This is a genomic window from Rhodococcus sp. 06-462-5 (assembly GCF_002258315.1).
In the GTDB taxonomy this organism is placed as follows: domain Bacteria; phylum Actinomycetota; class Actinomycetes; order Mycobacteriales; family Mycobacteriaceae; genus Rhodococcoides.
In genome coordinates, this window is the sequence record NZ_NOYD01000008.1 from 1 (window position 1) to 115343 (window position 115343).

109 protein-coding genes, 1 tRNA gene and 1 other RNA gene (1 of these 111 running past the window's edge) are annotated in these 115343 nt (G+C 65.0%); 64 read left to right on the forward strand and 47 right to left on the reverse strand.

Annotation, left to right across the window (positions count from 1 at the left end):
- From CH251_RS04155 to CH251_RS04165, 3 genes are all read right to left on the reverse strand, one after another.
- On the reverse strand, nt 1-448 hold a 448-nt coding region (locus tag CH251_RS04155), incomplete at its 3' end, for a hypothetical protein (protein ID WP_373454914.1).
- A 23-nt stretch (nt 449-471) separates the two neighbouring features.
- The gene (locus tag CH251_RS04160) at nt 472-1386 is read right to left on the reverse strand and encodes a S9 family peptidase (protein ID WP_094612132.1); all 915 of its coding nucleotides are present in this window, start codon (nt 1384-1386) and stop codon (nt 472-474) included.
- Nucleotides 1383-2393, reverse strand: a complete 1011-nt coding sequence (locus tag CH251_RS04165) for a PHP domain-containing protein (protein WP_094612133.1) — start codon at nt 2391-2393, stop codon at nt 1383-1385. The genes CH251_RS04160 and CH251_RS04165 overlap by 4 nt, the downstream gene beginning before the upstream one ends.
- Nucleotides 2394-2513: 120 nt before the next feature.
- Here CH251_RS04165 and CH251_RS04170 point away from each other — a divergent pair, with 120 nt between their 5' ends.
- Nucleotides 2514-3203 (forward strand): YceI family protein, encoded by a 690-nt coding sequence (locus tag CH251_RS04170; protein ID WP_094611979.1) that lies wholly within the window; start codon nt 2514-2516, stop codon nt 3201-3203.
- Here CH251_RS04170 and CH251_RS04175 read toward each other — a convergent pair.
- A complete protein-coding gene (locus CH251_RS04175; RefSeq protein WP_094611980.1) occupies nt 3184-4089 on the reverse strand; it encodes a sterol desaturase family protein in 906 nt (301 codons plus the stop codon). The genes CH251_RS04170 and CH251_RS04175 overlap by 20 nt on opposite strands.
- Nucleotides 4090-4194: 105 nt before the next feature.
- On the opposite strand from CH251_RS04175, the gene CH251_RS04180 reads away from it, so the two are divergent.
- The 7 genes from CH251_RS04180 to tgt all read left to right on the forward strand — a co-directional run bounded on the left by CH251_RS04180 (nt 4195) and on the right by tgt (nt 13416).
- Complete coding sequence (locus CH251_RS04180; protein ID WP_256978798.1) at nt 4195-4830, forward strand: heme-binding protein; 636 nt, start codon at nt 4195-4197, stop codon at nt 4828-4830.
- A 60-nt stretch (nt 4831-4890) separates the two neighbouring features.
- Complete coding sequence (locus tag CH251_RS04185) at nt 4891-5349, forward strand: Rrf2 family transcriptional regulator (RefSeq protein WP_094611982.1); 459 nt, start codon at nt 4891-4893, stop codon at nt 5347-5349.
- A gap of 86 nt (nt 5350-5435) precedes the next feature.
- Nucleotides 5436-6074 carry a TetR family transcriptional regulator gene (locus tag CH251_RS04190; RefSeq protein ID WP_094611983.1) on the forward strand — a complete coding sequence of 213 codons (639 nt, stop codon included), beginning with the start codon at nt 5436-5438 and terminating at the stop codon, nt 6072-6074.
- Between the two features lie 2 nt (nt 6075-6076).
- Entirely contained in the window at nt 6077-8365 is a 2289-nt protein-coding gene (locus CH251_RS04195) for an MMPL family transporter (protein ID WP_094611984.1), read from the forward strand.
- A gap of 92 nt (nt 8366-8457) precedes the next feature.
- Nucleotides 8458-10188: an ABC transporter ATP-binding protein gene (locus CH251_RS04200; protein WP_094611985.1), complete on the forward strand. Its 1731-nt coding sequence runs from the start codon at nt 8458-8460 to the stop codon at nt 10186-10188.
- An 8-nt stretch (nt 10189-10196) separates the two neighbouring features.
- Nucleotides 10197-12143 carry an ABC transporter ATP-binding protein gene (locus tag CH251_RS04205; RefSeq protein WP_306436827.1) on the forward strand — a complete coding sequence of 649 codons (1947 nt, stop codon included), beginning with the start codon at nt 10197-10199 and terminating at the stop codon, nt 12141-12143.
- Between the two features lie 34 nt (nt 12144-12177).
- Nucleotides 12178-13416, forward strand: a complete 1239-nt coding sequence (gene tgt / locus CH251_RS04210; RefSeq protein ID WP_094611987.1) for a tRNA guanosine(34) transglycosylase Tgt — start codon at nt 12178-12180, stop codon at nt 13414-13416.
- On the opposite strand, the gene CH251_RS04215 is transcribed toward tgt, so the two are convergent.
- Both CH251_RS04215 and CH251_RS04220 read right to left on the reverse strand, forming a co-directional pair.
- Nucleotides 13370-14056, reverse strand: a complete 687-nt coding sequence (locus tag CH251_RS04215; RefSeq protein WP_094611988.1) for a pyridoxamine 5'-phosphate oxidase family protein — start codon at nt 14054-14056, stop codon at nt 13370-13372. The genes tgt and CH251_RS04215 overlap by 47 nt on opposite strands.
- A gap of 1 nt (nt 14057) precedes the next feature.
- Nucleotides 14058-14540, reverse strand: coding sequence for a MarR family winged helix-turn-helix transcriptional regulator (locus tag CH251_RS04220; protein WP_094612134.1), 483 nt, complete (start codon nt 14538-14540; stop codon nt 14058-14060).
- A gap of 113 nt (nt 14541-14653) precedes the next feature.
- Here CH251_RS04220 and CH251_RS04225 point away from each other — a divergent pair, with 113 nt between their 5' ends.
- From CH251_RS04225 to CH251_RS04250, 6 genes are all read left to right on the forward strand, one after another.
- On the forward strand, nt 14654-16258 hold the full coding sequence (locus CH251_RS04225; RefSeq protein ID WP_094611989.1) for a DHA2 family efflux MFS transporter permease subunit: 1605 nt from the start codon (nt 14654-14656) through the stop codon (nt 16256-16258).
- Nucleotides 16255-16392 (forward strand): hypothetical protein, encoded by a 138-nt coding sequence (locus tag CH251_RS27370; protein WP_179273600.1) that lies wholly within the window; start codon nt 16255-16257, stop codon nt 16390-16392. Before CH251_RS04225 ends, CH251_RS27370 begins: the two co-directional genes overlap by 4 nt.
- A 344-nt stretch (nt 16393-16736) precedes the next feature.
- Complete coding sequence (locus tag CH251_RS04235) at nt 16737-17456, forward strand: VIT family protein (protein ID WP_094611990.1); 720 nt, start codon at nt 16737-16739, stop codon at nt 17454-17456.
- Nucleotides 17457-17582: 126 nt separating this feature from the next.
- Entirely contained in the window at nt 17583-18437 is an 855-nt protein-coding gene (locus tag CH251_RS04240) for a tryptophan 2,3-dioxygenase (RefSeq protein WP_094611991.1), read from the forward strand.
- Entirely contained in the window at nt 18437-19645 is a 1209-nt protein-coding gene (locus CH251_RS04245; RefSeq protein WP_094612135.1) for a kynureninase, read from the forward strand. Before CH251_RS04240 ends, CH251_RS04245 begins: the two co-directional genes overlap by 1 nt.
- Nucleotides 19626-20462: a PaaX family transcriptional regulator C-terminal domain-containing protein gene (locus tag CH251_RS04250; RefSeq protein ID WP_094611992.1), complete on the forward strand. Its 837-nt coding sequence runs from the start codon at nt 19626-19628 to the stop codon at nt 20460-20462. The genes CH251_RS04245 and CH251_RS04250 overlap by 20 nt, the downstream gene beginning before the upstream one ends.
- Here CH251_RS04250 and CH251_RS04255 read toward each other — a convergent pair.
- The 4 genes from CH251_RS04255 to CH251_RS04270 form a co-directional block, all read right to left on the reverse strand.
- Nucleotides 20459-21202, reverse strand: a complete 744-nt coding sequence (locus CH251_RS04255; protein WP_094611993.1) for a queuosine precursor transporter — start codon at nt 21200-21202, stop codon at nt 20459-20461. The two genes, CH251_RS04250 and CH251_RS04255, sit on opposite strands and share 4 nt — an antisense overlap.
- Before the next feature lie 78 nt (nt 21203-21280).
- The gene (locus CH251_RS04260) at nt 21281-22063 is read right to left on the reverse strand and encodes a hypothetical protein (protein WP_094611994.1); all 783 of its coding nucleotides are present in this window, start codon (nt 22061-22063) and stop codon (nt 21281-21283) included.
- A 103-nt stretch (nt 22064-22166) separates the two neighbouring features.
- Complete coding sequence (gene gluQRS / locus CH251_RS04265; RefSeq protein WP_094611995.1) at nt 22167-23027, reverse strand: tRNA glutamyl-Q(34) synthetase GluQRS; 861 nt, start codon at nt 23025-23027, stop codon at nt 22167-22169.
- Nucleotides 23028-23037: 10 nt separating this feature from the next.
- On the reverse strand, nt 23038-23751 hold the full coding sequence (locus CH251_RS04270) for a haloacid dehalogenase type II (RefSeq protein WP_256978799.1): 714 nt from the start codon (nt 23749-23751) through the stop codon (nt 23038-23040).
- Nucleotides 23752-24037: 286 nt separating this feature from the next.
- Here CH251_RS04270 and wrbA point away from each other — a divergent pair, with 286 nt between their 5' ends.
- Nucleotides 24038-24637: an NAD(P)H:quinone oxidoreductase gene (gene wrbA / locus CH251_RS04275; RefSeq protein ID WP_094611997.1), complete on the forward strand. Its 600-nt coding sequence runs from the start codon at nt 24038-24040 to the stop codon at nt 24635-24637.
- A 277-nt stretch (nt 24638-24914) separates the two neighbouring features.
- Here the strand turns inward: wrbA and CH251_RS04280 are convergent, their stop codons facing one another.
- From CH251_RS04280 to CH251_RS04295, 4 genes are read right to left on the reverse strand one after another with little or no spacing between them, the layout of a single operon-like run.
- Nucleotides 24915-25946 (reverse strand): ABC transporter ATP-binding protein, encoded by a 1032-nt coding sequence (locus tag CH251_RS04280; protein WP_094611998.1) that lies wholly within the window; start codon nt 25944-25946, stop codon nt 24915-24917.
- Nucleotides 25943-26716, reverse strand: coding sequence for an ABC transporter permease (locus tag CH251_RS04285; RefSeq protein ID WP_094611999.1), 774 nt, complete (start codon nt 26714-26716; stop codon nt 25943-25945). Before CH251_RS04285 ends, CH251_RS04280 begins: the two co-directional genes overlap by 4 nt.
- Nucleotides 26713-27552, reverse strand: a complete 840-nt coding sequence (locus CH251_RS04290; RefSeq protein ID WP_094612000.1) for an ABC transporter permease — start codon at nt 27550-27552, stop codon at nt 26713-26715. The genes CH251_RS04285 and CH251_RS04290 overlap by 4 nt, the downstream gene beginning before the upstream one ends.
- Nucleotides 27549-28760 (reverse strand): ABC transporter substrate-binding protein, encoded by a 1212-nt coding sequence (locus CH251_RS04295; protein ID WP_179273601.1) that lies wholly within the window; start codon nt 28758-28760, stop codon nt 27549-27551. Before CH251_RS04295 ends, CH251_RS04290 begins: the two co-directional genes overlap by 4 nt.
- Before the next feature lie 169 nt (nt 28761-28929).
- On the opposite strand from CH251_RS04295, the gene CH251_RS04300 reads away from it, so the two are divergent.
- On the forward strand, nt 28930-29598 hold the full coding sequence (locus CH251_RS04300; protein ID WP_256978801.1) for a TVP38/TMEM64 family protein: 669 nt from the start codon (nt 28930-28932) through the stop codon (nt 29596-29598).
- On the forward strand, nt 29595-30206 hold the full coding sequence (locus CH251_RS04305) for a CDP-alcohol phosphatidyltransferase family protein (RefSeq protein ID WP_094612002.1): 612 nt from the start codon (nt 29595-29597) through the stop codon (nt 30204-30206). Before CH251_RS04300 ends, CH251_RS04305 begins: the two co-directional genes overlap by 4 nt.
- Here CH251_RS04305 and CH251_RS04310 read toward each other — a convergent pair.
- A complete protein-coding gene (locus CH251_RS04310; protein WP_094612003.1) occupies nt 30178-31641 on the reverse strand; it encodes an NAD(P)/FAD-dependent oxidoreductase in 1464 nt (487 codons plus the stop codon). The genes CH251_RS04305 and CH251_RS04310 overlap by 29 nt on opposite strands.
- Before the next feature lie 36 nt (nt 31642-31677).
- Between CH251_RS04310 and CH251_RS04315 the strand changes: the two genes are divergently transcribed.
- Entirely contained in the window at nt 31678-32301 is a 624-nt protein-coding gene (locus tag CH251_RS04315) for a class I SAM-dependent methyltransferase (protein ID WP_094612004.1), read from the forward strand.
- Between the two features lie 18 nt (nt 32302-32319).
- Here the strand turns inward: CH251_RS04315 and CH251_RS04320 are convergent, their stop codons facing one another.
- Nucleotides 32320-33249, reverse strand: a complete 930-nt coding sequence (locus CH251_RS04320) for an NADP-dependent oxidoreductase (protein ID WP_094612005.1) — start codon at nt 33247-33249, stop codon at nt 32320-32322.
- Nucleotides 33250-33372: 123 nt separating this feature from the next.
- Between CH251_RS04320 and CH251_RS04325 the strand changes: the two genes are divergently transcribed.
- Nucleotides 33373-33771, forward strand: a complete 399-nt coding sequence (locus CH251_RS04325; protein WP_094612006.1) for a helix-turn-helix domain-containing protein — start codon at nt 33373-33375, stop codon at nt 33769-33771.
- A gap of 125 nt (nt 33772-33896) precedes the next feature.
- Here CH251_RS04325 and CH251_RS04330 read toward each other — a convergent pair whose 3' ends face one another.
- Together CH251_RS04330 and CH251_RS04335 are read right to left on the reverse strand one after the other, a co-directional pair.
- On the reverse strand, nt 33897-34619 hold the full coding sequence (locus CH251_RS04330) for a hypothetical protein (protein ID WP_094612007.1): 723 nt from the start codon (nt 34617-34619) through the stop codon (nt 33897-33899).
- Nucleotides 34620-34657: 38 nt separating this feature from the next.
- Nucleotides 34658-35566 carry a LysR family transcriptional regulator gene (locus CH251_RS04335; RefSeq protein ID WP_179273602.1) on the reverse strand — a complete coding sequence of 303 codons (909 nt, stop codon included), beginning with the start codon at nt 35564-35566 and terminating at the stop codon, nt 34658-34660.
- 137 nt (nt 35567-35703) lie between these two features.
- Here CH251_RS04335 and CH251_RS04340 point away from each other — a divergent pair, with 137 nt between their 5' ends.
- The gene (locus CH251_RS04340; protein WP_094612009.1) at nt 35704-37101 is read left to right on the forward strand and encodes an MFS transporter; all 1398 of its coding nucleotides are present in this window, start codon (nt 35704-35706) and stop codon (nt 37099-37101) included.
- Complete coding sequence (locus tag CH251_RS04345; RefSeq protein WP_094612010.1) at nt 37098-37844, forward strand: 3-hydroxybutyrate dehydrogenase; 747 nt, start codon at nt 37098-37100, stop codon at nt 37842-37844. Before CH251_RS04340 ends, CH251_RS04345 begins: the two co-directional genes overlap by 4 nt.
- A gap of 214 nt (nt 37845-38058) precedes the next feature.
- On the opposite strand, the gene CH251_RS04350 is transcribed toward CH251_RS04345, so the two are convergent.
- A tRNA-Ser gene (locus CH251_RS04350) sits at nt 38059-38146 on the reverse strand.
- Between the two features lie 95 nt (nt 38147-38241).
- Between CH251_RS04350 and ffs the strand changes: the two genes are divergently transcribed.
- Together ffs and CH251_RS04360 are read left to right on the forward strand one after the other, a co-directional pair.
- An RNA gene (ffs, locus tag CH251_RS04355) (signal recognition particle sRNA small type) lies at nt 38242-38336 on the forward strand.
- 53 nt (nt 38337-38389) lie between these two features.
- Nucleotides 38390-39676 carry an aminotransferase class I/II-fold pyridoxal phosphate-dependent enzyme gene (locus tag CH251_RS04360; RefSeq protein WP_094612011.1) on the forward strand — a complete coding sequence of 429 codons (1287 nt, stop codon included), beginning with the start codon at nt 38390-38392 and terminating at the stop codon, nt 39674-39676.
- A 53-nt stretch (nt 39677-39729) separates the two neighbouring features.
- Here CH251_RS04360 and CH251_RS04365 read toward each other — a convergent pair whose 3' ends face one another.
- Nucleotides 39730-41247, reverse strand: coding sequence for a DHA2 family efflux MFS transporter permease subunit (locus tag CH251_RS04365; protein WP_179273603.1), 1518 nt, complete (start codon nt 41245-41247; stop codon nt 39730-39732).
- Nucleotides 41248-41350: 103 nt separating this feature from the next.
- On the opposite strand from CH251_RS04365, the gene CH251_RS04370 reads away from it, so the two are divergent.
- Both CH251_RS04370 and CH251_RS04375 read left to right on the forward strand, forming a co-directional pair.
- Entirely contained in the window at nt 41351-42022 is a 672-nt protein-coding gene (locus CH251_RS04370; protein WP_094612012.1) for a TetR/AcrR family transcriptional regulator, read from the forward strand.
- A gap of 185 nt (nt 42023-42207) precedes the next feature.
- Nucleotides 42208-43458, forward strand: coding sequence for a lipase family protein (locus tag CH251_RS04375; RefSeq protein ID WP_094612140.1), 1251 nt, complete (start codon nt 42208-42210; stop codon nt 43456-43458).
- 24 nt (nt 43459-43482) lie between these two features.
- On the opposite strand, the gene CH251_RS04380 is transcribed toward CH251_RS04375, so the two are convergent.
- Nucleotides 43483-43812 carry a YnfA family protein gene (locus CH251_RS04380; protein WP_094612013.1) on the reverse strand — a complete coding sequence of 110 codons (330 nt, stop codon included), beginning with the start codon at nt 43810-43812 and terminating at the stop codon, nt 43483-43485.
- A 105-nt stretch (nt 43813-43917) separates the two neighbouring features.
- Between CH251_RS04380 and phoU the strand changes: the two genes are divergently transcribed.
- From phoU to CH251_RS04415, 7 genes are all read left to right on the forward strand, one after another.
- Nucleotides 43918-44571, forward strand: coding sequence for a phosphate signaling complex protein PhoU (phoU, locus tag CH251_RS04385; protein WP_094612014.1), 654 nt, complete (start codon nt 43918-43920; stop codon nt 44569-44571).
- Between the two features lie 37 nt (nt 44572-44608).
- The gene (locus CH251_RS04390; protein WP_094612015.1) at nt 44609-45412 is read left to right on the forward strand and encodes a transglutaminase family protein; all 804 of its coding nucleotides are present in this window, start codon (nt 44609-44611) and stop codon (nt 45410-45412) included.
- A 33-nt stretch (nt 45413-45445) separates the two neighbouring features.
- On the forward strand, nt 45446-46678 hold the full coding sequence (locus tag CH251_RS04395) for a hypothetical protein (protein ID WP_094717111.1): 1233 nt from the start codon (nt 45446-45448) through the stop codon (nt 46676-46678).
- A 326-nt stretch (nt 46679-47004) separates the two neighbouring features.
- Entirely contained in the window at nt 47005-49728 is a 2724-nt protein-coding gene (locus tag CH251_RS04400; protein WP_094612017.1) for a LuxR C-terminal-related transcriptional regulator, read from the forward strand.
- Between the two features lie 106 nt (nt 49729-49834).
- The gene (locus CH251_RS04405) at nt 49835-50410 is read left to right on the forward strand and encodes an HhH-GPD-type base excision DNA repair protein (protein WP_094612018.1); all 576 of its coding nucleotides are present in this window, start codon (nt 49835-49837) and stop codon (nt 50408-50410) included.
- Between the two features lie 51 nt (nt 50411-50461).
- Nucleotides 50462-52855 carry a helicase-associated domain-containing protein gene (locus CH251_RS04410; RefSeq protein WP_094612019.1) on the forward strand — a complete coding sequence of 798 codons (2394 nt, stop codon included), beginning with the start codon at nt 50462-50464 and terminating at the stop codon, nt 52853-52855.
- Between the two features lie 44 nt (nt 52856-52899).
- The gene (locus CH251_RS04415) at nt 52900-55200 is read left to right on the forward strand and encodes a DNA polymerase III subunit gamma and tau (RefSeq protein WP_094612142.1); all 2301 of its coding nucleotides are present in this window, start codon (nt 52900-52902) and stop codon (nt 55198-55200) included.
- Between the two features lie 12 nt (nt 55201-55212).
- Here the strand turns inward: CH251_RS04415 and CH251_RS04420 are convergent, their stop codons facing one another.
- Nucleotides 55213-55449, reverse strand: a complete 237-nt coding sequence (locus CH251_RS04420) for a hypothetical protein (protein ID WP_094612020.1) — start codon at nt 55447-55449, stop codon at nt 55213-55215.
- 233 nt (nt 55450-55682) lie between these two features.
- Between CH251_RS04420 and CH251_RS04425 the strand changes: the two genes are divergently transcribed.
- Both CH251_RS04425 and CH251_RS04430 read left to right on the forward strand, forming a co-directional pair.
- Nucleotides 55683-56894 carry an acetyl-CoA C-acetyltransferase gene (locus tag CH251_RS04425; RefSeq protein WP_032395308.1) on the forward strand — a complete coding sequence of 404 codons (1212 nt, stop codon included), beginning with the start codon at nt 55683-55685 and terminating at the stop codon, nt 56892-56894.
- A gap of 9 nt (nt 56895-56903) precedes the next feature.
- Nucleotides 56904-59039 (forward strand): 3-hydroxyacyl-CoA dehydrogenase NAD-binding domain-containing protein, encoded by a 2136-nt coding sequence (locus CH251_RS04430; protein WP_094612021.1) that lies wholly within the window; start codon nt 56904-56906, stop codon nt 59037-59039.
- Between the two features lie 59 nt (nt 59040-59098).
- On the opposite strand, the gene CH251_RS04435 is transcribed toward CH251_RS04430, so the two are convergent.
- Both CH251_RS04435 and CH251_RS04440 read right to left on the reverse strand, forming a co-directional pair.
- Nucleotides 59099-59761: a GntR family transcriptional regulator gene (locus CH251_RS04435; RefSeq protein ID WP_179273604.1), complete on the reverse strand. Its 663-nt coding sequence runs from the start codon at nt 59759-59761 to the stop codon at nt 59099-59101.
- A gap of 58 nt (nt 59762-59819) precedes the next feature.
- A complete protein-coding gene (locus CH251_RS04440) occupies nt 59820-60377 on the reverse strand; it encodes a CGNR zinc finger domain-containing protein (protein WP_256978804.1) in 558 nt (185 codons plus the stop codon).
- Nucleotides 60378-60473: 96 nt separating this feature from the next.
- Here CH251_RS04440 and CH251_RS04445 point away from each other — a divergent pair, with 96 nt between their 5' ends.
- Nucleotides 60474-60884: a hypothetical protein gene (locus tag CH251_RS04445; RefSeq protein WP_094612023.1), complete on the forward strand. Its 411-nt coding sequence runs from the start codon at nt 60474-60476 to the stop codon at nt 60882-60884.
- Nucleotides 60885-60889: 5 nt separating this feature from the next.
- On the opposite strand, the gene CH251_RS04450 is transcribed toward CH251_RS04445, so the two are convergent.
- From CH251_RS04450 to fadD5, 4 genes are all read right to left on the reverse strand, one after another.
- The gene (locus CH251_RS04450; protein ID WP_094612024.1) at nt 60890-62062 is read right to left on the reverse strand and encodes a cation:proton antiporter; all 1173 of its coding nucleotides are present in this window, start codon (nt 62060-62062) and stop codon (nt 60890-60892) included.
- A 19-nt stretch (nt 62063-62081) separates the two neighbouring features.
- Nucleotides 62082-62564, reverse strand: a complete 483-nt coding sequence (locus CH251_RS04455) for a cation:proton antiporter regulatory subunit (protein WP_094612025.1) — start codon at nt 62562-62564, stop codon at nt 62082-62084.
- Nucleotides 62565-62611: 47 nt separating this feature from the next.
- On the reverse strand, nt 62612-62926 hold the full coding sequence (mihF, locus tag CH251_RS04460; RefSeq protein ID WP_008712632.1) for an integration host factor, actinobacterial type: 315 nt from the start codon (nt 62924-62926) through the stop codon (nt 62612-62614).
- A 246-nt stretch (nt 62927-63172) separates the two neighbouring features.
- Nucleotides 63173-64729: a fatty-acid--CoA ligase FadD5 gene (gene fadD5 / locus CH251_RS04465; RefSeq protein WP_094612026.1), complete on the reverse strand. Its 1557-nt coding sequence runs from the start codon at nt 64727-64729 to the stop codon at nt 63173-63175.
- 183 nt (nt 64730-64912) lie between these two features.
- Between fadD5 and CH251_RS04470 the strand changes: the two genes are divergently transcribed.
- Nucleotides 64913-66115, forward strand: a complete 1203-nt coding sequence (locus CH251_RS04470; RefSeq protein ID WP_094612027.1) for a TetR/AcrR family transcriptional regulator — start codon at nt 64913-64915, stop codon at nt 66113-66115.
- 11 nt (nt 66116-66126) lie between these two features.
- Here CH251_RS04470 and CH251_RS04475 read toward each other — a convergent pair whose 3' ends face one another.
- Nucleotides 66127-67023, reverse strand: a complete 897-nt coding sequence (locus tag CH251_RS04475; protein WP_094612028.1) for an oxygenase MpaB family protein — start codon at nt 67021-67023, stop codon at nt 66127-66129.
- 3 nt (nt 67024-67026) lie between these two features.
- Nucleotides 67027-68544, reverse strand: coding sequence for an aldehyde dehydrogenase family protein (locus tag CH251_RS04480; RefSeq protein ID WP_373454916.1), 1518 nt, complete (start codon nt 68542-68544; stop codon nt 67027-67029).
- Between the two features lie 102 nt (nt 68545-68646).
- On the opposite strand from CH251_RS04480, the gene CH251_RS04485 reads away from it, so the two are divergent.
- The gene (locus CH251_RS04485; RefSeq protein ID WP_094612030.1) at nt 68647-69789 is read left to right on the forward strand and encodes an acyl-CoA dehydrogenase family protein; all 1143 of its coding nucleotides are present in this window, start codon (nt 68647-68649) and stop codon (nt 69787-69789) included.
- Between the two features lie 6 nt (nt 69790-69795).
- Entirely contained in the window at nt 69796-70434 is a 639-nt protein-coding gene (locus tag CH251_RS04490; RefSeq protein WP_094612031.1) for a GntR family transcriptional regulator, read from the forward strand.
- Here CH251_RS04490 and CH251_RS04495 read toward each other — a convergent pair.
- Entirely contained in the window at nt 70423-71031 is a 609-nt protein-coding gene (locus tag CH251_RS04495; protein ID WP_094612032.1) for a TetR/AcrR family transcriptional regulator, read from the reverse strand. The genes CH251_RS04490 and CH251_RS04495 overlap by 12 nt on opposite strands.
- 91 nt (nt 71032-71122) lie before the next feature.
- On the opposite strand from CH251_RS04495, the gene CH251_RS04500 reads away from it, so the two are divergent.
- The gene (locus CH251_RS04500; protein ID WP_094612033.1) at nt 71123-71941 is read left to right on the forward strand and encodes an oxygenase MpaB family protein; all 819 of its coding nucleotides are present in this window, start codon (nt 71123-71125) and stop codon (nt 71939-71941) included.
- A gap of 9 nt (nt 71942-71950) precedes the next feature.
- Here the strand turns inward: CH251_RS04500 and CH251_RS04505 are convergent, their stop codons facing one another.
- Genes CH251_RS04505 through CH251_RS04515 form a run of 3 tightly spaced genes read right to left on the reverse strand, consistent with a single transcriptional unit; the run spans nt 71951 to nt 75227 of the window.
- Nucleotides 71951-74317 carry an FdhF/YdeP family oxidoreductase gene (locus CH251_RS04505; protein WP_094612034.1) on the reverse strand — a complete coding sequence of 789 codons (2367 nt, stop codon included), beginning with the start codon at nt 74315-74317 and terminating at the stop codon, nt 71951-71953.
- Between the two features lie 48 nt (nt 74318-74365).
- Nucleotides 74366-74626 (reverse strand): acyl-CoA-binding protein, encoded by a 261-nt coding sequence (locus CH251_RS04510; RefSeq protein ID WP_094612035.1) that lies wholly within the window; start codon nt 74624-74626, stop codon nt 74366-74368.
- 28 nt (nt 74627-74654) lie between these two features.
- Nucleotides 74655-75227 carry a TetR/AcrR family transcriptional regulator gene (locus tag CH251_RS04515; protein ID WP_094612036.1) on the reverse strand — a complete coding sequence of 191 codons (573 nt, stop codon included), beginning with the start codon at nt 75225-75227 and terminating at the stop codon, nt 74655-74657.
- 23 nt (nt 75228-75250) lie between these two features.
- Here CH251_RS04515 and CH251_RS04520 point away from each other — a divergent pair, with 23 nt between their 5' ends.
- Nucleotides 75251-76183, forward strand: coding sequence for an oxygenase MpaB family protein (locus CH251_RS04520; protein WP_094612037.1), 933 nt, complete (start codon nt 75251-75253; stop codon nt 76181-76183).
- A gap of 47 nt (nt 76184-76230) precedes the next feature.
- A complete protein-coding gene (locus CH251_RS04525; protein ID WP_094612038.1) occupies nt 76231-77013 on the forward strand; it encodes an alpha/beta fold hydrolase in 783 nt (260 codons plus the stop codon).
- Between the two features lie 7 nt (nt 77014-77020).
- Here the strand turns inward: CH251_RS04525 and CH251_RS04530 are convergent, their stop codons facing one another.
- Entirely contained in the window at nt 77021-78337 is a 1317-nt protein-coding gene (locus CH251_RS04530) for a class I SAM-dependent methyltransferase (protein ID WP_094612039.1), read from the reverse strand.
- A complete protein-coding gene (locus tag CH251_RS04535) occupies nt 78334-79779 on the reverse strand; it encodes an FAD-binding oxidoreductase (protein ID WP_179273605.1) in 1446 nt (481 codons plus the stop codon). The genes CH251_RS04530 and CH251_RS04535 overlap by 4 nt, the downstream gene beginning before the upstream one ends.
- Before the next feature lie 257 nt (nt 79780-80036).
- Between CH251_RS04535 and CH251_RS04540 the strand changes: the two genes are divergently transcribed.
- The gene (locus CH251_RS04540) at nt 80037-80471 is read left to right on the forward strand and encodes an SRPBCC family protein (RefSeq protein WP_094612040.1); all 435 of its coding nucleotides are present in this window, start codon (nt 80037-80039) and stop codon (nt 80469-80471) included.
- Here CH251_RS04540 and CH251_RS04545 read toward each other — a convergent pair.
- Nucleotides 80468-81118 carry a hypothetical protein gene (locus CH251_RS04545; RefSeq protein WP_256978813.1) on the reverse strand — a complete coding sequence of 217 codons (651 nt, stop codon included), beginning with the start codon at nt 81116-81118 and terminating at the stop codon, nt 80468-80470. The genes CH251_RS04540 and CH251_RS04545 overlap by 4 nt on opposite strands.
- Nucleotides 81119-81181: 63 nt before the next feature.
- Here CH251_RS04545 and CH251_RS04550 point away from each other — a divergent pair, with 63 nt between their 5' ends.
- From CH251_RS04550 to recR, 3 genes are all read left to right on the forward strand, one after another.
- Nucleotides 81182-81613 carry a cytidine deaminase gene (locus tag CH251_RS04550; protein ID WP_094612041.1) on the forward strand — a complete coding sequence of 144 codons (432 nt, stop codon included), beginning with the start codon at nt 81182-81184 and terminating at the stop codon, nt 81611-81613.
- Between the two features lie 233 nt (nt 81614-81846).
- On the forward strand, nt 81847-82158 hold the full coding sequence (locus CH251_RS04555) for a YbaB/EbfC family nucleoid-associated protein (RefSeq protein ID WP_217901741.1): 312 nt from the start codon (nt 81847-81849) through the stop codon (nt 82156-82158).
- A 3-nt stretch (nt 82159-82161) separates the two neighbouring features.
- Nucleotides 82162-82770, forward strand: coding sequence for a recombination mediator RecR (gene recR, locus CH251_RS04560; protein ID WP_032379989.1), 609 nt, complete (start codon nt 82162-82164; stop codon nt 82768-82770).
- 65 nt (nt 82771-82835) lie between these two features.
- On the opposite strand, the gene CH251_RS04565 is transcribed toward recR, so the two are convergent.
- The 3 genes from CH251_RS04565 to CH251_RS04575 all read right to left on the reverse strand — a co-directional run bounded on the left by CH251_RS04565 (nt 82836) and on the right by CH251_RS04575 (nt 85844).
- Nucleotides 82836-83540 carry a type 1 glutamine amidotransferase gene (locus tag CH251_RS04565; protein ID WP_094612042.1) on the reverse strand — a complete coding sequence of 235 codons (705 nt, stop codon included), beginning with the start codon at nt 83538-83540 and terminating at the stop codon, nt 82836-82838.
- Nucleotides 83533-84795, reverse strand: a complete 1263-nt coding sequence (locus CH251_RS04570; RefSeq protein WP_094612150.1) for a Mur ligase family protein — start codon at nt 84793-84795, stop codon at nt 83533-83535. The genes CH251_RS04565 and CH251_RS04570 overlap by 8 nt, the downstream gene beginning before the upstream one ends.
- Nucleotides 84796-84947: 152 nt before the next feature.
- Nucleotides 84948-85844: an EamA family transporter gene (locus CH251_RS04575; protein ID WP_094612043.1), complete on the reverse strand. Its 897-nt coding sequence runs from the start codon at nt 85842-85844 to the stop codon at nt 84948-84950.
- 72 nt (nt 85845-85916) lie between these two features.
- Between CH251_RS04575 and CH251_RS04580 the strand changes: the two genes are divergently transcribed.
- Nucleotides 85917-86828 carry a LysR family transcriptional regulator gene (locus tag CH251_RS04580; RefSeq protein WP_094612044.1) on the forward strand — a complete coding sequence of 304 codons (912 nt, stop codon included), beginning with the start codon at nt 85917-85919 and terminating at the stop codon, nt 86826-86828.
- Here CH251_RS04580 and CH251_RS04585 read toward each other — a convergent pair.
- Nucleotides 86797-87174 (reverse strand): SHOCT domain-containing protein, encoded by a 378-nt coding sequence (locus CH251_RS04585; protein ID WP_094612045.1) that lies wholly within the window; start codon nt 87172-87174, stop codon nt 86797-86799. The two genes, CH251_RS04580 and CH251_RS04585, sit on opposite strands and share 32 nt — an antisense overlap.
- Nucleotides 87175-87324: 150 nt before the next feature.
- Between CH251_RS04585 and CH251_RS27375 the strand changes: the two genes are divergently transcribed.
- Nucleotides 87325-87501 carry a hypothetical protein gene (locus tag CH251_RS27375; protein WP_179273606.1) on the forward strand — a complete coding sequence of 59 codons (177 nt, stop codon included), beginning with the start codon at nt 87325-87327 and terminating at the stop codon, nt 87499-87501.
- A gap of 63 nt (nt 87502-87564) precedes the next feature.
- Here the strand turns inward: CH251_RS27375 and leuA are convergent, their stop codons facing one another.
- Together leuA and CH251_RS04595 are read right to left on the reverse strand one after the other, a co-directional pair.
- The gene (gene leuA, locus CH251_RS04590) at nt 87565-89376 is read right to left on the reverse strand and encodes a 2-isopropylmalate synthase (RefSeq protein WP_094612046.1); all 1812 of its coding nucleotides are present in this window, start codon (nt 89374-89376) and stop codon (nt 87565-87567) included.
- A 151-nt stretch (nt 89377-89527) separates the two neighbouring features.
- Complete coding sequence (locus CH251_RS04595; protein WP_143544962.1) at nt 89528-91204, reverse strand: FUSC family protein; 1677 nt, start codon at nt 91202-91204, stop codon at nt 89528-89530.
- Nucleotides 91205-91353: 149 nt separating this feature from the next.
- Between CH251_RS04595 and CH251_RS04600 the strand changes: the two genes are divergently transcribed.
- Both CH251_RS04600 and CH251_RS04605 read left to right on the forward strand, forming a co-directional pair.
- Nucleotides 91354-92619, forward strand: coding sequence for an aspartate kinase (locus tag CH251_RS04600; RefSeq protein ID WP_032395287.1), 1266 nt, complete (start codon nt 91354-91356; stop codon nt 92617-92619).
- A 3-nt stretch (nt 92620-92622) separates the two neighbouring features.
- Entirely contained in the window at nt 92623-93645 is a 1023-nt protein-coding gene (locus CH251_RS04605; RefSeq protein ID WP_094612048.1) for an aspartate-semialdehyde dehydrogenase, read from the forward strand.
- 51 nt (nt 93646-93696) lie between these two features.
- Here the strand turns inward: CH251_RS04605 and CH251_RS04610 are convergent, their stop codons facing one another.
- On the reverse strand, nt 93697-94767 hold the full coding sequence (locus CH251_RS04610) for an ABC transporter ATP-binding protein (protein WP_094612049.1): 1071 nt from the start codon (nt 94765-94767) through the stop codon (nt 93697-93699).
- Nucleotides 94768-94883: 116 nt separating this feature from the next.
- On the opposite strand from CH251_RS04610, the gene CH251_RS04615 reads away from it, so the two are divergent.
- Nucleotides 94884-96692, forward strand: coding sequence for a multicopper oxidase family protein (locus CH251_RS04615; protein WP_094612050.1), 1809 nt, complete (start codon nt 94884-94886; stop codon nt 96690-96692).
- Between the two features lie 37 nt (nt 96693-96729).
- Nucleotides 96730-98601, forward strand: coding sequence for an HNH endonuclease signature motif containing protein (locus tag CH251_RS27790; RefSeq protein ID WP_256978822.1), 1872 nt, complete (start codon nt 96730-96732; stop codon nt 98599-98601).
- A 220-nt stretch (nt 98602-98821) separates the two neighbouring features.
- Here the strand turns inward: CH251_RS27790 and CH251_RS04630 are convergent, their stop codons facing one another.
- From CH251_RS04630 to CH251_RS04640, 3 genes are all read right to left on the reverse strand, one after another.
- On the reverse strand, nt 98822-99724 hold the full coding sequence (locus CH251_RS04630) for a polysaccharide deacetylase family protein (protein WP_094612152.1): 903 nt from the start codon (nt 99722-99724) through the stop codon (nt 98822-98824).
- A 47-nt stretch (nt 99725-99771) separates the two neighbouring features.
- Nucleotides 99772-100083: a hypothetical protein gene (locus CH251_RS04635; RefSeq protein ID WP_094612051.1), complete on the reverse strand. Its 312-nt coding sequence runs from the start codon at nt 100081-100083 to the stop codon at nt 99772-99774.
- A 62-nt stretch (nt 100084-100145) separates the two neighbouring features.
- Nucleotides 100146-100877 (reverse strand): LpqN/LpqT family lipoprotein, encoded by a 732-nt coding sequence (locus CH251_RS04640; protein WP_094612052.1) that lies wholly within the window; start codon nt 100875-100877, stop codon nt 100146-100148.
- Between the two features lie 151 nt (nt 100878-101028).
- Between CH251_RS04640 and CH251_RS04645 the strand changes: the two genes are divergently transcribed.
- From CH251_RS04645 to CH251_RS04705, 13 genes are all read left to right on the forward strand, one after another.
- Nucleotides 101029-102390 carry a neutral zinc metallopeptidase gene (locus CH251_RS04645; RefSeq protein WP_094612053.1) on the forward strand — a complete coding sequence of 454 codons (1362 nt, stop codon included), beginning with the start codon at nt 101029-101031 and terminating at the stop codon, nt 102388-102390.
- 53 nt (nt 102391-102443) lie between these two features.
- A complete protein-coding gene (locus tag CH251_RS04650) occupies nt 102444-103049 on the forward strand; it encodes a TetR/AcrR family transcriptional regulator (RefSeq protein ID WP_373454915.1) in 606 nt (201 codons plus the stop codon).
- Nucleotides 103046-104575 (forward strand): NAD(P)/FAD-dependent oxidoreductase, encoded by a 1530-nt coding sequence (locus tag CH251_RS04655; RefSeq protein WP_256978823.1) that lies wholly within the window; start codon nt 103046-103048, stop codon nt 104573-104575. Before CH251_RS04650 ends, CH251_RS04655 begins: the two co-directional genes overlap by 4 nt.
- The gene (locus tag CH251_RS04660) at nt 104572-106263 is read left to right on the forward strand and encodes a GMC oxidoreductase (RefSeq protein WP_094612055.1); all 1692 of its coding nucleotides are present in this window, start codon (nt 104572-104574) and stop codon (nt 106261-106263) included. The genes CH251_RS04655 and CH251_RS04660 overlap by 4 nt, the downstream gene beginning before the upstream one ends.
- Nucleotides 106263-106898 carry an acetoacetate decarboxylase family protein gene (locus CH251_RS04665; RefSeq protein ID WP_094612056.1) on the forward strand — a complete coding sequence of 212 codons (636 nt, stop codon included), beginning with the start codon at nt 106263-106265 and terminating at the stop codon, nt 106896-106898. Before CH251_RS04660 ends, CH251_RS04665 begins: the two co-directional genes overlap by 1 nt.
- 52 nt (nt 106899-106950) lie before the next feature.
- Nucleotides 106951-107385, forward strand: a complete 435-nt coding sequence (locus tag CH251_RS04670) for a Fur family transcriptional regulator (RefSeq protein WP_094612057.1) — start codon at nt 106951-106953, stop codon at nt 107383-107385.
- Between the two features lie 91 nt (nt 107386-107476).
- Nucleotides 107477-109009 carry a catalase gene (locus CH251_RS04675; RefSeq protein ID WP_179273607.1) on the forward strand — a complete coding sequence of 511 codons (1533 nt, stop codon included), beginning with the start codon at nt 107477-107479 and terminating at the stop codon, nt 109007-109009.
- Between the two features lie 144 nt (nt 109010-109153).
- Nucleotides 109154-109627: a Dps family protein gene (locus tag CH251_RS04680; RefSeq protein ID WP_032380678.1), complete on the forward strand. Its 474-nt coding sequence runs from the start codon at nt 109154-109156 to the stop codon at nt 109625-109627.
- A 100-nt stretch (nt 109628-109727) separates the two neighbouring features.
- Nucleotides 109728-110417 carry an HAD family hydrolase gene (locus CH251_RS04685; protein WP_094612058.1) on the forward strand — a complete coding sequence of 230 codons (690 nt, stop codon included), beginning with the start codon at nt 109728-109730 and terminating at the stop codon, nt 110415-110417.
- Nucleotides 110414-112213 carry a glycoside hydrolase family 15 protein gene (locus tag CH251_RS04690; protein WP_094612059.1) on the forward strand — a complete coding sequence of 600 codons (1800 nt, stop codon included), beginning with the start codon at nt 110414-110416 and terminating at the stop codon, nt 112211-112213. Before CH251_RS04685 ends, CH251_RS04690 begins: the two co-directional genes overlap by 4 nt.
- Nucleotides 112214-112242: 29 nt before the next feature.
- The gene (locus CH251_RS04695) at nt 112243-113043 is read left to right on the forward strand and encodes an SDR family NAD(P)-dependent oxidoreductase (protein ID WP_094612060.1); all 801 of its coding nucleotides are present in this window, start codon (nt 112243-112245) and stop codon (nt 113041-113043) included.
- Between the two features lie 9 nt (nt 113044-113052).
- On the forward strand, nt 113053-114024 hold the full coding sequence (locus CH251_RS04700; protein WP_094612061.1) for an LLM class F420-dependent oxidoreductase: 972 nt from the start codon (nt 113053-113055) through the stop codon (nt 114022-114024).
- Between the two features lie 197 nt (nt 114025-114221).
- On the forward strand, nt 114222-115343 hold the 5' portion of the coding sequence (locus CH251_RS04705) for an asparagine synthase-related protein (RefSeq protein ID WP_094612062.1). 723 nt of this gene lie beyond the right edge of the window; 1122 of the gene's 1845 nt are visible here — the first part of the coding sequence; the start codon lies at nt 114222-114224; its stop codon lies off the right edge, out of view.

Here is a 115343-nt window from a genome sequence, read left to right on the forward strand (position 1 = left end):
CCGCACCGGCGGCGTCGAGTCCCCGCAGAATTTCGTTCTGATCGCCGGGCGGCACGTCGTTCCAGCTCGGCGCGGTGGTCATTTCGGTGCGCAGACCCTCGACCGATGCGGCGCGATCGGAGATTCCGGTTTGCTCCAGCGCATCGATCGACGGCAGAAACTGGGTGCAGGTTTGCTGGTAGAGCGCTTCACCGGTGACGCCTGAGGTTGCGTCGGTCGGAGCAGCAGGCTCGGCAGCAGGCGGCGGCTCGGAAGCGGGAGCCGGCTCGGGCGCGGGCGAGCGCGCGTCGACCGTGGTGGTTGCGGGGACTGTCGTGGAAGTCGCAGTCGTCGTCGGTGCGGCGACGGTGGTGCTCGACGCTTCCTCGGTCGACGGGTCGTTGCCACATCCGGCAACCGAGACGGCGACGATCAGCCCGAGCAATCCGGTCGCGATTTTTCCGTTCATCGCAACTGTGTACCACCTGCGGCTCAAAGCAGGGTCTGCGCACGTCCGGTGATGGTGCTCAGCGCCGTCGACCAGGCGAGGTTCTTCGGGTCGAGGAACGCTCCGTGGCCGGCACCGGGCAGCACGACGAGCTCGGGATCGGTACTGCCTGCCTTCGTGGCGGCGTCGACGTAGACGCGGCTCTGGTTCACCGAGACGGTTTGATCGGCGTCACCGTGCAGCGCGGTCAGTGGAACGTCGAGGGGGAGGTATTCGATGGGTGAGGCGATCTTGTAGCGTCCGGGCACCTCGTTCGGCATGCCGCCGAGGAAGGCAGGCACGAACTTGTCGCCGCCGATGTCGGCTGCCCGCTTCATGTCGAAGACGCCGGCCATGATTGTGGCGCTGCGGGGCTTGATCTTCGGTTCTGCTCCGGGCGCATCGACCGGCATCAGGTGTCGAGCAGCAACCCATGCGGCGAGTTGGCCACCGGCCGAATGTCCGGCGACGTGGACGCGATCGAGATCGAGTCGCCCGTCTGCCGCACCCTGTACGACGGTTGCCAGTGCCTCGGTGGCGTCGTCGACGTCGGAGAGGGTGTTGGCCCAGTTGTTCGGGCCACGTCGGTACTCGACGTTCCACACGGCGATGCCCTCGTCGGCGATGGCCGTCGACATCTGCTGGAAGTAGGACAGGTCGAGGTCTTCCTGCCATCCGCCGCCGTGAATCATCACCACCACCGGGAGCGAGGTGGCGTTGTTGTCGGGGAGGTACAGGTCGCCGATGTTGTCCGGTTCGTATCCGTACTTCAGTCGGATGGGATCCCCGGCCGGGCCCGATACCGGTTGCAGCGCAGCCGAATACGTCTCGGCGGTACTCGGTGAGGAGTCGGTGTCGGCCGAACTGCAGCCGACCAACGCGACCGTCAGCAGACCGGAGAGGAAATGACGACGATTCACGCGCGCTGCGCCGTCCACTCGAGCAGTTCGGTGAGGGGCCAGGTGTTGATCACGCGCTCGGCAGGCACACCCTGCGCTCCGGCGCGGATGCAGCCGTAGCCCTGCCAGTCGAGCTGGCCTGGTGCGTGGGCGTCGGTGTCGATGGAGAACAGGCAGTCGCGCTCGAGGGCGATGTCGATCAGTCGCTCGGGGGGATCCTGGCGCTCGGGTCTGGCATTGATCTCCACCGCGGTGCCGAACTGGCGGCAGCCCTCGAACACCACTGGGGCGTCGAACGTCGATTCGGGTCGGGTGCCGCGGCCACCTTCGACGAGCCGTCCGGTGCAGTGGCCGAGGACGTCGACATGCGGGTTGGCGATGGCGGTGACCATGCGCTTGGTCATCGTCTTGGAGTCGGCTCGCAGGTTGGAGTGCACGCTCGCCACCACCACGTCCAGCTCGGCGAGCAGACCCTCGTCCTGGTCGAGGGATCCGTCGTCGAGAATGTCGACTTCGATTCCGGTGAGGATGCGGAACGGTGCGAGCCGCTCGTTGAGCTCGGCGATCACGTCGAGCTGTGCGCGCAGGCGCTCGGCGGTGAGGCCGTTGGCGACCTTGAGGCGCGGGGAATGATCGGTGAGAGCGCAGTATTCGTGGCCGAGCCGCGCGGCGGTGCGCATCATCTCCTCGATGGGGCTGCCGCCGTCGGACCAGTTGGAATGGGTGTGCAGATCGCCCTTCAGCGCGGCGCGAAGTTCGTTGTCGCCGATGGGTTCTGCCGCGTCTCGTCGCTCGCGGAGATAGTCCGGGACGTCCTGAGTCAGAGCCTGGCGAATGATCAGCGAGGTCTTGGCTCCGATACCGGTCAGCGAGGACCAGCTGTCTGCCTTCTCGTGCTCGGATCGTTGTGCGGGCGTGAGAGATTCGACGACATCTGCGGCCCGGCGGTAGGCCTTGACGCGATGGGTGTCCGCGCGAGAGCGTTCGAGCCAGAAACCGATCTCTCGAAGTGCGTCCACCGGATCCATGCGGTCCATTGTGCCTGGCGGTACCGACACGTGTTCACGGGGTAAACGGACAAAACTCTCAGGGAGTTACCAGGTCGCTCACTCCCCATCGGCTTGAAGCTGCAACTACCATCGGCAGTCATGACCAAGAAATGGTGGATCGTAGGAGTAGTTGTCGTCGCCGTGGTGGCGCTCGGGCTGTACTTCGGCCCCAAGATCTATGCATCGCTGCAAGAAGACGACGCCCCGGCAGCATCGGTGTCCACCTCGGGCGCGCAAGCCGCCAGCACCGAGAGCATCGATGGACGGTGGATCGTCACCCCAGGTGACGCTGCGAACGCGACCGCCGCGGGCTACACCGTCGACGAGCTGCTCAACGGGTCCGATGTCACCGTCGTCGGGTCGACGACCGAGGTCGCGGGCAACGTCGTCATCGCCGACGACACCCTCACCGAGGGGCAGGTGGTCGTCATGACCAACTCGATCAGTACCGACAGTGATCGTCGTGACAGCCAGTTCCGCGGCAACATCTTCGACACCGCCACCTACCCGACGGCGACGTTCAACATCGACTCGCCCATCGATCTGTCCTCGCTGCCCAAGGACGGCACCACCGAAACCGTCACCGCCGAGGGCACTTTGACGCTCAAGGATCAGACGCGTCCGGTCTCGGTGGAGATGGAGGTGCTGCAGTCCGGTGACACGCTCATCGCGTCGGGCGCAATTCCCACCACGTGGACCGATTACGGCATCGAACCGCCGTCGCTCGGCTTCGTCACTGTCGAGGGCTCGGGAACCGTCGACTTCCTGATCAATCTGAGTCAGCAGTAGCGCGTTCTCTCGCGGTCGCAGGCGACCATCCCGGCGGTCCGACGAGATATCCGACGCGTTCCTTCCACGACCGCGATGCCGCAACGTCCCGCGCGATGTTGCGGTATTCGTGTGTCTGGAGGGTCCAGATGTTGAACGTGTCGACAGGCTTGGTGAGTCCGTAGTTGGGTCGCTCGACCTCCTCGGCGTACGTGCCGAACAGGCGGTCCCAGATGATGAGGATGCCGCCGTAGTTCTTGTCCAGATACTGCGGATCGCGGCCGTGATGGACGCGGTGATGCGAGGGCGTGTTGAAGACGAACTCGAACGGACGCGGCAGTCGGTCGATGCGCTCGGTGTGCACCCAGAACTGGTAGACGAGGTTGATCGAGAAGCCGACGAACACCATCCACGGCGGCATGCCGAGCAGGGGGAGCGGTAGCCACATGATGACCTCGCCGCTGTTGTTCCACTTCTGTCGCAGCGCCGCCGCGAAGTTGAAGTATTCGCTCGAATGATGGGCCTGATGCGTCGCCCAGATCAGTCGGGTTCGATGCGCGATGCGGTGATAGCCGTAGAACAGCAGGTCGACGCCCAGGATCAGGATCACCCACGTGTACCAGGCGTCGGCCGGAAGATGCCACGGCGCGACGTAGACGTAGATCGCCGTGTAGCCGACCAGCGCCAACGCCTTCCAGGCCGTTGTGGTCGCGATGGACACCAGTCCCATGCTCAGGCTCGAGCGCGCATCCCGAGCCGAATAGCTACCCCGCTCACCGTCTTCGAGCTTCGCGGCCGCAATCCACTCGATCGCCAACAGCAGTGCGAACGCGGGAATGGCCAGCGCGACGGGATCGCGCAGCGGTTCGGGCAGTGCATTCCACGCCGAACCGATCCACTCGCTCATCGAACCTCCCGCGTGACAATTAGAGGTTGAGTGTAACGCTTCCTGGCCGGTTTCCCCACGGCTCGTACCGTGGAAGGGGCATCGGCCGAAAGAGCGGAGTCGAACTTGTTGCAGAAAATCGCGTTCACGATCGGACAGGTGGTCGAGTCGGCGTTGGGTGTCGTCGGTATCCGAGTCGGTACCGAGGAACCGCCGCACACGAGCCGTCGACTGACCGATGCGGTGGAGATCCGTCGTTACGAACCACGCATCGCGGCGCAGACCATCGTCGACGCCGATGAGGAAGAGGCACGGCAGGAGGGTTTCCGCCGCCTGGCTCGATACATCTTCGGTGGGAACGGGGGCAAGAAACGGGTCGCGATGACCGCTCCCGTCAGTCAATCACCGGCAGGGTCGCAGAAGATCGCCATGACTGCGCCGGTATCGAGTACACCCGGCAGCGACGGGTGGGTTGTTCGGTTCTTCATGCCGTCCGAGTGGACGATGGACACGCTGCCCGAGTCCGACGACGACCGCGTGACGTTGACGGAGGTTCCGGCGGAGACGGTCGCCGTACTGCGTTTCAGCGGTGGCCGCGGCCGAGGCGACGTCCAACCGCAGATCGCGGCGTTGACCGATGCGTTGCGTGCCGAGGGCATCGAGATGCTGGGTGAGCCGATGACCTGGTTCTACGATCCTCCCTGGACCTTGCCACCGTTGCGTCGTAACGAGGTGGTCGTGGCGATACCGGACGGTTCATGACACGTCGGGGTGGTCAGGTGAACACTCGCTAATTCCCTACTGCGATGGTAGGAATTGAACGTGCACATCACGGCCAAGGCGGACTATGCGGTTCGCACGCTTGTCGAACTCGCGGCGGTCGGTGGGCAGCGGCCCGCGAAGGCCGAGGCGCTGGCCTTGGCGCAGGGCATACCGCACAAGTTTCTCGAATCGGTGCTCTCGGATCTGCGTCGCGCAGATCTCGTGTGCAGTAGACGGGGACCCGACGGCGGCTACTGGCTCGCGCGGGAGGCGTCGGACATTTCTGTTGCCGATGTGATGAGGGCCGTCGAGGGCCCGTTGGCGTCGGTGCGCGGTCAACGGCCCGAGGACGCGGAGTATTCCGGTCCGGCCGAGCCGCTCACCCGGGTGTGGCTGGCCGTACGCGTCAATCTGCGTGCAGTGCTCGAGGCGGTGTCGCTGGCGGACATCGTCGAGAACGACCTGCCGGACTTCGTCGGGGAACTGATCAGCGAGCCGACCGCGTGGGCGCGTCGATGACCTGAGTCACATCCTGTGCCGGCTGTGGCGGGATCGACAAAATTGCACACCACTGCAAACTTGCAGAACAGTGCAAGTTCCGTAGGTTGGTAAGCGTGACTTCTCCGACGGGCCTTCGTGATCTGAAGAAGGCCGCCACCCGCGACGCCCTCGGCATGGCCGCTGTGCGTCTGGGCAAGGAGCACGGCTTCGACGCGGTCACCGCCGACGCCATCGCGCACGAAGCGGGAGTCTCCACCCGCACGTTCCACAACTACTTCTCCAACAAGGAAGAAGCAGTTCTCCACCACATCGAAGTGTCTGCCCTCGAATGGTTCGAGCTCCTGCGCGCCAGGCCGTCGACCGAACCGATCTGGGACTCGTTGCGGCACATCGCAATCAACCTCGTCGCGGACCCCGGCCGGGATCTGGACGACACCTTCGCAGCAGCGCGGCTGATCGAAGCCAACCCCGCCCTGATGGCCCGCAAGCTCGAGATGCACCAATCGCTGACCCGCAAACTCGGCGAAGCCATCGCAGAGCGCACCGGCACCGATATCGACACCGACCTCTACCCCAACCTGCTCCAGATGGCCGTGGGTGGTGCTGTGACCGCCGCTCTGAACATCTGGGTCAACGACTCTGCAGGCGCATCGACGCCGAGGGCCCTCATCGAGGACGCCTTCGACCAACTGCGCGCTGGACTTCCCGAGCCGCAACCGTCCGAACCCAACCGAGGAGCTTGACAGTGGCCACCTATCTCTACCGAATCGGAAGATTCGCGTACCGACGCAAGGGCATCGTCCTCGGACTGTGGCTTGCAATTCTGGTGCTCGCCGGAGTCGGCGCAGCGACGCTGTCCGGTCCCACCGCGAACTCCTTCAGCATCCCGGGAACGCCCGCGCAGGCTGCACTGGATCTGCAGTCCGAGCGGTTCGGCTCCGCCGAGGATCCGCTGACCGCCGTCAGCGCCGAGTACGTGTTCCAGGCACCCGACGGGCAGACGCTGGACACTCCGCAGTACACCTCGGCCATCGATGCCAGCATCGCCGAGATCGAGAAGATCGACGCGGCCAAGCCTGCGGAAGGTGCTCCGGCACTGGCCAATCCGGTCGCGGCCAACCAGTCGATCATCGAGCGGTACACCGAAGCGGCAACGGAGGCCGGGACCCCGGCCGACCAGGTGGCCGCCGACGCCGCTGCCACGTCACCGCTGAGCCCCAACGGCAACGTCGGCACGGTCACCGTGCCGATCAACGTCGAACTCGCCGACGTCACCGACCAGATCCGTACCGAGCTCGACGAGGCCGCGCAGCCCGCTCGTGACGCCGGCCTGACCGTCCTGCTCGGCGGCACCGTCGCGCAGGAGAACGTTGCGCCCGGTGGTACGTCGGAAATCGTCGGCCTGGCCGTCGCCGCCGTCGTGCTGCTCATCATGTTCGGATCCGCCGCGGCCGCCAGCTTGCCGCTCATCACCGCCATCGTCGGAATCGGTATCTCGAGCCTGGCGATCACCACGGCGTCCGGCTTCGCGAGCCTGTCGTCGTTCACGCCGGTGCTCGCGATCATGATCGGTCTGGCTGTCGCGATCGACTACTCGCTGTTCATCCTGGCGCGCTATCGCCACGAACTGACGTTGACGGACGACCGAGAGGAAGCCGTCGGACGGTCCGTCGGAACCGCGGGCTCGGCCGTGGTGTTCGCCGGTGCCACCGTGCTCATCGCTCTCGTCGCCCTGCGCGTCGTCGGGATTCCGTTCCTGTCCCAGATGGGCCTCGCCGCAGGTTTCGCGGTGTTCATCGCGGTGCTGATCGCACTGACGTTCCTGCCTGCCATGCTCGGCCTCTACAAGGGCAAGGCCTTCGCGGGCAAGATCAAGGGCGTCAACACCACCGACCCGGAAGACCCGAACGCCACGCCCACCAACGGACTTCGCTGGGCCCGATTCCTGGTCAAGCGGCCCGCGCTGGGACTCATCGGCGGCATCGTGCTGCTCGGTGTCATCGCAGGACCCACCACCGGTCTGTCGCTGGCACTGCCGTCCACCGCGACCGCCGACCCGTCGACGCCTGCACGTCAGGCCTACGACGTCGTCGACGAGGGCTTCGGACCCGGACGCAACGGCCCACTGCTGGTCATCGCTGACGCCTCAGGCGTCGCCGAGGCCGATCGGACGGCGTCGTTCGGCAAGGTCGTCGAGACCATCACCGGTCAGTCCGACGTCACCAACGCGCAGATCATCGCCGTCAACGAGGCCGGGGACACCGCACAGATCCTGGTCACTCCGTCGTCCTCACCGAACAGTGAGCAGACGAAGAACCTCGTGGCGAATCTGCGCGACGCCGAACCGGGCGTGGTGGCCAGCGACGGCGTCTCCTACGGAGTCACCGGTCAGACGGCACTCGAGCTCGACGTCTCGGAACGCCTGCAGGACGCGTTGGTTCCGTACCTGGCAGTGGTCGTCGGCTTGGCCTTCGTACTGCTGATGCTCGTGTTCCGCTCCATCCTGGTGCCGCTGACCGCAACGCTCGGCTTCCTGCTCAGCGTGCTCGCGACCTTCGGTGCCACGGTGTTCATCTTCCAAGAGGGCGGCCTCGGCCTGATCTCCAACCCACAGCCGATCGTCAGCTTCATGCCGATCTTCCTCATCGGTGTGGTGTTCGGCCTCGCGATGGACTACCAGGTGTTCCTCGTCTCGCGCATGCGTGAGGAATTCGTTCACGGAGCTGCCGCCAAGGACGCCGTCGTCAACGGGTTCAAGTACGGCGCACGCGTGGTCACCTCGGCTGCAGTCATCATGATCTCGGTGTTCGCCGCGTTCATCGCCGAGCCGGACTCGTTCATCAAGTCCATCGGATTCGCGCTCGCCGCTGCCGTGTTCTTCGACGCGTTCGTCGTGCGGATGGTGCTGATTCCGTCGGTGATGGCCCTGATGGGCGACAAGGCCTGGTGGCTGCCGAAGTGGCTGGACAAGATCCTGCCCAACGTCGACATCGAAGGTGCCAAACTGAAGACGGCCCCGGAGAAGTCCCGGTAGTTCCGGCTGCAGGCCGGTCGGCCGAAGATTACCCGCAACACTCGAAAAACGGAGAGACTGTTATCCATGTGTACGAGTAATCTTCGGCCATCATGCTGATTCCCCTGCTGCGCACGTATCTGGCTCCGTACAAGATGCCGATCGTCGCGCTGGTTCTGCTGCAATTGGTCGCCACGCTGGCGGCCCTGTTCCTCCCCAGTCTCAACGCCGACATCATCGACAAGGGTGTGACCACCGGCGACACCGGCTACATCCTCTCGGCCGGTGGCGTCATGCTGCTGGTGTCGGCGGTGCAGATCATCAGCTCGGTGGCGGCGGTGTTCATCGGTGCACGCGCGGCCATGGGCGTCGGACGCGACCTGCGCGGTGCCATCCTGCACCGCGTCGGCACGTTCTCCGCCCGTGAGGTCGGCCAGTTCGGTGCGCCGTCGCTGATCACCCGCAACACCAACGACGTTCAGCAGGTGCAGTTGGTGATCGTCATGGGGTTCACCATCGTCGTGATGGCCCCGATCATGTGCGTCGGCGGCATCGTGATGTCGCTGCGCGAGGATCTCGGGTTGTCCTGGATCCTGATGATCGCGGTTCCCGGGCTCGCGATCTCCATGGGCCTGATCATCGTCAAGATGGTGCCGGCGTTCCGCTCGATGCAGAAGCGCATCGACGCGGTCAATCGTGTTCTGCGTGAGCAGATCACCGGAATTCGCGTAGTGCGAGCGTTCGTTCGCGAGGATTTCGAGATCGACCGTTTCGGGGCGGCCAACAGCGCGCTCACCGATACCGCCCTGCGCGTCGGACGGCTCATGGCCCTGATGTTCCCGACGGTCATGCTCATCAGCAACGTCACCAGCGTTGCCGTCATCTGGTTCGGCGGTCATGCGATCGACGACGGCACGATGCAGATCGGCTCTCTCACAGCGCTTCTGAGCTACATCATGCTGATCCTCATGTCGGTGATGATGGCGTCTTTCATCGCGATGATGGTGCCCCGTGCGTCGGTGTGTGCCGATCGCATCAGCGAGGTACTCGCCACCGAATCCTCGGTCGTGTTGCCCGACAAACCGAAGACTTTCGCGTCCTCGCCGGGAACGGTCGAGCTCGTCAACGCCGAATTCTCGTTCCCCGGAGCCGAATATCCGGTGCTGTGTGGGGTGAACCTGCGGGCCGAAGCAGGCAAGGTCACCGCCATCATCGGCGGTACCGGCTCGGGAAAGTCCACCCTCGTCAACCTGATTCCGCGACTCATCGACGTCACCGGCGGTGAGGTACGCGTCGGCGGGGTCGATATCCGCGAACTCGATCTGGACCTGCTGCGCTCCGAGATCGGCCTGATTCCGCAGAAGCCGTACCTGTTCTCGGGCACGATCGCGAGCAACCTGCGCTACGGCAAATCCGATGCCACCGACGAGGAATTGTGGGAGGCACTCGAGATCGCGCAGGGAGCCGACTTCGTTCGCGCCATGCCCGAGGGACTGGAAACACCCGTCGCGCAGGGCGGTACGACGGTATCCGGGGGTCAGCGGCAACGTCTCGCCATCGCCCGCGCGTTGGTCCGCAAACCCAGCATCTATCTGTTCGACGACTCGTTCTCCGCGCTGGACCTCACCACCGACGCCAATCTGCGTGCGGCTCTGAAGGCAGTGACGCGAGATGCGTGCATGATCGTTGTCGCTCAACGTGTCTCGACCATCATCGACGCCGATCAGATACTCGTACTCGACGACGGAAAGCCGGTAGGTGTGGGTACCCACGACCAATTGATGGCCGATTGCCCCACCTACGCCGAGATCGTCGACTCGCAGCACGCCGTGGGTGCACTGTGACCGCGCAGGTGGCGAAGGCGGAAGAGGAAGACGCCGCCCCCGTCTCCAAGACTGTGAAGCCGGGAACCAAGGCCCGCAACTTCAAGGGCTCGTTCAAACGACTGATCGGCCTGCTCGCTCCCGAGCGAGTGTTCCTGTCGATCATGCTGGCGTTCGGTATCGCCAGCACCGTGCTGACCGTCGCCGCGCCCAGCGTCCTCGGACACGCGACGGACCTCATCTTCAACGGTGTCGTCGGCCGCGAGCTCGATCCGGGTCTGACCAGAGACCAGGCCATCGACCAGCTGCGCGCGGATGGGAACGACTCCGTCGCAGATCTGGTGTCCGGGACGAACCTGACTCCCGGAGCCGGAATCGACTTCGGTGCGGTCGGAACCGTGCTGATGTGGGTCCTGGTTCTGTACGTGCTCTCTGCGGTGCTGGCCTGGGCGCAGGGATACATCCTCAACATCGCCCTGCAGCGTCGAATCCTGTTGCTGCGCGGCAGCGTCGAAGCGAAGGTGCATCGACTGCCGCTGAAGTACTTCGACAACAATGCTCGCGGCGAGACGCTGAGCCGCGTCACCAACGACATCGACAACGTCTCGACCAGCCTGCAGCAGACACTGAGTCAGTTGATCACGGGCATTCTCACCGTGCTGGGGATCCTCGGCGTCATGATCTGGATCTCGCCGTTGCTCGCTCTCGTTGCGGTACTGACCATTCCGGCGTCGTTCGCGGTCACCGCCGTCATCGCCAAGCGCTCACAGCCACACTTCGTCGCGCAATGGAAGCACACCGGCAAGCTCAACGCGCAGATCGAAGAGACGTACACGGGCCACGAGATCGTCAAGGCCTTCGGCCGTCAGGCAGACGTGGAACGCGAATTCGGCGACCGCAACGAGAAGCTGTTCCAGTCGAGCTTCCGGGCGCAGTTCATCTCCGGCATGATCATGCCCGTCATCATGTTCCTCGGGAACATCAACTACGTGGTCATCGCCGTCGTCGGCGGGCTGCGGGTCGCGTCGGGCACGCTCACGCTCGGTGAGGTGCAGGCGTTCATCCAGTACTCGCGTCAGTTCACGCAACCGCTCACCCAGGTGGGTTCGATGGTGAACCTGGTGCAGTCGGGCGTCGCGTCGGCCGAGCGAATCTTCGAGGTCCTCGACGCCGAGGAAGAAGACGCCGACCCGGTCGATGCAGTGCGGCCCACCGAGCGCCGAGGACGCGTCGAATTCGAGAACGTCTCGTTCGGCTACTCTCCCGACCGTCCGCTGATCGAGAACCTCTCGCTGGTTGCCGATCCCGGTCATCTGGTCGCGATCGTCGGACCGACCGGTGCGGGCAAGACCACCCTGGTGAATCTCATCATGCGGTTCTACGAGATCGATTCCGGCCGCATCACCCTCGACGGCGTCGACACCATGAAGATGACCCGCGAAGAACTGCGCGCCCGTACCGGAATGGTGCTGCAGGACACCTGGCTGTTCGGCGGAACCATTCGCGACAACATCGCCTACGGCGACCCCAGTGCCAGCGAGGAGGAAATCCTCGAGGCCGCGCGCGTGAGCTACGTCGACCGATTCGTGCACTCGTTGCCCGACGGCTACGACACGATCATCGACGAGGAAGGCAACAACGTCAGCGCCGGTGAGAAGCAGCTCATCACCATCGCCCGCGCCTTCCTGGCCAAGCCGCTGATCCTCATCCTCGACGAGGCCACCAGCTCGGTCGACACCCGTACCGAACTGCTGGTGCAGAAGGCCACCGCGAAGCTGCGCACCGATCGCACCAGTTTCGTTATCGCGCATCGGCTTTCGACAATCCGCGATGCGGACACCATCGTGGTGATGGAGAACGGCAGCATCGTCGAGCAGGGCAATCACGAGGAACTGCTCGCGGCCAGGGGTGCCTACTTCCGCCTGAATGCGGCTGGAGCCGCAGTGGCAGGAATAAGTGCCTCAGAGGGCACTTAACCGCACCACTGCCGCGGAGCGGCATACTGACGCGGTGAGTTCCTCCAGCTTCGGCTTCGATATCGGCACCCGGCTCGACGGTGAGCTGGGCCGCACCGGCACCATCCACACCCCGCACGGTGACATCGCCACCCCCGCGTTCATCGCGGTGGGTACCAAGGCGACCGTCAAAGCGGTGCTGCCGGAGGCGATGAAGGAACTCGGCGCGCAGGCTGTGCTCGCCAATGCGTACCACCTGTATCTGCAGCCGGGCTCGGACATCGTCGACGAGGCGGGTGGGCTGGGCAAGTTCATGAACTGGGATGGGCCGACGTTCACCGACAGCGGCGGATTCCAGGTCATGTCGCTCGGTGTGGGCTTCAAGAAGGTCATCTCGATGGACGCTTCTCGCGTGCAGTCCGACGACGTCATCGCCGAGGGCAAGGAACGGCTCGCACACGTCGACGAGGACGGGGTGACGTTCAAGTCCCATCTCGACGGCTCCAAACATCGGTTCACCCCCGAGGTGTCGATGCAGATTCAGCATCGCCTCGGAGCAGACATCATGTTCGCGTTCGACGAACTGACGACCCTGATGAATACCCGCGGCTACCAGGAGAAGTCGGTCGATCGGACGCAGGCGTGGGCCAAGCGATGCGTCCTCGAACACGAACGACTCACGGTCGAGCGCGCCGACAAGCCGTACCAGGCGCTGTTCGGAGTGGTGCAGGGCGCGCAGTACGAGGATCTGCGACGCAAGGCTGCACACGATCTCGAGACCATCACCGGAGAGACCGGCAGAGGATTCGACGGCTACGGCATCGGCGGCGCACTCGAGAAGCAGAACCTCGGCACCATCACCCGGTGGGTGAACGAGGAACTGCCCGAGCACAAGCCGCGTCACATGCTCGGCATCAGCGAGCCGGACGACTTCTTCACCGCCATCGAGAACGGTGCCGACACCTTCGATTGCGTCAATCCCTCACGGGTGGCGCGCAATGCGGCGATCTACGTGCCGACGGGCCGTTTCAACATCAACACCGCCAAGCATCGACGCGACTTCACCCCGATCGACGAGAACTGCGACTGCTACACCTGCGCGCACTACACCCGCGCGTACATCCATCATCTGTTCAAGGCCAAGGAAATGCTCGCGTCGACGCTGTGCACCATCCACAACGAGCGCTTCACGGTCAAGCTCGTCGACGACATCCGTGCCTCCATCGATCAGGGACGCTTCGCGGAATTCAAGACGGAGTTCTTGGGTCGGTTCTATGCTGCGAAAACTGCGTGAGCTGATCTTCGAGCTCCGAAATACGCTGTAGCAGTTCCAGTTCCCGCTCGGCTGCCTTGCGCTGGTAGACCTCGGACAACTCCGCGAGGTATGCCGCGTCGTAGCGGGGGATGATGCTGCGGGTGCAATTCCAGTCGAAGGCCTCGACGTCGATGACGACGCTGCGCTCGCACGTGGCGGCGACGGTCGTGTCGCCGATCTTTCTCAGTCGGTCCAGTAGTTCGGGGTCGTCGGCCTTCTCGACGGTGCGTGCCCGGCCGTAGAGCTTGAGCCGTTGCCGCAGAGGGTAATTCACCAGAAACAGTGCGACGCGGTCATCGTGGTCGAGATTCGCAGCCGTGACGTACTGGTGGTTTCCGGCGAAATCGGCGAAGCCGAGAGTGTGATCGTCGAGGACCTGCAGGAAGCCTTTCGGCCCACTTCGATACTGGATGTAGGGCCACCCGGTCTCGGCGACGGTGGCGATCTGGAACTGATCCAACGCGCGTATCATGGCCTTCTCGCGAGTGTCGAGAGGCGTCGGGCCGTCGTCGGGACGCTCGGTCTGCGAGCCGTAGGCGGTGTAGCTGCCGTCGATCTTCTGCCGCGCAATCGCAGCAGGGCCGAACATCAAGTGGTGATAGTGGTTGTTCGGCGGCATCTCACGGTGTCCTGGGATCGGTCAGCTCGGTCTGCATGGTGTCGACGAGCTCGCCGACGAAGCTCTCGAACTCCGCGAGCATGTCGGGTGGGTACCGGGCCATCATCGTGTCGAGACGGTTACCCAGGGGTCCGAAGAACTCGTCGGCCATCTCGTGCACGCTGGACCCACTTCGTAGTGTCACGGTACGTCGATCGGTGCCCTCTCGTGTGCGCCGGACGTGTCCGGCCCGTTCGAGTCGGTCTATCAGTGTCGAGGTGGCCCCTGAGGTGAGTTGTACTCGCTCTGCCAGTCGAGACGGGGACAACGGGACACCGCGTTCTTCGGCGTAGACGATCTCCATCAGCGCTTCTCCGTCGGTGGGGTGCAGTCCGGACCACTGGGCGAACTGTCGGCTGAATTGGTTGAAGGCGGATCCGTACATTCGCAGCGCCTCCATCAGGCGGGTTCGTTGTTCGGCAATGTCGGACCGATCGTCGCTCATCGAATCGCCTCGCTTCTCCTGCATGGTGCCCCGAGTGCACGGAGCTGCGTTGACAATCTACCGATCCTCGATATAGCTTCACCGTAAAGTTACTTTATCGTGGAGGTAGTTCGATGACGATGTCCCCTTCGTTGCGCCGTTGGCTCGGTCTGATCGCTATCGCGCTCGGTGTCGCGCTCATCGTGGTCGACACCACGATCGTCAACGTGATCGTGCCGTCGATCATCGACGATCTCGGTATCGATTCCGCTCAGGCGCAATGGATTCAGGAGTCCTACGCCATCGTCTTCGCCGCGCTGCTCCTGCTGGTCGGCCGCATCTCCGACATCGTGGGTGCACGAAGAGTCTTCGTGGCAGGCGTCGTTGTCTTCGGAATCTCGAGTCTGTTGGCCGGTGTCGCCACCAGTGGCGAGTTGTTGATCGGAGCCAGGTTCCTCCAAGGTGTGGGTGGCGCGCTGATCCTGCCGACGTCGTTGGCGCTACTGAATGCGACGTTCACCGGAAAGGCCCGTGGGCAGGCGTTTGCGGTGTGGGGCTCGACAATCGGAGCTGCGTCTGCCCTCGGCCCACTCCTCGGTGGCTGGCTTGCAGAACACGCATCGTGGCGGTGGGCATTCGGCATCAACATCCCCCTCGTCGCCCTGATTCTCGTCGCTTCGCTGTTGTTCATCGATCGCTCGCCGCGCGGCTCCGGACGAATCGACTCACTCGGTGCGGTGCTGTCGATCGCCGGACTCGGACTGTTGGCGTTCGGGCTCATCGAAGGGCGCACATACGGCTGGGTTCTGTCCACGGAGCCATTCGAGTTGTTCGGGGCAACCTGGGGCGTGGGCGTCTCCGTAGTGTTCGTTTCGTTGACGCTGTCCGTATTGACGTTGGCGGCCTTCGTTGTTCGACAAACAGCCCTCAGCCGCGACGCTGATGCGAACCAGGCCTTGATGGACACCCGACTGTTCTCCATCGCTTCGTTCCGCGGTGGCAATATCGCGACACTGCTGATCGGGCTGGGTGAGTTCGGAATCATCGCTGTACTACCGTTGTGGCTGCAATTCACATTGGGATACAGCGCAGTCCAGGCCGGTGCCATGCTCGTTCCCATCGCGATCGGCAGCTTCGTCGCCAGCGGGGCGAGCTTCGCTCTCGCGGCCTCGCTGTCGCCGTTGAACCTGGTTCGGATCGGGCTGGGCCTCGAGGTGGTCGGGCTTGCCGGGCTGGGGTTCGTTGCGGCGGTGGACAGTCCGTGGTGGCACATCGCGATCGTGTTGTTCTTCTATGGAATCGGCGTCGGATTCGCAACTGCTCAGGTGACGAACGTCGTTCTCGACGACGTGCCCGCCGCCAGTGCCGGTCAGGGATCCGGAATTCAGAGTGCCTTCCGGCAACTCGGTTCCGCGCTGGGCATCGCGGTGCTGACGACGACCTTCTTCACCACTCTCGGCTCGCAGGTGCGTGACTCGCTCTCGGGAGTTCCGGATGCCGAGATGCTGGCGCGGTCGATCACCGACAGTGCAGGCGGAGCTATCGCCGGATTTGCGAGCCGCCCCGAAACGGAGTTCGTCGCCGACGCCGCGCGTGACGCTATGACGCACGGGGTCAACCTGGGTGGTTTCATCGCAGCCGGATTCGTTGCGTTCGGACTGCTTGCCACCGCTCTGATTCCGAACCGAACAGCGCAGTCGGTAACGCAGAGCGACGCGCACGAGGACGTCACAGCATGACGGCGTCGTCCGGCGACGAACAGGCCGAGGATCGGGAAAGCGCTCGTCCGGCGACGTTTCTGGACATGTTCGTTGCGATGGATTCCGCCCTCCGCAACCCCGACGAGGGCGGGATCGAACGCAAGACCCGCTGACCGAAGTACTACTGAATGTGTAGTACTTCGTGATGCTGGAGAGGCTACGCCACGTTCGACGCCTTGCCTCTGAGTTCTGCGGCAGCCGGGCGCATCGAGAGTTCTCGTCATCGACCATGCGGATCGTGGAGTTCGACGGCATTCCGATGCAACGGTAGGGCCCATGCCGAAATCGGTGACTCGATGGCGTTCTTCTCTGCCGGCTTGGTCGTCGTCGCCGTGCTGGCAGTCGATCGCGGTCGTGGTCTTGGCTGTTCTGATCGGAACGACGACAATTGTGCAGGTGTACAGAATCGGAGAGTCCGGCGCGCGTGCCGCGTGGGAAGACGTGACAGCGGTCGGCAATGGCTGAACCCGAGCCCGCCCTGCACGAGCACGAACCGCACGGTGATCTGTCGGGTCGGTTGAACTGGCTTCGGGCAGGCGTATTGGGCGCGAACGACGGCATCGTCTCCACGGCCGGCCTGGTGGTCGGCGTGGCCGCTGCCACCACCGATCGTGGGTCGCTGCTCACGGCGGGCATCGCCGGTCTCGTCGCCGGAGCGGTGTCGATGGCGCTCGGCGAATACGTCTCGGTGAGCACGCAGCGCGACGCCGAGCGTTCTCTGCTGATCAAGGAGAAGCGGGAGCTGGCCGAGGAACCCGAGGAGGAGTTGGCCGAGCTGGCTGCGCTCTACGAGGCCAAGGGGCTTTCGACGGAGACTGCGCAGGAGGTTGCGCAGGAACTGACCGATCACGACCCGTTCGCCGCGCACGTGGACGTCGAGTTGGGTATCGACCCCGACGCGTTGACCAATCCATGGCAGGCGGCCGCGTCGTCGGCGGTGTCGTTCATCAGCGGTGCCCTCTTGCCGTTGCTCTCGATCCTGCTTCTGCCTGCCTCGCAACGTATTCCGGTCACGTTCGTCGTCGTGCTGCTGGCTCTGGCGTTGACCGGAACCATCAGCGCGCGCCTGGGCGGAGCGCCGAGTCGACCGGCGGTGACTCGAATCGTGATCGGTGGCGCGATCGCGATGGCCGTCACCTACGCGATCGGCCAACTGGCTGGAGTGGCCGGGATCTGATCGACCGTCCGGCTGAAGATCGAGGTACGGGCTTGCATGCAGCGCTGAGATATTTCGTAATTCTAGCGGACGGCATGATCTTGTAATACTCTGGCGGTATCAGCCCGGCGATTCCGAGGACCAGTCATGAGCGTCGAAGCGAATACCCGCGCGATAGAGAAGAACGTCGTCACCGACTTCAGTGATCGCATGAGCTACGGCTCGTACCTGGACCTCGACACGTTGCTCAGCGCGCAGAAGCCGGTGAGCACCCCCGAGCATCACGACGAATTGCTGTTCATCATTCAGCATCAGACCACCGAACTGTGGCTCAAGCTGGTCATTCACGAGACACTCGCGGCCCGAGCGGCATTGGACGCCGACGACATCGGAACCGCACTGAAATGCGTTGCGCGAGTCAAACACATTCAGAAGACGCTGACCGAGCAGTGGTCGGTGTTGGCCACACTCACCCCGACGGAGTACTCGCAGTTCCGCGATTTTCTCGGCAACTCGTCGGGTTTCCAGTCGTATCAGTACCGGGCGGTGGAGTTCGTGCTCGGCAACAAGAATGCGGGCATGCTGAAGGTCTTCGAGTCGGATCCGGCTGCGCATGAGCTGCTTTCGACTCTGTTGCACCAGCCGAGCCTGTACGACGCCTTCTGGCAGTCGCTGGCGCGGCAGGGCTACGACGTACCGGCATCAGCGCTCGATCGGGACGTCACTGCGGCATACACGTTCAACGAGGACCTGATGCCGCTGATCAAATTCGTCTACGAGAACCACACCGAACACTGGGCGGTGTACGAGGCCTTCGAGGAGTTCGTCGATCTGGAGGAGAACTTCCAGCTGTGGCGCTTCCGTCACATGCGAACTGTGCTCCGTACCATCGGAATGAAGAGCGGGACCGGAGGTTCGAGTGGAGTCGGATTTCTGCAGAAGGCACTCGAACTCACCTTCTTTCCCGAATTGCTTTCTGTGAGAACGGATATCGGACGATGATGCAACGCGCAGACGAACTCGACGCCCAGGATCCACTCCGCGGCTACCGCGACAAATTCCTCGGTAGCGACGACCCGTCGATCACCGCGTATCTCGACGGCAACTCGCTGGGCCGGCCCACCAAGGCAAGCGTCGAACGGATCAACACTTTCATGACCGACGCCTGGGGTGGACGCCTCATCCGTGGTTGGGACGAGCAGTGGTTCGACCTTCCCATCACCATCGGCGACGCCCTGGCCGACGCGACCCTCGGAGCCGCGTCGGGACAGACCACGATCGGCGATTCGACGACGGTGTTGCTGTACAAACTGGCGCGGGCGGCGATCGCCATGCGGCCGGGCCGCACCGAGATCGTCATCGACCGCGACAACTTTCCGACCGATCGCTATCTGCTCGAAGGCATTGCGGCAGAGTTGAATATGACCCTGCGATGGATCGAGACGGATCGCCGCGGTGGTATCGAACCGGAACAACTCGCCGAGGTGGTGGGGGAGAACACCGCTTTGGTGGTGATCACCCACGTCGCCTACCGGTCGGGGTTCCTCGTCGACGTCGCCGAGGCAGCGCGCATCACGCACGCAGCCGGCGCACTGATGCTGCTGGACGTGTGCCACTCCGTCGGATCGGTACCGCTCGAACTCGATGCCTGGGGAGTGGATCTGGCCGTCGGGTGCACGTACAAGTACCTCAACGGCGGACCCGGATCGCCGGCCTTCGCGTACGTGCGCAGTGACCTCCTCGACGATTTCGTCCAGCCGATCTGGGGGTGGATGGGCCGGGCCGATCCATTCGAGATGGCGCAGGGTTACGTTCCGGCACAGGGTATTCGACGCGTCATCAGTGGCACGCCGTCGGTGTTCGGCATGATCGCGATGCAGGACACCATCGAGATGATCGCCGAGGTCGGGATGGACGCGATACGCGCGAAGTCCGTTGCGCTGACCGAATACGCCCTCGAACTCGTCCGCGAGATGTTGGTGCCGTTGGGCGTGGAGATCGCCTCACCCGAGGATTCGACGCGACGCGGCGGGCACGTCACCATCGACCATCCCGAGTTCAAGGCCATCACCGCGCGTCTGTGGGAGCAGGGTGTCATCCCGGATTACCGAGCGCCACAGGGCATTCGCCTGGGGTTGAGCCCGCTGAGTACCTCGTACCGCGAGGTGTATCTGGGAATTGTGGCGATCCGTGACGAATTCCGCGCCTAGCACTGCCGGGGCCATCCTCGACGACTTCGACTCTCGTCCGGGCAGCGCCACCTCGTTGGTGCGTACGGTGCTCGGGGCTTACGTTCGTCCTCTCGGAGGGTGGTTTGCCATCGCCGATTTCGTCGTGTGGATGGACGCGCTCGGAGTGCCGTCGGAGAGCACGCGCATCGCGGTGACCAGGTTGAAGAAGAAGGGTGTCGTCGAACCCCGTAGTCGTGAGGGCCGCGCCGGCTATCGCATCACCGAGCAGGCCGAGGCCATGTTCGCGCGCGGCGACGGACGGATCTTCGGGTTTCGGCGGATGGCCGACGGCGATCCGTTTCGGCTCATCTCGTTCACCATCCCCGAGACCCAACGCGCCGCGCGTCACCAACTGAGGCGTCGACTCACCGGAATCGGCTGCGGCACAGTTTCGCCCGGTTTGTGGATCGCGCCCGAATACCTCGCGGGTGAGGCGGGCGACATCATCGACGCGTTGGGGTTGTCGGAGTACGTGACGAGCTTCGTGGCCTCCGAGGTAGCGCCACCTGCCACACTGCGTCAGAGCGCCGCCGAGTGGTGGGACCTGGCGGGCATCGCCGATCGTCATCGAGCATTTCTTGCTGCGTACGACGGTGGGTCCCCGGCCGGGAACCCCCGCGACGCATTCGTCACGTTCGTGCCGCTACTCGACGAGTGGCGAGTCATTCCCTACGTCGACCCGGGTCTGCCTCCGTGCATGACGCCGGAGGATTGGCCGGGGACCCGGGCGGTCGCGACGTTCGAGGCAGCGCGTGAGCGCTACCTCGAGGTCAGTCGGGAATGGGTCGTCGCCTAACTGCTCTGGTACGACGGTTCGCGCTTCTTGATGTACGAGATGACGCGGTACGTGATGGGCAGGACGAGGACCTCGACGAGTGTTTTCCACAGGAATCCGACGATGACGTAGTTGATGAAGTCGGTCCAGGTGCTGATGCCGATGACCCCGGCGGCGATGGCGCAGAAGATCAGGGTGTCGAAGAATTCGCCGACGACGGTCGAGCCGATCAGTCGTGCCCACAGGTGCTTTTCCTTGGTGCGTTCCTTGATCTTGACAAGGACGTAGGAATTGAGCAGCTGGCCTACGGCAAAGCCGGCCAGACCGGCGAGAACCAGTCGGGGTACGACGCCGACGACGGTTTCGAGTGCCTCTTGGTTCTCGTAGAACGAGGCGGCGGGAAGTTCGATGGCGATCCAGAAGCACACCGAGGTGAGGATCAGGGAGCCGAAACCGAGGTAGATCGCGCGGCGTGCGGCCTTGAAGCCGTAGACCTCGCTGAGGACGTCGCCGAGGATGTAAGCGAGAGGGAACAGGAAGAATGCGCCGTCGGTGTTGATCGGCAGGATCTGCAGCGGTCCGAGCATGACGTCGGAGGAGGCGAAGAAGGCGACACCTTTGCTGGCGGCCACATTCGAGATCAGCAGCGTCGCCACGAAAAGCGCGACGATGGTGGGGTAGTAGCCCCGGCTGATGTGAGCGAAAGTGGCCTGCCCAGACTCGGTGCCGCCGTTGTCGGCGGTGTGTTCGGTAGTAGTCACCGCTCGATCCAAGCACCGAGACGACGATGGGCGCGAATCCCGGGTGAGGGATGCGCGCCCATCGAGGCGTATCACCGGTCAGGCGACGCGGCCGCCCACGGTGACGCGGTAGGCGTAGGTGCCGGCGATGATCGTGATCGGAATGGTCACCAGAAGACCGATGCCGAGCAGGATCGCGCCGACGATGTTGAGGCCGAACAGGGCGAGCGCGAGGACGAAGATGGTCCCGCCGTTCGATGCGATCGCCTTGGCGCTGGCCTTGATGGCGGGGATCGGCTCGTCGCCGCGGTCGATGACGAACTGGAAGGTCCACCACGTGAAGAACGTGACGACGAGTCCGGGGATGACCAACAGGATGTAGCCGATGCCGGTTGCGATGCCCACGAGGATGCCGGCGATGACGATGGCGAAGACGTTGTTGAACTGGAAGAAGGACCCGAAAGCGGGCTTGATCCCGTCCACCTCGTGCAGAGCGCCGCGGACGAGTGCCGCCTGAATGAGGAGGGCGACGACTCCGACGATGACGCTGAAGATCAAGCTGAGGACGAAGTTGTCGGAGGTCAGCACGAAGTTCAGGACGCCCTGGATGATTGCGGCGATCAGGACGATGCCGATCCAGACGAGGGCGTTCTGTTTGAACTTCTCCCAGCCATATCCGATGGCCGATCCGACGGACAACTGCGTCGGCATCTGCGCTTCGTTGAACGACGGAGGCGGCGGGTAGTTCCCGGGTGGTGGGTAGCCGCCCTGCTGGGGTGGTGGGTAGTTGCCCTGGGGAGGTGGTGGGTAACCGCCCTGCGGCGGCGGATAGCCACCGGGGTTCTGTGGATCCTTGTCGGGGTCGTAACCGCCTGAGGTCATCGTGTCCTTCTCCCTCGGGAAGAGTTGTCGCGGTCACTGTACGTCCGATCGATCCCGAGTTGGGCCCCGTCACATTGCAACGTGATCTCGATCAGTTCGTGGATCAGGGATTCGCGGGGTCGAACACCCACGGTTCGCGGGGTACGCACGTCGGCTTCCACCGCTCGAGCAATTCCTCGGCGTTCTCTGCGTCGGGCACACCGAGGGAAGTGGTGATGAGTGCCCACGCGTCGGGTCGTTCGCGTAGCGTCACCGCGCCGTCTCGTTTGGCCAGACGCTTGCCCTCGACGTTGAGCGCGAGGGGAACGTGGACGTACGTCGCGGGGGTGAGGCCGAGGAGCTGAGCGAGGTAGCCCTGTCGCGGCGCGGAGGTGAGCAGGTCGTCGCCACGAACGATCTGATCTACGCCTTGTGCGCCATCATCGACGACGACAGCCAGGTTGTAGGCGGGCACGCCATCGGATCGACGCAGGACGAAGTCGTCCACCTGGCCTCGGAACAGGCCCTGCAGTTGATCGACGATGGTGAATTCGGTTACCTGCGAACGCAATCGAATGGCAGGTGGGCGGTCCTTGGCTGCTTTCTGGTCCGCGGTCAGATTGCGACAGGTTCCGGGATACGCGCCGTCGGGAGCATGCGGGGCGGAGGCGGCCTGGAGGATTTCCCGACGCGTGCAGAAACACTCGTACGTGAGCCCGGCTGCGGTGAGCGTGCGAATCGTGGCGTCGTAAATTTCCCGACGCTCGGATTGCCGCATGATCGGCCCGTCCCAGTCGATTCCGATGGCGGCGAGGTCGTTGAGTTGCCGCTGCTCCGAGCCGGCTTTCACGCGATCGAGGTCTTCGACGCGCATGACGAAGCGTCGTTCAGTGGAGCGGGCGAAGAGCCAAGCCAGAATCGCGGTTCGGAGATTGCCGAGATGGAGATCGCCCGAAGGACTGGGAGCGAAGCGTCCGGCGGGCATGGGGGCAACCTTAGGTCGAGTGCCGCAGAAGTTGCTCGAGGTGGAGCAGTGAGGTCGCCTCGAGGTCCGGCGCGGTGAAGTACTGCGGGTAGGTGGTGCCCGTGCGGTTGATCCAGGCCGTGGACAGTCCGGCACGGTGGGCACCGTCGATGTCCCAGGGGTGGACGGCGACGAGCATGGCCTCGTGGGGTTCGGCACCGCACCGATCGAGTGCGTATCGGTACGACTGTGCGGCGGGCTTCCATGCACCCGCTTGGTCGACGGACAGCAGCATCTCTGCGTGTTCCAGTACGCCGGCGCCTTCGAGCAGTTTTCGCGCGACGCCGATTGCGCCGTTGCTGAGGGTGATCAGCCGGATGTCGAGCGCAGCCAGTGCTCTGATGCCGTCTGCTACGTCGGGATGCACGTCCAGGCCCATGAAACCGCCCATGATGTGCTCGACGGCGTCGTCGATCTCTCGATCCAGCGTCTTGAGCGGGAGCATCACTGCAAGCAGCCCGGATGCGACGTTCGCGAATGGCCGCGCCGAGCCGGATGCGGTGAGGGCGAAGCCGTCACGCAGGACACTCGCGAACCACAGCGATGCGAGTTCGGCGGGGGCTCCCACGTCGGTGAAGCGCTCCGACAACGGTGCCATGTCGGATAGCGTTTCGTTGACGTCGAAGACGATCACGCGTGGTCGACGCAGCGTTGGCGACTCGTTCGGGTCGTGGAGATCGTTCACGAACTGAGCTCCTTGTGGTGGTTCTCTTTTTCCTGGGCAACGACGACGCCGCATTCCCGGAAACGTCGATCGGTGTCGCTTCCGAGATCGTCCATCGCGCCAGTATCGCAGCACGCTCCGGGTAGGTAGATGGTTGACAAAGCAACTACTTCGGGTACGGTCGAAGTTGTTGACATCGCAACTACTTGCAGGCCGACGGCGCACGTTGCCGAAGCGCCCGGTGAGACGTCAAGAAGTCACGTCCGCCGAGGGCCGACCTGCTCCGCATACCGAAAGGCGTCATCACATGACCAAGATCGCGATCATCTACTACTCGGCAACCGGTCACGGGGCCACCATGGCGAACAAGCTCGCCGACGCAGCCACAGCTGCGGGAGCGGAGGTCCGCGTGCGGCACGTCGCAGAGACACGTGACCCGAGCACCTTTGCCGAGAACCCCGCCTGGACGGCGCAGTACGAAGCAACAAAGGATCTTCCGGCTGCCAGCGGCGACGACATCGTCTGGGCCGACGGCGTCATCTTCGGATCGCCGACGCGTTTCGGTAGCACCGCGGGACAGTTCCAGACCTTCATGGATTCGCTCGGTGGCTACTGGGCCAAGGGACAACTTGCGGACAAGGCGTACGCCGCGTTCACCTCCAGCCAGACTTTGCATGGCGGCCAGGAGACGACGCTCACCGGTTTGTACACCTCGCTGATGCACTTCGGCGGCGTCCTGGTCCCGCCCGGATACACCGACGGTCTGAAGTTCGCCGACGGCAACCCCTATGGCGTCAGCCATGTGACCGGGGGCGACAACCAGAACGAACTGGAGGATGCCACGCTTGCGGCCCTCGAGCACATGGCCACTCGCGTGGTCACCGTCGCAACGGCACTGTCGCGGTGAGCGGGACGAGCGGCTCCTAGCTCCATCACTCGGCATCGGGTCACTCAGGGCGGGTTGTGTCCTGGGTGACCCGATGCGATGGATGCGACGAGTTGCTCGAACGTGTTGATGCGGAGCATGGCGTCGGCCGCGTCACCGGACAGGCCTCGGAAAGACCCTCAACCCCTTCGAACTGTGAGATCCGCTCGCCGGCCTGTTACAGAACAACAGCATCGACCGCATACCGAGCGCTCATCGAGTTCGGCCACGTTCTCTGCGAATCGCCCCACTCACGAACTCAATCCGTGACAACGAACCTCGCCCCACGCGGAATCTGCAACCCCGCCGCATCTCCGGCCTTGACAGAAGACCCCGCCGCCAACTCCACTTTCACGGTCAGTGACCCCACGGTCACATCCGCGATGCTGCGAAACCCGGTAGGCCGCAGGTTGGAAACAACTCCACGAATTCCGTTGCCATCCAGAGTGATCAGCTCGTGCCGCACCAGTAACACGGCAGGCCCGGCCGGCAGGGAAACTCCCTCGACCTCCAATTCCCCGAGCTCGGAGCGATGGACTCCAACTCCGTCCCACTCGCCTTCGATTTCGTTCATCCCGCCCATCAGTCGCGAGACCGCCATTGTGCTCGGCCGGGTGTAGGCCGTCGCGATATCGGAGTGATGCTCCAATCGGCCGTCGATGAGCACGGCGACGGAATCGGCCAGCACCGCCGCCTCCTGCTGATCGTGGGTGACTAGCAGCAGAGTCTGATCCAGCGTCGAACGCAGTTCGCGAACCAGGTCGTGCATCTCGGTGCGCAACACCGGGTCCAGAGCGCTGAAGGGCTCGTCCAACAACAACACTCGGGGTGAACCGGCGAGCGAACGCGCCAACGCCACCCGCTGCGCCTGCCCACCCGACACCTCGGACACCGCTCGGCCCCCGATGTCACCGAGATGCACCAGGTCGAGGTACTCCCGGGCACGCTCGCGCGACCGCTTCCGACTTTCCCCGGCCGCGCGGTACGCGAAGCCGATGTTGTCGAGTACCGACATGTGCGGGAACAACATCGGACGTTGAAACACCATCCCGACGCCGCGGTTCTCGGCCTCAACGCCGTTCACCTCGCGGCCGTCGATGCGCACCGTGCCGGCGCTGGGTGAATCCAGTCCCGCGATGAGCCGTAGCGCAGTGCTCTTGCCCGAGCCCGAGGGTCCGAGAATCGCCGTGCAGGATCCGGGCGGCACGGTGAGATCCAGTGATTCGAGTGCCGCAACCGATTGACCGGCATGGACTTTCGTCAGTCCGTGTACGGACAGTTCGACGCTCATCGGGCACTCCTACGACGCAACCGGGCCAGCATGAGCACCAGCAACAGCGGCGGCACGACGGCAGCGACCGACAGTGCAGCCACCACCGAATCGTTGCCTGTTCCCGCAGCGAACGAGGCAACCAGTATCGGCACGGTGACCAGTCTGCCCCCACCGATCAGCAGGGTGATCACGTAGTCGCTCCACGCCACGAGGAACGCGAGCAGTGCCGCACCCGCCAACGCCGGAGCCAGTAGGGGAATTCGAATCCGTCGCAGCACCATGGCATTCGACGCACCGAGTGTGCGAGCTTCTTCCTCGTAACCGATGTCGTACGCGCCGAATGCCACTCGCATCAAATACGTCGTGTACGGAATGGCCGCGACGGTCAGCAGAGCGATCACCGCCACCGTGCTCGGAATGCGCGAGCGCAGCACCAGAACGTCGAGCCCCAACGCCACGGCGAACGGGGGTAGAGCCACAGGCGCGAAAAGAACACCGGCCACAACAGCAGGAAAGCGCACGGTACCGTTCACCAGGGCGCGAGCAGCCAACGCGCCCAATGGTGTTGCGATGGCAGCGACGGCGAGAGCGAGCATGGTCGAGCGCACGAACGCATCGACGCCCCCGGCATCGAGGGCGCTGCGGACGCCGTCGAATCCCCATTCCTGGGGAACCGAACCGGGAAACGACCAGCGATTGCTGATGGCCCACAATGCAACCGGGATCAGGGGCAACAGGAACCACAGGACCAGAGCGGACCTGCCGACAGCGGGAAGAACCCTTTTCATTTCCACGCTGCCGATCTGCGCAGATAGTGCAGTGCCACCGCGGCCACGACCACCGTCAGAGCGGTGGCGATCGTCGCGGCAGCGGCGGCCTGCGGACGCGTCTCGAGATCGATCGACGTGAACAGGCGAATTGCCATCACCGACAACGGCTCCGGATACGGTCGGCCCAGAATGCGGGCCACCTCGTACGAGCCGATCGTGTAGGCGAACGCGATGGCCGCCGACGCGATCAGTGCAGGCCGAGCCAACGGCAGCGTGACCAACCGGAGCCGAGCCCACCGGCCGGCACCCAAGGTTGCGGCCGTCTCGTCGAATGCAGCTACGCGGGTGGCGAGCGTCCCGGCCACGACGACGGCCACGAAAGCCGATTCCTTCCAGGCGTATTCGGCGACGACGGCGATCCACCACTTCCCACCGACCAACTCCGGCCAGCCGCCGTCGGTCATGCCGAGTATGCGGGGCAGCATGCCCGAATCCGCCAGCAACAGGGCCATCGCGGCCGCCCCGATCAGGTGCGGCACCGTGACCGTCAATCCGGCGGCGACCAACGCGGCGCGTCCACCCGACAACGCCGTCAGCGCAGCCGCGAGCCCGATCACCGTGGCCAGAGCCGTCGAGACGACAGCGATCGACAGTGTCAGCGCGACCGAGCGCCACAGGTCACCGCCCAGAGTGGAGTACGCGTCGACCGATAGTTCGGGGGTACCGACCAACGGCATCAGACCCAGGCTCTGCAGCACCACGGTTCCGAGACCGCCGCCGACGACGAGAACGACCAACACGACGGCAGGCAGCACCGCCGCTGTGCCGCGAAAGCTCTTCGTGGACGCGCTCACTGACCGGCGAGCACGCTTCGACGCCAACCCTCGTCGAGCGGGGTGACCCACTCCGCGGACAGCTCCGGGTGCGCGTTCGCCGAGATCACCTCGTACGAAGGAACCACCGGCGAGGACGGGAGCTGCTCGAACTGCGCCCGCTCTTCCGGGGTCAGACGCGCGATGTCCAATGCAGTGAACTGACCCCACACGTCCGGCGTCGCCTTCGCGAGTTGTTGCTCGGGCGACAACGTGAGATTGGCGACCACCTGTGCCGCCGCCGACTTCCCCGACGTCGACGGAATGGCAAGGAAACTCGCATTCCCGACGGTTCCCTCGTCGAGAGTCAGGACGCGAGTCTCCGGCGGGAAGGTGCCGTCGGCGACGAGCTTCGGGAGGGTCGCGGGGCCGTACGTCATCGTCATGTCCACCTGACCGCCGGCGTAGAGGGCGTCGAGCTCGGAGGAGGACTGTGGATACGTCGTTCCTTCGCGCCACAGTGACGGGGCGAGCTCGTTCAACTGATCGAACAGTGCCGGGGCGAGTCGGTCGTAGGAGTCCTGATCGAACTGCGCCGGAACCTCGTCGACGCCACCGGAGACGTTCACAAGCGCTTCACGCAGGAACACCGAACCGGTGAAGTCCGGGGGAGCGGGGTAGGTGAAGCGGCCCGGGTTCGCGCGAGCCCAGTCGAGCACGCCCTCGAATGTCGTCGGCGGATCGGGGATGGCTGCTGCGTTGTAGACCAGGGTGAATTGAGCCTTGTGCCAGGGTGATTCGCAGTTCTCGACCGGAGTGCCGAAGTCGTCGAGCAGCAGCGGATCCTCGGGATCGGTCAGCTCCATGTTCGGCAGGTTCTGCGTCCACCCGCACAGCCACGCGCCGGCCTGCTTGCCGGTGCCGAAGTTGGCACCGTTGACCCACACCAGGTCCACCTCGCCGTCGGTGACCCCGGCCTGCCGCTCGGACAGGATGCGGTTTACTGCGTCGGTGGTCGATTCCACCGGTACGCGACGCAGCGTGACGCCCTCCTCGGCGGCCGCGGGGGTGAGCACGTCGTCGACGTAGGCGTTGCCCTGCTCGTCCCCGCCGTACATCCACAGCGAGACGGTCTGTCCTTGCGCCTGCTGTTCGATCTCGCTCCACGACTGCGACTCGGCAATCGGTGCTTCCGATGATGGCGCTGCGCATGCGGTCAGCAGCAGCCCTGCGCTCGCCGCAATCGTCACTGCGCACCGTACCGAACGAATCACCGTGGGCCCTCCAGATCAACCGAAGCAGCCGCCGTCGACGCTGCCCTCACCACCGTAATCGGTCGAATGAGACAACCGCTGAACACGCGGGCACACCGGTGGTGTGCACAATGGAGCGTGAACCGCCGGACGAGAGGCACATACCGTGACGCAGGACCGCCCGACGCGTAGTCGCCGCGGCACCACCCTGAAATTGGTCGCGGCTGCCGTGGTCGTCATCGCTCTGGTGATCGTGCTCGGCACCGTCGATCTGCCCGATCCGTCTTTCATTCGTGACCGAGTGGCGTCGGCCGGGCCCTGGGGCATCGCGTTGTTCGTCGTGCTCTACGCCGTCCTGTCGGCCACTCCGTTCCCCGCCAGCACGTTGACCATCGCGTCGGGACTCCTGTTCGGATTGGCGGTGGGCGCAACCGTCGTGGTGTTCGCGGCCACGATAGGGGCGTATCTCGGGTACTGGGGAGCGCGGGCGCTGGGACGCGGGCAGGTAGCCCGCACCGAATGGGACAGGCTGCGCCGGCTCGACGCCATGCTCGGCCGTCGGGGATTGCTGTCGGTTCTGCTCGTGCGACTGGTGCCGCTGCCGTTCTCGTTGGTCAACTACGCGGCCGGAGTCAGTGCCGTCGGGCAGCGTGACTACGTGGTGGGAACCATGGTCGGGATCGTGCCCGCGACCGTCGCCTACACCGCGCTCGGGGCTTACGGGACGTCGCCGCTGTCGTGGCCGTTCGCGATCGCATTGCTCGCGGTGCTGGCGATCGCGGTCGGTTCTGCGCTGCTGGCACGCCGCCTGGGACTGACCGGCGCAGCCGAATGATCGACAGCTTCCTGCGCCGCCACCTCGAAGGCCCGCTCGACCGCTGTGCCCGCGCCCTCGATCGTCCCTCGATCACCCCGGACCGCATCACCGCCGCCGGGCTCGTACTCGGCCTCGGTAGTGCGCTGGCGGCGGGTCTGCAGTTCTGGTTGCTCGCATTGGCGTTGTGGATCGTCTCCCGCATCGCCGACGGCCTGGACGGACCCTTGGCCCGTAGGCGTGCGACGGGCTCCGGTGCAGGCGGATTCTTCGACATCACAGCCGATTTCGTGGTCTACGGAACAACGGTGGTGGGCGTCGCGGTGGGTGCCTCGGCCGCGTACGACGCCCCCTGGTGGCCGTTCCTGCTGGTGCTGTTGGCGTACTACATCAACGGCACGGCGTTTCTTGCGTTCTCCTCGATTGCCGAGCGCACCGGTCGCACCATCGACGACGGCCGCTCGCTGTCGTTCCTCGGGGGCTTGGCCGAGGGTGCGGAAACGATTGCGGTGCACAGTCTCTGGCTGTTACTGCCGGGAATCTCGTGGCAGATCGCGGTGGTCTGGGCGGCCGTGGTTGCGGTGAGCTCGGGTCAGCGGATCATCGCCGGCTACCGCGCTCTTTCCTGATCCGCCTGCTCCGCCCTTTCGCCAGCGCGGCCGTTGCTCGCGAAATGACGGGAGAACCCAACTGCGCCTTCACGTCTGCTATCGCCGCGTTCCACGGCCCGTCGTTGTACGTCGGATACGGATGGGTGGCCCCGGCGAGGTCTCGGGTCCTCAGGCCCTGCTCGATGGCGATGATCAGCTCCCCGATCGTCTCGCCCGCCCGCGGTCCCACCACACAGGCTCCGACGATGCGACGCTTGGCATCGAGCACCAGCGTCGTCGATCCGTTCGTTGCCCCCTCGGTGACGGCGCGGTCGACGTGGTGGTGGTCGAGCGTCTGCAGGCGTAGTCCGCGTTTGCGAGCGGTGCGCACATCGATTCCGGCCGAGGCGATCTCGGGATCGGTGAACGTCACCCGCGGAGTTCCCGTCGTACTCACCTTTCGCCGCAGGCCGAGGACTGCATTGCTCGCGGCCAGGCTGCCGTGCACGCCTGCGGTGTGCGTGAACTGCGGGTGACCGGTGAGATCACCCGCAGCCCAGATGCGAGGATTGGTGGTCCGCAGGTGCTCGTCGACGCGCACGAATCCGTTGTCGCTCAGTGCCACTCCGGCCGTGTCCAAGCCGAGGGCGGCGGTCCGCGGCGTTCGTCCGGTGGCGATCAGAACCCGATCGAAGTCGAGCTCGACGCCCGTGTCGGTGACCGCCGAGCCTTCGTCGATACGTACGACGGCAGTAGAGGTCAGCACACGCACGCCCTCGTCCGTGAGCGCCTGCGTCAGTATCGACGAGGCCTCAGGGTGCTCGCGCGGCAGGATCGTCGCCGACCGCCCGACCAAAGTCACGTCCGACCCGAGACGCGAGAATGCCTGCGCCATTTCGCAACCCACCGACCCGGCCCCGACGGCCAGCAGGCGCTGCGGCAAGTCCTTCAGATCCCACAGTGTGTCGCTGGTCAGGTAGTCCACGTGCTCGATGCCGTCGATCGCCGGCACGGTGGGATGCGCGCCGGTGGTCACGATCGCTTGGCCGAAATGCAGTATCCGCGTGCCGACGGCCACGGTGTTCGGACCGGTGAACACGGCGTCGCCACTGATCACGTGGACCCCGGCCGCGGTGAGTGCCTCGGGCGAATCGATCGGTGCGATCTCGTTGATCGCACCGTGCACGTGCTGCATCACGCGCGCGAAATCCACCCGCGGCTGCTCGGTGTCGATGCCGAACCGGGACGCGGATCGAACCGTCTGTGCCACCGAAGCTGCCGCGAGCAGTGCTTTGGACGGAACGCATCCGGTCCACAGGCAGTCGCCGCCGGTGCGTTCCCGCTCGATCAACACGACATGTACACCAAAGCCCGCCGCGGTCTTCGCTGCCACGATGCCGGCGGTGCCGCCGCCCACCACGACCACGTCGGCGCGGTTCTCGGGCACACTCGAAGACGAACGACGGATTCCCATACCTCCCACTATGCCCGCGCCTTGGAGAGACCCGAGATGAGACGACCGACGCCGTACACCCTCTCGGCGCGCCTGTACGACGTGATCTCCTTCGAATGGCCGATTTATGGCGCCGGACGAGAGGCCGCGTTCGAGCTACTGAATCTGCCTGCAGGAAGCCATGTTCTGGACCTCGGGTGTGGCACGGGTCTGAACTTCGCGGGGTTGCAGCGGATGATCGGACCCACCGGATCGATCACCGGAATCGACGCCAGCTCGCAGATGCTCGAACAGGCCCGACGGCGAGCCGACCAGGCCGGTTGGGACAACGTCACGCTCGTTGCCGCCGACGCCACCGCCCTCACCACAGCGGATGTGGGCGAGACTGAGTTCGACGCCGCGTTGAGTACCTACGCGCTGTCACTGATGACGCCGTGGCAGGCGGCCCTCGATGCGATGATCGCGGCGACGCGAGTGGGCGGCGTCGTGGCTGTCGTCGACATGCAGCGTCCCGTCGGACGAGCCGCGATCTGGACGCCGCTGGCGAAGCTCGCTTGTCGACTCGGTGGGGCGGACATCGAGGCCCATCCGTGGGCCGCGATGCCGGAGCGACTCGACACGATCACCGAAAGCGCCGTCCGCGGCGGCCATATCCAGGTACGCGTCGGGCGCATCCGATAAGGCCACCGCGCGGCCCGGTCAGATCGTCACCACCACTTTGCCCAAGGTCGAGCCGGTCTCGACTGCGGTGTGCGCGGCTGCGATCTCGTCCAGCGAAAACGTCGCCGAGACCGTCACCGAAAGGGTTCCAGCGGTGACCAATTCGGCCAGGGATGTCAGATCGGCCGCCGACGGCGACACCCCGATGCGCTCGAATCGCTTCCCCGTAGCGATCAATTGATCCACGACCCCGGGGTCCGGGTCGAGCAGCGAGGTGATGATGCCGCCGTCGACCAGTACCGATGCAGACCGCGGTGTGACGTCGCCGACGAGCGGGTCGAGCACTACATCGACCGGTGTGACGACATCCTCGAAACGCTGTGCGCGGTAGTCGATCACCTCGTCTGCTCCCAGCGAGCGAACGAAGTCGATCTTGGGTTCGCTGGCGGTGGCAATGACGTACGCCCCGAGCGCCTTTGCGATCTGAACTGCCACATGGCCGACGCCGCCGCCGGCCGCATGGATCAGAACGCGTTGTCCAGCCTGAAGTTTGGCAGTATGCACCAGGGCCTGCCATGCGGTGAGCCCGACGAGGGGGAGCGCGGCTGCCTGCTCGTCGGACATTCCGTCAGGGATGGTCGCCACCTCGGCCGCCGGAACCACCGCGTACTCGGCGTTGGTCGCCGCCTGCTGCGGGAACAACGGCATTCCGAACACTCGGTCGCCGACCGACCAGTTCTCCACGCCGTCACCCACCTGCTCCACCGTCCCGGCCAGGTCCCAGCCGAGGACGAACGGCGGCGCTCCGAGAAGCGGGAACGCTCCCGCGCGGACTGCGGTGTCGACCGGATTGACGCTGGTCGCGGCGATACGGACCAGAAGCTCGCCCGGCGCGGGCGTGGGCACCTGAGACTGCACGAGCTCGAGAACATCGACGCCGCCGACGGTCTGCTGCTGGACGATCTTCATGACGATTCTCCTTCTTCTCCGGTGATCGCTTGCCTGCGATCGGTTACTCGGTCACCATATGAATGCTGGGAACCAACAGGAAGTAGGCACCCAGAAGTGCCTTGGAGACGAAAGGGTGCGTCGATGCCCACGATGACTGCCGATCAGCGCCGCGAACTCGATCGAGCCACCCACGACGCCTACATGCGGGCCTGCCCGTCGGCCCAGCTGCTCGGGATACTCAGCGACAAGTGGGTGTGTCTGGTGTTGTGCGCACTCGACGACGGGTCGATGCGATACAGCGAGGTCCGCCGAAAGATTCCGTCGGTGAGCCAGAAGATGTTGACCCAGACGCTGCGCACCCTCGAGCGGGACGGCTTCGTTCTACGTACCGTCACCGCTGCCGTACCGGTTCGTGTGGACTACGAGCTGAGCGAACTCGGCCGTCGAATTCAGCCGTTGGTGGCCGCGATCAAGAGCTTCGCCGAGGAGAACATCACCGAGGTCCTCGTCGCTCGATCCGAGTTCGACGCGGTGAGTTGACCGCTGCCACTTGACCGCTACTGCTCGCAGAGCTCGCCCGGTGCACTCCGCTTCGGTACGGGGTGGAGATATTCAGGTTCGCGTGGGATCGGTGTCATCGAGGGCCGACGGACCTCGGTGAGGATCTATTTCTTCTGCCGTCGGCTACCGCCGTGCCAGTCCTGTTGCACGCCTGCTTCGTCTTCCTGAACCCCGAGCGCCTTCAACTGAGGAAGCTCACGCAGACTGCGCTTCATCTCCGCGAATCCGGGGAATCGGGCGAGTCCGATCACGTTGTCCCACAGTGGTACTGCCTCCTCATCGCTGGGTAGACGGCTGATCACAGGACCGAAGAAAGCGACGCCGTCCGGCGGCTCGAAGGCGATGATGGGTGTGCCGACGTCCTTGCCGGTCAGTGACAGCGCATGATCGGTTTCGGCTCGGATCTCCTCGTCCAGGGACGAATCATCCAGTGCTGCGGTGTGACGGGTAGGTAGCCCGAGTTCTTCGAGGATCGGCCCGAGGAATTCCGCGGTGCCGCGATGTCCGTGGCTCGCAGCGTTGTCGGGCACTGTTTCGGTGTCGAAGATGTGGGTTCCGAGGGCCTCGTACAGTGGCCCGATCGCGTCCGACCCGTGCTCAAGACGAATAGCGGCGGCCGCTCGCAGCAGTCGCAGACCCGCGGTGTGACCGGCCTCGTACTCGGGTGGAAAGTGCGCGTCGTAATCGATGTGCGAATTGAGCAGTCGCAGCGAGATGAACCGCCAGTCGACGGTGTAGTCGCGTTGGGCTTGGACCTTGCGGACCCATTTGCTGGTCATCCAGGCGAACGGGCACACCGGATCGAAGTAGAAGTCGATATCGGCCATCAGGGGACTCTCCTTGTGGGACGTAGGTTCCGTGCTGTTCAGTGTTCACCCAGCAGAGCCGAGCGCTGTTCGGTGACCACGGCCCGAATGGCGTCGACCACCGCCGACACCTCCGGCCGTCGCAATGTTTCGCTTCGGGTGACGAGCCAGTAGGTCAGTTTCACCGCGATGGCATCGGGCAGGATTCGTTGTAGGTCGGAGTGGCGGTCGGCCATGAAGCACGGCAGTAGCCCGATACCCGCGGACGCTCTGGTGGCCTCGACGTGGACGAAGACGTTGGTGGAGGTGACCGATTCGCGCATCGTCGGGGTGAAGTTGGGGGCCAGATCGAGATCGTCGACGTGCAACATGGAATCGATGAAATAGATGAACGGGTGTGCGGATAGGTCGGCGGGCACCTGTGGGGTTCCGTGTTCGTGCAGATAGGCCTCGGATGCGTAGAGGCCGAGTAGGTAGTCCCCGAGCCGAATCGCCTCCGCCCGATGCACCTGCGGTTGGCCGACGACGATCTCGATATCCAGGCCCGATCGTTGCTGCGATGCCCGTCGGGTGACCGCGACGATCTCCACGGACACTCGCGGGTGTGCGCGTTGCACCCGCGCCGCGGCCGGGGCGGCGATGTAGGCACTGAATCCGTCGGTCGCCGAAATACGTACGACGCCCTCCAACGCACCCGCGTCGTTCGAGACGAGGGTCCGCAGCGCGTCCTCGACGGCCTCGGCAGCGGCCAGCGCGCCGCGGCCCAGCTGAGTCAGCTCCCAGCCTCCGGCACCCCGGGTCAGCACCCGGCCACCGAGGGTGTCCTCGAGTGCGGCGATGCGTCGGGAAATGGTCGTGTGGTTGATACCCAGGTCGTCGGCCGCAGAACTGTAGCGACCGGTTCGACTGACAGCGAGAAGCACCAGCAGGTCGTCTGCACTGGGGATCTTCGCGCCACCGACCGTCATGTGTGCAGTTTTGCAGATCCGACCTGCGTTCATGGCTCTTGCGCCGACAAACATCTGCACCAATACTCAGAGCAACCCGCCAATGTGTGGTCTGTCACAACAGTGACCATCGAGTGCCGAGTAACACAGGAGAGTCAATGAGCGTCGATCAGCCGCTGGCAGAACGGTCCGAACCGGACCCCGATGCCACCCCCGCAGGCCTCAAGAAGGTCGTCGGGGCATCGATGGCAGGCACCATCGTCGAGTGGTACGAGTTCTTCCTCTACGGAACCGCCGCGACACTGGTGTTCAGCAAGATCTTCTTCGCCGCAGGAACCAGCGAGCTCGACGCGATCCTCGCTGCCTTCGTCACCTACGCCGTCGGCTTCGTCGCACGGCCGTTGGGCGGCATCGTCTTCGGCCACTACGGCGACAAGTACGGCCGAAAGAAGTTGCTGCAGTTCAGCCTCGTCCTCGTCGGCGGTGCCACGTTCCTCATGGGCTGCCTCCCGACCTTCGAGGCGATCGGCTACTGGGCACCGGCCTTGCTGGTGACCCTGCGATTCATCCAGGGCTTCGCCGTCGGCGGCGAATGGGGCGGCGCGGTTCTCCTTGTCGCAGAACACAGTCCAAACAAGTCTCGCGGATTCTGGGCCAGCTGGCCGCAGGCAGGCGTGCCCGCCGGTAACCTGCTCGCCACCGTCGCTCTGCTCGTCCTGACGACCACCCTGTCCGACGAGGCCTTCCTCAGCTGGGGCTGGCGCGTCGCGTTCTGGCTCTCTGCCGTCATCGTTTTCGTCGGCTACTACATCCGCACCAAGGTCTCCGACGCCCCGATCTTCCTCGAGGCACACAAGCAGGCCGAGGTCATCAAGGCCGCGTCGTACGGCGTCTTCGAGGTCGTCAAGCGTTACCCGCGTGGCGTGTTCACCGCAATGGGCCTGCGCTTCGGTGAGAACGTCATGTACTACCTTGTGGTCACCTTCTCGATCACGTACCTCTCGGTGGAGGTGGGAACGGATACCTCCACGATCCTGTGGTGGATGCTCATCGCCCACGCGATCCACTTCTGCACGATTCCGTTGGTGGGCAAGCTCGCCGACCGCGTCGGGCGTCGCCCCGTCTACTTCGCCGGTGCCATCACCGCCGCGACGTGGGGCTTCTTCGCCTTCCCGATGATGAACAGCGGACACAACGTCGTCATCATGCTAGCCATCATCATCGGCCTGATGTTCCACGCCTTCATGTACGCCACGCAGCCGGCCATCATGGCCGAGATGTTCCCGACGCGGATGCGCTACTCCGGTGTGTCCCTCGGCTACCAGGTCACCTCGATCGTCGCCGGTTCGCTGGCCCCGATCATCGCGGTCAAGCTGCTCGACGTCTACGGCTCGTCCGTGCCGATCGCGGTGTACCTCGCCGTTGCCTGTGCGATCACCGTGGTTGCCGTCGTCATCGCAAGGGAAACAAAGGGACTCGCGCTCGAAAGCATCGACATCGCCGACGCCAAGAACCTGGCCACCGAAGCCGAGCTGGCCAAGGCTGGTCTGAAGTGACCGACCTGACCGGACGCTCCGCTCTCGTCACCGGGGGAGCGTCCGGCATCGGGGCCGCGTGTGCACGCGAGCTCGCAGGCCGGGGCGCACGCGTCACCGTCGCCGATGTGAACGACGTTGCCGCAAAGGAATTGGCGTCGGAGATCGGCGGTGACGTCTGGTCGGTGGATCTGCTCGACACCACCGCGCTGGACGACCTCCGGTTGGACGTCGACATCCTGGTCAACAATGCGGGCATTCAAACCGTCGCCCCGATCGTCGACTTCGATCCAGGCGCGTTCCGCAGAATTCAGACGCTGATGGTCGAGGCACCGTTCCTGCTCATCCGAGCTGCATTGCCGCACATGTACTCTCGCGGCTTCGGCCGAGTGGTCAACCTGTCTTCGGTGCACGGACTGCGGGCATCGGAATTCAAGGTCGCCTACGTCACCGCCAAACATGCACTCGAAGGCCTGTCGAAAGTGACGGCCCTCGAAGGTGCCGCCCATGGTGTGACGAGCAACTGCGTCAACCCGGGATACGTCCGTACGCCACTGGTCGAAAAGCAGATCGCCGACCAGGCCAAGGCACACGACATCCCCGAGGACGAGGTACTCGAAAAAGTTCTGCTGACCGAGGCCGCCATCAAGCGACTCGTCGAACCCGCCGAAGTCGCCTCGCTGGTCGGCTGGTTGACCTCCGAGAACGCAGGCATGGTCACCGGAGCGTCGTACACCATGGATGGTGGTTGGTCGGCTCGATAGTCCGCGCCCCGCGTCAATGGTCCACTGCACACGTCTGAGCGCGGCAATGTGCCATTGACGCAGGGCGAACCGCCGCGTGAATGGACCACTGCATACGTCTGACCGGTGCAAGGGTCCATTGACGCGAACGGGGTAGGCGCGAACAAGAGCCGGCGGGTGAACACCCTCGCCTCGAACAGCAAGAAACCCCCGTGACGTGTCACGGGGGCTTCTTTGGCGGAGGATAGGGGATTTGAACCCCTGAGGGCGTTAACCCAACCCGCGTTCCAGGCGAGCGCCATAGGCCACTAGGCGAATCCTCCGTGGGGGAGCTTACCCGGTTACCCCCACCATCTCCCAAATCGGGAGGCGTGAAGGGTGGTGATGCGACCCCATCGTGGGGACGGCTACACTTCCTAACGGATCCCGCGCGGCGCGCATCCTGTGAACTCCCCCAGGGCCGGAAGGCAGCAAGGGTCAATGGGCTCTGCCGGGTGCGCGGGGTCCCCTTTATTCAGTGGCAGCAACACTGTCCGGGGAACCCAGTCACCGAGAGGCCGCTCCGCATGTCAGCGCAAACCCAGTTGGGTCTGATGAACCATGAGGAGCTTGCCTCCGAGCACGAGCGGCAGAGCGCGAAGTACACGCAGCTCAAGACCGAGAATCTGAAGCTGGATCTGACGCGTGGCAAGCCGTCACCTGAGCAGCTCGATCTCGCTGCCGAGCTGTTGACGCTCCCGGGCGCGGACTACAAGGACGGCAACGGCACCGATTGCCGCAACTACGGTGGGCTCGCGGGCCTGCCGGAACTGCGTGCCATCTTCGGTGAACTGCTCGGCATCCCGGTGAAGAACCTGCTGGCCGGCAACAACGCCAGTCTCGAGATCATGCAGGACCTCGTCGTCTGGGCGCTGCTGCACGGTCTGCCCGATTCCCCGCGTGCCTGGTCGGCCGAGCCGAACGTGCGCTTCCTGTGCCCGGCTCCCGGCTACGACCGGCACTTCGCGATCACCGAGAGCTTCGGCATCGAGATGATCCCTGTTCCCATGGGACCCGACGGCCCCGACGTGCACGAGATCGCCAACCTGGTGGCGTCGGATCCGCAGATCAAGGGCATGTGGGTGGTGCCGAACTACGCGAACCCCACCGGGGCCGTCTACTCCGAGGAAGTCGTGCGTGCGCTGGCCACCATGCCCACGGCGGCACCCGACTTCCGACTGTTCTGGGACAACGCCTACGCGGTGCATCCGTTGACCGAGGAGTTCGCGCCGTCGTACGACGTGTTGGGCATGGCAGCCGAGGCAGGCTTCCCCAACCGCGCGTTCGTGTTCGCGTCGACGTCGAAGGTCACCTTTGCCGGTGCGGGCGTCAGCTTCTTCGGCAGTTCCGAAGAGAACCTCGCCTGGTACCAGAAGCATCTCGGCAAGAAGAGCATCGGGCCGGACAAGCTGAACCAGCTGCGGCACCTGCGTTTCTTCGGTGACGCCGCCGGTGTGCGGGCCCACATGGCCAAGCATCGCGAGATCCTGGCCCCGAAGTTCGCCCTGGTGCAGCAGATTCTCGAAGATCGGCTCGGTGCGTCGAAGATCGCGTCGTGGACCGAACCCAAGGGCGGTTACTTCATCAGCCTCGACGTGCTCGAGGGCACGGCCGCACGGTCGATCGCGCTGGCCAAGGACGCCGGAATCGCGCTGACGGCCGCCGGCTCGGCCTTCCCCTACGGAAAAGATCCGGAAGACAAGAACATTCGCCTCGCCCCGAGCTTCCCGTCGCTCGGTGAGCTGGAGAAGTCGATGGACGGCGTCGCGACCTGCGTTCTGCTGGCCGCCACCGAGAAGCTGCTCGATAGCTAGTGGTGTGGTTATGCGGCTCAGAGGGCGCATAACCACACCACTGCCGCAGGCACTCAGTGCCCGACGACTACCGCACCTTCGGGAGCCGACGGCAACGGTCCCTTCTTCAGCAGCGTGGCCGAGAGCACTGCGCCGAGCAGGAAGATTCCCGACGCCCACCAGAATGTGGTGGTGTAGCTGGCGATTTCCGCGTTGGCCTGCAGCAGAGCCGCATCGGCTGCCGTCGCCATGTTGGAGCTGACGTAGCTGGTCGCCGCGTTGGCCGCCACGGTGCTGAGCAGCGCGGTGCCGATCGAGCCGCCCACCTGCTGCATCGTGTTCACTGTTGCCGACGCGACTCCGGAGTCGTCCGGGTCGACGCCCGAGATCGCGCCCTGCATGGCCGGGGCCATGGTGGCACCGAGTCCGAGGCCCATGATGACCAGGCCGGGCAGGATGTGCGTGACGTAGCTGCTGTCGATGGAAATCTGCGTCAGCAGTCCCATTCCGACCGAGGCCACGATCAGGCCGGTCGTCATCAGGATGCGCGGCCCGAAGCGGGGGAGAATCAGCGCCGTCGACAGCGTCGCGGTGAGGATGAGCGATGCGATCATCGGCATGAACGCGAACCCGGTGGTGATGGGTGTGTATTTCAGGGTGTTCTGCAGGTAGTAGGTCAGGAACAGGAACACCGCGAACATGCCTGCACCGGTGACGAACACGGCCAGGAAGGATCCTGCGCGGGTGCGGTCGAGGATGATCCGCAGCGGCAGCAACGGGTGCTCGACGCGCATCTGGATGGTCACGAACACCGCGAGCAGAACGACACCTGCGGCGAGGAATCCGAGGGTGACCGCGTTGCTCCAGCCGTCGGATTCGGCGTGTGCGAAGCCGTAGACGATGGAGAACAATGCAGCCGAGACCGCGAGGGTGCCGGGGATGTCGAGCTTGGGCCGGACGTCCACCTTGTGCTTGGCGAGGAACAGGAATCCGCCGACGAAGGCGAGTGCTGCGAAGATCAGGTTGACGTACAGGCTCCAGCGCCAGTTCGCCCATTCGGTGAGTACGCCGCCGAGCAGCAGGCCGAGTGCGCCGCCGCCGCCTGCGATGGCACCGAAGATGCCGAATGCCTTGGCGCGTTCCTTGGTGTCGGTGAAGGTGGTGGCCAGTAGTGAGAGTGCCGCGGGAGCGAGCAGTGCGCCGAATATGCCCTGACCGGCGCGAGCCGCGACGAGCATGCCGAAGTTGACGGCCGCGCCGCCGACTGCCGACATCAGCGCGAAGCCGACGAGGCCGATGAGGAAGGTGTTGCGGCGACCGAAGAGGTCGCTGAGCCGTCCGCCGAGCAGCAGCAGGCTGCCGAACGCGAGAGCGTAGGCGGTGACGATCCAGGAGCGGTTGGCATTGTCGAAGCCCAGGTCGAGCTGGGCTGCGGGCAGCGCGATGTTCACGATGGTCGCGTCGAGCACGACCATGAGCTGGGCCAGGCCGAGTGTGGCGAGAATCAGCCAACGGTTCCGATGCGCACGTTCGTCCGCCGGCATCGTGGTCGACGTCGCGTCGCCCACGTTCTCCGATGAAAGGGTGGTCATGAGTCCTCGGTTCGACTATGCGGAGGTGTATCCTCCGGTTGTAGAACAAGGTAGCAGCGAAGTGGAGGAATGTCCTCCGCTTATCGGGTGAAACGGACATCGAATGAGTGTGAGAGCCGACACATCGGCAGCGAAACCCCTCCGTGCGGATGCCGAGCGCAACCGTCGACGCATCGTCGACGCGGCGCGCGAACTGTTCGCCTCACGCGGAATCGACATCACACTCGACGACGTCGCTGCCCACGCCAAAGTGGGCGTCGGAACCGTCTACCGACGGTTCTCCTGCAAGGAAGAGTTGATCGACGGAGTGTTCGAGCAGCGCCTCGAAGACATGCTCGAGAACGCCGAGCGTGCACTCGAGGCCGAGGATCCGTGGGACGGACTGGTGCAGTTCCTCGGCGATGTGTGCGCGGGAATGGCGCTCGATCGGGGACTCGGAGACGTCGTTCTCGGGTCCGATCAGGGCTGCCGCGGAATCGCACAGGTGCGTCAGCGAATAGACCCGTTCTTCGCGAAGATCATCGATCGGACTCGGGAGTCCGGCCAGCTACGGCCCGACATCTCGGTCAATGACTTCTATCCCGTACTCGGCATGATCGGTGCCGCTGTCGAGTTCTCCACTTCCGTCGATGCGCACAACTGGCGTCGCTACTTCACCGTCCTGCTCGACGGCCTCCGCGGGGACGGCGTTCCTCTCACCGAACTGCCCGGCCGACCCTTCACCGACGCCGAGGTCGACATGGCCAAAGCGGCGCTGCACCGTCGCCGCCGCTGAACGAACAGGGTCCACCTCACGAAACCCTTTGCGTTGTGCGATCGATCACGTAGGGTCCCTAACGGAATTGAGTGCTACCCGATGTACCGCTTACTCGGGAGCTGGGGATCGACGTTGGGGGATTCGAGTTGCGTTCGACGCGTGTCATTTTTTCGGCAGTGGCGGTATCCGCGGTGCTCATCGGTATGACCAATCCGATTGCATCTGCAGCCCCGGGCTCTGGATCGTCGACGGGTTCCACCGTCGAATCGGACTTCTACGTACCGCCGAGCCCGCTGCCCGCAGGCTCCCCGGGTGACGTGATCCGGTCCGAGCCGTCGCATCTCGCTCTGTCGGTCCCCGGAATCGGTGGCCCGCTGCCCGGCGCGGCAACGCGAATCATGTACCGCAGCACCGATTCCAACGACGCGGCCAATGCCGTCACGGGCACCTACATCGATCCTGCCGCACCGTGGACCGGGCCAGGCCCGCGTCCGCTCGTCGTCCTCGCCCCGGGAACCCAGGGCCAGGGCGATCAGTGCGCGCCGTCGAAGATGCTCAACAACGTCATCACCTACACCCCGCCGCTCGGCTTCATGGTCGAGTACGAGGTGCTCGCCGCATACTCCCTGCTGTCGCAGGGATACGGCGTCGTCATCACCGACTACGAGGGCCTCGGCACTCCCGGTGCGCACACCTACGTCAACCGCGCATCGGAGGCTCACGCTGTGCTCGACGCCGCCCGCGCAGCGCAGAATCTGCAGGGCACCAAGATCTCCGCGGACGGTCCGGTGGCGGCGTACGGCTACTCGCAGGGTGGCGGAGCAGCCGCTGCTGCAGCGGAAATCGCCGGAGAGTACGCACCGGAGATGGACCTCGTCGGCACCTATGCGGGCGCACCCCCGGCGGATCTGAAGGCGACCCTCGAGCAGGTCGACGGCACCATCCTGACCGGCGTGATCGGCTACACCCTCAACGGTCTGCTCAATTCCGATCCCGGTCTGCAGCCGATCGTCGACGAGAACATCAACGACGCAGGCAAGGCCATGCTGAACCTGGTGGCGAATCAGTGTGTGGGAGAAACGATTCTGAACGTCGGGCTGCACCGGACCAACGAATACACCAAGACCGGCGAGCCGCTCTCGGTTGTGTTGGACCGGTTGCCCGTCGCCGCAGACATCCTGGCCAAGAACAAGATCGGTGAGCGCACGCCCAACGCTCCGGTGCTGATCCAGTCCGGCACGTCCGACGACATCGTGCCTCACGGACAGGCCGTCGGGCTGGCCGGTGACTGGTGCGGCAAGGGTGCCACCGTGCAGTTGAGCGCCGCGCAGATTCCGGCCATCGTCCCGGGTTCCGGTGCCGGACACCTGATTCCGGACATCCTCGGCCTCGGCGAGGCGCAGAACTGGATCAAGGACCGCTTCTACGGAGCGCCCGCACCGTCCAACTGCTGACCCGGTCGGTACGGCCCGCGCGAGTCAGCGCGGGCCGTACATGATCACCGCGACGCCGATCAGTGCGATCGACGATCCGGCGATGTCCCAGCGATCGGGTCGGAAACCGTCGGCCACCATCGCCCACAGCAGTGATCCCGCAACGAACACTCCGCCGTATGCCGCCAGGATTCGACCGAAATTGGCGTCGGGCTGCAGCGTCGCCACGAAGCCGTAGGCACCGAGGGCGATCACGCCCGCTCCCGCCCAGAGCCACCCGCGATGCTCGCGGATTCCCTGCCACACCAGCCAAGCCCCACCGATCTCGAACACGGCTGCCACCGCGAACAGCATGACCGACTTCACAATGTTCATGCGACAAAGGCTCCCACAGGATCCACGTGGTGTAGGAAGATGCGTTTGGGGGTACAGGCCTACAGGCCCCGCGTCGAGGGCCGAGTCGGTAGGGGTGAGCAGTACATGCGGGACAGTTACACGGAGACGCTCGATTCGTTGGCGTCGAACCTGTCCGCAATGTCGAGAATTGCCGAAAGAGCAATGGTCGACGCCACCCGAGCGCTGCTCACCGCCGACATCGTCCTGGCCGAGCACACCATCGAGTACCGAGAAGAAATCGACATACTCGCGGTCGAGTGGGAGCACGGAGCGTTCGGCTTCCTGGCCCTGCAGGCACCGGTAGCCCACGATCTCCGACGCGTCGTCTCCGGAATCAACATCGTTGCCGATCTGCAGCGAATGGGTGGCCTGGCCGTGCACATCGCGGAATTGGTCCGTCGTCGCCATCCCGCGCACGTACTGCCGCCCGAGGTCGAGGGCGTGTTCGAGCAGATGGGTCGAGTGGCCGTAGCGCAGGCCGCGGCCACGCAACGCGTTCTGGAAACCCGAGACGCCGAACTCGCCGCCGACCTGCGAATCCAGGATCAGGAAATGGACGCACTGCACCGCAGCCTGTTCATGCTGACCTCCGCACCCGACTGGCCGCACGGCATACCGGCCGCAGTGGACATCACGCTGCTCGGTCGCTTCTACGAGCGATACTCCGACCACACTGTCGAGGTCGCCAAACGAGTCATCTTCCTGGTGACCGGCGATCGCCCCACCGACGAGTCATAGTCTGCGCGAACGGCTCGAAGATGGCAGGATCGGCACGATGAAACGTGACGTCTCTGCGTACCTCGATGTCGACGTGACCGAGGCCAGCACCCTCGAGTTCCAGATCGCAATCGCACCTCATCCAGGAACCGATGTGTGGGAAGCACTCTCGTTCACACTCGACGGTCAGCCCATCGAGGCGCAGGAGATCAGCGGTGCTCACGGCACCCGCATCCACAAGATTCACGCCGGCGTCGGCAAGCTGGAGGCGTCGTACTCGGCAACCATCTACGGCAACACCGAGCCTGCTCCGGTCTCCGACTACGACCTCTCGCTGTACCTGCGGCCCAGTCGATACTCCGAGGCGGACAAGTTCTTCGGTTTCGCGGCAACGGAATTCGGTTCCTACCCGCCGTCGGAGAAGTTGCTGGCCGAGGTCTCCTCCTGGGTCGGTGCACGTCTGAGCTACGTCCCGGGTAGCAGCGACCCCATCGACGGCGCGGTCGACACCCTCCTCGCCGGTGCCGGAGTCTGCCGCGACTACACCCACCTCGTGGTGGCACTGCTGCGTGCGGTCAACGTCCCTGCTCGCCTGGTCGCGGTGTACGCACCGGGCTGCGATCCCATGGACTTCCACGCGGTCGCCGAAGCATTCGTCGAAGGCCAATGGCGTGTGGTGGACGCGACGTGCCTCGCACCTCGATCGACCTTGGTACGCATCGCCACCGGACGCGACGCATCCGACACCGCTTTCCTCGACAACCACGGCGGATCGATCATCCTCAACAGCGCCGTCGTCGGAGCCGTCGTCGACGGCCCTCTGCCCTTCGACGACATCACCCAGCTGGTCTCGATCACCTGATCGTGCCGAGTCGGGCCGCGTTAGGCTGCGGCCGTGCGAATCTCTTTGCGGCGTGGCGGTGTGCGGACCGACGGGGTCGTCGTCGGCATGATCGTCGCCGTTGGAACAGTTGCCGCAGGTCTCACCCACCAGCCGATGGGGCAGTCGGGATCGGGCTACGTCAGTGAGCCTGTCGAGTACCCCGTGAACATTCCTGGATGCGAATCGGTGGAGCCGCCCGAGGAGGAGCAGTTCTACGGCGTGCTGACCACGGGCCAGGAGGATTACGACAACCCCGCCTACCCGTGGTTGACGTCGAAAAAGGCGAACGCGATGTCCATCGCGGTGCGCGAGGCCCTACCCCCTCGAGTCGACACCGTGGACGGTTCGTCGCTTCGGTATGCGGGCGATCCTCTCGTCTTTCAACCCGCAGCCAGCGCGGACGGTCCGTATGACCCCGGCACTTCCGCGGACGGGCTGGTCACTCGCGACGGCGTCGAAGGTTCGGTGACGGTCAATGTCACCCGCGTGGACGATGGGCCCAAGCCATGCCAGGCGGGCTGGCTCGACGCTCGCGAAACTCTGCCCGACGGAACCGTCGTCGACATTCGGGACACCTGGGATGAATTCGACGGTGACCGCTCCCACTCCAATATCGTGCGTGTGTATGCACGCGATGGTTCGGTCGTCGCAGCGTCATCGTCGGACCGGAACGCGGACTACGAATCGACCGGTACCGTGCCACTGTCGATCGACGAGTTGCGCAGGATTGCGCTGCGGCCCGAATTGCTTTGGTCCACACCTGTTCCCGATGGAATTCCCCCGCTCCCGATGTCGTGTGACACCAATTCCGAAGGCGCGGGGCAGTTCTCGTCTCAGGCAGTCGATCGCCTCAATGCCTCGCTGGACGACTTCTGGCAATCGGCCGGGATTCCGGTGGAACTCGACAGACCGCTGGGCTCGATGCGGACGTCCCCATCGGGATCGGCCGGCGCGTGCGGAGCCGTGATGGCCGGCGACGGCACCCTGATGATCAGAGTGATCGACGCGGACTACGAGCCGTCCCCGAATCCCTCGGGTGCGGTGACATTGGCGGACGGCTCGCAATTTCGTGACGACTACCCGGGTGCGAGCGGAATGACCCTCGACGGCGACCCGATCGACGACGTCACGTTGGTCAAACCGTCGGGCACCCGAGTGGACGTGCAGATTGCAGCAGCACAAACCCTTGTGGACCGACCCCTTCTGCAGGCAATTGCGTTGACTGTGGCAAGGTCTGTCGACTGACATCGGCGTTCGTCGCGATCGTGCACACGGACAGATGGATCAACTCATCCGGGTCATAGTGCGCGTCGGTGACGTCTCTCGGATATGACCAGGTGCCCCGAGACTGTTCCCTAGGGCGCTCTCGCACGAGGGTTCGACCGAAGATAGTGAACTCGTCCGATGTGTGGGCGTTGCGGCGAAGCAAGAGTGGGTTCCATGCACTCCACTTACGATGTTTTGGCCGATCACGAACGCCGTGTTGCCGATTCGCTGCGAGCGTACGACCGCCGGGTGCGCAGGCGTGCACGGAACGCCGGCCGGCCACGAGCGCGGCGTAGTTTGTTGGCGTGGCTCGCACTCTGATCGGACGGGGCGCCGAACTCGCGGCACTCGAACAGGTCGTCGCCGACGCTGCCCGAGGCGTACCTGCCGCGGCCGTCGTGTCCGGTGACGCTGGTGTCGGCAAAACACGACTGCTGGCAGAACTGCGGCGCAACGCGGAAGCACGCGGAACTCGGGTGCTGGTCGGGCGGTGCTTGGACCTCGGTGAGGTCGGTATTCCGTATCTCGCGTTCACCGAGTTGTTCGGTCCACTCCAACACACCACACGGACCGAGCTGTTCGATGCTGCCCTCGTCGCGCTGACTGCAGCCGGGGCCGACCGCTCGGCGCTCCTCATCGTCGAGGATGCGCACTGGGCGGACACCTCCACCCGTGAGCTCATGACATTTCTGCTGTCGAGACTCGCGAAAACACATGTCTCTCTGGTGATCTCGTATCGTAGTGACGATCTGCATCGCAAACACCCACTCCGACAGTCGCTCTCCGAGTGGACACGTCTGAGCTACGTCCGTCGAGTCGACTTGACGGCTCTCGACGCCGAATCGTCGTATCGCCTCCTCGATTCGCTTCCCGCAGCAACGGATGTGGCATCCCGGGACGTCATCGTGGAGCGATCGGGCGGCAACCCATTTTTCATCGAAGAACTCGTGTCTGCCGGCCAGCGTCCCGGATCTTCGATTCCGCCGGGCCTTGCCGAGCTACTGTTGGTCCGGCTCGACGCCTTGTCGCCTACGGCGAAGTCGGTAGCCGAAACGATGGCGGTGGGTGGCCCCCGCGTCGCGCACGAGGTTCTGGCAGAGGTGACCGGTCTGGACGAAGACCGGCTCGAAGACGTGATCCGCGAGATCGTCGACGCCCGGCTCGTGGAGACCACCGACTTCTACTACGTCTTTCGCCACGCGCTGTTGGCCGAGGCCATCTACGACGACGTTCTGCCCGGTCGTCGGGCGAGGTTGCACGCTGCTTTCGTCGACACGCTCACCGAACACCGGCATCGTGGCGCTGCCGCGGACCTGGCTCGACACGCAGGATTGGCCCACGATCTGCCGAAGGCGTTCAGAGCCCACGTCGATGCGGGCCGCGAGGCGATGACGCTCGCTGCACCTGCTGAGGCCATGGCTCACCTCGCCGCCGCACTGGAACTGCGACAGCCGCAATGGGAGCCGACGGAGACGGCACTGGTGTTGGAATACGCGTTGGCGTCGACGACAGCAGGGCAAGACCTGCGGGCGCTCTCCGTCGTCCGTGCCGAACTGGAACGGGGTGGGGATGCGTTGACGATCCCCGAGCGACTCGACTTGTTGCACGCCGAGGCGACATCGGCTCTGGCGATCGAACGTGAGGATTCGGCCCTGGTGGCCGTCGAGCGAGCTTTGATCATCGCAGCCTCCGACGAATTCGCCCCATGGAGAGTGCAATTGACCGCTCTCGGTGCACGGATAACCGATTCGTTGGGCAGGGAAGATCAGTCACTCGCCTGGGCCGAGGAATCTGTGCGTATCGCAGAATCGCTCGGCGACCCGGGGCGGTCGGCAGATGCACGGATCACGCTGGCACGCTTGCACGGACGCCACAGTGACCCCGCGGCGTCGCGCACGCTCCTCATTCGTACCGCCGCACTCGCGCGAGAAAGCGGTGACATCGGGGATCTGCTGCGCAGCAAGTTCAATCTCGGAATGGTCGAATTCGACGACGGTAATTTCCTGTCTGCCCAGGAATCGTTCCAGGAGGCAGTCGAGATCGCTCGATCCACAGGCCGCCAATGGACGCCCTACGGCGTCGGGGCGCGTGTCCAGCTTGCGAACGTGCGCTACTACTCGGGTGACTGGGTACTGGCCCTTGCCGACCTGGCTCAGATCGAATCGGCCGCACCACCTTTGGGTTCGGCCGAGCAACTGTGTGCAGGATTTCAGATTCGAGCCGCAATCGGGGACGAGGAACTCGCGTCCGACATCGAACGTGTTCGCCCCTTCGAATCTCAGGATGGTTTCATCACCATTCTGACGAGCGCAGCTGTTGCCTATACAGCGTTGTGCAACGGGCGGTTCGGCGAAGTGATCACATCCCTCGAAGCCGCTGTCGCCACCGTGGGCGCGCAGTGGCACAACCCATGGTTCGGGGGACGCATCCGATTGTCGGTACTGGCGATGGAAGCGGCGCGCCGCGGGTCGACCGTCATCGGAACTCAGGCCGCACTGGACATCGGATCACGCCTGCACGCCGACATCGAACGCACCGCGAGTTCCAGCCCGTCCTACGGTTGGGAGTCGACTGCGTGGATACTGCGGGGCGAGGCCGAGTTGGGTCACCTGCGTCTCAACTGCGGATACGGGCATGCTGCCTCGGTAGTGGCGGCATGGCGTGCGGCTGTGGACGCGTTCGCAATTCAGCCGTTCGAGCGTGCCCGTGCCCTGCAGTCGCTCTCCGAAGCCCTCGAGGCGGCCAAGGACCGGTCGGCAGCCGCACACGCGGCCGATCAGGCCATCGCGATCTACGACCGACTCGGGGTCACCGTGAGACTGGGCGATGCGCGTCGTCCCCTGGGCGCGGACCTGTTGACTCGTCGCGAGTGGGACGTTCTCGAACTCCTCGGCGAGGGGTGCACCAACAAACAGATCGCCGAGCGGCTCGTGATCAGCGTCAAGACCGTCAGCGTGCACGTGTCGAACGTGCTGACCAAACTCGGAGCCCGGAACCGCACGGAAGCAGCGCGCTTCGCGAAAGGGTGAACGAGACGTCCGGAGCTTCTTCGGACGAGGAAGATCGCATGGAACCGAATCGGATCTGTTGCGGCCCCGGCCACGGATCGACATCCACCGTGGCAGGATCGAGGCCATGTCTCGCACACTGCACCTCGTCGGCGATCCCGAGGCCGATGCACTGCTCGCCGAGGATCCGTTTGCACTGCTGATCGGCATGCTGCTCGATCAGCAGGTACCCATGGAATCGGCGTTCGCAGGACCCAAGAAGCTCGTCGACCGTCTCGGCGACCTGAAAGTCGACACCGTCGCCGACGCCGATCCGGAGGAATTCGCGGCCCTGTGCGCGCAGACCCCGGCCGTGCATCGGTTCCCGGGTTCGATGGCCAAGCGCATCCAGGGGCTCGCGGCATTCCTGGTCGAGAACTACGACGGGAAGCCGCAGGAGATCTGGACCCGCGACGATCCCAACGGTGCCGAAGTGCTGAAGCGTCTCAAAGCCCTCCCCGGCTACGGCGATCAGAAGGCCCGCATCTTTCTCGCGCTGCTCGGCAAGCAGATGGGCGTCACGCCCGACGGGTGGCGCAAGGCCGCCGGAGCGTACGGCGACGACGGAGCGCGTCGATCCATCGCCGACGTGGTGGACGAGAAATCGCTGCTCGAGGTGCGCGAGTTCAAGAAGGCAGCGAAAGCGGCAGCCAAGAACAAATAAGTCTGTCGGTGCCGGTCGATACAGTGACCAGAACTTTCACCGGGGGGCGAGATGACCGACAGTATCGGGACGTACGAGGGCTGGCTGGCGTCTCTCGACGAGGACGCACTGACCGATCTGCTGCACCGTCGGCCGGACGTGGCCACCGACCCACCACCGCGCTCGTTCGGCTTGCTCGCGCAACTGCTCGAAGCCCCGTCTCGGGTGTCGATGCTGCCGCGTCGACTCGACAGCGGCGCGCTCGCTCTCCTCGAATTGTTCGCTCTCATGGGCGATCTGAGCCGCGCCGAGATCGGGCACTGGGCGAGTGAGGGGTCGATCAACGAGACCCCGCACATCGATTCAGCTCTCACCACACTGACGGCCTACGGGTTGATCTGGCCGCACTCCTCACTCGGCGCAGGCACTGTCGAATATTCACCCATCGACCTGTCCGGGGTGTTCTCGCATCCCTTCGGACTTGCCCGCAGGCAGCGAAAGCTGTTCCTGCACTGCGCCGTCGAGCAGGACCGGCTGGCTGTGCTGTCGCTCCTCGGTATCGACCCGGCGCTCGACCGAGGGATGCGCGCCGACTCCGTTGCCACTGCGATGACGCCCGAGCGCATCCGCGAACTGTTCGACGGCGGGCCGGAGGAGATGCGAGCGATGTTGTCTCGCTTCGTCGATGGCAAGCCGGTGTCACTGATCTTCGATGTTCCTCCGACTGCAGGCGCGGCCGCATTCGAGCGGGGATTGCTGTATCGCCTCGACGGGCACCGCGTCGAGATGCCGTTGGAGGTGAGCATTGCCCTGCGAGGGGTCGGGTGGCGCCTGCCCATCGAACTCACGCCGCCGACATTCGACACCCGAGTGCTCTCGCACGACGACGTGCGGCGCACACGTTCGATCGCCCTGCTGCAGTTCTGCGAACACACGCAGGCGTTGCTGACGGCCGTCGACGCCGACGGCCTGACGACGATGAAGACCGGTGGCATCAGTGCCAAGGCGATTCGGTCGCTGACGAGCCGGCTGGGATTCGCCGACGAACACGACACCGCGCTGATGCTGATGCTGGCACGCGAAGCCGGGCTGCTGGCCGAACGCGGGAAGACCGGGATCGCGTTGACCTCGGCCTACGAGACGTGGTCCACGAGCACCCGGGCCGAACAGGCGGCCACATTGCTGACCGCCTGGTGGAGTTCGCCCTTCACGCCCACCCACCGAGTGCCCCGTGCGTCCCCGAAGACCGTTCCCGTGCTCAAGAAGATGCTCGACGACCCGGCGGCAGTGGACCTGCGTGCGACGGCGCTGACAGCTCTGCTCCGATACGAGGACGCCGACTCGCCGGTGACGATTCTGCATGATTTCGAGGAGTTCGACCGGTACCTGGACTGGCACATCCCGGTCGTCTCCACGAGCGCCGGGCCCGGTCACGTGCACGCGCTGTGGCTCGAGGCCGGTCGACTCGGGATACTTGCCGACGGTGCGCCGACCGATCTGTGCCGCACCCTCACCGATTTCCCCGCAGGTCGAGACGGCGACCCTCGCGAAATCCACGCGACTCTGGCAGCACAGTTGCAGGACATGGCCGGGTGGGTTCCGTTCTCCGTTCGGCTGCTGCCCGATTCCACAGCGGTGGTGACCGGACCACCCAGTACCGAGGTGGCGTCGATACTCGGCGCGGCCGCGCAGCCCGAGTCGAGGGACGTCGCGTCGGTCTGGCGGTTCACCCCGGCGACCATCCGGGGCTTCTTCGACACCGGCGGCACCGGCGAGGAGTTGATCGATGCGTTGACCGCGATGGCCGACACCGAGGTGCCGCAGGCACTGGACTACACGATCCGAGACTGCTGGCGCAGCTACGGCGCACTGGCCGTACGCAAGATCCCGTGCGCGATCGTCTCCGAGGACGTCATCCTGCTGACGAACATCGAGACCGACGAGTCACTGGCCGTGCTGCAATTCCAGCGCCTCGCTCCCACCGTCCTGGTCAGTTCGGCCACGCCGATCGACACCATCGCCGTGCTCCGCAGGCACGGATACTCCCCGGTGCGGCACTCCGATACCGGGCAACTCCAACTCGACAGCACGCCTCGAATCCGTGCGGGAGACACCCGGGCAACCCATCGTGCCGTCCACCCGGCACGGCACCGACGCGAACCACGCGAGCTCGCGCGGCTCCTGCTGGCCGGCGGCGACGGAGCCGTCGACGAGGCACGAGTGCGCTCTGCGCTGGATTCACACAGCCGACTGCTGCCGCGTGAGCTGGATCTGTTGACCGACGCCGCAGCACGCGGCACACCCGTCTCGATCGACTACCAGAACTCCAGGGGAGCCATCGTGCGGCACGCGATCTCGGATGCGCTGCAGGACGGCCACTGGCTGCACGCGCTCTCGGAATCGACCGGCAGCCGCGAGAGCTTCGCCATCATGAACATCAGAGCGGTATCCACCGGTCCACAATGACCGGCGATGCAACTGTGTCCGTGGTCGCCGGTACCCTTTCGGGCGTGGCCCTCTACCGGAAGTACCGTCCTGCGACGTTCGCCGAGGTCGTCGGTCAGGAGCACGTCACCGAGCCGATCAGCGTGGCGTTGGACAGCAACAGAATCAACCACGCCTACCTCTTCTCCGGCCCGCGCGGCTGCGGAAAGACCTCCTCGGCACGCATCCTCGCCCGATCGCTGAACTGCGCCGAAGGTCCGACGTCGACGCCCTGCGGCGTGTGCAACTCCTGCGTCGCCCTCGCACCGGGCGGACCCGGCAACTTCGACGTCGTCGAGATGGACGCGGCCAGCCACGGTGGCGTCGACGACGCGCGAGATCTGCGAGACAAGGCCGTGTACGCCCCGGCCGAATCGCGCTACGTCATCTTCATCATCGACGAGGCACACATGGTGACCCCGGCAGGCTTCAACGCGCTGCTCAAGGTCGTCGAGGAACCGCCCGAGCACCTCGTCTTCATCTTCGCGACCACCGAGCCGGAGAAGGTGCTCCCCACCATCCGCTCGCGTACCCACCACTACCCGTTCCGGCTGCTCGCGCCGTCGACGATGCGCGGTCTGCTGGAGAAGATCTGTGGCCAGGAACAGGTCCCGGTCGAGGACGCGGTCTACCCGTTGGTCATCCGCGCCGGCGGCGGTTCGCCCCGTGACTCGCTCAGCGTCATGGATCAGCTCCTGGCCGGAGCCGGGCCCGAGGGCGTCACGTACCCGCGCGCACTCTCGCTCCTCGGCGTCACCGACGTCGCACTGATCGACGAGGCCGTCGACGCATTGGCCGCAGGCGACGGCGGCGCACTGTTCGGCACCGTCGACAAGGTGATGGACGCGGGCCACGACCCACGCCGCTTCGCCATCGACCTCCTCGATCGCATGCGCGATCTGATCCTGATGAAGGCCGTGCCCGACGCCGGAGAACGTGGTCTGGTCGACGTGCCGGGTGACGTACTCGAGCGACTGCGTGACGAAGCCGATCTGCTCGGCTCGGCGACGCTGACTCGGTACGCCGAGATCGTGCACTCCGGTCTCGGCGAGATGCGCGGTGCCACGGCCCCGCGTCTGCTGCTCGAAGTGATGTGCGCCCGCATGCTGCTCCCCTCTGCCTCCGATGCGGAATCGGCGGTGCTGCAACGACTCGAGCGCGTCGAACGTCGCCTGGACGTCACCCTTCCGGCGGGGGAGCAAGCAGCCGTCGCCCAGGCAGCCGCCGATCCGACGCGACCGCAGCTGCAACCCACCGAGGAGCCCGCACCCTCGGGTCCGGCACCGGTGAGCAAGTTCCAGCGTCCGTCGCAACGCCCACCCGCCACCGAGCCGGCCGCCGCCGCGCCGACACCTGCTCCCGTGGCACCCGCCCCCGCTGCCTCGATTCCCACACCGGCACCGGAGCCTGCACGACCCGAGCCGACCCCAGAACCTGAGCCGACCCCAGAACCCGAGCCGACTCCAGAACCCGAGCCCGCTCCCACCCCTGAACCGACTCCAGAACCCGAGCCAGGTCCCACACCCGAGCCGACTCCGGAACCCGAACCTGCACCGGAACCCGTTCCTGCGCAGCAGGATTCGATCCCCACTGCCTCGGTGGCGCACGAGGATTTCCCCCCGGAGCCCGAGGACGATTACGGCCCCGAGCCCGATCCGGTGTTCGAGCCGGAGCCGGAACCCGTGGCGGCACCGGCCGCCGCGTCGAACGAGCCCGACGCTGCCGCGGTGCGAGCGGTGTGGTCCGAGGTGCGCACGAAGGTGCGAGACCGGAGCCGGACCGTCGAGGTGATGCTCTCCGGTGCCTCGGTGCGCACCGTCGAGAACGGCACCATCACGCTCGGCCACGACTCGGCACCGCTGGCGAAGCGGCTGGAGGAACCCCGCAACGCCGACGTCATTCGCGACGCTCTGCGTGACGTCTTCGGCGTCGAATGGTCGGTGGTGTGTCTGGTCGGTGCGGCGGCACCACCGGAACAGTCATCAGCAAAAAAAGATGAACCGGCAGCGAAACCCGCGTCGCTGCCGAAGTTCTCGAGGCCGAGTCAGGCAGGGGCTTCCCGTCCCACGTCGGACGGGTTCGGATCAGCGGGCGATGGATCCTCGACCGGCATCGGGGCGGACGACATTCCGATGCCCGAAGCGCCGGACTATCCAGACGAGCCCGAGCCGGTAGGCCCACCGCCACCGGAGACCCCGGAGGACGAGGAAGAGCTGCTCAAGGCCGCGGCCGAGCCTGCCGATCCGACGGTTCGCCGGGATCCGGAAACCGTCGCGATGGAGCTGTTGGTCAGCGAACTGGGAGCGGTGCCGCTCAAGGAGACCTGATCGGCGGCTGAATCAGCCGACGGTGAGGTCCTCGTTGTCGGCGAACACCAGCCGACCACTGTCCAGTGCCACGGCCCAACGCCGTGCCACCGCCCAGTCCCGTGAGGTGGTGTCGGGCGTCTGGACGCCGAAGTCCTCGACGATCGCCCCGGTCTCGTAGGCGTCCTGACCGGCTTTGTCGTCGGTGCCGGTGGTGTGAATGCGTACTTTGACGCGAGCGCCCACGGTCAGTTCGTTGTCGGTTTCCATGGAGGGTCTTCTTCCGCGCTCGGTAGATCTGATCTATCTGAGTGTCCCATGCCGACTGCGTTCAAACCTGAACCTCCGCGTCGGTCATGGACAACGCTCGTTTCGGTCCTTATGCCGGATCTACTCGCGGCCCTACTGTGACATGAGCTGGGGTCTGTCATGGCCTCGCACCGACGCGGTCGGCCGGCACGGCGACCGCAAGAAGATCGAGTATCTGGAAGGAACTGCGCGCTGTGACTACAGAGGCATTCATTTATGAAGCCATCAGGACTCCCCGAGGCAAAGGAAAGAACGGCTCCCTGCACTCGGTGAAGCCGATTTCCCTGGTGACCGGCCTGATCGACGAGCTTCGTCGACGTTTCCCCGACATGGACGAGAACCGGATCTCCGATCTCATCCTCGGGGTGGTCTCACCCGTCGGAGATCAGGGTGCCGATATCGCGCGCACGGCTGTGCTCGCAGCGAAGATGCCCGACACCGTCGGCGGCTTCCAGCTCAACCGCTTCTGCGCATCCGGTCTCGAGGCCGTCAACCTGGCTGCACAGAAGGTGCGATCGGGCTGGGACGAGCTCGTCATCGCCGGTGGCGTCGAGTCGATGTCGCGCGTGCCGATGGGCAGCGACGGCGGCGCGTGGGCCATGGACCCCGTCACCAACTACGACACCTACTTCGCCCCGCAGGGAATCGGTGCCGATCTCATCGCGACGATCGAGGGGTTCAGCCGCGAGGACGTCGACGCATACGCCGTCCAGTCCCAGGAGCGCGCCGCAGCAGCGTGGTCGGGTGGCTACTTCGCCAAGTCCGTCGTTCCGGTGACCGATCAGAACGGTCTGCTCATCCTCGATCAGGACGAGCACATGCGTCCGGGTAGCACCGTGGAATCGCTCGGCAAGCTGAACCCGGCCTTCACCGGTATCGCGGCCATGGGCGGATTCGACGACGTCGCGCTGCAGAAGTACCACTGGGTCGAGAAGATCGATCACGTGCACACCGGCGGCAACAGCTCCGGCATCGTCGACGGCGCAGCACTCGTCCTCGTCGGCAGCGAGCAGGCCGGTAAGGACCTGAACCTGGTGCCGAGGGCGCGCATCGTCGCGACCGCAACCAGTGGTGCCGACACGACCATCATGCTGACCGGGCCGACCCCGGCGTCGAAGAAGGTTCTCGCGACCGCAGGCCTGACCGTCGACGACATCGATCTCTTCGAGCTCAACGAGGCATTCGCCTCCGTCGTGCTGCGCTTCCAGAAGGATTTGAACATCCCGAACGAGAAGCTCAACGTCAACGGTGGTGCAATCGCCATGGGCCACCCGCTGGGAGCGACCGGAGCGATGATCACCGGCACCGTGCTCGACGAGCTCGAGCGCCGCGGCGGCCGGTACGCCTTGATCACCCTGTGCATCGGCGGCGGCATGGGCGTCGCCACCATCATCGAGCGAGTCTGAGGTATTACGATGTCTGACAACATGATTCAGTGGGACCAGGACGCCGACGGTATCGTCGTTCTGACGATGGACGACCCCAACCAGGGCGCCAACACGATGAACCAGCTCTACAAGGATTCGATGGGTGCCACCGTCGACCGCCTCGAGGCCGAGGTCGACTCCATCACCGGCGTCGTGCTCACCTCCGCCAAGAAGACGTTCTTCGCAGGCGGCGACCTGCACACGCTCATCGCCGCCAAGCCCGAGGACGCCCAGCAGGTGTTCGACGAGGTCCAGGAAGTCAAGAGCCAGCTCCGTCGCATCGAGAAGCTCGGCAAGCCCGTCGTGTCCGCTATCAACGGCGCAGCACTCGGCGGCGGACTCGAGATCGCCCTCGCGACGCATCACCGCATCGCGGCCGATGTTCCGGGCGTCCAGATCGGTCTGCCCGAGGTCTCGCTCGGTCTGCTGCCCGGCGGCGGCGGCGTCGCCCGCATCACGCGCCTGCTCGGTATCCAGACCGGCTTCATGACCGTGCTCGCGCAGGGCACCCGATTCCGTCCGGCGAAGGCGCTCGAAGTGGGCCTGATTCACGAATTGGTCGGCAGCGTCGACGAATTGGTGCCCACCGCCAAGGCGTGGATCAAGGCCAACCCCGAGGGTGGCGTCGCACCGTGGGACGTCAAGGGCTACAAGATCCCCGGCGGCACGCCGTCGAATCCGAAGCTCGCACAGATCCTGCCCGCATTCCCGTCCAACCTGCGCAAGCAGATCAAGGGCGCACCGATGCCGGCTCCGCGTGCGATCCTCGCGGCGGCAGTCGAAGGTGCACAGGTCGACTTCGACAACGCGTGCACCATCGAATCGCGCTACTTCACCGAGCTGGTCACCGGCCTGGTGTCCAAGAACATGATTCAGGCGTTCTTCTTCGACCTGCAGGCGATCAACGCCGGCAAGTCCCGTCCCGACGGTATCGAGAAGACCACCTTCACCAAGGTCGCGGTTCTCGGCGCAGGCATGATGGGCGCGGGTATCGCGTACGTGTGTGCCAAGGCCGGAATCGACGTGGTACTCAAGGACGTTGCCCTCGAGTCCGCGCAGAAGGGCAAGGCGTACTCCGAGGCCATCGAGGCCAAGGCGCTCTCGCGTGGCAAGACCACCCAGGAGAAGTCCGACGCTCTGCTCGCGCGTATCCACCCGACGGCCGACGCCAAGGACGTCGAAGGCGCAGATCTCGTCATCGAGGCCGTCTTCGAGTCGGAAGAGCTGAAGCAGAAGGTGTTCCAGGAGATCGAGGACCTCGTCGATCCGACGGCGTTGCTCGGTTCCAACACCTCGACGCTGCCCATCACGAGCCTCGCTCAGGGCATCAAGCGTCAGGAAGACTTCATCGGAATCCACTTCTTCTCGCCCGTGGACAAGATGCCGCTGGTGGAAATCATTCGCGGTGAGAAGACGTCGGATGCGGCCTTGGCCAAGGCATTCGACCTGGTGCAGATCATCAAGAAGACCCCGATCGTCGTCAACGACAGTCGCGGCTTCTTCACCTCTCGCGTGATCGGCACGTTCATCAACGAGGCCATCGCAATGCTGGGCGAGGGCGTCGAGCCGTCGACCATCGAGCAGGCCGGTCTGCAGGCCGGTTACCCGGCTGCGCCGCTGCAGCTCTCGGACGAGCTCACGCTCAACCTGATGCAGAAGATCCGCAAGGAAACCTACGACGCCATCAAGGCCGCAGGCGGAACTCCGCCCGAGGACCCGGCAGGCGAGGTCATCGACAAGATGGTCGACGAGTTCGAGCGTCCGTCGAAGGCCAAGGGTGCGGGCTTCTACGAGTACGAGGACGGCAAGCGTGCCGGCCTGTGGCCCGGCCTGCGTGATGCCTTCAAGTCGGGTTCGGCGGACATCCCGTTCGAGGACCTCAAGGAGCGCATGCTGTTCATCGAGGCCATCGAAACGCAGAAGTGCTTCGACGAGGGTGTGCTGAACTCCACCGCCGACGCCAACATCGGTTCGATCTTCGGCATCGGCTTCCCCGCATGGACCGGAGGCGTGCACCAGCACGTCGTCGGCTACCCGGGAGGTCAGGCCGGATTCGTCACTCGTGCAGACGAATTGGCCAAGAAGTACGGCGAGCGTTTCCAGGTTCCCGCCTCGCTGCGCTGACCCCATGTGAACGGAACTTCGTAGCCCACTACGAAGTTTCGCTCACATGCGCGTAGCGCTCACCCGCGATGCGCGATCAACCTCTCGGCGCCGTCTGTGAATTGTTGCTTCATCAATTCGCAGGCGGCGTCGATGTCGTTTCGAACGAGTGCCTCGATGAGTTCCTCGTGGTTGCGGACGGCCGCTCGGCCCCATTCGCGGTCGGTGGCATAGAGGCGGGTGGGTGTGTAGCGGGTGGCGTTGTTGAGGAACCACGCCAGTTTCGCGGAGTCGGCGAGGCGATTGAGCACCCGATGGAACTCGAACTCGCAGTTCTCGACGTCCTCGGGATTGCCGTTCTCGACGGCGATCGACAGTGCTGCGGTGAGTTCGGCGAGCCGGTCGAGCTCGGCTTCGGTGATGTTCGGTGCAGCGCGGCGAACCAGCTCGACGGCGATGCGCCCCTGCAACCAGAAGATGTCGACGATGTCGTTCGGCGTCAGCGGCGAAACCTTGTATCCGCGATGCGGGACGAGTTCGACGATGCCCTCACCCCGCAGTGTCAGCAGCGCCTCGCGGACCGGAGTGACGCTCACTCCGAGTTCGGCGGCGGTCTCGTCGAGTCGGATGAAGTCACCCGGACTCACTTCGCCGGACATGACGAGGTGCCGGACGTGGCTGGCCACCTCCTCCGACAGCTGCGGCCGTCGGCGCAGAACCGATGCTCGACGCTTGTCCACCATCCCGAAAGCCAATCACACGGCGAGATCCCGCGGTAGCGAGAGTTCGTGTCGAGCCGACTCAGGCTTCGCCGGGCGATCGCCGACGCTGTCTGTGGTTGGCGACGTTGATGCGATTGCCGCACAGCCCTGGCATGCAATAGCGGCGCCGTCCGCCTCGGCTGACGTCGACGAATACGCCGTTGCAGGTCGGTGATGCGCAGGCTCGGAATCGTTCGATGCCCAGGGCGCGGACGGTACCCAACAGGGCGTATCCGGTCAGCACCGTCAGCTCGTCGGCGAGCGAACAGTCTTTCTCCGTTGCCGCTTGCCAGCGCCATTCGCCGTCGATCTCGGTGAGCTCGATGCGATGCGGCACCACGGACAATGCGTCGTGCGTGAGAGTGATGAGTTCGGCGGGAGCCGGAGCGTCGAGGATGTCACGAAGACGGTCGCGTAGCGCGCGGACCTGTTCCAGATCATGTGTTCCGGTGGGCGCACTGGACCGCACGTCGTTGTCGTCGAGCAGGGACTGTACGGCCTCGATGTCGGTCAGTCGATCACCGGCGACCACCCACACCGTCGGTGAGGTGTTCGCGAGCTCCGTCGCCAGCACGGCCCCCTGGGTGTAATCGTCCAAAACTACTTGCAACCCTTACTCGCCTCCTCTACCGTAATCGTATAAATACATTTTACTCCCTTACGCTCACTGGCCTCCACGACGGGATTGCTCGCCATGACGACACCACCATCCGGGTGTTCCACCGCCGAGACTCGGCATCCGGTCATAGACCGGCTTCTCCGTGCACGCAACGGTATTCGCAGTGTCGCGTCCGCAGAGAACGAGTCTGCACTTGTCGGGGCCGATCTGTATTTTGCGCTCGGCACCCTGGCGCAGTGTTCCGCTGCGGTGAACCAGGTGATCGAGCAACTCGGTACCACCATCGGCCGGACACTCGGCGACGGTACGGCCGTCGCCGACACAGGTCCGTACGCGGGCGCACCGGATACCGCTCTGCTGAAAGCCGTGTTCGCACTCGCGTCCGCGTCGGCCGGGTGCGAACCGGTGACTGCCGCGGTCACGGACGCGCAGATCGCAGTGAGCGATCTCGCGGCGACGCCTGAATCCGGCCGGCCGAATCGCTGATCCGGTTACACCGCCGGCTTGGTGCGGAGCACTACCTGCGCGACCGGTTCGACGACTCGGGCCGCGATGGGTCCCAGGATTGCCATCAGCAGCACATATGCCGTCGCGAGGGCGGCGAGTTCGCCCTCCACCGCGCCTGCGGCCACGGCCAGCCCGGCGATGACGATGGAGAACTCGCCGCGCGCCACCAGTGCCGCTCCGGTGCGCAACCGGCCCGGTCGTCCGATTCCCTGACGGCCCGCCGCCCACCAACCTGTCGCGATCTTGGTCGCCGTGGTGGTGACGGCGAGTACGACGGCCCAGCCGAGCACCGGTGGGATGGTAGCCGGGTCGGTGGCGAGTCCGAACACCACGAAGAACATCGCGGCGAAGAGATCGCGGAGTGGTTCGAGCACGCGGGTGGCGTTGTCGGCCGTCGACCCGGAGATCGCGATACCGAGCAGGAATGCGCCGACGGCGGCCGAAACCTGCAGTTCCGACGCGATGCCGGCCACCAGCAACGCGGATCCGAGGACCTTGAGCAGCACCACTTCGCGGTCGGGGCTGTCGAGTACGGCGGAGACGAGGTTGCCGTAGCGCAGCGCGACCACCAGCACGAAGGTGACGACGAACAATGAGATACCGAGGGCTTCGAGTCCGCCGAGGAAGCTCACCCCGCTCAGGACCGCGGTGAGGATCGGTAGGTAGATGGCCATCGCCAGGTCCTCGAACACCAGGATGGACAGCACGACCGGGGTTTCGCGGTTTCCGAGTCGGCCCAGATCGGTGAGGACCTTGGCGATGATGCCCGAGGACGAGATGTACGTGACACCGCCCATCACGAGCGCGCCGACTCCGCCCCAGCCGAGCAGTAGCGCGACCACCGCACCCGGCGCGAAGTTCAGCACGATGTCGACCAGACCGGCCATCCAGGATCGGCGCAGGCCGGTGACGAGTTCGGTGGCGGTGTATTCGAGTCCGAGCAGGAGCAGCAGCAGAACGACACCGATTTCGCTGGCGATCTCACCGAACTCGTCGATGCCCCCGAGATTGACGATGCCGCCGTTTCCGAAAGCGAGGCCGCCGAGCAGATAGAACGGGATGGGGGAGACACCGATTCGACCCGCGAGACGAGCGAGAAGTCCGAGAACGAAGAACACTGCGCCCAGCTCGGTGAGGGCAAGTGCGCTCTCGGCCACTGTTCAGACCCGACTGATCTCAGGCATTACCGAGCAACTTGGTCGCTGCGTCCAGTCCGTCCGCGGTACCGACGGCGACCAGAAGGTCACCCGCGGCCAACGTGAAGTCGGGGGTGGGGGACGGTTGTACCTGACCGGCGCGCATGACAGCGACGACCGATACCCCGGTTTTGGTGCGCATCGTGGTCTCGCCGAGTGTGCGGCTGACGAACCGTGAATTCGCGCGAATGGGAAGCTGGCGGGTGTTGATTCCGGGGAGGTCGCGATGCTCTTCCCCGAGTTGAGCGATGAGTTGCGGCGACCCGAGCAGATTGCCCAGGGCCGCCGCTTCCTCATTGCTCAACGTGATGGATTCCTGCGTCGCATCGGGGTCGTCCTTGCGCGAGACGATCAACTCGTTCGCGCCGTCCTTGCGGGTGATGACGCCTATGCGACGCCCGGAAGCGAGGGCGAAATCCTTCCGCACCCCGATTCCCGGCAGCAGGGTCACTTCGACGTTCATGGTCGAAATGCTAGCCCTGCAGGTAACGCGTTATCGCAAGTTGTGAATCAGGATGCGACGGCAGCCAGGAGGGCTTCGCGCTGGTTTGCACCGAGTCCACCGATACGGCGGGTATCGGCGATGGACAGCTGCTCGAGCAGCTGTGCGGCGCGCACGGAACCAACACCCGGCAGGGCCTTGATCAGGGCGGACACCTTGGTCTTCTTGACGATCTCGTCGTTCTCCGCCTTGGCGAGAACGTCAGCGACGCTGAGTTCGCCGGACTTGACGGATGCGAGCAGCTTCGACCGCGCAGTGCGTGCCTCGGCCGCCTTGGCCAGCGCCGCGGTGCGCTGTTCCGGTGTCAATACTGGTAAAGCCATGGCCTGTTCTCCTCGATTGTGGTGACCCGTCGCTCGTTGACAGGTCTCGACCCTCTTGCATCGTGCCTGGTGGCTCTCCCAATCTAACCGAACAACACGACTGTCATTCCGGTCGAGCCACCGAACCTTCCCAGCCAGGCTACGTCCTATCCGATTCGGGGTGTGCCCCGACCAGCACTTCGGCCCCGTGTCGGCTCTCGAAGGGCGTCGTGTACCGGGCATGTCCGACGCCTCCCTGCCCGTCTTTCAGGCAGGTGCAGGCGAGTAGGTCTTCCTGAGTGCGACCTTGACCACCTTGCCGCTCGCGTTGCGGGGGAGGGCGTCGACGACGACCAATTCCTTGGGGTGTTTGAACCGCGCGAGATGGTCGCCGAGCCACACGAGAAGCTCGTCGAGTGTCAGGTCGGGGGTGCCCGGTGCATCGTGCAGTGCGACCACTGCGACGGGCACCTCGCCCCATCTGTCGTCGGGGCGGCCGATCACTGCGGCCTCGAGGATTCGGGGGTGGGAGAACAGGACGTTCTCGACCTCGGCGCAGTAGATGTTCTCGCCGCCGGAGATGATCATGTCCTTCTTGCGGTCGACGACGAACACGAATCCTTCCTCGTCCTGGCGTACGAGGTCGCCGGAGTGGAACCAGCCGCCGTGGAATGCGTCTGCCGTCGCGTCGGGGTTCTCCCAGTATTCGCGCATCAATGTGGGCCCTCGATAGACGATTTCGCCGATCTCGCCCTGCGCCACGTCGTTCATCTCGTCGTCGACGACGCGTGCTGCGATGGTCGGGACGACGCGTCCGACGGAGCCGAGTTTGCGGAGGGCGTCGATGCCGTCGAGCACGCAGGTGATGGGCGACATCTCGGTCTGCCCGAAAACCGCGACGTTCATCGCGCCCGGGAACGTTTCCGACATCGCGCGCAGGACGGTGTCCGATGCCGGGGCGGCACCCCAGGAAATGACCCGCAGGGCAAGTTCTCTCGGGTTGGCGGCCTGCTCGGCGCACATTGCCTGCCACTGCACGGGAACGAGAAACAGGTTGGTGACACCCTCGGCGGCGAGTACGTCGAGCAGGGTGCCCGGATCGAATGCCCCGACCGGGTACACGACGGTGGGAATGCCGAGCAGCAGGCTCGGCGCGAGGCTGCCGAGTGCGGCGATGTGGAACATCGGTGAGGCGCAGAAGCCGACCTCGTCGGTGGCGCTCATCTGCAGTGCCCGGACGCAGGTGAACGCCTGGGCCTGCATGTTCGCGTGCGTGAGTACCGCGCCCTTGGGTCTTCCGGTGGTGCCCGAGGTGTACATGATCAGTGCCGGGGCGTCGTCCGGCACGTCGACGGTGTCCGCCGGCTCGGCGGAGGACAGCAGTGTTTCGTAGGCGTCTCCGACCGTGATGATCCCGGTCAGTGAATCGCTTTGCGCTACAACTGCTTCGGTCAGCGGAGCCAGTGTCTCGTCGGTGATCACCAGGGACGAGCCGCTGTTCTGCGCGAGAAACGCCACCTCCGGCGGAGTCATCCGGAAGTTCACCGGGACGGCGAGTGCGCCGAGCGCATTGATCGCCAGGACCGCCTCGAGGTATTCGGGGCGGTTGAGCATCACGATCAATACCCGGTCACCGAATCCGATTCCGCGGCCGTGCAGCGCGCCCGCGAACCGCGACACGCGGTCGTCGAGTTCGCGCCAGCTGATCGATCGCCCCTGAAACCGAAGCGCCACTGCTTCGGGCTGCATGAGGGCGTGCCGTCGAACGTGGTTGTTCCAATTGTTTCGGTTGGACAATCCGGGTTCGTTGGGGTGAGCGGCCATCGCCGGTTCCTCTCGTCAGCCGTGGCGGGATCGAATGTGATGCAGCTTACAGACTGCGTGCCGCTTTGTCCGGAACTCCGTCGGCTGCATTTCGGCTGGTCAATGACGCATTAAGTTTGTGGTCATTCGCATCGATCCCGTTACTATGAGCAATCGAGACGACCGGCGCGGCGAGGTGAGGCGATGAGCGAGACAGGTACGACGGCGCAGCGGCGTCGGCCACGGAATCGAAAGTCGCAGATTCTGGTGGCCGCGGCCGAGGCCTTCAGCGAGCGCGGCTATCACCCCGTCGGAATCGAGGACATCGCCGCCACCGTCGGCATTTCCGGACCTGCGCTGTACCGGCACTTTCCGACCAAGTACTCCCTGTTCGTCGACACCGTCATGCGGATGACCGATTCCTTGGTCGCTGCAACCGATCCGGCCGTCATCGATCCGGTCGTCGTCGAGCTGGAGGGTCCGCAGGCCCGAATCGACGCGGTCATCGGTGCCATCATCGCCACCACCATCGACAATCGCCGCACCGGTGGGTTGTATCGATGGGAGGGACGGTATCTCGTCGGTTCGGACCGCGAATACCTACGCCGAGCGTTGCGAACGGTGCACGAGCGGGTGACGGCCCCGTTGCGACAGCTTCGCCCCGATCTGTCCGAGGCAGACGCCGCACTGCTGGCCACGGCGTCGATCAGTGTGGTCGCCAGCATCACCGCTCATCGATCGGCGTTGTCGGCCAAGCAGATCGAGGAGTCGATGCTCACTGCCGCGCGGTCGGTCCTGCGGACCGAACTTCCGCAGCAGGGCAACGAATCCCCCCACCGCGACTCCGTGCCGGAGCATGCATCGAAACGCGAAGAGCTGCTGCATCATTCGATTCGGCTGTTCTATCTGCACGGCTACCACGAGGTGGGCCTCGACGACATCGGCGCAGCAGCGTCGATCACCGCCTCCAGTGTGTACCGCTACTTTCCCAGCAAAGCCGAGTTGCTCGAGGCCGCGTTGCATCGTGCCAACGACCAGCTCACCGACACCCTCGCCGGTGCGCTCGAGCACTCGAACTCCCCGGTCGACGCGGTGCGGACGTTCGCCAGGCTGTACACCGAATTGACCTTCCGGCAGGGCGAACTCGTGGCCGTGTACTTCGCCGAGATCGGAAATCTACCGGCCGATCGGCGCACGACACTGCGCCGGATTCAGCGACACAACGTCGACGGCTGGGCGCAGCTACTGCGTGAGGCCCGGCCGAACACGAGCGTGGTGATGTCGAAATTTCTCATCCACGCCGCTCTCGGGTTGGTCTTCGACGTCGGTCGCACGGTGCGGTTCGAGCGGTCCGACCGAACCATGGCCCGCGTGCAACAGACGATGACGGCGGTACTGCTGGGATGAACCCTCCGCATTCAGGCCGGAGTCGGTACAGCGGAATACGGGCACGCCGCAGCGCCCAGATCCCGAGGGCTGTAGCCGACGGGATAGCCGGGGTAGGTCCTGTTCGACGCGTCGGCGGTGGCCCGCGATCGCGTTCGCTTGGGTAGGAACCGCTCGACGCGGGCCCTGGCGCGCAGAGCCCGCACGGCCACCCGTTCGACCGTCGGTGAGCCCGCGGGGAACCCGAAGGCACCGGCCATCCGGTCGTCCAGCAGCGCGAACACTCCCTGCTTCACGGCGGGGGTCAGCGCAGCGGGATACCAGGAGCAGTACAGATCGAGCGTGTACGTACCGATCCGACGATTGTCTTCGGTGAAGCGGAACGTCCGCTCCTCGTAGTCGAGCTTGAACTGCGCGAACTCGGTGTACGACTCGGGAATGTTCTTGATGCCCATCCGCTTTCCCACTTCGCGGTAGAAGTGGAACGTCGCCAGTCTTTCCTTGGGGTGCAGGCGACGCCATCCGTAGGTGTCGATCCACTCGATCGGCTCGTAGATGAACGTCGTCAACACGTACAGCATGTCGTCGTTCGAGATGTCGTACTGCCCGTGCATTCGGTTGACCATCCGAAGCGACTCACGCCCCCGCTCGGAGTCGTAGCCGTGCTCGAGCAGTTCGGCCATCAGCAGTGAGGTGTCGTCGTAGCGCTTCTGGGGTCGGTTCTCGAATTCGCCGGTCTCGGCCAACAGCGCCGAGATGGTCGGCACGCAGTAGGTACGGAACAACGCGAACTCGAGTGAACGCTGGTAGTCCCACGGGAACTCGTAGCCGGCGGTGATGCGGTGGATCGTGTGACAATCCCGCACCGGGTCGAGTTCCTCGATGCGCCGCAGCCAGCCGAAGCGCCCCCTCTTCGGCGTGATGTCCATGGCTCAGCCCCGTCCGTGCCGAAGCTTCAGTGCCAGCACGGAGAGCTTCATGTTGCGTGCTTTGCGCTTCATCGTCAGCAGATTGACCGGGGCTGCGAAACTCTGCACGGTCAACGATTTGACGGTGCTGAACTCGCGCAGGCCGTCGGCCCCGTGGATGCGGCCGAATCCGGAGTCACCCGTGCCGCCGAACGGCAGCGCTGGAACACCGGCGAATCCGAGGACCGAATTGACCGTCACAACACCACAATCGAGCTTCTCGGCGGCGCGTCTGCCCACCGCTCCGTCCTGGGTGAACACCGATGCGCCGAGTCCGTACTTGGACGCGTTGGCCCGTTCGATGGCCTCGTCCAGATCGCGAACCTTGTTGACCACCACGGTCGGACCGAAGGTCTCTTCGGTGATCGCAGTCGAATCCTCGGGTACGTCGGTGAGAACCACCGGGTCGATGTACGGCCCGTGCAGCGACTCGAGTCCGCCGACGACGGCCTTGCCGCCCTTGGCCAGAGCGTCCTCGATCTGGCCTCGCACGATCTCGCTCTGCTTGCCCAGTGTCATCGGACCGTAGGACGAGGTCTTCGTTCCGCCGGGCTTCAGGGCTTTGACCGCAGCGGTGAATTCGCCCACGAATCGGTCGTACACCGGAGCTGCGACGTAGATGCGTTCGACGCCGGCGCAGGTCTGCCCGGCGTTACCCATCGCTCCGAACGTTGCGAATTCCACTGCGGCAGTGATATCCGCGTCTGCGTCCACGAGCATCGCGTCCTTGCCACCGCACTCGGCGACCAGTGGGGTCAGCGACTTCGCGCAGGTGGCCATGACCTTCTTGGCCGTGGCGGTGGAGCCGGTGAACGCGATCTTGTCGACGCCGGATTCGACGAGGGCGGTGCCGGTGGATCCGTCGCCGGTGATCGTCTGGAACACCGGGTGCGGAGCGGCCAGTGACTGCCACTTCTCGGCCAACCAGGTCCCGACGCCCGGCGTCAGTTCACTGGGTTTGAACACCACGGTGTTGCCGGCCGCGAGGGCGTAGGCGATGGAACCCATCGGGGTGTAGAGCGGGTAGTTCCAGGGACCGATGACTCCGACGACACCGAACGGGCGATACCCGACGTAGGCCTTCTGGTTCACTGCGAGCAGGCCTGACCCGACCTTGCGCTGTCGCAGAATCTTCTCGGCGTTGCGGGCGGCCCAGTCGAGGTGTTCGACGCCGAGCATGACCTCGAGCAGTGAGTCCTCGTCGGGTTTGCCGGTTTCGGCGGCGATGACGGTAGCGAGGCTCGCGGCGTCCTTGGCGATGGCTGACTTGAATTCGAGCAGCCATCGTTTGCGTCCGACGAAGCCCTGCACGTCCCACCATCGCGCGGCCGACCGGGCTCGAGCGACGGCGATGTCGACCTCGGCGGTGCCCGCGATCGGATACGTGGCGAGTGCGACACCTGTTCTGGGGTCGAGGCTTTCGAAGGTGCTCTCGTTCGTTCGTTCGATCTGGTCCGTCACGGGCTCTATCCTCCAGCAGATCGCATCACATATATTTGATGTGATTCAATGTTGTCCAGGACACACTATGCGTCGTATTCGGTTGCTACAACCCCCGCCGCCCCGATGTGCAGGAGCCGATCCATGAGTATCGATCTCACCCAGGAACAGACCGCGTTCGCGCAGGCGGTCGCATCCTTCTGTGCCAAGGAAGCGGGCACCCGCGCCCAACGGGACGAACTCACCGAGCACGGCGCACACAGTCACAACCAGGCGCTCTACGACAAGATGGCCGAGCTGGGCTGGTTGGGCGCGATCATCTCCGAGGAGCACGGGGGAGCGGGCGGCAGCACCGTCGACCTGTGCATCCTGCTCGAAGAATCTGCCAAGGCCATGGCGCCCATCGGCGGCATCGGCCCCACCTTGATCACCGGCGCGGCGTACGAGAAGTTCGGCACACCCGCGCAGAAGGACACAGTTCTCGGCGGCATCGTCGCCGGCCGAAGCTACTCGATCTCCATGTCCGAGCCCGAAGCCGGCTCTGATGTGGGAAATCTGACCTGCCGCGCCGAGAAGACCGACTCCGGCTGGCTGATCAACGGCCAGAAGACCTGGTGCTCGAATGCGCATTTCGCCGATCGGATCCTGCTCGTCGCACGTACGGGCAGAGAAGGTGGCAAGCACGAGGGTCTGACGATGTTCGACGTCCCGGCCGATATCGAGGGCCTGAACATCGTCGGCATCGACACGATGGGTGGCAAGGAAGTCAACGACCTCTACTTCACCGACTGTGCACTGCCCGAGGACGCGGTGGTCGGAGTGGAAGGTCAAGGATGGTCGCAGCTGATGACCGGCCTGAACATCGAGCGTCTCATTCTCGCGGCGATGATGCTCGGCACTGCGCAACGAGCGTTCGACGACACACTCGACTTCATCACCCAGCGAAAGCAATTCGGCAGGCCCGTCGGGACGTTCCAAGCACTGCGACATCGCATCGCCGATCTGGCCACCGAGATCGAGTGCGGACGGCTGCTGGTCTACCACGTGGCTCGATTGGTCGACGAGAACCCGACGAAGCTGTTCCCGCGAGAGGCGTCGATGGCCAAGCTCAAGCTCACCGAGACCGCGAAGAAGGTGGCACTGGAGGGCATGCAGATGATGGGCGGCTACGGGTACGCCACCGAATTCGACATGGAGAAGCACGTCCGGACGACTCTCGTGTCCTCGATCTACGGCGGTACCAATGAGATTCAGCGTGACATCATCGGCAAGACGTACGGACTCTAGGCAGTCGTGCTGCATCGCCGCCCGCAGCTCTCGGAGGATGTCGCCGCAAGTATTCGCCGGCAGATCGTCACGGGAGTACTGACACCGGGCACCTTCGTGCGCATCGACGATACGGCGGGCGAGCTCGGGGTCAGTGCCACTCCCGTGCGGGAAGCGTTGGTGTCGTTGCGCGGCGAAGGCCTGGTGGACCTCGTGCCGCGTCGGGGCTACCGGGTCAACGAGTTGACCGAACGCGACATCGAGGACATCTTCTGGTTGCAGGGCACGATCGCGGCAGCGTTGGCCGGCCGCGCCGCGCGGCACATCACGAACGAACAGATCGAGGCGCTTGGCACCGTGAACGAACGATTGCGTGACGCCGTGGCCCGATCCGACTTCGAATCGGTGGAGTCCTGCGAGTTCGAATTCCACAGGCACATCAACAGATTCGCCGGGGGAACCAAGCTGGCCTGGTTTCTCCTCGGTGCTGTGAGATACACACCCTCGCGGCTGTATGCGTCGAACAGGCAATGGGGTGAGCACGCGGTCCGCCATCACGAACAGTTGATCGAGGCATTCCGGCGGCGCGACGTCGAGCTCGTCGGCGACCTGACGTGCAGGCACTTCCTCGCCGGGGCCGAGCTGGTGCCTCGGCTAACGGGGTGATGCGGCCAGTAACAGCTCGGCGCAGCGGACGACCACGGCGTCCTCGTCCATCTCGAGTTCGCCGCCGAGCCATGCAGTGAGCACCTGAGCGAATCCGCCGACGACGAAATAGGTTGTCAGATCGAGATCGTGATCTCTCGTCGTGCCGTAGAACTCGGTGGCCTGAGTGGCCAGCAGATGGGCGAACATCTTCGTCGACTCGGCCCGTTTTGCCACCAGGATGTCGCCGACCGTCGTGGCTGAGAAGAGGAGGAACCCGCGGCGCGGGTCTTCGGCGACAGCGCGCACGATCGCACGGATTCCGGCGTGTACCCGTTCGCGGTCGTCCTTCGGTGCTGCGGCGACGGCGTCGAGCGCGATGGCTGCGACATCGTCGACGACGTGGTCGTACACCGCCTCCATGAGCGCGTCCCGGTCTGCGAAGCTCTCGTAGAAGTAGCGACTTGCGACGCCGGCCCGGCGGCACACCCCTCGAACTGTCAAGTCGGGCTTGGCAGTTCCGAGCAGATCGAGTCCGGTCGCGATGAGGATGCGTCGACGGTCGGCGACTCGGGCCGTACCGTCCACGCCGCCGTAGGTACGGGGTGAATCGGGCATGAATACATCTTGACACGCTCGGCACCCGCGCCTAGCTTGATCTGAACACGCACGTACTCAGATTGCCGACAGAGAAGGGTTCGACTGCGTCGTGACTGTCGACAACGACCTTCTACGCAAGTCCATGACCGGGTTCGGCCTGCTCGCTGGGTCGGCGAACGTGATCATGCAACTCGGGCACCCTGCGGTCGGGTACGGAGTGTTCGAGAGCCGCGTGGAATCCGGACAGATCAACCGGCACCCGATCAAGCGGACCCGAACCACGTTGTCCTACCTCGCCGTCGCAGGTATGGGAGACGACAAGACCAAGGCCGCGTACCGCAAGGCAACCAACAGATCTCATGCGGCCGTGCGGTCGACGGCCGACAGCCCGGTGAGGTACAACGCCTTCGATCCCACCCTGCAGCTGTGGGTGGCGGCGTGCCTCTACCGCGGTTTCGAGGATGTGTACGTTGCGCTGTACGGGCCACCCGATCCGGCCGTGGCGGACGAGATGTACCAGGCGTGCCACGTACTCGGCTCGACACTGCAGATGCCGCCCGAGATGTGGCCCGCAGATCGAGCGGCGTTCGAGAACTACTGGGAAGCAGCGCTGGACGACATTCGCATCGACCCGACGATCAGGCGCTACCTGTACGGCATCGCGTCGGCCACGTTCACCGGACCCGCTGCACTGCATCCGCTGATCGGGCCGTTCTTTCGCTTCGTGACCACAGGATTCCTACCCCAGCGATTCCGGGACGAGATGGAATTGCCCTGGGATCCGGTCAAGCAGAGACGGTTTGCGCTTCTTCTGCGCAGCGCGTCCCTGCTCAACCGGATGTTGCCGCCCGTCGTTCGTGCACTGCCGTTCAATCTTCTGCTGCACGACGTCGAGCGTCGGATGCGCTCGGGGCGGCCGCTGGTCTAGTTCGAGGCCTCAGCTCAGGTGATGCGGCTGCGGGTGCGACTTGTGGCCCTCGTCCGATCCCTCGTTGTCCTGATGACCGTTCACCGTTCCTTGCACACCCGTCCCCGCCGGGACCATCGAGATGATCACCGACTTCGAGGTGGGGCAGTTGCTCTGCAGCGCAGTCGAGTCCAGCGGGATCAACGGATTGGTCTCGGGATAGTAGGCGGCAGCCGATCCCCGTGGGGTGTCGTACTCGACGATGCGGAACGACGGCGCGCATCGTTCCACGTCGTCGTCGTCCCACTTGGTGACGAGGTCGACCATGTCGCCGTTACGGAAGCCGAGAGACGAGATGTCCTCCCGGTGCACGAAGATGACGCGTCGACCGTTCTCGATGCCGCGGTACCGATCGCTGAGGCCGTAGATCGTGGTGTTGAACTGATCGTGGCTGCGCAGCGTCTGCAGAATCAGGTGGCCCGGCGGAACCTGCAGCACGTCGATCGGCGAGACCGCGAATTCTCCTCGGCCACTCTTGGTTTCGAAGGTCCGACTGTCGCGCGGTGGGTGCGGCAGGACGAAACCGCCGGGGCGTCGAACATTGACCTCGTAGCCCTCGCACCCGGCGACGACGCGGGAGATGTGCTGGCGGATGTTGCGGTAATCGTCGCGGAAGCCCTTCCAATCGAGGCCGTAGCGATCCCCGAGCGTGGCCTCGGCGATACCGCTGACGATGGCAACCTCGGAACGGAGGTACTCGCTCGCAGGCTTCAGCGGTCCGCGCGAGGAGTGCACCGAGCAGGTGGAGTCCTCGACCGAAATCCATTGCTCACCACTGGCTTGCACGTCCTTCTCGGTACGGCCCAGGGTCGGCAGGATCAGTGCGGTCTCGCCGCACACCAGGTGCGAGCGATTGATCTTGGTGGAGATCTGCACCGTCATCCGCATCGATTGCAGTGCGAGGAAGGTGATGTCGCTGTCCGGGGTGGCCTGCACGAAGTTTCCGCCGAGGCCGAGGAAGAAGTGCGCCTTGCCGTCGCGCATGGCTCGGATGGAATCGACGGTATCGAGGCCGTTCTCACGAGGTGGCTCGAAGCCGAATTCCGCGGCCATGGCGTCGAGGAACTTCACCGGCGGGCGCTCCCAGATGCCCATGGTGCGGTCGCCCTGGACGTTGGAATGGCCACGGACAGGCAGGAGGCCGGCTCCGGCCTTGCCGATGTTCCCCTGTGCGAACGCGAGATTGGTGACTTCCTTGATGGTGGCGACGGCATTGCGGTGCTGCGTCAGGCCCATGGCCCAGCAGAAGACCGTTGCCTTGGAATCGCGCAACATCTCGGCGGCCTCGGTGATCTGCGCTACCGACAATCCGGTGACCTCGGTGACGAGATCCCAGTCGACCTCGGCGACGTGCGCCTTCCACGCGTCGAAGCCGACGGTGTAGTTGTCGAGGAACTCGTGATCGAGCGCGTCCCACTTCACCAGCAGTGAGCCGATGGCCTGGAAGAGTGCGAGGTCGCCGTTGAGCTTGATCGGCAGATGCAGATTCGACAGGTCCGTTCCCGGTCCCACCATGCCGCGCGGGGTCTGCGGGTTCTTGAAGTTGAGCAGACCCGCTTCGCGAAGTGGGTTGATGGACAGAATCTTTGCGCCGTTCTGCTTCGCCAGCTCGAGGGCGGAGAGCATGCGCGGGTGATTGGTGCCGGGGTTCTGGCCTGCCAGGATGATCAGCTCGGCGTTGTGGACGTCGTCGAGGGTGACACTGGCCTTGCCGATGCCGATGGACTCCTGCAGCGCGATGGACGTCGACTCGTGACACATGTTGGAACAGTCGGGCATGTTGTTGGTGCCGAATGCCCTGGCGAAGAGCTGGTAGGTGAACGCGGACTCGTTGGAGGCGCGGCCCGAGGTGTAGAAGATGGCCTCGTCCGGACTGGCGAGTGACTTCAGCTCGTCGCCGATCAGGCGGAACGCGTCGTCCCACTCGATCGGTTCGTAGTGGGTGCCGCCGGGCAGCTTGATCATCGGATGCGTGATGCGGCCCTGCTGGCCGAGCCAGTGCTCGGTGTGACCGTCGAGCTCGGCAATGCTGTGCTGCGCGAAGAACTCCGGGGTAGCCCGCGTCGTCGTCGCTTCCTCGGCAACGGCCTTGGCACCGTTCTCGCAGAACTCCGCTGCGTGCCGATGGCCCGGATCCGGGTCGGGCCAGGCGCAGCTCATGCAGTCGAAACCCTCGGCCTGGTTCAGCTTGAGGAGCGTCTGCGCGGTGCGCTTGGGCCCCATGTGCCCGAGTGCTCGCTTCATCGACACTGCAACGGCGACGGGGCCTGCCGCGTGGGTCTTCGGCTTCTCGATATCGAGCTCGGCCTCGTCGACGTCGCTGTCGGTGCGTCTCATGCGGGTCCCTTCGTTGCGTTACCCCCGCACTCGACCATAGCCTTCGGCTCAGCCGGCGAGGAGTTCGGTCACCAGATTCACGTACTGCTGCTTCGCCGAATCCTGGCTCGTGCCTTCGAGCTTCGCCCAGGCATCGAACTTCGCACGGTTCACCATGTCCAGCCGTCCGGGCCGCTTACCCGAGACGTCGCCGATCGAACCCTGCTTGAAGAACGAGTACAGGCGCAGTAGGTCGTCGTTGCTCGGCTTGGACGTGAGCTTCTTGACGTCTACCTGCGCATCGGCGAACGACTGGTCGAGATCGGACATGGAAGAACTCCTTCTGCTAGAGGTGGTGTCATCCTTGCACGGCGGCATCGGATATCAACCGAATGCAGTGCGCCACGAGGGCTTCGCGGGTGACGGTGAGAGTGCCGTCGAGACAGCCGATGAACAGGGCAGTCAGCGCCCCTACGGTTCCGACGGCGATCAGCTGTCGGTCGACGGAGTCGGGGAGTTGGGCATGCACCAGTTCGACGAAGCCCGGCAACAGGTCGAGTCCGCGACGGCTGAGCGCCGGTTCGGCCAACGGTGCGATGAGCAGCACCCGGCCCGTTCGTGGTTCGTCGATGATGAGTTCGACGAATGCGCGCACCGGGGCGGCGATGGTGTCCTCGGGGGTGGTCGCCGTCGTGACGGCGTCGATCAATGTCTTCTGGGCTCTCGATCCCACCCAGGCGTACACGGCCCGGACGAACGCGTCGCGATCGGAGAAGCTCTCGTAGAAATATCGCTCGGTCAACCCGGCAGCGCGGCAGACGGCGCGGACGCTGACTGCCGGTCCGTCGGGTGCGCCGAGGAGCTCGACTCCCGCGGCGAGCAATGCGTCGTACCGCTTGGATCTGCGCTCCTCCAACTGTTGACTACGCATGTTGTCAACCCTAGTCTGACAACATGCGTAGTCAGAGTGATCGCCCGGTCCCGCTCGGTCCCGACTCACTCACCTGGAAGTACTTCGGAGACTGGCGCGGGATGCTGCAGGGCGTCTGGGCCGGGTCGATGCAGAACATGCACCCCGGGCTCGGTGCCGGGGTGGAGCAGCATTCGACGTTCTTCGACGAGCGCTGGCAGCGGCTGTACCGATCGTTGTACCCGATCGGTGGTGTGGTCTTCGATGGCGATCGCGCCGAGGAGACCGCGCTGCAGGTCCGCGGGTATCACACGAACATCAAGGGAATCGACGCCAAGGGACGCAAGTACCACGCCCTCGATCCCGAGACGTTCTACTGGGCGCACGCCACCTTCTTCATGGGCACGGTGCTCACTGCAGACCACTTCATGGGCGGCCTGACCGAGGAGCAGAAGGTCACGCTGTTCGACGAGCACGTGCAGTGGTATCGCCTGTACGGCATGAGCATGCGGCCGGTGCCCGCAACCTGGCCCGAGTTCCAGAAGTACTGGGATCACATGTGTCGAAACGTCTTGGAAGACAACATGGCTGCCCGCGGGGTGCTCGACCTGTCGAAGCTGGGCCCACCGCCGTACGCCGCCTGGCTGCCGGAACGAGTGTGGGCGGTGCTCAGGCGTCCGGTTGCGGCGTTGTTCGTGTGGATCACCGTGGGGCTCTACGACCCGCCGGTGCGCGAGCTTCTCGGCTATCGCTGGTCTGACCGGGACGAGCAGCGTTTCACGTTGTTCGGTAAGGCGGTGAACCTGGTGTTCGGGTTGGTGCCACCGCGTCGCCGTCTGCATCCGCGGGGGCGGGCCGGGTGGGATCGCGTCAACGGCCGGATCCCGGCGACATCACCGCTGGTGCACACGCCGGCTCGAAATCTGCCACCGGTTGAGCGCCGTTCGGACCCGTCGCACTACAGCCCGAATGTGTAGATCGACCCGAATGTGTAGATCGATGGGCTCCGGGTACATCGGGGGGTATGTACAACGTCAGAACCGGAACCGGCAAGCCCTTGGTCCTCGTGCACGGTCTCGGGTCCTCGCACCGAAACTGGGACCCCATCGTCCCTGCCCTCGCCGCACATCGAGAGGTCATCGCGCTCGATCTGCCCGGATTCGGGCAGACCCCGCCCCTGCCGGAGGTGTCGATCGCGACGTTGACCGACGCGCTGAGGGGGTTCCTCGACGACGAGGGACTCGCGGACGCCGATCTCGTCGGTAGTTCGATGGGGGCTCGGATGGTCGTCGAGCTCGGCCGACGCGGCCATCGCGGTTCGATGGTGGCCCTCGATCCCGGTGGGTTCTGGAACGACCGTCAGGTCAAGATCTTCGGAGCCACGATCACCGCGTCGCTGGCACTGATGAAGAACGTGCAGCCCCTGGTGCCGTTTCTGGCCGGAAACCCGGTCACCAGAACGGCTGCGTTGGCTCAGTTCTCGGCTGCGCCGTGGAAGCTGCCGAGTGGATTGGTCGAGCGGGAGCTGAAGGGCTTCTCGACCAAGACCTCACCCTCGCTGGACGCCGCACGGAAGGCCTTGATCCACGGGCCGAAGCAGATCGGTGCACCGAAGGGGTCGTTGCACGGGTCGCTGCTCATCGGCTGGGGCCGTCAGGACAAGGTGACGACGCCGAGCCAGGCGAAGGTGGCGCTGGAGCGATTCCCCGACGCCACCCTGCACTGGTTCGACAAGTGCGGACACTTCCCGCACTGGGATCAGCCCGCCGAAACCGCTCGCGTGATCCTGCGAGCAACGGGGCGGTAGCAGTGGCTCAGCCGTTCCACCACGGCCGCAGAGGTACGTCGGCCTGACCTTTCGGTCCGAGCTTGACGGCCAGAACCTGATGCAGCTGAACGACATTGCGCTCGAATCCCAGACGGGAGCCGGCCATGTACAGGCCCCACACGCGGGCTGTTCCCTCGCCGGCCTCGGCGACGCATGCGTCCCAGTTCTCGACGAGGTTCCGGCACCATCCGGCGAGGGTCAGGGCGTAGTGCTCGCGCAGATTCTCCTCGTGACGAACCTCGAGTCCGACGTCCTGGATCTCGGTGATGATGCGGCCCGAGCCGGTGAGTTCGCCGTCGGGGAAGACGTACCGGTCGATGAAGCTGCCCGCCTTGGCGTGTGCGCGATTGTCCGGCCGGGTGATCGAGTGGTTGAGCAGTCGGCCGCCGTCGCGCAGTTTGGACTGGATGAACGTGAAGTACGACGGGTAGTTGTGCACGCCGATGTGCTCGGTCAGTCCGATGGAGGAGATGGCGTCGAAGTTGGTTTCGGCCACGTCGCGGTAATCGGAGAAGCGCACCTCGGCGAGGTCGGATAGACCTTCGTCGGCGATGGCCTTCTGCGCCCACGACGCCTGCTCCTGGGAGAGCGTCACGCCGATGACCTTGACGCCTCTGCGCGCGGCGTAGCGCACCATCGAGCCCCAGCCGCAGCCGATGTCGAGTAGGCGATCACCCGGCTGCAGCCCGAGCTTGTCGAACACCAGGCGGTACTTGTTCTCCTGCGCCGCTTCCAGTGATTGGTCCGCGCTCTCGAACGCCGCACAGGTGTATGTCATCGAGGGGCCGAGCACCTTCTCGTAGAAGGCGTTGGACACGTCGTAGTGATGGTGGATCGCTTCTGCGTCGCGAGTCTTGGAGTGGCGCAGGCCTTCTGCGATGCGACGCCACCGCGGAATCGCCTCCTGGGGCGGAGGAGCGATGGGCCGCAACACATCCCAGCCGAGAGAACGGGCGATCGATGTCAGTGTCATTGCCGAGGGCCGACGGAAGTGCAGTTCGTCGCCCATCAGTGCCAGCAACTCGTAGGGGTCGCCCGGGTGAACGCCCGTTGCTTCGAGATCACCCGAGACGTACGCGCGCGCCATGCCGAGATCGCCGGGAGCGGTTGCGAGATAAGTGGTTCCGCGGGGGCTCTTGAGGTTGAGGCCGATTCTCGCGTCCTCGGGTCCTGCGGTGCTGCCGTCGTATGCGGTGAAGCGCAGTGGGATGTTGCCGTCGGAGATCAGTTCCAGAATCTCGGAGATCTTGAGCTTCTGGGCACCGCTCACCGTGCGATTGCCGGAGTCCTTGAACGTCGTCATCTGCGTTGCACCGCCTTCGAGTACAAATCCAACAATCGGGATTCGGGATCGTATTTCTGCTTCAGCTGTATATATCTCTCGCCGCCGTACAGCACGGCGAATTCATCCTCGGTGTAGTAAGCATCCGAGTACAGCGATTTATGCCCGTCGAACTCGGTCACTTTCTTCTCGATGGCGCGGTTCGCGGCACCCTCGGGTTCGCCTGCAACGATCGGAACCGAAGACCAGAAGCCGATGTTGACGTAGGTGCGTTTCGGCTCGAGTGGATACAGCGGCCACGGCCGGGCCGGATTCGCGCCGGGCGCTGCAGGCTCACGAAGACGCAACGGGCACAACCACAACGGCTCGATCGGGATGTTGTCGAGGAACCACGTCACGAAGCCTGCAGTGTGTTCGATCGGAACCTCGACATCCTGCACGACGCGTTCGCGTGGCGGGTTTCCCTTGCGCTTCTCGAGTCGATCGGCAATGTCGTACTTGCGATCGAGGCCGATGAGCTTCCAGTAGAAACTACTGCGCCGGTACTTGCGTGGCCAGAAGCGTCGGATTCTCGGGTTCTGTGTTCCGAAGGCTCGGGAGCACCAGAACCAATCGGTGTCCCAGCGCCACAGGTAGTCGTGAATGGTGAGGCGGTCGATCTTCGGTGTGTCCGAAGCGTGTTGGATCGAGCGGTAGAAGATGTCGGCGCCGGTGTAGTCGCTGACCGGTCCCGGTTCGTCGGTCTGGACGCCGAGGGTGAGGTAGCTTTCGTCGGCGCTGAACACCACACCGTCGAGGTACTGAACCTCGACGCCGTCGTACTCGCGCTGTTCGACGATGGTGTCCATCGTGGACTGGAGGGTGTCGAGATCGTGAAATCGCAGGTGGCGCAACGCGACATACGGCAGCACGGGTTCGAGCTGAATCCGCAGCCGAGTGGAGTAGCCCAGGGTGCCGTACGAATTGGGAAAGCCCCAGTAGAGGTCCGAGTGTTCGCCCTCCGGTGTCGCGGTCACGATCTCGCCGCTACCGGTGAGGACGTCGATCTCGAGTACCGATTCGTGTGGAAGTCCACTACGAAACGACGTCGACTCGATACCGAGTCCGGTGACGGCCCCACCGAGGGTGATCGTCTTGAGCTGCGGGACGACGAGGGGCGCGAGACCGTAGGGAAGCGTCGCGTCGACCAGGTCCTCGTACGTGCACATGCCGGCGACATCGGCTGTGCGCGATTCGGGATCGACGGAGATGACCTTGCTCAGGCCCGAGACGTCGAGCCCCGGCGTGGTGGTGGTCGTCCTGGCCCGGAACAGGTTGGACGTCTTCTTCGCCAGACGCACCGTCGCATCGGCCGGAATTGCGCGATAGCTGCGAAGCAGCTGCTCGACACCCGACCGGTGCGCTGCGTAACCGCTCTCCCTCGGTTCTGGCCGTCGTCCGAGAAGAGCATTCACTGAAGCCACATTCAGACGCTATATCTCGTACCGCGTGGTATCCACCGGCATTGGCGTCCGACCGGTGAAACTTCACGCAACTGTTGCCGAATCCGGGTGAGGAATCGGAGTAAATCGGACAAATGGTTGGGTCATGCATGTGGTTTGCGAAGGCGAGAATTGTCTTGTGAAGCGCATCACACATGCGTCGAGGCGATGCCGAACGTGGTCCCGGGGGGAGGCAGGATGGATACACATCCCGTCCGCTAGAGAAGGAGTACGTCTTCGTGGCTCAGGTCAGTGCATCCAGTTCCGCCACCATCGCTGCCACACCGGATCGGGTGCTCGCCGCGCTCGCCGACTACGAGACGGTGCGCCCACGCATCCTGCCCGAGCAGTACCGCGACTACGAGGTGGTCCAGGGCGGGCAAGGAGACGGAACCGTGGCCAAGTGGACCTTGCAGGCCACCGAGAAGCGAGTACGCAACGTCGCTGCGACCGTCACCGTCGCCGGATCCACCATCACCGAACGCGACGCCAATTCCTCCATGGTCACCACCTGGTCGGTCGCCCCGGACGGCGCAGGCACCACGGTCACCACGACGACGGAATGGAAGGGCGCAGGCGGAATCGGCGGATTCTTCGAGAAGACGTTCGCGCCTCTCGGACTGAAGAAGATCCAGGCCGCGACGCTGGAGAATCTGCGTCGCGAGTTGATCTAAGCCTGTTCGAAGTCAGGGGCCTGGATGAGCTCCATGGTCCCGACCACCACGGTGCGCATCGACCACAGAAACATCCCGTCGGGTCCGCGGTCGATCGTGTCGTAGGCCCCCGGCAGGGTGTCGAGGTCGGTGCGCGCCGCGATCGCGTCGTCGTACTCACGATCGCGTCGGGCATCGTTGTAGACCATCTCCGCCAAGGCCAGAGCGTGCTCGACGACGGTGATGACAGCCCACGTCGCCTGCTTGGGGGTGAGGTCGTAGCACAGCCGGTAACGCGTCTGGACGGCGTCGGCCATACGAAGGGCATCGATCGAGCTGGGAGTCAGGCCGATCAGATACTCGGCGATCCCGGGGTTTGAATGAACCAACGCCCGCATCGCGGAGGCCAGTGTCAGCAACGCGTCGTGCATCGATTCGTCGTCAGCGGGAAGCGGTGGGGACCACCTGCGTAGAATCTCCTCCGCCACGAGCGCCTTGAGGGCGCAGAGATCGTCGATGTTGTTGTAGATCGCGACGATCGAGACGCCCAGGCTCTCGGCAACCGACTTCACAGATACCTTCGGCAGCGTCAGCGCGATACCGGCCTCGGCCATCGTCTGGGGAGTCACCCGACGCTTGCGCGGAGAGTGACTCGCCGAATGATCCATGCCGCAAGACTACGTGCGCTCAGTAGTGACGAATACTCAAACGCGGGGTTCTAGAATCGCGGCGTGTCCTTTCCTTCCGCACTACCTGTGACCGACGAGCATCGGACGCTGGTCGAACTGGCCAGGCAAACGATCGACTCGGCGACCGATGCAGGCCCTGGTGAGGACGGAATCCACACGATGGGTGCCGCGGTGAGAGTGGCGGACGGCCGCACTTTCGCCGGGGTGAATCTCTATCACTTCACCGGTGGCCCGTGCGCGGAAACCGTCGCGCTCGCAGCGGCCCGGGCGGCCGGCGCGACCGAGCCGACTCTCATCGTGGCCGTCGGCCACCACGGCCGCGGGGTGAAGAGCCCGTGCGGCAAGGACCGTCAGATCTTCGCCGACCTCTACCCCCGGATGCGCGTCATCATCGATTCGCCCGACGGCCTCGTCAGCGTTCTCGCGGGCGAACTACTCCCCGCCGGATACGACCATCGCGCGGAGCAACGCTGATCCTCGTTGCCGAGGGCGAACCTTCGTGCGACTCACCGGAAGGCACTGCGCTGAGTGTCCACTATTCGTCACCGCAGGCGCGATCCCGTGTCTGCCGCGAAATTGTGGACACTCAGGTCGGTACGTCGATTCGACGCGCAGTGAATCACAGCGATCCAAGGTGCGGCTACGCTGGTGTGCGCTTCGAACCAACGCGAGAGGACGGCACAGTGCAACCCGGTGAACAGCCCGATATGGCATCGATCCTGCAGCAGGCCCAGCAGATGCAGCAGCAGTTGATGGCGGCGCAGGCCGAGATCGCGGAAACCGAAGTGACCGGCCAGGCGGGCGGCGGGCTCGTCGTTGCCACCGTCAAGGGAACCGGTGAGGTGGTCGGTCTGACCATCGACCCCAAGGTCGTCGACCCCGAAGACATCGAGACCCTCCAGGATCTCGTGATCGGCGCTATCGCCGATGCGTCTCGCGCGGCTCAGGCCGTCGCGAGCGAGAAGATGGGCCCCCTCGCTGGTGGTCTCGGTGGCATGCCCGGCCTGCCCGGGTTCTAGGCGGTGTACGAAGGTCCGGTTCAGGATCTGATCGACGAACTCGGCAAGTTTCCCGGGGTCGGTCCGAAGAGCGCTCAGCGCATAGCTTTTCATCTCCTCGGCGTCGAGCCTCCCGAGGTGGATCGGCTCATGCGCGCGTTGCAGCGTATTCGCGACGGCGTTCAGTTCTGCATCGTCTGCGGCACGGTCTCGGACAAGGAACTGTGCCGGATCTGTGCCGATTCGCGTCGAGACAGATCTATGATCTGCGTCGTCGAAGAGCCCAAAGATGTTCAGGCCGTGGAACGTACACGAGAGTTCAAGGGCCGCTACCACGTACTCGGCGGAGCGCTCGACCCACTGAACGGAGTGGGGCCGGACCAGCTCCGCATCCGAGAGTTGTTGACGCGCGTGGGAACTCAGGACGACGGTGTCGACGTCACCGAGGTCATCATCGCCACCGACCCCAACACCGAGGGCGAAGCAACGGCCACGTACCTGGTGCGCATGATGCGAGACTTCCCCGGCCTGGCTATTACCCGCCTCGCCTCCGGCCTGCCCATGGGCGGAGACCTCGAATTTGCCGACGAACTGACGCTGGGCCGCGCTCTGACCGGACGTCGACGAATGTGAGTGCCCACGGAAGTGGTGCGGTTGGGTGCCGCCCAGGGCACTTAACCGCACCACTGCCGCAGGCACTATCGGAGCCGCTCCTTGCGGAGTTGCGCAACCTCGGGCAACTCGAGGGGAGCGAGAGTGGTGCCCAACGCACGTTCGAGCAGATAGTCCGCCAACTCCGGGTTTCGGGCGAGAACCGGCCCGTGCATGTAGGTGCCGATCACAGAGCCCTGTACGACGCCTTCGCGTCCGTCGCCGACGCCGTTGCCCACGCCGTGGGTGACCTTGGCCAAGGGTGATGCGTCCAGTCCGAGAGTTGTTCCACCGCGGTGGTTCTCGAAGCCGGTGAGCTTCTGGGTGAGGCCGTCGAGTGCGGGTTCGGTGACGACTTCACCGATGGACCTGGTGGCCTGCGGCGCGGTGGTCACGTCGAACAGAGAGATGCCGTCGACGCGTTCACCGGCGGAGGTTTCGTACCAGTGGCCGAGGACCTGGATGGCGGCGCAGATAGCGAGCACCGGCACCCCGCGGGCGGCCGCGTTCTGCAGTCCCGGGTATCGGGTGAGGTGACGGGTCGCGAGGCGTTGAGCCGAATCCTCTGCTCCGCCAAGGGTGTACACGTCGAGTGAATCGGGAACCGGATCGCTGAGGGTGATCTGCACGACCTCGGCGTCGATGTCTCGCATCCGCAGTCGCTGTCGCAGAATGAGCGCGTTGCCGTTGTCGCCGTACGTGCCCATCACGTCGGGCAGGACGAGGCCGATGCGAACGGTGGACTCAGACATCTTTCACCTCACGTGCCAGCGCTCGCCCGAGATCTCGGAACGCGGTGTAGTTGGCGAGCACTTCGACGCGTCCCGGCGGGCAGGACGCGATGGCCTGCAACGGATCTGCGATGGTGGTGTGCTGCGAACCGGCGTAGAGCAGCCGCACTCCGAGGTCGGTTGCGCGCTCACCGGCGGCCACAACGGCGACGTTCTCGAAGTGCTCGAAGCGGACGTCCCACAGCCACGAGAGGTCTTCGCCGTCCGGTACCTGACCGTTGACTGCGATGACGAGCCCGTCGCAGGTGGGATCGATCATCGACAGAGCTTCCTGCCAACCGGCGGGATTCTTCGCGAGAAGCATTCGGACGGAATGCGATCCGTACTGAACGGTGGAGTAGCGTCCGGCCACCTCGTCGACGCTCGACGCGGCCGCGACGGCATCTTCCGCGCTCGCTCCCAGCGTCACTGCGGCGGCGACGGCCTGAGCTGCATTGCCGCGGTTGGCTTTTCCGGGCAGCGACAACGTCATCGGCAGCACGAGGCCGCCGGGGCCGTAGAGATTTTCGTCGTCGAGCCACCAGTCCGGCGTCGGACGCTTGAAGTCACTACCGGTGCTGTACCAGTGCTCGCCGTCCCACACGATGGGTTCGCCGGTGCGCGGGCAGCTGACCGAGTCGCCTGCCCATCCACCACCCGCCGCGACCCAGACGACGTTCGGTGCGTCGAAGGCGGCAGAGGTGACGAGGACGTCGTCGCAGTTGGCGATGACAACGGTCTCGGGGTGTCGGGCGAGGCCGGCGCGCAGCTTGCGTTCGATCATGTTGATCTCGCCCACGCGGTCGAGCTGATCGCGACTGAGATTGAGCAACACGATGGCAGCGGGATCGACGGCGTCGGACACATGCGGGACGTGCAGTTCGTCGACCTCGAGAGCAGCCAGCTCGGCGTCGAAGTTGGCGTGCAGTGCGGCGACGATGCCGGCGTCCATGTTCGCGCCGTCGGCCTGGGTGGCCACGTCACCGAGAGTGGCCAGCGCCGCAGCCGTCATTCTGGTGGTGGTGGACTTGCCGTTGGTGCCGGTGACGATGACGGTGCGTCGACCGCGGCCGAGTCCGCCGAGGATGTCCGGGTCTATCTTGAGCGCGACGAGTCCGCCGATCATCGATCCCTTACCGCGGCCCGCTTTGCGGGACGCCCAGGTCGCCAGCTCCGCCGCGCGCAGAGCCACGCGGCCACGTGCGCCGATACGCCTGCGCTCACCCACTTCAACCATCCGCCGAGTCTGGCACAGAAGAGCGCACAGTTTCACGTCGGCGGTCGCTCCCCCGGGTCGTTCCGCGGGCTCCACTCCTGCTAACCCTGGGTCGTTCCGCGGGCTCCACTCCTGCTAACCCTGGGTCGTTCCGCGGGCTCCACTCCTGCCCCTCACACCGGAGCTTTCTCCAACACTTCGACGGGCCGCCGGACGGCCATACCGCCGAGGCATCCCCCGATGACGACGACGCCACCGATCAGCGCGAGCACCGAGGGGTCCTCGCCCAGGAAGATCCAGGCACCGGCGATGCCGACGACGGGAACCAGCAGCGAGAACGGTGCAACCAGTCCGGCGGGGTTACGGCTCATCAGGATGCTCCACAGGCCGCTGCCGACGATCGTGGCCGGAATCACTATGTAGGCCAATGCGACCAGGCCGGGCCAGCCCTGCGGACCGAACGAGGCTGCCAGCGCTTCCCAGCCCGTGCTCGGACCCTCGACCATCGCCGACAGCGCCAGCATCGGGATCGGCGGGACGACGGTCATCCACAGCATCAGTGTCATCGGAGAGTCGGACTTGGCGAGGCGGTTTCCCAGGTTGCCGAACGCCCAGCCGAGGCCGGCGAGCAGGGTGAGGATCACCGGGAGCAGGGTGGCGCTCTGGGCGCGGTCCCATCCGATCAGCACCATGCCGATCACGGCGATCGCGATACCGATTGCTTGCCTGCGGCTGACGTGTTCGCGCAGCAGGATGGCGCCGAGAACGACAGTGAACGGCGCGGACGACTGCAGCACGAGCGATGCCAGTCCCGTGGGCATACCGGCCGCCATGGCCGCGAACAGGAAGGCGAACTGCAGAAATCCGAATCCGAATCCGTAGAGCAGCAGCCACTTCAGCGGCACCTTCGGTCGCGGCACGAACAACACGACGGGGATGGCGATGACCAGGAATCGCAGCGCGGCGAAGAAGAAGGGTGGAAAGTGATCGAGCCCGACGCGGATGGCGAGGAAGTTGAGCCCCCACAGCACGGCGACGGTCAAACCGAGCAGGCGGTCGCGAGTGGTCATGCCGTCAATCGTGACGGCAGCGAATGATCAGCACAATCGAATATATCCGCAGCAACAGTTAAGATTTTCTGTATGAATGTGGAGCGGCTCAGGATCCTCGGGGAACTGGCCGACCGCGGGACCGTCGCCGCCGTCGCCGAAGCCCTGTCGATGACGCCGTCGGCAGTGTCCCAGCAGCTCAAGTTGCTGGCTCGCGAGGCGGGGGTGACGCTCCTCGAACCCGACGGCCGCCGCCTTCGACTCACGGACGCGGGGCGCGCCTTGGTGCTCAGAACCGACGAGGTGCTCGCCGCCCTCGCCCGCGCCACCGCAGAGATGGATCGATACCGGGCGTCCCCGCGGGGACGCGTCCGAGTCGCGCTGTTTCCGTCCGGTGCCGCGCTGCTGCTGCCCGGGCTACTGACGCGGATGGCGAACTCGGACGTCGATATCGACGCCCGTGACGAGGACCTGCCCGCGTCCTCGGTGCCCGAATTGTTGGCGGATTACGACGTGGTGCTCACGCACCGCGACGACCGGGCACCGTCGACTGCGGGCCCGCGCATCGAGGTGACGACCCTGATGCGCGAGCCCATCGATCTTGTGTTACCGCCCGATCATGCTCTGGCGCAACATGAATCGATAGACCTTCGGGACCTGGTCGACGAGCGGTGGATCAGTGTTCGCGGCGGATTCCCGGTCGACGACGTGCTGCTCTCGGTGGCCGCCGCCACCGGCGTCGAACCGCGAGTGATGCAGCGAGTGAACGACTTCCGCGTCACCGAGGTGTTGGTGGCGGCAGGGCACGGCGTTGCGTTGATGCCGCGATATGCCGTCGTTCATCCGGGTTTGGTGCGTCGAGAGCTGTCCGGTGTGCGTGCGGGCCGCATCTACGAACTCGCGACGCGTCCCGACGCCCATCGACTCCCGGCGATCGCGGCAGTGCTCGACGCGTTCAGGGCGGAAGCGACGTTCAGGACAGGGCTTTGGCCTTCAGCGTCCTGAACTCGTCTTGGTCGATGGTTCCGTTGTCCAGCAACACCTTTGCGTGGGCGATCTCCTCCGATGCCGACCGCCCGGCCACTTCCTTGATGTAGCTCTCCTGCTGGTCCTTGGCATGCTGCAGGGCGGCAACTTGACGCTTGGTCATGTTGCTGCCGTTCACGATCAGATAAACCAACGCGGTCAGGAACGGCGCAACGATCAGAAAGAACACCCACAGGGCCTTGACGACCCCGGACGTCTTGTGGTCTCGGAAGAGGTCTCCGATGATCGAGAACATCACCATCAGGTACGCAACGAACGCGAATCCGACGATGAGAAGCCAAAGAAAATCCCAGAAAGAGTCCATGGCGAACTTCCATTCCCTCAAGGTGCCCCGACAGCAGAGCTATTGTCCCATGCAGAGTGTCGGCTGGACGCGGGTTGAACACTTTCGCTCGCCGCAGCATTGAGTTAGCCTGGGTAACGATCCTGAACGGCGAGAACCAGGGGAGTTGTGATGGCGATATTGGTGCGCAGTGGTCTGTTCACCGTTCTGATGTTCGCTTTGTTCGTCCTCTTCGACGACAGAGCGGTCTGGAAATCCCTGATAGGCGCGGTAGTTGCCGGAGCGGTGTTCACCCTCCTGTGGTGGTTCTACGAGCGCAGGGCTCCCGACGCCGCATCCACCGAATAGTGCCCGACACAGGAAAAGCCGCCCATTCGCAAGGAATGGGCGGCTTCTCGTCGAGCAGAGGATTTACTTCAGCGCGCGGTTCACGGCCGAGACCACAGCGCGCAGTGACGCGGTGGTGATCGAGGTCGCGATCCCGACGCCCCAGACGGTGGTGGCCACACCGGACGGCGAGGTCACCGAGGCCTCGACGTAGGCCGCGGCCTGAGCGTCGTCGCCTGCCGACATGGCGTGCTCGGAGTAGTCGAGGACGCTGACGTCGTAGCCGATGGTGGACAGTGCGTCGACGAACGACGCGAGCGGACCGTTGCCGGATCCGGAGATCTCCTGCTCCACGCCGTCGACCTTCACGGTTGCGACGATCGTGTCGGTTCCGCCGTCGACCTCCGCAGCCTGGACCGACTGCTTGATGCGCTCGAGCGGGCGGATCGGGGTCAGGTACTCCTCGGCGAAGACGTCCCACATCTCCTTGGGCGAGACCTCGCCGCCCTCACCGTCGGTGATGCGCTGGACGGCCTGCGAGAACTCGATCTGCAGGCGGCGCGGCAGGTTCAGCCCGTGATCGGACTTCATGATGTACGCGACGCCGCCCTTGCCGGACTGCGAGTTGACGCGAATGACGGCCTCGTAGGTGCGACCGACGTCCTTGGGATCGACGGGCAGGTACGGGACCTGCCAGGTGACGTCCCCGATGTCCGAACCCTGTTCGTCCGCAGTGACTTTCATCGCGTCCAGGCCCTTGTTGATGGCGTCCTGGTGGCTGCCGGAGAAGGCGGTGTAGACCAGGTCGCCGCCGTAGGGATGTCGCTCGGCGACGGGAAGTTGGTTGCAGTACTCCACCGTTCGGCGCACTTCGTCGATGTTGGAGAAGTCGATCTGCGGATCGACTCCGCGGGTGAACAGGTTCAACCCGAGCGTGACCAGGCAAACGTTGCCGGTGCGCTCGCCGTTGCCGAACAGACATCCCTCGATGCGGTCTGCACCGGCCTGGTAGCCGAGTTCTGCTGCGGCAACACCGGTTCCGCGGTCGTTGTGCGGGTGCAGTGACAGCACGATGCTGTCGCGGCGGTCGAGGTTGCGGCTCATCCACTCGATCGAGTCGGCGTAGACGTTGGGTGTCGCCATCTCGACGGTGGCCGGCAGATTCAGAATCAGGGGCTTGTCGGGGGTGGGATCGATGATCGCGGTGACCGCGTCGCACACCTCTTTGGCGTAGGCGAGCTCGGTGCCGGTGTAGGACTCGGGGGAGTACTCGTAGCGCCAGTCGGTATCGGGGAACTTGGCTGCTTCTTCGAGGACCTTGCGGGCACCGTCGGTGGCGATCTTCTTGATGACGTCACGCTCGGCCCGGAACACCACCCGGCGCTGCAGGATGGACGTCGAGTTGTAGAAGTGCACGATGACGCTGCGGGCACCCTCGCACGCAACGAAGGTGCGCTCGATCAGTTCGGGACGGCACTGCGTCAGCACCTGGATGGTGACGTCGTCGGGGATCGCGCCGTCCTCGATGATCTCGCGGACGAAATCGAAGTCGGTCTGACTGGCGGACGGAAACCCGACCTCGATCTGCTTGTAGCCCATACGGACCAGCAGGTCGAACATGCGCCGCTTACGGGCCGGGCTCATCGGATCGATCAGCGCCTGGTTGCCGTCACGCAGATCCACTGCGCACCACTGCGGCGTCCGGTCGATGATCTTGTCCGGCCACGTGCGGTCGGGGAGGGTGATGGGCTCCACTTCCTCGGCGAACGGCCGATAACGGAAGGTGGGCATCGAGGAGTTCTTCTGGGTGTTCCAAGCGGGCTGGTCGCTGGGCGCGGGCCGCGAAGGCGGGGTGATGGTGCGCGATCCCGAGGTGAATGCGTCGGCTGGTGACATGGTCTTCGTCTCTCCGTACAGATCAGAGCAATGTGTTCGACCGGCGCAACGAACCCCGCGACGGGAAGCCAGTCTGGTCTCAGACCCCGTCGCGGCTGTTAAGAAGGAGAGCTCGCAGCATGGGCTGAGTGTACTACCGCCAACCGATGGCCTACCCCAGGGTTGACGCGTCGAATTCTGTAACGACCGCGTCGAGTCGACGTTGCCACTGCTCGATGTCATCCATTCGTCCGACGTCGGGCATCGTCCAGCAGTGCGCGAGGAGTTCGTATCCGAGGCGATCGACCTCGACATGCTGCGACCAGACCCGATGCGTCCACCCTCGATCGTTGTGTGCAGCCTCGGCCCCGGCCAACGCGGACCCGACGAGCTCGAACTGGACGTCGCGCCGTACGGCGAGAGCTGTCGGCGCGGCCACGTCCTCGGTCCGCAACACCGTCAGCAGATGCGCGCCGAGAGTCAGAACTCGGCCGTCGGACCACAGCAATGTGCGTCGAAATGCTCCGGGCAGCAGCAGCCACAGCGCCGCGAATGCGAAAGCCACGCCCACCGTCGTCTCCACGATTCGGTCGACGACGATGTCCTCGAGCACAGCCCCGGGATGCGTCAACGTGCCCATCAAGAGAGCGAGCGGGGTGATGAACGTGACGGCCAATCCGTAGTTCCGCGCGACCGACACCTCGATCGCGAACTGCAGCACCATCAACACCACGATGACGGCCAGGCCGGTGAGCGGCGAGAGATAGATGGCCGAGAACAGGGCAACGCCGGCAAGGGTTCCGCCGAGCCGCTGCAGTCCACGGTAGGTGCCGTGCACCCGATCGGGACCCTGCTGCAGCACCAGGACGGCACCGAGAATCGCCCAGTCCGGCCGGCTCAGATCCAGCGCGACGCTGATCCCGCCCGCCGCCGCTGCCGCGCAGAACACCCGAACGGCGGTCGACATCGCATGGGAATCACGGTGCAGCGAGCGCCGCAATCGATATCCGACGCTGGGCCGAGCCAGCGGCAGCTGATCGGATACGAAATCGACCGCCCGATCCGGATCCGCCCGCACGGCGGTCGTCGCCGCAAAGGCCCGGTGCGCGTCGAACAATCTCTGAACCAGCACCGGCCTCGATGACGACCGTGCGGCACCCGCGTCGTACACGGCGGCCCAGGCTGCGTGCAGACGCGCGGCCGCCGCATGACGGTCGGCGGCAGACGCCGTCGGCGAACTCGTGTACTTCTCGATCGCGCCCACCGCGGCTCCGACGGCCTCGCGCTCAGGTCCTCGTGGATCCCACAGCACCCCGGACATCGACACCACCAGCGCCGACGCGACGCCGACAGCCGCACACACCGCACCATGAGCGGCGCTGACGCCGGCTCCGGGAATGTACGACGACACCGCGCACACCAGCACGAAGAAGAACGCTCCCGGCGGTCCCAGTCGCAGCGCGGCGATGACGTAGACCGCGACGAGAGCGAGGAGCGAGAGCAGGGTCACCGGAATCATCTGCGCCCATCCGGTACTGCCGAGATCGAGCGCCATCTGCCCGGCCGTCGCCCCGAGCCACACCGAGGCCACCAGTGCGCCGCCGGCAGTCAGGACCACCCACCATCGCGAACGATAAGGACGGCCCTCGCCGTAGATGACGGCGAAGCTGCCCGAGACCACCAGCAGGGCCTCGGTGTGGAACCCGAGAACCCACGCCGCGATCGCGGGGACACCGAACGCCAGAGCCGAGCGCAGTCCACCCGGCCAACGACGGCCGACGGCGGGGAGCCCGTAGAGCACCCGCAGACCTTGCGGGGGTGGCGGCGGGCGATGCTCGGGAAGTGTCACCCGACCATGTTAGGACAGGCGTATCCGCAGGCGAGCCGCCCTAAAGTCCCAGCTCGGAGCTACCCGGGCCACCGCTCGGGGTGCCGGATCGGTAGGGTTACCCCGGAACAATCGCCCGATTGTCGGCTATCCAGCGGAGGTAAACACGCGTGGCTCTCATCGTCCAGAAGTACGGTGGATCGTCGGTGGGGACCGCCGAACGCATCCGACGCGTCGCTGAACGAATCGTCGAGACCAAGAAGGCAGGCAACGACGTCGTCGTGGTCGTGTCGGCCATGGGCGACACAACCGACGAACTACTCGACCTGGCCCAGCAGGTGTGCCCGGCCCCGCCGGCTCGCGAGATGGACATGCTGCTCACCTCGGGTGAACGCATCTCCAACGCGTTGGTAGCGATGGCCATCCACTCGCTCGGTGCCGAGGCCCGGTCGTTCACCGGCTCCCAGGCAGGCGTCGTCACCACCAGCGTGCACGGCAACGCCAAGATCATCGACGTCACCCCCGGCCGCGTGCGCAGCGCTCTCGACGAGGGCTCGATCGTGCTCGTCGCCGGATTCCAGGGCGTCAGCCAGGACAGCAAGGACGTCACCACGCTCGGTCGCGGTGGTTCGGACACCACCGCCGTAGCCCTCGCCGCGGCACTGAACGCCGACGTCTGCGAGATCTACACCGACGTCGACGGCATCTTCACCGCGGACCCGCGCATCGTGCCCAACGCCCGGCACCTCGACACCGTCTCGTTCGAGGAGATGCTGGAGATGGCGGCCTGTGGTGCCAAGGTGCTCATGCTGCGCTGCGTCGAATATGCCCGTCGCTACAACGTTCCCGTTCACGTGCGCTCGTCGTACACCACGAAACCCGGAACGATCGTCTCCGGATCTATGGAGGACATTCCAGTGGAAGAAGCAATTCTCACCGGCGTCGCACACGATCGCAGCGAGGCGAAGGTCACCGTCGTCGGCCTGCCCGACACCCCCGGTTACGCCGCCAAGGTGTTTCGCGCCGTGGCGGATTCGGAGATCAACATCGACATGGTGTTGCAGAACGTGTCCAAGATCGACACCGGCAAGACCGACATCACCTTCACCTGCCCCAAGGCCGACGGCCCGACGGCAGTGGAGAAGCTCACCAAGCTGCAGGCCGAGATCGGCTTCGCACAGGTGCTCTACGACGATCACATCGGCAAGGTTTCCCTCGTCGGTGCCGGCATGAAGAGCCACCCCGGCGTCACCGCGACGTTCTGTGAGGCCCTCGCCGACGCCGGCATCAACATCGACCTGATCAGCACCTCGGAGATCCGTATCTCGGTGCTGTGCAGCGACACTCAGCTCGACGAAGCAGTACGCGCGCTGCACGCCGCCTTCGATCTCGGTGGCGACGAAGAAGCCGTCGTACACGCAGGAACAGGACGATAGAAGATGACCACTGTTGCAGTCGTAGGAGCCACCGGCCAGGTCGGTGCTGTGATGCGAACCCTGTTGGAGGAGCGCAACTTTCCGGCCGACACCGTTCGATTCTTCGCCTCCGCTCGCTCGGCCGGCAAGAAGCTGCCGTTCCGCGGCGAGGAGATCGTCGTCGAGGACGCGTCCACCGCCGACCTCACCGGAATCGACATCGCACTGTTCTCGGCCGGTGCCACGCTCTCGCGCGAGCAGGCACCGCGCTTCGCCGCGGCAGGCGCCACCGTCATCGACAACTCGTCGGCGTTCCGCAAGGACTCCGATGTGCCGTTGGTGGTCAGCGAGGTCAACCCCGAGGCAGCGAAGAACCCGCCCCGCGGCATCATCGCCAACCCCAACTGCACCACCATGGCCGCGATGCCGGTGCTCAAGGTGCTGCACGACGAGGCAGGCCTGCAGCGTCTGATCGTCTCGAGCTACCAGGCCGTCTCCGGTAGCGGACTCGCCGGTGTCGAGGAGCTCGCCACCCAGGCGCGCGCCGTCATCGGCGACGTCGAAAAGCTGGTGCACGACGGTTCGTCGGTCGATTTCCCGGCCCCGAACAAGTACGTCGCGCCGATCGCCTTCAACGTCCTGCCGCTGGCCGGTGCGTTGGTGGACGACGGATCCGGCGAAACCGACGAGGACCAGAAACTGCGCAACGAATCGCGCAAGATCCTCGGCCTGCCCGACCTGCTGGTCAGCGGCACCTGCGTGCGCGTGCCCGTGTTCACCGGCCACTCGCTGTCGATCAACGCCGAGTTCGCCAGCCCGCTCTCGGTGGAGCGTGCTCGTGAACTGCTCGCATCGGCACCGGGCGTCACGCTCGTAGACGTGCCGACGCCTCTGCAAGCCGCAGGCGCGGACGATTCGTTGGTCGGCCGCATCCGTCAGGACCCGGGCGTTCCCGAGGGCCGCGGACTGGCACTGTTCGTCTCGGGCGACAACCTCCGTAAGGGCGCGGCGCTCAACACGATTCAGATCGCCGAACTGCTGGTGTAGCTGGTGCGCGTTGTGCACCTCTTGGGGGTGCACAACGCGCACGAGCGGGCATCAGTTGAGCCGCAGGCCCTCGGCCGACGCGTCGAAGATATGCGCGTGAGCGTCGTCGATGCGGACGTGCACGCGGTCACCCTTCTCGGGCGGGCTGCGCCAATCGGCTCGCGCGACGATCGTCTCGGTGCGGCCGTTGATGTCTGCGCGGCCGAACACGAACGCCTCCGATCCGAGTTCCTCGACCACATCGATCTCCAGAGCGATTCCGCTGCCGGCAATCTCGATGTGCTCGGGCCGAATACCGAACATCACCTCCGTCGCGGACCCGAGAGTCTGCCGGGGAACCGGAATGACCTGATCGGCCAGGCGGACGCCGCCGTCGGTGACCGGAGCGCGGAACAAGTTCATCGACGGTGAGCCCATGAACCCGGCGACGAACGCATTGACCGGGGTGCGGTACAGCTCGCGCGGGGTGGCGCACTGTTGCAGCACACCACCTTTGAGCACCGCCACCCGATCACCCATCGTCATGGCCTCGACCTGATCGTGAGTGACGTAGACGGTCGTCGTGCCGAGCCTGCGCTGCAGCTGAGCGATCTGCGTGCGCGTCTGCACCCGAAGTTTGGCGTCGAGGTTGGACAGAGGCTCGTCCATCAGGAACACCTGGGGTTGGCGAACTATGGCGCGGCCCATGGCAACTCGCTGCCGCTGCCCGCCGGAGAGGGCCTTGGGCTTGCGGTCCAGGTACGGCTCCAAGTCGAGCAGTTTCGCTGCCTCCTCGACGCGAGTGCGAATGTCGTCCTTGTTCGCCTTCGCCAGCTTGAGGGCGAACCCCATGTTCTCGGCGACGGTCATGTGCGGGTACAGCGCGTAGTTCTGGAACACCATCGCGATGTCGCGATCCTTGGGTTCGGAATGGGTGACGTCCTTGCCGCCGATGAGGATGCGACCGGAATTGACCTCTTCGAGCCCCGCGAGCATCCGGAGCGACGTCGACTTGCCGCAGCCCGAGGGGCCGACCAGGACGAGGAACTCACCGTCCTCGATGTGCAGGTCGAGCTCGTTCACCGCGGGGGCGTCGGAGCCGGGAAAAAGCCTGGTCGTACGCTCGAAAGTAATCGTTGCCATGACAAATAGATCCCTCCACCGGCAGGAACGTGCCGGACGATCCGAGTGTGGGGTGACGGCGGGAGCCGACGGGCACATAGTATGGCCCCAATCACAACAAGGAGAGAGGTGGCCGGGTGAGCGGCTCTGTGTCCAGACGAACCGCCCTGCGTGGGCTCGCCGTCGCCGCCGTAGCCGCTGGTGCCGCAGCACTCCCGGTGGCGTCGACGACGCGCCGCGCGATGGCCGACGACTTCCTCCGCGGCCAGAGCCCCCTGCTGTTCCATTCACCGCCGCTGACGCCGTTCCGGGACGAACTGCCGCGGTTGCCGTTGATCGGCGGCACGGAGATCTCGCTCGACGCGCACAGCTCCACCCACGTGTTCCACGCCGATCTACGCCCCGCGCCCACCTTCGGGTACGGCGAGTGCGACTACCTCGGACCCACCATCGAGTCGCAGACCGGCCAACCCTGGACGCTGAAGTACTCCAACACCACCGCCGGTAACCCGCTCGCCGCCGACATCGACACCTCGCTGCACGGGATGAGCGAGATGGACCGCACGATGACGCCGACGTCGCTGCACCTGCACGGCAGCATCACCGAGCCGGCGAGCGACGGGCACTCCGAGATGCTGGTGCGCCCGGGCGAGTCGATGACGCACAACTTCCCGGGACTCAACGACGCTGCCGGACTCTGGTACCACGACCACGCCATGTCGATGACGCGCATCAACGTCTATGCAGGTCTGCTCGGCATGAACCTCGTCCGTGATCGGTGGGATACCGGCACTTCCGACAACACGCTGGGTCTGCCCTCGGGTGAGTTCGAGCTGCCGCTGGTGCTGCAGGAAAAGATCATGAACCCCGACGGCAGCATGAGTATCCGCTCCAACATCACTGTGCCGCAGGGTAAATGGGAGGGTGGCGGCACGGGAGACGTGGGCGTCGTCAACGGCAAGATCTGGCCGACGATGGAAGTCGCCCGCGGCATGTACCGCCTGCGCGTGGTCAACGCCGGGTCGTACAGCGTGTGGAACCTGTTCTTCACCAACCGCTTACGCTTCTGGGTCATCGGCAACGACGGCGGATTGCTCGACGCGCCGGTGGAAACCACCAGCATCCGACTCGCACCCGCCGAACGCGCCGACATCCTGGTCGACTTCGGGGCTGTCGAAGCAGGGGCTTTGGTCGAGTTGCTCAACGACGAGCCGCCGCCGGCGCAGGCCGCATCGCTCGGCGCAGTGCCGATGCCGATGTTCTGCCAGTTCCGCGTCGCGTCCGCAGCCGGATTCCGGGGAGGGATGCCGACACTGCTGCGCGGAGGAAAGGGGCAACCGGATCTGTTGCCCGCGTTGCCGACACCTACCTTCACCCGCACCGTCACCGTGAACCAGCCCTCCGGTGGGCTGAACCTCGATATGACGCTGATGAACCTGAACAACCTGCGGTACTCGGACCCGGACATCGAGATGCCCAAGCAAGGCACCGTGGAGATGTGGAACATCGTCAACACGACGGTCGAGCCGCACCCGATTCACCTGCACCTGGCGCACTTTCGGACACTGGGGCGGATCCCCATCGACCTCGCCGCGTACCAACGCGACTTCCCCAGGCCGGCATTCGGCACCAGATGGGCTCCGCCGGTGGAGAAGTTCCTCACCGGACCGTCCGTGCCGCCGGCCACATGGGAAGCCGGGTGGAAAGATACCGTCAACACGTACCCGGGCACCGTCACACAGATCCTCGTCCGATTCCCGACGGCCGACGAACTCGGCTTCGACCCCGACGCCACCTTCGCGGGACCGGCCGCGCACCACGGCGGTGAGCACGCCGGGCACGACATGGGTGGGTCGAGTGAGTTGCAGGGTTACATGTGGCACTGCCACATGCTCGATCACGAGGACCACGAAATGATGCTGCGGTACCGCACCGTCGCTCCGTGATCCGAACCTGTCGGTGGGTGGGTATAGCTTTCGTGGGGTGAAGACATGGGGGGATGTGTTCGGGCTCGGGGACCAGGAATTGGTGTCCGCGCTCGCTGAGGTGTCCTCCCACGAAAGTGCCGTCGCTGCAGCCAGATACGCGATGCTGGCGGAGGTCGAGCGGCGTGGTCTGGCGATGAAGCTCGGGCATTCGACGGTCACCCGCTGGTATGCGAGGTCGGTGCGCATCACCGACGGATCCGCTGCCCGTCAGGTGGAACTCGGGCAATGGCTCACCCAGTGGCCGATCGTGCTCGACGCCCTCGCCGGTGGTGAGATCCATGCCGCGCACGCGTCGGCGATCGCCGACGGCTACGCCACCGTGGTGGTCGCCGACCCCACCCTCGACGAGCAGCGCCGCGACGCTGTCGTCGCGGAACTGCTCGAGCACGCGATTCGCGGCACCGCCGGGCAGGTCAGCTCCCGTGCCCAGGCACTCGCGCATTCTGCGGCAGAGGACGCCAGATCGCGGCACGAGCAGGCCGAGAAGAAACGCCGGGAGCAGGAACGAGAGCGCGAGCAAGAGCAGGCGGGCCGAGCCGATGCCGGTGGTTCCGGTGGCTCCGGTGATGCCGGTGGCTCCGGTGATGCCGGTGGTTCGGGTGGGCCCGAACCTGCTGGGCCCGAGCCTGTTCCGTCGGGTCCGCCGCCGGTACCGGTGTCGGAGAACCCGGGCCTGAACCGGTTCGATGTTCACCGGCTGGCCAGTGGCCGCTTCCAGATCGGTGGCGACGTCGACCGGCTCCTCGCCGAGAAGCTGCTCACCGTGTTGTCGACTTTGACCGCACCGCACCCGGGCCCGGGTGGGGAACGTGACCCGCGGAGTCCGTCGAAACGCCGGGCCGATGCACTCGATCGGATTCTCGACCGGCACCTGCGCGGTGGCAGCCGCGGTGCGGCGGGCGGGTCGCGGGCGTCGGTGCACCTGATCGTTCCGCTGCGAGACCTGCTCACTGACCGCGGAAACAAGCAAACCACCAGCGCACCAACGGCTTCGACAACACACCGCGCCGGTGCTGGCGGCGGTCACCGCGCCGGTGAGAGTTTTGGTGCCCACGGCAACTCACGAAACAGCGCTGCCGACGCCGGTCCCGGTGGTGGTGCTGACAGCGGTCACCGAGTCAACAAGAGTGCTGCCGGCGACAGTTCAGGAACCAGTGCTACTGACGCCGGTCCTGATCGTGGTGTTGACCGCGGCCACCGCGCCGGCGGGAGCAGTGCTGATGCCGACGGCAACTCACGAGAGGGTGATACCGACGCCGGTCTCGATCGGGCCACCGGCTGCGGTCAACGCGCCGGCGGGAGTTCTGGTGCCGGCGACACTTCACGAACCGGTGACTCTCACGACGATCCTGTCGGTGGTCGCAGCACTGACGGTAGTGATGCTGCCGGTCGTGTCGATGCCGGAGGGAAGTCCGTTCCCGAGCCGGGCGATGCCGAGTGGCCGTTCCACTTCGACTGGACAGGGCCGATGAGCCGCTCCCTCGCCGAACTTCTCACCTGCGACGCCGACCTCACCCCGGTCATCGTCGACCACCACGGCGTTCCGCTCGCGCTCGGCCGCACCACCCGACTCGCCACCGACGACCAACGCATCGCCCTGACCATCCGCGACCGATGCTGCGTGATGTGCGGCCGACCCGCACAGTGGTGCCAAGCCCACCACGTGAAGTTCTGGGAGCACGGCGGCCCCACCGACCTGAACAACCTCGCCCTGGTCTGCGGAGAATGCCACCGCCTCGTCCACCACGGCGAGTGGCAACTGTTCATGGGCGACGACGGACACCCCTACGCCATCCCACCCGAATCCATCGACCCCACACGACAACCCATCCCCAGCTACCACCGACGAAAACAGCGAGCAGCCTGACCGGCGGTCAGCTGTGGATTCGTCGACGAATTTCGGGCCGCCGGGGCATCGCTTCTACTCGACACGCGACCTAATGTCAGGGTCGCTCTGCGTTCGACCGCCCAGCCCGCTGCAAGCTGCCCGCTGACCGGGCAACGTCGTGACTCTGTCGGCGTTGTGGCGGTGCGCGGCCCCGGCCCCTGCGGCTGGAGCAGTCGACTACGGAGGCGTCGGTCGTCGGTCACCGGTCGTCACGAGCGGGGGCCGGGGGCACCTGTTCTCGGTAGTGCGACGCAATCTCGCCCGGAGTGGTGAACCAGACGCCGTCGCTGTTGTCGGTCATGTGTTTCAGCGCCGCGCGGAACCGTCGAAGTCGGTAGGGCTGTCCGGTGAGGAAGGTGTGCAGTGAGATCGCGAGCACCACAGGTTGGTGCGTCGAGTTCTCCTTCAGCTCGTCGAAACTGTCGATTATGTTGCGCTCGAACGTCGCTGCGGTCTGGTGATGGTGAACGAACACCGGCAGATCGTTGATCTCATGGGGATACGGAACGCTGAGTAGTGGGCCGCTCCGGGTGTCGAGCCACACCGGCTGATCGTCGATGGGCCAATCCAACGTGTACTCGTAGCCGCGTTCGGCGAGAAGGTCTTCGGTCACTCGGCTGGGGTTGGCACCGGGGCTCATCCAACCCCGAGGCGGGGAGCCTTCGTGGCGCTCGATGGCGGAGGTGACCTCGTCTATCGAGCGTCGTTCGTCGTCTTCGTCCTGATCGTTCGGTTGCACGGCGTTCGTTCGGCCGTGCGCGACGACCTCGGCGTCGAGGGCACGGAAGGCGTCGATCAGCTGCGGGGCATGCTCGTACACTTCGGTGTTGACGAGCAGTGTCGGTCGAATCCCGATCTGCTGCATCGCTTCTGCGATCCGGAAGCCGCCGACGCGGTTGCCGTACTCACGCCAGCCCCAGTTGTAGGTATTCGGCTGATCCATCGCGGGCGTGTATCCGAGGCCGGGTTCGCCGTCGTCGTACGGAAAATGCTCGCAGTTGACGGCCACGTACACCGCGAGGCGCGCACCGCGCGGCCAGTCGAACTTTGGACGATCGCCGATGGGGGAGTAGTCGAAGCGACCATGAGAGGCGAGGGGCATGGCAGCAGAATTGCCCACGGCACGTCGGCGCAAACCGCGGATCGGCGTCAGGGAAGCCGCCGTGCTTGCGCTCGGGCGAAGTCCACGGGGTGGGTTTTCTTCTGATGCGAGCGGACGGGGGAGAGCAGCAGCCAGAAAGCGAAGAAGCACACCGCACGGATCAGCACCCACACGAACCAGACGGGCCATACGATCAGTAGTCCGAGCTGCGCCAGGTTCTTCAGCCCCACCGGGATGCCGTCGGCGAGCGCGAGCCACCGCAGCGGATTCAGTTTGCGGAGAAAGCGCTTCGGCTCCGAGTACGGCTCGTCGGGTCCGATGCTCAGTGGGGAGACAGTACTCGGCGGTGATATCGACATGGGCAGACCTGTCTCACGGTGATCGGAGGGTCGGCCCCCCGATCACCGTGCTCGGCGACGGACTACGGCGTGATGACGGTCTGCTCGTCCACCTGAGTGGTGGCGTCGACCAGCAAGTCGAATTGGTCGATGCTGCCGTCGACATTGATCTGCAGGATGTAGTAGCCGTCCTGCCCGGTGATGATCGTCGTCTTCTGCGCCGATACCAGTTCCTCTCCCGTCTCCTCGTCCGTGTAGGTGCCGGCTATCTGGTACGCCGGGAAGCCCGACAGCGTCGACACGGCACCCTCACCGGACGGGGTGAAATCGGGCAGGTTCATCAATTCGCCTGGGGCGTAGTCGATGATGGCCTGCGGATCGACGTCGCCTTCGAGTTTGGAGACGATGGCGATCATGCTCGGCGTGCGCTCGTCGGCGGCGACCTCGGGGTAGATGATTGCGCCGTAGGCCCAGTCGGGGGTCTGCTCGGCCGCGTCCACCCAGCCGTCCGGGATGGCCAGGTCGATGGTGGGCGCGGTGGGATCGTCACGGGTGACGGGGATTTCGGTCAGGCCCGCGTCGACGATGTAGTCGGCGATGGTGGGGTTGGGCCCGGTGGGTGCCTCGGTGGTGGTGGCCGGTGCCAGCTTCTTGACCGTCGTGGTCGCGGCGGCCTCGGTCGTCGTCGTTGCGGCCGCCGCCGGGGTGGTGGCCGTCGCTGTGTCGGAGTCACCGCTGCATCCGGCGGCGGTGAACGCGAGAATCACCACGGCTGCGCATGCGGCCCCACGAACACCAATAGTAGAGAGTGTCATCGGTCCTCTTTCGTTCGTTCGGATACAGAATTCAGGCCACAGCAGGGGTTGAACCGACCGGATCGTAGAACCGCGACATTGGAAATGGATTGGAAGATGGCGCACCACCTTCCAATCGATTTCCAATCCTCGCTGGTTAGCGTCTGCAGTCATGAGGTCAGCAGTGAAGACGTTCGCGGTGGTCGGGACAGTCGCGTTGGCATTGTCCGCATGCGGCACTCCAGCGCAATCCGATGGCAGCACAACGGAATCGACACTGCAGGCGGTCGCCGCCGACGCGCCCGCAACGGACGGGATCGTGGGAGATGCGTCCGATCCGGTGAACGAGATCGCCGCCGCGGCGATCGAGGATCTGCAGTCGTATTGGACCGAGCAATTTCCCGCTGTCTACGGCACCGACTACTCGCCCGTCAGCGGTGGCTTCTACGCGGTGGTGCCGTCGTCGGGAGAATTGCCGCCGTGCGCGTCGTCACCCGGAGATATCGCGGGCAACGCCTTCTACTGCCCCGGTGCCGATGTAGTGGCCTGGGACAGTGAGGGTTTGCTCCCCGATCTTCGGGATCGGTTCGGCGACTTCGTGATTCCTGTCGTGATGGCGCACGAATGGGGGCACGCGATCCAGGCGCGCGTGAACTTCGACGGCATGACCGTGACCTCCGAGATTCAGGCGGACTGCTTCGCTGGCGCGTGGGCAGCTCATGCAGTGTCCGACGGCACCGTGTTCGATCCGTCCCAGGCCGAACTCGACAGTGCCCTGGCCGGTTTCCTGTATCTACGTGATGAGCCGGGCAGTTCGGCCGAGAGCGACTCCGCGCACGGCAGTGGCTTCGACCGCGTGAGTTCCTTTCAGACCGGGTTCGACGGTGGGCCGATGGAGTGCAAGCCCTACGTCGACGGTTCGCCTGCCGTCCTGCAGTTGCCGTTCACCAGCCAATCCGACGCCGACCGCGGGGGTGACGCGCCGTTTGCGCAGATCATCGACGGCGTTCCGAAGGATCTCGAGAACTATTGGAGTCTGCTCTTTCCCGAATTGACGGGCCGGCCGTGGGAGCCACTGAAGCCCGTCGTCGCGTTCGATCCCTCCGATGCGCCGGATTGCGGCGGGCAGTCGGCGACCGGTTACGTGCTGTTCTACTGCGTGCCCGACGACTACGTGGGATTCGATGCGGTCGACGCGATGCCGCGGTTCTACGAGCAAGGTGGGGATTTCGCCGTCGCGGCGCTGATCGCGACGCAGTACGGGCTGGCGGGGATGGCACATGCCGGGATCGACGCCGACAACCAGGACACCTCGTTGCAGGGCGACTGCCTCGCCGGGAGTTGGGCGGCCAGCGTCCTCCTGCAGAACCGCCCTACCAGCGGATACACGCTGTCTCCGGGCGACCTGGACGAGGCCATCGCGGCGTTGCTGCTCTTCCGTGGCGAGGGTGACGAGTCGCGTCAGGGGAGTGGCTTCCTGCGGGTCGAGGCGTTTCGGCACGGGGTGATGGACGGCGCTCAGGCATGCATCTGAGGCCTCGGCCCAACTTAAAGTCAGGCTGGACTGTTTGTTGATTTAGCGCTACTGTGCGAAGTGTGACTACCGACACAGGGCTCGACGACACGGCACCCACCGAGCGCCGAACGCAGGCCGAACGCACCGCGGGCACTCGGGCGAAGCTGCTCGACGCCGCAATCGACTGCCTGGTCGAGTTGGGTTTCGCCAAGACCAGCACCCAGGAGATCGCCCGGCGTGCAGGCGTCTCGCGCGGTGCGCAGCTGCACCACTTCCCGACCAAGGAATCCTTGCTGATCGCGGCCGTCGAGCACCTCGTCGACCGTCGTCTCTCGGAGATCCTCGAAGCCGAACCGGACCCCGAGCGAGGACCCGAGATCCTGGCCGACGCGTTCTCCGGTCCCCTCTTCCACGCCGCGCTCGAGCTCTGGGTGGCTGCCCGTACCGACCCGGCGCTGCACGAGGCGATGATCCCACTGGAGCGGCGCGTCGCCGAGGCCATTCAGGGCGGTGCCCAGATCGTCATGGGTAGCCGGATGTCCCCCGAATCCATCGAGCTCAGTGTCGAACTCGCCCGCGGACTGGCCGTCTCGGCGCTGTTCCGTACTCCCGAAGCCGACGCGCAGCTGCGCGGGCGGCTCCTTCCGATCTGGTCCGAAAAGGTGATGGATTCGTGAACGCAACGCAGCCCGCACACAACGCAACGTTGCCCGCACAGCTCGACGTGCTGGTCGTCGGAGCCGGTTTCGCAGGCCTGGCCGCTGTGGCGAAGATCCTCGCCGCCGAGCCGAGCGCCGACGTGACCGTCATCGAACGCGCGTCCGACGTCGGTGGCACGTGGCGAGACAACACCTACCCGGGGTGTGCGTGCGACGTGCCGACCTCGCTGTACTCGTTCTCGTTCGCCCCGAGTCCGAAGTGGAGTCACACCTTCGCGCGCCAGCCGGAGCTGTTCGACTACCTGCGTTCGGTGGTGGATCGTCTGGACCTGAAGGATCGCATCGTCACGGACTGTGAACTTCGGTCCGCCACCTGGGACGAGGTGAGCAAGCGGTGGTCGGTGCAGACGTCGCAGGGGTCGGCCAGCGCCCGGGTGTTGGTCGCTGCCACCGGGGCGCTGTCCACGCCGAAGATCCCGGACGTCCCCGGCATCGACACGTTCACCGGCACCGTGTTCCATTCCGCCACCTGGAATCACGAGCACGACCTCACCGGTGAGCGGGTCGCCGTGATCGGCACCGGGGCCTCGGCGGTGCAGTTCGTACCCGAGATCGTCGACCGCGCCGAGCGGCTCACCGTCTTCCAGCGCACGCCGGCATGGGTCATTCCGCGCCTGGACCGCACCATCGGCCGGCTCGAAAGAACAGTGTACGAAAAGATTCCCGCGGCCCATCGCGCGGTGCGCGGTGTCATCTACGGCTACCGCGAGGCCTACGTCACGGTGCTGGCGGACAATCCGTGGATGCTGCCCGCGGTGAAGGTGTTCGCCAAGGCCAACTTGAAGCGGCAGGTCAAGGATCCCACGACGCGGGCCGCTCTCACCCCCGACTACGCGCCCGGGTGCAAAAGGCTTCTGCTGTCCAATGATTGGCTGCGGACGTTGGATCGTCCCGATGTCGATCTCGTGACGTCGGGCCTGGCGTCGGTGACCGAGAACGGCGTAGTCGACGCCTCGGGCCGCAACCACGAGGTGGACACGATCATCTTCGCGACGGGGTTCACCCCCACCGAGCCGCCGGTGTCGCATCTGTTGCGCGGCAAGGACGGCCGGACGCTGGCGGAGCACTGGGGCGGTAGCCCGCAGGCGCATCTGGGGACCACCGTCGCCGGCTTCCCGAACCTGTTCCTGATGTACGGCCCCAACACCAACCTCGGGCACAGTTCCATCGTCTACATGCTCGAGTCGCAGGCCAACTACGTGGTATCCGCGCTGAACGAGATGAAGGATCGCAGGATCGCGGCCGTCGAGGTCAACGAATCCGCTCAGCGGCAGCACAATTCGTGGGTCGACTCCGAACTCGACGGCACCGTCTGGAATGCCGGTGGCTGCTCGAGTTGGTACCTCGACGCCAACGGCCGCAACTCGACGATGTGGCCCACCTACACGTTCAAGTTCCGCAACAAGACGCGCGAGTTCGACGTCGTGAACTATCGGCTCGCGTCCGACACTCTCGAATCAGACCACGAGGTGGTATCAGCATGAGCGACTACGACGTATTGATCATCGGCTCCGGTTTCGGCGGCAGCGTCGCCGCGCTGCGGGCAGTCGAGAAGGGCTACCGGGTGGCGGTTCTCGAGTCCGGTCGCCGATTCGAGGACGACGAACTGCCGAAGACCAGCTGGCGTCTACGAAAGTACCTGTGGGCTCCGGCGCTGGGTTGCTATGGGGTGCAACGCATTCATCTGCTACCCGATGTGCTCGTGATGGCGGGCGCTGGCGTCGGCGGAGGTTCGCTGAACTACGCGAACACGCTGTACCAACCGCCGGCGAAGTTCTTCGAGGATCCGCAGTGGGGTTCGATCACCGACTGGCAGCGCGAGCTGAACCCGTACTACGACCAGGCCCGCCGGATGCTCGGCGTCGAGACCAACCCGACCATCACCGCCTCGGACAAGGTGATGAAAGAGGTGGCCGAGGACATGGGCGTGGGGGACACGTTCACCTCGACCCCGGTGGGCGTCTACTTCGGTGATCGCGGCAAGACTGCACCCGACCCGTTCTTCGGTGGTGCAGGCCCCGAGCGCACCGGCTGCACCGAATGCGGAGCGTGCATGACCGGCTGCCGCGTCGGCGCGAAGAACACCCTCGTCAAGAACTACCTGTACCTCGCCGAACACGCTGGCGCGCATGTTCTTCCGTTGACCACGGTCGTGGACGTGCGCCCGAACGGCGCAGGCTACGACGTGGTGACGCGACGGACGGGCGGGAAGCTGCGTCGCAAGGAGAAGACGATCACCGCCGATCAGGTGATCTTCTCGGCCGGGACCTACGGCACCCAGAAGCTGATGCTCGCGGCGAAGGAGAAGGGCTCGTTGCCGCGGCTGTCGGATCGGATCGGTTCGCTCGTGCGCACCAACTCCGAGGCCGTGCTCGCGGCCACCGCCCGCGGCCGTGAGGTCGACTATCACGAGGGCGTGGCGATCACGTCGTCGTTCCATCCCGACGATCACACCCACATCGAGCCGGTGCGATACGGCAAGGGCAGCAACGCCATCGGCCTGTTGCAGACCGTGCTCAGCGACGGCGGCGGCAAGATGCCACGCATCCTCAAGACCCTCGGTGTCGCGTTGCGTCATCCCGGCGCTGCGGCGCGCAGCCTGTCGGTCCATCGCTGGTCGGAGCGCACCGTCATTGCACTGGTGATGCAGACCGACGACAACTCGCTCGAGCTCGGATCCAAGAAGGGGCCGTTCGGGCGTCGCCTGACCAGCAGGCCGGGCGCGGGTGATCCACCACCACAGTGGATTCCGCAGGGGCACGAGGCCATTCGTCTGCTCGCGGACAAGATCGGCGGCGACCCGGGCGGATCGATCGCCGAGATCGTCAACATTCCGATGACCGCGCACTTCCTCGGTGGCTGCGCGATCGGCGACTCGTCGCAGACCGGTGTGATCGACGGGTACCAGCGGGTCTACGGCTACGAGGGACTGCACGTGCTCGACGGTTCTGCCGTCAGCGCCAACCTCGGCGTCAATCCGTCCTTGACGATCACGGCTCAGGCCGAGCGGGCAATGGCGTTGTGGCCCAACAAGGGTGAGCCCGATCGGCGACCCGCGGTGGGCTCGGAGTATCAGGAGATCGCCCCCACTCAGCCGGTTCGCCCGGTGGTGCCGGTGTCGGCCCCGGGTGCCCTGCGGCTCCCGCTGACCGTCGTGGGGAGGGATTCCTGATGTGGAGTGTCACCGAATCCGAGACCGAGCGCACCGACTGGCCGGTCAGCCCGGCAGCGCCGTGGCCGGCGAATGTCCGCGCCACGATCTGGTGGCATCGGGCCCGGTCGTCGGACTTCGCGCCGACAGGTGCCAAGACGCTGCCGATCACGATGTGCATGATCGTCGACTACACGACCTCGCCGGTCGGCCCGTACCGCGAGATTCTGGCGAGCCCGGCCCTGCGCCGAGACGTCGGACGCGTTCCGCGGATGGCGGTGCCGTTCATCGCCGTCGATTCCGCTACGTCGGTGCACGGCGGCCGGACCAACTGGCACCTGCCCAAGGTGTTGGCCGAATTCGAGGGTGACGTGCTGGGCGAGGCCGGGGCGAGCGGCGACGAATGGTCGGTGCGAACGACGTCCCGGGCCGTGGGACCGCAGTTCCCGATGCTCGGCTCCATCGGTTTCGCACAGCCGGTGTCCGGCGGATCGGCCGTCGCCACTGCAAGTCTGAAGGGCAAGGCCAGGGTGGCCCGCGTCGAGGTGGACGCCAAGGGCCCGACGCTCGGTCGCTGGATGCCGTCGGGCACGTATTTCGGGTTGCAGATCGTGTCGGGGTCGATGCGGACTGGTGAAGCGCGCCTGGTCGGATAGCCGAGAGGCTGCTTTTCTTGACTTAGTCCAGATTAGGGGCATACTGGAGTACATGCAGCTCACCGAACGCGTCGACCCCGTAGCGCGGTTGCGCTCGGTGGGTCTGCGCGTCACCGGACCCCGAGTTGCAGTTCTGGATGCGGTCACAGCCCGACCGCATTCGGACGCCGACGACATCGCTGCCGCCGTTCGCGAGAGCGGCGGTTCGGTGTCGACCCAGGCCGTCTACGACGTGCTCAGGGCCTGCGTCGACGCAGGTCTGCTGCGTCGCATCGAACCTGCCGGTTCGGCCGCGCTGTACGAGAGCCGGACGGCGGACAATCACCATCACCTCGTGTGCCGAGAGTGCCATGCGGTGGCCGATGTCGATTGCGTCGTCGGAGCAGCGCCGTGTCTCGTACCCGGGAACACGCACGGATTCGTCGTCGACGAAGCCGAAATCGTGTTCTGGGGTTTGTGCGGCGACTGCACGAGGCATTCCGTCTAGTACTGCGGTCCAGCGTACGGCCGCTCGGTTTCACAGATTTTCGAGAAGCAGCCCCTTCTCGAATCCGATCCAGCCCTTCAGGAGGCTTCGTATGACCAAGCCGATCACCAACAAACCGACCACCAGCAACTCGGGAATCCCCGTGCCCAGCGACGATCAGTCGCTGACCGCCGGAACGCAGGGTCCGATCCTTCTGCACGATCACTACCTCATCGAGAAGATGGCGCAGTTCAACCGCGAGCGGGTCCCGGAGCGCGTCGTCCACGCCAAGGGCGCAGGCGCGTTCGGTGAACTCGAGATCACCGGGGACATCAGCAAGTACACCAAGGCGAAGGCGCTGCAGCCCGGTGCCAAGACCGAGATGCTTGCGCGCTTCTCCACCGTCGCGGGCGAGCAGGGCAGCCCAGACACCTGGCGTGACCCGCGCGGCTTCTCGCTCAAGTTCTACACCGAGGAAGGCAACTGGGACCTGGTCGGCAACAACACCCCGATCTTCTTCGTCAAGGACCCGATCAAGTTCCAGGACTTCATCCGTAGCCAGAAGCGCATGCCCGACTCCGGTCTGCGCGACAACAACATGCAGTGGGACTTCTGGACTCTCTCGCCCGAGTCGGCACACCAGGTGACGTGGCTCATGGGTGACCGCGGCATCCCCAAGTCGTTCCGCCACATGGACGGATTCGGCTCGCACACCTACCAGCTCATCGCCGAGGACGGCACGAAGACCTGGGTGAAGTTCCACTTCAAGACCGACCAGGGGATCGACTACCTGACACAGGACAAGGCGGACGAGGTTGCGGGTACGTCCCCCGATCATCACCGTCAGGACCTGTTCGGATCCATCAAGAACGGCGATTTCCCCAGCTGGACCCTCAAGGTGCAGCTCATGCCGTACGACGAGGCGGAGAACTACAAGTACAACCCGTTCGACCTCACCAAGGTCTGGTCGCAGAAGGACTACCCGCTGATCGAGGTCGGCAAGATGACCTTGAACCGCAACCCGGAGAACTTCTTCGCGCAGATCGAGCAGAGCTCGTTCGAGCCGTCCAACACCGTGCCCGGCATCGGCTTCAGCCCCGACAAGATGCTGCTCGGACGTGTCTTCTCCTACGCAGACGCACACCGGTACCGCATCGGAGCGAACTACGCGCAGCTGCCGGTCAACGCCCCGAAGTCCGAGGTCAACTCGTACTCCAAGGACGGCAACATGCGGTACTCGTTCAACTCTCCGGAGACGCCCGTCTACGCGCCGAACTCGTTCGGCGGCCCGTCGGCGGACACGAACAAGTACGGCGACGACGGAGCGTGGGACTTCGAGCCTCGTTTCGTGCGTACCGGATACATCGAGCACCCCGAAGACGGCGACTTCGTGCAGGCGGGAGCCTTGGTCCGCGAGGTCATGGACGACGCGCAGCGTGAGCGTCTCGTCGGAAACATCGTCGGACACGTCCTCAACGGCGTGAGCGAGCCCGTTCTGAGCCGGGTGTTCGAGTACTGGACCAATGTCGATGCCGAGCTCGGCAAGAAGGTCGAGGAAGGCGTTCGGTCGCAGCAGAACGAGACCGCACCGACCACCGGTGCAGGCGCAGTCGACGATCCTGCCGACGAGGCCGCCAAGGTCTGATCCGACCGGTTCTGGGATCGGCGTCACAGCGACGGTGGCGTCGATCCGGAACAACGTGTGACTGCATGCCGTTGTGTAGTACAGACGGAAGAACAATAATGGTGTGCGATGCATACCGTCGTCCAACGGCAGGGAGGCCACATCATGACGAACCCCATCACCAGTACCCTCGACGCAGGTCAGCAGAAGATCGCCGGCGACGCACTCCAGGGAACCGTGGTCGATCTCATCGACCTCTCGCTCATCGCGAAGCAGGCGCACTGGAACGTGATCGGTAAGAACTTCCGGTCGGTGCACCTCGAACTCGACGAGTTGGTCACGGCCGCACGTGAATTCACCGATCAGGCCGCCGAACGCGCCACCGCCATCGGCGTCAGCCCCGACGGCCGCGCAGCCACCGTCTCCTCGACGGCGGGCACCAAGGGCTTCGGTGCCGGATGGACTCAGGACAGCGAGGTCGTCCCCGCGGTCGTCGACAACATCGCCGCGGTCGTCGAGCGTCTTCGCGGACGCATCGCCGACACCGGCGAAGCCGATCCGGTGACCCAGGACCTGCTCATCGGCATCACAGCTCGGCTCGAGCAGCTGCACTGGATGTGGCAGGCCCAGGCCAGCTAGCCGGCGGTTCTCCACTCGACAGGCCCCTCGCGTACTGCGGGGGGCCTGTTGCTTTGTCTGTCGATTGTTTGCCCGCACCACCCCCGGGTATCCGACGGTCATGCCTGTTTCCAAGCCGACTGTCGAGGCTGTTCTGCTCGACATCGACGGCACCCTCGTCGATTCCAACTACGTGCACGTCGACGCGTGGTCGCGTGCGTTTCGTGAGGCCGGCCACGAGGTGCCATCGTGGCGCGTTCACCGCAGCATCGGGATGGACGGGTCGAAGTTGCTCGAGACGCTCGTCGGGTCGTCCGACAGTGCGGTGGCGCAGGAAGCGAAGAAACTGCACGGCGAGTACTACGCCAATGCCTCGTCCGATCTCGAAGTGCTCCCGGGTGCCCGTGAACTGTTGGCGGACTTGAACTCTCGCGGCGTCACCGTAGTGCTCGCCACCTCGGCCCCCGAGAGCGAACTGTCGACGTTGCGCGACCTGCTCGACGTCGAGGATTCCGTCGCGGTGGTGACGAGCGGCGAGGACGCCGAGGTCGCCAAGCCGGAGCCCGACATCGTCGCGGTGGCACTCGAGCGGGCAGGCGTCGAGGCGGCGCATGCCGTGATGGTCGGTGACAGTGTGTGGGACATCGAGTCGGCCGGGCGTGCGGGCGTACGCGCTATCGGTGTCCGCAGTGGCGGTATCTCGCGTGGTGAGTTGCTCGACGCAGGTGCGGTAGCCGTGTTCGACGATCCGGCCGATCTGCTCGAGCACGTCGAGAGAAGCCCGATCTTCGCTGGAAAGGCACGTGCTTGAACGAGTTCCGTAAGCCGTGCCCCAGGGTCGACGGTTACGTCCCCATCGAGAGCTACGGCGCGATCGGCGACGGCCGAACCGTGGCAATGATCGCCGACGACGGCCGGATCGACTGGTTTCCGGTACCCAACCTCGACTCGCCGCCGCCGTTCGCAGCGTTGCTGGACGCGCCACATGGCGGCTACATCGAACTGACCCCGGTGGAAGAATTCACCGTCCAGCGTGAATTCGTCCCCGGGACAAACGTTCTGAGTACCACATTCCGTACCGAATCCGGAGCCGTGCGCGTCACCGACTCGTTGAACACCGGTGTCGCCGGCCGTCTTCCGTGGGTGGAGTTGGCGCGCCGCGTCGAAGGCCTCGACGGCACCGTCGAGCTGAGGTGGTCCGTCGCGCCGGGCACGATGCTGGGCATCGCGTCGCCGTGGGCCTACGACACCGAGCACGGCACCGTCCTGCGGGTCGACGGATTGACCTTGGCGGTGCGGACTCTGGGCATCGAGAACGTGCGCGTGGCGGACCGCGACATCGGTGGGGTCGTCTGCACGCAACCGGGTTCTCGGCATGTGCTCGGTGTGGTGGGGACGGAAAACGAGCCACTGCCGTTGCCCGATCCGCAGCATCTCGACGAGGGGATCGACCGGACCATCGACAACTGGCGTGTGTGGTCCGACGAGTTCTCGTACGAGGGTCCGTGGGCAGAGCATGTGGCTCGCAGCGCACTGGCGTTGAAACTGTTGCTGCACAGCCCGTCCGGTGCCATTGCTGCAGCCGCGACAACCTCGCTGCCCGAGAACCGGACCGGTGGCAAGAACTGGGATTACCGCTACGCGTGGGTTCGCGACGCCGCGTACACCATCCGCGCTCTGCAACGGTTCGGCCTTCGTGAGGAGATCCATGCTGCGGTGGCCTGGCTGCTGAAAGTGATCCGTGTCAACGATCCGTTGGTCAACGTGTTCTACACCCTGGGCGGCGAATTGCCCGGTGGCACCGAACAACCCGACGTTCCCGGTTGGCGAGGCATCGGGCCGGTGGTCAACGGCAACGCCGCTGCAGACCAGCTGCAGTTGATGATCTTCGGGGACCTGTTCTCGATCATCCGGCAGTACGTCGACGCAGGAAACATCCTCGACGCGCAGACCGGTCGGCTGCTCGCCACCATCGCCGACGAGGCGTGCGATTCGTGGCAGCGCAAGGACGCCGGGATCTGGGAGCTCGAGGACGAGCAGCACTACACCAGTTCCAAATTGGGCTGTTGGCAAGCGCTCGACTGCGCGGTGCACCTTGCCGAGGCGGGGGAGATCCCGGGCATACCGGATCGATGGAAGGCCGAGAAGGAACGCATCCGGCACTACATCGAAACCGAGTGTTGGTCGGACGAGCGACAGGCCTACCTCGCGTACCCGGGTGCCGACGGCCTCGATGCGTCGGTCTTGCTGGCGGCAGAGATGGATTTCGATCGCGGAGAACGTCTTTCGTCCACCATCGATGCGCTCGGCGAAGAACTCGGCGCCGGACCGCTGATGTATCGCTACAGCGGCGTGTCCGAGGAAGAAGTGACGTTCGTGGCCTGTGCGTTCTGGCGGGTGTCTGCGTTGTCCTGCGTCGGCCGGGACGACGAGGCCACTGCGCTGATGGACCAGTTGGTGCTGCTGTCCAACGACGTCGGCTTGTACAGCGAAATGATCGATGCTTCGGATGGATCGTTTCTGGGTAACTTCCCGCAGGGCTTGAGCCACCTGGCCCTGGTGAATGCGGCGCTGACCATCGCGCGCTCGCACGACGCCACAGCCTGACATCAACCTCTAGCGCAAAGTGGGATCGTATGGATCTGGGAATCGACGGTAGAACAGCGCTGGTGACCGGGGCAGACTCCGGCATCGGCTGGCACACGGCGAAAATGCTGTTGGCCGAAGGCGTTCGGGTCGTCATCAGCGACAAGGATCAGAGCTCGCTCGACGCCGCCGCGGCCGAACTCGCAGCGGCGGAGGGCCGGTTGTTCGCGTTCGCCGCGGACGTCACCGACACCGAGGCCGTCGAGAAATTGGCGGTACAGACGCAGAAGGCAGTGGGCGACATCGACATCCTCGTTCAGTCCTCGGGCGTGACCGGAGCCCAGGGGCTGTTCCACGAGATCGACGAGGAGGGATGGCGGTCCACCCTCGACATCGACCTGATGGGACCGGTCCGTCTGCTCAGGGCATTCCTCCCTGCGCTACGCCGCGGCGGCTGGGGACGCATCGTGCTGCTGACGTCCGAGGATGCCGTGCAGCCGTACGACGACGAATTGCCTTATTGCTCGGCCAAAGCGGGGGTTCTCGCGCTGGCCAAGGGGCTCTCGCGCAGCTACGCGTCGGAGGGATTGCTGGTCAACGCGGTCTCTCCCGCGTTCATTCACACCCCGATGACCGACGCGATGATGGACAAGCGTGCAGAGGAGAAGGGCACCGACCGCGACGGTGCCGTCGAGAGCTTCCTCGACGAGGAGCGCCCGTACATGGAACTCGGACGCCGAGGCGAGCCCGAGGAAGTTGCCTCGGTGATCACGTTCCTGTGCTCGGACCGCGCCAGCTTCGTCAACGGATCGAACTACCGAGTCGACGCCGGTTCCGTCGCAACTATCTAGGAGACACATATGACCAATTTCGGATACACCTTGATGACCGAGCAGAGCGGCCCGAAAGAGTTGGTGCAGTACGCCGTCGGTGCCGAGAAAGTCGGCTTCGACTTCGAGGTCGCCAGCGATCACTACTCACCGTGGCTGTCCTCCATGGGGCACTCGCCGTACGCCTGGACGACACTCGGTGCGGTGGCTCAGGCCACCGAACGCGTCGAGTTGATGACGTACGTGACGTGCCCGATCATCCGGTACCACCCCGCCGTCGTCGCGCAGAAGGCTGCGACGTTGCAGATCCTGGCCGACGGACGCTTCACCCTCGGGCTCGGCAGTGGTGAGAACCTGAACGAGCACGTCGTCGGCGAGGGCTGGCCGTCCATCGACAAGCGCCAGGACATGTTCGTCGAGGCGCTCGAGATCATCCGCGCATTGCACGCCGGTGGCTTGGTCACGTACGAGGGCAGGCACTTTCGTGTCGACTCCGCCCGGATCTGGGACCTGCCCGATGGCGGCGTGCCGATAGGCATCGCAGCAGGCGGTGAGAAGGCAGTGGCGCGGTTCGCCGAGTACGGCGATCACCTCATCGCCACCGAGCCGGATGCCGATCTCGTCAAGGCGTGGTCGGACAACCACGAGGGACCGGCGCGGGCGATCGGCCAGATCCCCATCTCCTGGGACCCGGACAAGGACGCGGCGATCGATCGTGCGCACGATCGATTCCGCTGGTTCGCCGGTGGCTGGGCCGTGAACGCCGATCTTCCGACGACGGCGGGATTCGCCGGAGCCACCAAGTTCGTGCGGAAAGAGGATGTGGCCGACACGATTCCGTGCGGACCGGACCTGGACGCGATCGTCGAGGCCGTGAAGCCGTACTGGGAGGCCGGGTACACCGACATCGCCCTGGTTCAGGTGGGCGACGAAACTCAGGAGCGCTTCCTGGCCGAGGCAGCAGGCCCGCTGTTGGAGAAACTGCGCGCTGCGTCCAGCTGAGCTGCTCCGGTAGCTGAACAACCCCGACCGATTCATTCGGCCGGGGTTGTTCGCGTCGGGCGGTCCTCCCACGGTATGACTCCGCGTCCGTCCGTCGCAGGACTGAAATCGTCGGCAGGCAGGACGCCACGAGAGTTCCCACGCGGCAGAGTGGTTCACATCGAACGAGCCGAACACTCACCGCAGGGAGGCGGACGATGAACACGCGAGATGCTGTCGAGGCGGGTGGCCGCTCTTTTTTCGTGGCGCTACCCGATACGCCCCGCGCAAGCGCGTTGGCGGCCCGGTTGGCGCAGGTGTCGACCACTCGGATCACTCACGACTCGGGGCGTCCATGGCTTCTCGGGCATCTCACGACCGACCGACTCGTCACCGCACAGGATGGACGTACGACGGTCGCAATCGTCGGTAGGTCCGATGCGACGGAGTCCCGGCTGCGGAGACTTGCCGAGGACATTTCGGTACCGGCACAGGCGGCAACGGCAGCGTCGAACTTTCACGGGAGTTATACGACGATCGTGTCGGTCGATGGACAGATCTATGCCAGCGCCGCGGCAATGGAGACCCGCAGAATCTGGTCTGCGTGCATCGACGGTGTGCTGGTCCTGAGCGACCGCGCCGATGTTCTGGCCGATCTGGGCGAGTTCGACGTCGATCCAGCGGCCGTCACCATACGACTACTCGGCACCATGCCGCACCCACTCGATCGCGTCCCGTTGTGGACGGAGGTCGAACCACTTGCCGGAGATCGATACATCACCGTCGACAGAAACGGTGAGCGAAGCCGGACCGGAACGTGGTGGTACGCGCCGCAGGCCGACACCTCGAGGTCCGAGGGTGCCGTTCTGTTCAGATCGGCGGTGGAGGGTTCGGTTCGAGCGCGCACCGCACCCGGAGATCCGGTGGCCTGCGACCTGTCCGGGGGGCTCGATTCCACTCCGCTGTGCTACTTCGCAGCACAAGCGCAGCAGGGTGTGCTCGCTCGCACTCTCTTCAACGACGACCCGGGTGGACGCGAGGATCTCCACTGGGCTCGCCGGGCGATCAAGAGCATGCCCGGAGTGCACACCCACGAGGTTACCTCCACGGACGACATGCAGGACTTCTACGAGGGTGTCGAGAGCCTGGATGTTCGACTCGACGAGCCGACGCAGGCCGCGACCGCCGGGCCGCGGATCGTACGAATGTTGGCCGACGATCGCCGCAAGGGAATCCGGATGCATATCACCGGTCTCGGAGGGGACCACATTTTGCGTGGCGTCAATGCGTGGGAGCACACGATCGCACGCGCACGTCCGTGGGTCGGGTGGAACAGAGCC

Coding starts and splice junctions, on each gene's coding strand:
- CH251_RS04235 (WP_094611990.1), top strand. CDS start 16,737: ATGGCTGAACCCGAGCCCGCCCTGCACGAGCACGAACCGCACGGTGAT.
- CH251_RS04430 (WP_094612021.1), top strand. CDS start 56,904: ATGTCTGACAACATGATTCAGTGGGACCAGGACGCCGACGGTATCGTC.
- CH251_RS04635 (WP_094612051.1), bottom strand. CDS start 100,083: ATGTCGATATCACCGCCGAGTACTGTCTCCCCACTGAGCATCGGACCC.
- CH251_RS04365 (WP_179273603.1), bottom strand. CDS start 41,247: ATGACCACCCTTTCATCGGAGAACGTGGGCGACGCGACGTCGACCACG.
- CH251_RS04455 (WP_094612025.1), bottom strand. CDS start 62,564: ATGAACGTCGAAGTGACCCTGCTGCCGGGAATCGGGGTGCGGAAGGAT.
- CH251_RS04335 (WP_179273602.1), bottom strand. CDS start 35,566: ATGACGGTCGGTGGCGCGAAGATCCCCAGTGCAGACGACCTGCTGGTG.
- CH251_RS04660 (WP_094612055.1), top strand. CDS start 104,572: ATGAGCGACTACGACGTATTGATCATCGGCTCCGGTTTCGGCGGCAGC.
- CH251_RS04445 (WP_094612023.1), top strand. CDS start 60,474: ATGACGACACCACCATCCGGGTGTTCCACCGCCGAGACTCGGCATCCG.
- CH251_RS04405 (WP_094612018.1), top strand. CDS start 49,835: ATGTCTCGCACACTGCACCTCGTCGGCGATCCCGAGGCCGATGCACTG.
- CH251_RS04555 (WP_217901741.1), top strand. CDS start 81,847: ATGGCATCGATCCTGCAGCAGGCCCAGCAGATGCAGCAGCAGTTGATG.
- CH251_RS04515 (WP_094612036.1), bottom strand. CDS start 75,227: ATGCGTAGTCAACAGTTGGAGGAGCGCAGATCCAAGCGGTACGACGCA.
- CH251_RS04630 (WP_094612152.1), bottom strand. CDS start 99,724: ATGCCCCTCGCCTCTCATGGTCGCTTCGACTACTCCCCCATCGGCGAT.
- CH251_RS04175 (WP_094611980.1), bottom strand. CDS start 4,089: ATGAGCGAGTGGATCGGTTCGGCGTGGAATGCACTGCCCGAACCGCTG.
- CH251_RS04495 (WP_094612032.1), bottom strand. CDS start 71,031: ATGCCCGATTCACCCCGTACCTACGGCGGCGTGGACGGTACGGCCCGA.
- CH251_RS04240 (WP_094611991.1), top strand. CDS start 17,583: ATGAGCGTCGAAGCGAATACCCGCGCGATAGAGAAGAACGTCGTCACC.
- CH251_RS04565 (WP_094612042.1), bottom strand. CDS start 83,540: ATGTCTGAGTCCACCGTTCGCATCGGCCTCGTCCTGCCCGACGTGATG.
- gluQRS (WP_094611995.1), bottom strand. CDS start 23,027: ATGCCCGCCGGACGCTTCGCTCCCAGTCCTTCGGGCGATCTCCATCTC.
- CH251_RS04340 (WP_094612009.1), top strand. CDS start 35,704: ATGAGCGTCGATCAGCCGCTGGCAGAACGGTCCGAACCGGACCCCGAT.
- CH251_RS04315 (WP_094612004.1), top strand. CDS start 31,678: ATGAGACGACCGACGCCGTACACCCTCTCGGCGCGCCTGTACGACGTG.
- CH251_RS27375 (WP_179273606.1), top strand. CDS start 87,325: ATGGCGATATTGGTGCGCAGTGGTCTGTTCACCGTTCTGATGTTCGCT.
- CH251_RS04530 (WP_094612039.1), bottom strand. CDS start 78,337: ATGACGACGTTCAAGGACTCCGGCAATCGCACGGTGAGCGGTGCCCAG.
- CH251_RS04435 (WP_179273604.1), bottom strand. CDS start 59,761: ATGGTGGACAAGCGTCGAGCATCGGTTCTGCGCCGACGGCCGCAGCTG.
- CH251_RS04370 (WP_094612012.1), top strand. CDS start 41,351: ATGAGTGTGAGAGCCGACACATCGGCAGCGAAACCCCTCCGTGCGGAT.
- CH251_RS04485 (WP_094612030.1), top strand. CDS start 68,647: ATGAGTATCGATCTCACCCAGGAACAGACCGCGTTCGCGCAGGCGGTC.
- CH251_RS04225 (WP_094611989.1), top strand. CDS start 14,654: ATGACGATGTCCCCTTCGTTGCGCCGTTGGCTCGGTCTGATCGCTATC.
- CH251_RS04220 (WP_094612134.1), bottom strand. CDS start 14,540: ATGAGCGACGATCGGTCCGACATTGCCGAACAACGAACCCGCCTGATG.
- CH251_RS04680 (WP_032380678.1), top strand. CDS start 109,154: ATGACGAACCCCATCACCAGTACCCTCGACGCAGGTCAGCAGAAGATC.
- CH251_RS04260 (WP_094611994.1), bottom strand. CDS start 22,063: ATGACCTCAGGCGGTTACGACCCCGACAAGGATCCACAGAACCCCGGT.
- CH251_RS04685 (WP_094612058.1), top strand. CDS start 109,728: ATGCCTGTTTCCAAGCCGACTGTCGAGGCTGTTCTGCTCGACATCGAC.
- CH251_RS04420 (WP_094612020.1), bottom strand. CDS start 55,449: ATGGAAACCGACAACGAACTGACCGTGGGCGCTCGCGTCAAAGTACGC.
- wrbA (WP_094611997.1), top strand. CDS start 24,038: ATGACCAAGATCGCGATCATCTACTACTCGGCAACCGGTCACGGGGCC.
- CH251_RS04285 (WP_094611999.1), bottom strand. CDS start 26,716: ATGAAAAGGGTTCTTCCCGCTGTCGGCAGGTCCGCTCTGGTCCTGTGG.
- CH251_RS04610 (WP_094612049.1), bottom strand. CDS start 94,767: ATGGCAACGATTACTTTCGAGCGTACGACCAGGCTTTTTCCCGGCTCC.
- CH251_RS27370 (WP_179273600.1), top strand. CDS start 16,255: ATGACGGCGTCGTCCGGCGACGAACAGGCCGAGGATCGGGAAAGCGCT.
- CH251_RS04640 (WP_094612052.1), bottom strand. CDS start 100,877: ATGACACTCTCTACTATTGGTGTTCGTGGGGCCGCATGCGCAGCCGTG.
- CH251_RS04470 (WP_094612027.1), top strand. CDS start 64,913: ATGAGCGAGACAGGTACGACGGCGCAGCGGCGTCGGCCACGGAATCGA.
- CH251_RS04580 (WP_094612044.1), top strand. CDS start 85,917: ATGAATGTGGAGCGGCTCAGGATCCTCGGGGAACTGGCCGACCGCGGG.
- CH251_RS04170 (WP_094611979.1), top strand. CDS start 2,514: ATGACCAAGAAATGGTGGATCGTAGGAGTAGTTGTCGTCGCCGTGGTG.
- CH251_RS04645 (WP_094612053.1), top strand. CDS start 101,029: ATGAGGTCAGCAGTGAAGACGTTCGCGGTGGTCGGGACAGTCGCGTTG.
- CH251_RS04545 (WP_256978813.1), bottom strand. CDS start 81,118: ATGGATCATTCGGCGAGTCACTCTCCGCGCAAGCGTCGGGTGACTCCC.
- CH251_RS04475 (WP_094612028.1), bottom strand. CDS start 67,023: ATGGACATCACGCCGAAGAGGGGGCGCTTCGGCTGGCTGCGGCGCATC.
- CH251_RS04605 (WP_094612048.1), top strand. CDS start 92,623: ATGACCACTGTTGCAGTCGTAGGAGCCACCGGCCAGGTCGGTGCTGTG.
- CH251_RS04330 (WP_094612007.1), bottom strand. CDS start 34,619: ATGGCCGATATCGACTTCTACTTCGATCCGGTGTGCCCGTTCGCCTGG.
- CH251_RS04505 (WP_094612034.1), bottom strand. CDS start 74,317: ATGAGACGCACCGACAGCGACGTCGACGAGGCCGAGCTCGATATCGAG.
- CH251_RS04575 (WP_094612043.1), bottom strand. CDS start 85,844: ATGACCACTCGCGACCGCCTGCTCGGTTTGACCGTCGCCGTGCTGTGG.
- CH251_RS04585 (WP_094612045.1), bottom strand. CDS start 87,174: ATGGACTCTTTCTGGGATTTTCTTTGGCTTCTCATCGTCGGATTCGCG.
- mihF (WP_008712632.1), bottom strand. CDS start 62,926: ATGGCTTTACCAGTATTGACACCGGAACAGCGCACCGCGGCGCTGGCC.
- CH251_RS04360 (WP_094612011.1), top strand. CDS start 38,390: ATGTCAGCGCAAACCCAGTTGGGTCTGATGAACCATGAGGAGCTTGCC.
- CH251_RS04700 (WP_094612061.1), top strand. CDS start 113,053: ATGACCAATTTCGGATACACCTTGATGACCGAGCAGAGCGGCCCGAAA.
- CH251_RS04310 (WP_094612003.1), bottom strand. CDS start 31,641: ATGGGAATCCGTCGTTCGTCTTCGAGTGTGCCCGAGAACCGCGCCGAC.
- CH251_RS04520 (WP_094612037.1), top strand. CDS start 75,251: ATGCGTAGTCAGAGTGATCGCCCGGTCCCGCTCGGTCCCGACTCACTC.
- CH251_RS04380 (WP_094612013.1), bottom strand. CDS start 43,812: ATGAACATTGTGAAGTCGGTCATGCTGTTCGCGGTGGCAGCCGTGTTC.
- CH251_RS04665 (WP_094612056.1), top strand. CDS start 106,263: ATGTGGAGTGTCACCGAATCCGAGACCGAGCGCACCGACTGGCCGGTC.
- CH251_RS04305 (WP_094612002.1), top strand. CDS start 29,595: ATGATCGACAGCTTCCTGCGCCGCCACCTCGAAGGCCCGCTCGACCGC.
- CH251_RS04375 (WP_094612140.1), top strand. CDS start 42,208: ATGACCAATCCGATTGCATCTGCAGCCCCGGGCTCTGGATCGTCGACG.
- CH251_RS04165 (WP_094612133.1), bottom strand. CDS start 2,393: ATGGATCCGGTGGACGCACTTCGAGAGATCGGTTTCTGGCTCGAACGC.
- CH251_RS04280 (WP_094611998.1), bottom strand. CDS start 25,946: ATGAGCGTCGAACTGTCCGTACACGGACTGACGAAAGTCCATGCCGGT.
- CH251_RS04570 (WP_094612150.1), bottom strand. CDS start 84,795: ATGGTTGAAGTGGGTGAGCGCAGGCGTATCGGCGCACGTGGCCGCGTG.
- CH251_RS04390 (WP_094612015.1), top strand. CDS start 44,609: ATGAAACGTGACGTCTCTGCGTACCTCGATGTCGACGTGACCGAGGCC.
- phoU (WP_094612014.1), top strand. CDS start 43,918: ATGCGGGACAGTTACACGGAGACGCTCGATTCGTTGGCGTCGAACCTG.
- CH251_RS04320 (WP_094612005.1), bottom strand. CDS start 33,249: ATGAAGATCGTCCAGCAGCAGACCGTCGGCGGCGTCGATGTTCTCGAG.
- CH251_RS04200 (WP_094611985.1), top strand. CDS start 8,458: ATGCTGATTCCCCTGCTGCGCACGTATCTGGCTCCGTACAAGATGCCG.
- CH251_RS04325 (WP_094612006.1), top strand. CDS start 33,373: ATGCCCACGATGACTGCCGATCAGCGCCGCGAACTCGATCGAGCCACC.
- CH251_RS04215 (WP_094611988.1), bottom strand. CDS start 14,056: ATGCCGCCGAACAACCACTATCACCACTTGATGTTCGGCCCTGCTGCG.
- CH251_RS04675 (WP_179273607.1), top strand. CDS start 107,477: ATGACCAAGCCGATCACCAACAAACCGACCACCAGCAACTCGGGAATC.
- CH251_RS04670 (WP_094612057.1), top strand. CDS start 106,951: ATGCAGCTCACCGAACGCGTCGACCCCGTAGCGCGGTTGCGCTCGGTG.
- CH251_RS04525 (WP_094612038.1), top strand. CDS start 76,231: ATGTACAACGTCAGAACCGGAACCGGCAAGCCCTTGGTCCTCGTGCAC.
- leuA (WP_094612046.1), bottom strand. CDS start 89,376: ATGTCACCAGCCGACGCATTCACCTCGGGATCGCGCACCATCACCCCG.
- CH251_RS04410 (WP_094612019.1), top strand. CDS start 50,462: ATGACCGACAGTATCGGGACGTACGAGGGCTGGCTGGCGTCTCTCGAC.
- CH251_RS04245 (WP_094612135.1), top strand. CDS start 18,437: ATGCAACGCGCAGACGAACTCGACGCCCAGGATCCACTCCGCGGCTAC.
- CH251_RS04510 (WP_094612035.1), bottom strand. CDS start 74,626: ATGTCCGATCTCGACCAGTCGTTCGCCGATGCGCAGGTAGACGTCAAG.
- fadD5 (WP_094612026.1), bottom strand. CDS start 64,729: ATGGCCGCTCACCCCAACGAACCCGGATTGTCCAACCGAAACAATTGG.
- CH251_RS04695 (WP_094612060.1), top strand. CDS start 112,243: ATGGATCTGGGAATCGACGGTAGAACAGCGCTGGTGACCGGGGCAGAC.